The organism is Winogradskyella rapida (genome assembly GCF_042675845.1).
Classification (GTDB): domain Bacteria; phylum Bacteroidota; class Bacteroidia; order Flavobacteriales; family Flavobacteriaceae; genus Winogradskyella; species Winogradskyella rapida.
In genome coordinates, this window is record NZ_JBHTKM010000063.1 from 1255531 (window position 1) to 1370873 (window position 115343).

The window sequence follows — 115343 nt, forward strand, 5'->3', positions numbered from 1 at the left end:
AAATTCACTTCATTTTGCGGCATTGGTAATACCAAATCTGAAGAGGTAAAACCAAATCCGTTAAGATCTGAATATGCTGATAATACCGATTGTGCTTTTCCTAATCGGATTAAATCGAATAATCTATGGTTTTCAAAAGCCAACTCTACACGACGTTCTAATAATAAATCATCTACGGTAATTTCCGTTACAGGATCTGTTAAACCTGCTCTATCTCTTACTTGTTGAAAAGAAGCTAAGGCCGCCGTAGCACTAGTTTGGTCTGATCCGGCCATGATAGCTTCAACATGGAGTAATAAAATATCCGCATAACGAAGCACGATCCAGTCGTTTCCGGCTAACTCTGGGTTGGTATCAAACTGGTGTGGGTTTGTGGTCCCACCATCTTCGCCATTAGGAAAATATTTAGCACACTGATAACGTACTGAAGTAAGGTGTAAAGGATCTTGTCTGTAAGAATATTGCGTTCTTTCGCCTCCAAATTCATTAAGATCATCAACTAAATCATAGGTGGCGTAGTTTAATCCGCTAGATACACCAACTTGGTTCATCCATTGTGCAGAAAAGGTTTGGCTGTCATTTACAGGTTCAAAACCAATAGCAAAGATAATTTCAGAATTTAACTCGTCATAAAACACATCGTAGTAATCTACCAAGCTAAAGTTTCCGCTGTTAATAATCTCTTCACACAATAACTGTGCATTTACATAATCTGGCTCTTCTAAAGACAAGTACACTTTTGCCAATAGTCCTTGAGCTGCGGCTTTAGAAGCTCTTGTTTTATAGGTATTATCTAAACCTGCTACGGCCGTTTGTAAATCGGTCACAATTAAATCGTACACTAAGTTTTTATCAACTCTTATAAATTGTGTATCTGTTTCAGAAGGACTTAAAACATGGTCTACTAAAGGAATATCACCAAATAATCTTACCAAATTAAAATAAGCATAAGCTCTAATGAACTTAGCTTCCGCTTCAATTGCAGAAGTATCGCCATCGACGTTAGATAAGTTTTCTAAAACCACATTGGCTCTAAAAATCACTTGGTAGAAACTTGAATAATAATTGGCTACAATACCGTTTGTTGGAAGTACATTAAAGGCTTCAAATTGTCCTGAATCTGAGAAATCGTCTGGATCGGCAATTTTAGTCGCTGTATTTCCACTACGCATTTCAGTAATGTAAAATTCATACTGCACTCCATGATTAGCATCCTTATCGTAATTTCCTTCCCCTTGAATAGCATCATAAGCTCCTACAAGCGCTGTTTCTAACTCATCTAAAGTAGAATAATAATTTTCTGATGTGATTGCTGAACTTGGTTCTGGCTCAAGAAAATCGCTGCAAGACGTCGCTAAAACACCTACGACTACGACAGCTATATATTTTATAAATTTCATAATATGTTGTATTAAGTAATTATTTGTTTATTAAAAGTCTACGTCTAATCCTAAAGAAATTGTTCTGTAAATTGGAGAACCTCCTCTTTGGTATCCGTATTGCGTAGGACTTGTTTTATCTAAGGCTTCTGGGTTCCATCCTGTATAGCCATCTGCTGTTCTATACAATAAGTTTTGTCCTGAAGCGTACACTCTTAACTTAGAGAACCCTAATTTTTCTAGTAATTCTGTTGGAAAGCTATACCCAATATTTACGTTTCTTAAGGCGATGTAAGACGCATCTTGAATCATACTATTGGTTAAGTATTTGTCCACTAAGAATTCCGTTTCGTACCCGGCTTCTGCGGCAGCATCGTTTAAGGTTCTGTTGTTGTTATGGCTAAATAAATAGTGATCACCAATATTTCTTACCTCAGCGCCGTGAGATCCTTGGAACATAAAAGAGAAGTCTAAATTACCAATGGTAAAATCGTTAGATAAACTCCAAATTAATTCTGGGTAAGGATTACCTAAAATGGTTTTATCATCATCATCTAAAACACCATCACCATTTAAATCTTTTACTTTTACCCATCCAAACTCTGCACCTACATGTCTGTAAGGACGATCTCTATACTCAATAGGCACTTCAGATTCTACAACATAACCGTAGAATGATGAAATAGGCTGTCCTTCTTGGTTAATCCATTCTGCTGGACGACTTGGATCTATACTTGTAATTTGTCCGTTAGAATCGGCAAAATTAACTAAGGTATTCTCGTTGGTGGTTGCAATCAATGTAGACTGCCATGTAAAGTTTCTTTTGTTAATGTTTCTTGTTCTTAATTCGAACTCAAAACCCTGATTTTTAACCTCTCCTAAGTTAACTAAGGCGGTATTAAAACCAGTTGTAGAAGATACTGGGTTGTTCAATAATAATTGATCACTTGTTCTTTGGTACCAATCTACAGATCCTGTAATTTTATTATTTAAAAATCCGAAATCGATCCCTGGGTTGATTTCAATTAAACGCTCCCATTTTAACTCTGGGTTTGCAATGTTTAAAGGCGAATATCCTGTAGATAAAGAGCCATCTACAACGTAAGACGTTAAGTCTAATAATGATAAGTGCGGATAATAATCTTGTAATACATTATCTGAACTTAATACCGAAGAGCTTCCTTGCGCATCTGGATTAACACTTCCTGTATTTAAACGGTCATTACCGGTAACCCCATAACTTGCTCTTAATTTAAGAGTAGAAATAATATTACTGTCTTTTAAGAAATTCTCTTTGGCGATATTCCAACCTGCAGAAGCTGCAACGAAATTACCGTATTTATAATCGCTACCAAAAATTGAACTTCCATCACGACGCATACTTAAAGACATTAAGTATTTATCATCATAAGCATAAGTAAATCTAGAGATGTAAGAGATTCCTCGTTTTTGCCATTCCATCCCGAAAGTTTCAGAAGCGACAATATTGGTGGCTCCAGAGATCTGTTGCACGATGTCATTTTCATACCCGATACCTTTTATGGTAGAGAAGAAATAATCTCTTGTTTCTATAGAGTTACCAAGGGTAATCCCTAACTCATGTTTTCCGAAGCTTGTATTATAGTTTATGAAGTTATCAAAAATGTAATACTGTTCTTTTTGGTTGGTCTCTACCATGTAAGCATCACTTGTTTGCTCTCTAGCTAGAGTCCCTAAGTAATCGGTACGCTTTGTATCTTGAATAGATCCTGATAAGGTTGTGGTAAAGCTTAAACCATCAATAATTTTATACTTTGCGTTAACGCTACCAAACATTTTAAATTTCTTATCCATTCGGTTACGTTCTGTAACTCTTGCATATGGATTTTGGTTGGTACTATTCCCAATGTTCTGAAGTACATCGTTAATTTCACCATCACCATCTAAATCAAAAATCGTAAAGTGATTTTGTCTTACGTAATCTCCAACTTCAAGACCAGAAAAATCATTAAGATCTACGTGTTGTAAGGTTTCTTCTGTATGATAGATTGGCAACCAAGGTTGGTGTCTTGCCACGTTATGTACCGACTCAGAAAAACGCTTACGTTCCGTATAAGAAGGTGATAAGTTAACCCCTATAGACACTTTATCACTAATTTTATTATCCACTTTTAATCGTGCACCATACTTAGAGTAGTTGTCTAGAAGTAACACCCCTTCATCATCAGAATAGTTTAAACTTGCACTATATTTAGTATCCTTATTTCCACCTCTAAATGATAAGGCGTGGCTTGAAATGGTTCCACCATCAAAGAATACATCTTGCCAAGAGCGGTCTGTACCAGTTTGTAATTGGGCTTGTGTAAAAACAGAAATCTCTCCGTTTCTTTCCATTTGCATATCGGCCCATTCTTGAGTTGTTGTTCCGTAAGCTTCACTTTTTCTAGCTTCCTTAAATCCGGTATACGTACTGTAAGTCACTCTCGTTTTTCCTTCTATACCCGATTTCATGGTAATCATAATGATACCATTAGATCCTTTAGAACCATAAATTGCGGCAGATGCAGCATCCTTAAGAATTTCAAAAGACTCTACATCATTCATATTTAAAGAGCCTAAGAAATCGGAATCTACAATCACACCATCAACAACAATTAAAGGTGTTGAATCACCCGCCATAGATCCTACACCACGAATGGTAATGGTTGGCGCAGCACCAGCTTCTCCGTCAGTAGCTTGTATATTCACCCCTGAAACCTGCCCTACTAAGGCATCATCTACACGCGATACCGCTATCTGACCTAAATCGTCATTAACAACTTTAGATATGGATCCTGTAGTATGACTTTTCTTTTGGGTTCCGTAACCAATCACAACAATTTCCTCTAAAGCACTAGCATCTTCCACTAATGACACATCGATCGTTGTTTGCTCTTTAACGGTTATTAATTGGGTCGCAAAACCAAGGTAAGAGAATTGAAGGATATCTCCTTTTTGGGCATTAAGTTGATAATATCCATCAAAATCTGTAGTGGTCCCTTTAGTTGTTCCTACGACAACAATGTTTACACCAGGAACTGGCATACCATCGGTAGTAGAAATAACCTGACCCTTAATAGACATTGCTTCTTGTGCGTTTAGCGAAAAGCACATTAAAACAAAAATAATCAAGGTTGATTTAATTTTTAATTTCATAATGAATTGTTGCTTAATTTAGAGTTATTTAGTTCAAGTGGCCATCTGGTATTGAACCTCTTTTTTACTAGATGTTGCTCTTAGAATTAGTTCTAATTCTATAAAAACAAGCACAAAAAAAATTGGTTAACCAGATTGGTTAACCAAATATATATAAAATATTGTTAAATACAACGTTTTCGTAAAAGAAACTCTGTTAAAATTTTACTTCTAACAGAGTTATACCTTTATTCCATAAAGTCCTCACGGATTGGACTAAAGACATCAATTAAGATTCCTGCCTTAGTACATTTAGCTCCATGAAGTACGTGAGGTGGGATATAAACTGAATCCCCATCTTTAACAGTTTTTGTTACACCACCAATGGTAAATTCCCATTCCCCATCAATAGCATAGGTTGCTTGAGAATGATGATGTTCGTGCTCATATCCAATAGCACCTTCTTCAAAATGTACCTTTACGAGCATGATTTTATCATCATAACCCATAATCTTTCTCTTTATACCGCCTCCTAAGACTTCCCATTCTTGGTTTTCGTCTAATAAGAACTCTTTACTTGATCCAAATGATTTCATAATTGTGTAATTTTTATTTGTGTGATTTTAATTTATTGGAAATAATAAGCACCCGTCCATTGGTAGTTATTAGCTCCGATTTTTAAGTTGTGTTCGGTTTCTTTATTGGGATCTAAATTAGATAAAATTAATAATTTAGAAGCACCAGAAGTCATTTTTAAGACGATTGCCGTATAGGCTTCTTCATCTAAAACAACAGTCACAGATTCAAATTGACTATAGGCATTATCTGCAGTTTCACTCACCGCATTGTAAGCCCCATGTGGTTCTATAACCGATGCAAATACGGCTGATGCGGTATTCTCTTTTCTTAAGATCATTGCCGGATCGCGACGTAAATTAAACTCCGGATCATTGGCGCCTGTGCGCGCTAAAAGCACTTTATCTTTAGCCTGGGTTGCCGAGGTAATACTATAAAAAATTTGATTATTTAACCATGTAAATTGAATGTGATCTGCATTGGCCGTACTTTCTGCTTCTTTCCACAGGTGTTGATAACCGTTTTTAGTTCCTAACGGCTCTAAAGCTTTTAGCGCTTCAGTTTTAAAACTTGTAGAAACAATTTGCCCGAAATAATAATACGGTAAATCGTATTGATGTGCCGTATTTGAAAGCACTTTAAATACATCAATAATATAAGGTTTCGCTAAGGTAGAATCCTTCACCATAACCATAGTTCTATGAAAACTTGTATTTGGGTAGGCATTGTGTTCTTTTGCCCCCATAATTTGAATTTGTGGATTAGACGCATCAAAAACATAACGGTCTGAATGGTGACGACTTCCGGTAACAAAATCGTAATCAAAATGCGATGTTTCATCTTGAATTACCGTATTATGAGCAATGGTATGCTTGGCAAAGGTTTTATTTTCTTTTAAATACCCACCACCATTTTTCTGTTCGATATTTACAAAACGAGATAATCCGTAATCTTGAAGCACCTCTTCTCCATCTTCGTATAATGAAAAGGATAACTTATCGTAGTGACCATGGCTTAAACCTTGCCCGGTATACTTCATCACTAAAGTCATTGCCGCATCATCATCCTGGTGTCTTAAGATACCAACAGCGCCTTCATCGCCATTACGCCCATCTGTAAGTTCCATAGATTTTTTAATAAAAGGCTCTTCTTTACCTTCTTTTAATCCGATAGCCACCGCCAATCCGGCAGCATCTAACTGCACCTTATTTTGTGCCTTAGCAACCGATAATAATTCTGGTTTTTGAGAACCGTAGTAATAAGCGATATCTACAGCCGAAACTAAAGAGGCTGTGTAATACGACATCCCTTTCTGTCCATCGTTTAGCGGGAAAAATTCACCATCAGCATCGGTTAAATTAAGTAAGGCGTCCACGGCTTTTAATAAAACCCCTTCCTTATATTCAAAAATCTTTAACTCTGGTTTTTTATTGTGAAGCGCTTCCGCAAAAATCATAAACGGATACATGGCGTAACGTTGGTAATACGGCCCTTCTGTGTAAAATCCGTCCGGAGAAAACGGACTGTCTAAATTGGCAAAAAATCCCGCCTTACCATCTTTATCTTTAATAACTCCACCATCGTCATCTAACTCGTTAGGGTCTATATTATCGTCTTCTAAACCGTATAAAGCTCTGTCTAATAATTCATCATCATCCATGACTAAGCCAATCATCCCAACAGCCACATTTCCCCATGTACTATGGTTGTGCACACGGTTAAAAAACTTAGGCGTTTCTACCGATAGGAAATCGGCATAAGGTCTAAACAAAGTACGGTTTAAATGATCGGTTTGTTCTTTTGGAAGCCAATCGTAAATACAATCGTAAGCCTGACTGGTATAAACTAACCAATTAGAATCGTTAAGACACTGCCAGAAAAACTTACCTCTAGAGTACGAACGCTCTTGTGGGTGACGCCCTAAGGTTGGGAAAAGTGCCGCGTATTCTAACAGCATATCTCTAATATAAATAGCATATTTTTCATCGCCTAGCAATTGAAAAAGCACGCCTGCTTTTTGCATATGGTCGTAATTGGCTTTATGTTGGGTATGGGTATATCCCCCAGCCATATCTTTTGGAATAGGAACATCGATACCTTCTGCGATGGCCAAATCGACTTCTTCCTGAACTTTAGCCAGTGTTGCATCGAAAACCGGAATACTTCCGAGGTGCGCCTTAATCTCAGCCACACTTTCTTGGGTTAAAATTAAATTAGGATGCGATTTTGAGGTTTCAGATTCTGACACCTCTGTCGTTTTTTCTTCTTCTTTACAAGACATAAAAATCAGTAATAAAAGCGGTATGAGTTTAGAGATTGTTTTCATTATTTAACTTAGAGTTTATTTAGTTTAGAGCAGTTTATTAGTTCATGTTGTTGGTCTCTACATTGTACGTTTGGGTTTTAGAGGTTCCTAATTGCGTTATAGTTACCGTCATCTCCTTATCGTGTAACGGCATCATTTTAAGTTCGTTTTTATCGTTTAGCCACACATCAGAGTGCCTGTTAAACGTTATTGTGGTATCTCCGCGTTGCAGTTGTTTTATGTTGAAAAAAATAGATTGTGAATTTTTAGATAAAGAAAGTGGTTGCGCTCCTGTCATTTTCCATTTTGAAGCATTGAGTTGCCAACCTTGAAACTCTTGTATTGTTGCTGTTTCATCTATACGAGCATCATACGTTTTAAACGGAAATACAACCGTAATAAACTGGAAATTATTTTGCTGCGTTTTTGCAGCAATGGCCCACGTTTTTCCACGCGCACCATCGGTACTTACCGTATCAATCGGATGCAGTTGGTAGATATCTAATCCCGATCCATTTTCAAAACTAGACCGCAGTAAATTAGGACGCTCTTCTAAACTATAATGCCCTTGCCAAATTTGTTTGTATGTATGCGCTTCTTCAGATTTAAAATTATCTTTTACAATCCAAAAGGCATTTTCAACATTTAAAACTTGTCGGCTATAATCTACTCCGATAGCTTCAAAACCATTATGACGGCCTACAAACAGTTCCAATTCTGGTCCGGTTTTAAAAACCGTTACTTCCGGTTGTGGTAAACTTTTAAATTTTCCGAAGCCACTTCCACCTTTATTAGAGGTATACGCTTTCCCCTGTAATTCGTCATCGACTAAGGCTACATTTTTTGTCAGAGAGTTTTTAAACAGTTCTAAATCGTCTAAACTGTACCGTACCTGATAATTCGGTAGCACAACCTGTCCGTTAGCCATAGCTTGGATTCCCAACATATCACCATGTTGGTGATCGGGTTTCTTTTCATCTAAACCTGCTGAAATAACAAGCATGTGGTCCTGAGACTCCCAACCTTCTCGCATTACATAGTAACCCGTATCTGGAAACGCTAAAGAGGCGTAGGTTGGCGTTTTTTTCTGAATATTTTCTAACTTAAGAAGTTGTGAGGCACTAACATTCCAATAAAACTTTGGACTGAGATCTGAGGTTGAAAAATAACCCATTTCAGGGGCTTCAAATAAGAGGTAACCTAAAGTCATAGCGCCAGAAATATCATTCTTTTCTGCCCATGGTGTATCAGTATCATCAGATAACACGGGTGCTGATTGATCTGGAAAAGCGATTTTAGCCAAGGTTAAAAACATGGATTTCAATTTATTTTCCCAAGTGGCCTCAATGTTTAACTTATTTTTTTTAGCCAACTGATAGACATAGAAATAATTACCGATATCACTGATATGGTAATGAATAGTGCGTTCAAACTGAAACCCATCTACATTAATCTCTTTCTCTAGGTGTTCCCCTAAAAGGCTCATAGCATGCTGATACCATTGGTCTGCGTCCTTAAAATCTTTAAGTAAAATAGCCACCATAGCTAAAGCCGATAGCCCGCGGGTTTGGTGATTTCCTGATTTAAAGGTTTTATTATGCTCATACAAATGCTGAGCATGCTGTAATAATGTTGCTATGGTTTGTAATTGCGCTTCGTCGGAATATGCTTTTTCACCTAAAAACAGGTTGTGCAAATGCAACCAATTTAATATTCTATAACCCGATCGGAAGGCCTCATAGACCCCGTTTCCATCCTCAAGTTTTTCATAATCGCCATTAGCAAAGGCCGTATTTAAAGACGCGAGTTGGGTTGTAAAATACGCTATAGAAGAAGGCTCTTTTGCATTATAAAAATACGAATACCCAATATCAACCATTTTATGCTGTCTTGCCAAATGACGTAAGGCATAAGCATTAACAGCTTCGCCATTTAAGCCCTTGTATGGTAATTTCCATTGCGCCTGAGCCGGAAATATACTTCGGTGTGTTGCTGCCCGAGCAGCATGATGTGCTTCTAATGTTGGATAGCGTTTTTGATAATCCTGAAACCGTTGGTCTACCGTTTCCCAATTAAAAAAATAACGTGTTTTAAAGGCCCTTCTAAAATACAACGCGAGTTGCGCTACTGTTACCTCATCATTGTGTTCCATAGCCTCTTTTGCCTCATCCGTAATGTAATGGCTTAACTCATTTACCGTTAAGACACGACCCGACGGGATACCTTGAGCTCCTAGAGGAGCACAACATATAAGACCAAGTAAAAAGGCTATAAAGTGGTTCATGTAATTAATAGACTAACTTCAATTTTAAATTCTGAACCACTTCAATTTTACCAGAGTTTTGCACAATATTATTTTCTGGCTTTTGGCCCTTTTCTCCCCAAAGTATGGCGGTAAATTTTACCGGATTGTTTTTAAACGTATTGTCTGCAAATTCTACATTAACAATACCTCTTGTTTTAATTAATATATTTTCGTCATCATCCTGCCCCGATTGCGTCACTGTATTTCCTTTAAACACAAGGTTTCCTCCAATTGTAGACTCGTCATAGCCTCCACGATAATAATTTAGCACATTGGCTTTAACATTTGTAAAGCTATTGTTCTCTACATAGACAAATTCACTATTATAATCGCCTTTATCATTGGTTTCCTTATGAAGTTGAATCCCTCTTGCACAATCTTTAATAATTGAATTTTTTACAGAAATTGTATCGGCAAAAGACCCTTTAGACACTTCTAAAACCTCACTAAAATTACTAATCTCAGTATTGTTTAGCCAAAGCCCATAAGCGCTTCTCATGTTTTTATCTAAGGTTTTAAACGCCGCTTGCGTATGATCTCCTTTGAGACTCACATCTTCCATATGCAATACGCCATTAGGATTTAAAGTAAAGGCCGATGCTTTAGATGTAAATTGTAATTGAGCTTTATTTGCTTTGTCTGCAGACGTAACCGTAATATTTTTAGTTACCGGCAGTGCTTCTGTAATGTCGTACACCCCAGGATTAAGACGAATGGTATCTCCAGCATTGGCAGCAGCAAAAGCTTGACTTAATTCTGCTGCATTACTAACCGCAATCGTTTTCGTAACGGCTTCAATTTTTTCGCCATTATACCACGTTGTTCCATAATTAGACGTATCGTATAATTCTTTATGGTTTGTAGCATTAATAATCGCTCCTACAGTATTGTTTTCTGGAGTTCTTTCGGTTCCAAAAATATCGGTCTTTATGGTTTCAAAATCAAACCCTTTGTAGATGTCACTTGAGTTTACTTTCGCCACTTTTAAAGCCTCTGTAATTTTTTCAACTTGCATGCTGCTAGTGATAAGTCCTTCAGGTTGAACTTTACTTTTATTAGCACTATTGCTATAATTGTTCTTAAATAAAACTCCATCAACCTCATCGTAATTTTCAATAGGAAAATCGAAAGGCGTTTCATTATATAACACATTATTAGCCACTATGGTTCTTGTTGGTCTTGCTGAACGAATTTCTGATTTAGGAAGCACCTCACTCTGACTTACGTTAGACCCCACACTAAAGTGAAACGGTGTTTTACAGTCTACAAAAGAATTGTAAGCAATAACAGCATCCGTAACTTGATTATAACGGTTTTGTGGTGATTTTGGAATACCGTTCATAACCGCTAAAGGCGCTCTAAACGTTTCACCTTTCAACTTATAGAAGTAGTTATTGGTAATCCAATGCCCGGTGTTTATCACTCGAATACCACCGATAAATTTAGAATTATCATTTCCTATAAAAATATTTCCATCTATAGTGGCGTAGTTTCCATGTCTAAGCACAAGAGAGCCTTCACTCTCAAAAAATACATTATTCTTAAAGACGTTATAGTTAGACTTGCTAGAGATAATCTCTACCTCTCCATTACAACGCTCAAACAAATTATTTTCAACATTGGTATGTGATGGCGTCATCGAAGTTCCGCTATCTCCAATTTGCATGGTTTCTCCATGTGGCCCTCCTTTTCTAGGACGTGGCCCAAAATGGTTATTAACAATTTGGTGAAAGTTTCTAATGTGTTCATTACCCTTTAACATGACCATAACGGTTGGACCGTAATTGGATTTTCCGGTAATGTAATTATGGCTGACTTCATTATGTCTTCCCCATAATTCTATCCAATGGTCTTTAACATCGCGATCGGGCTGCGTAAAATTTTCAATAACACAATTAGTCACTTTTGAATGATTTGCTACCGCATCATCACTCACTTTAAAACGAATAACCTGACGAGACGGTGTATAACCGTTTCTAAAGTGTAAACCTTCAACCACAAGATAATCGCCACCAAGTTGTAAATTAGAAGCGCCTTCTATAAACACTTCCCCTGGCGTTTCTGCCTTTAAGGTAATAGGCTTTCCTTCTTCACCTTGTGCTTTAAATTTTATTTGAATATCCTTATAAACGCCGTTTTTTAAAATTAACTCATCACCCGGTTGCGCTTTTTCAATAGCTTCCTTTAAGGTTTGTGCATCTGCAATGGTTGTCTTTTCAACAACGACAGCAGACTCTTCACAAGCGAAGGTTAGTAAAAACAGACTGAAAATTAATAGATAGTTCTTCATATTGTTTATCATTAGTGGGTAACATTTAGTTCGTAATATTTTACTTTGGAAAAAGCATTATCTGCGGTAGAGCTCAGATAATTTCCAGCTTTGAAATAATTCTCGTAAGGCCATTTTTCTAGGCTTACATCTTCATAAACTACAGGCGTATTCGTATTAAGTTGCACTTCTAATCGTGCCTCTGACGCTATGATCTTAAAATCGAAAGGCTCAAAACCAACATACCCCATATTGATTTTTTCATCAGTCCAAGTGGCACTTGAGGTTTCTAAGAGAGCATCTCCAGAGGTATTTTCATCAATTAAAGATTTTTTATAACACCACAAATCGCCATCAATCCAGGTTATTTTAATTAAAGGTGGCCCGTTATTAGAACTAAATCCATGTGTCTCCATATCTTCTATAGAAATAATACCATGAATTTGCATAACGATGGTACGGTGATAAGTTCGACTCGTTTCCTGATCTTCTGAAATATCAACCACTTTTAAGCGCCCTTCTAGGATTCCGCCTTCTTGTAGTGACCAATTTTCTCTAGAGGTCGATGGATTTATTAACTCTCTTAATTCGGTTCTAGAATAAGAACTGTTAGTGGTAGAAACCCCTGGTAAGGTGTAGAATTCTATGGCCTGATCATCAACATCGTCATACATAAAAGGTTGAATAGCGGCGTTGGTTCTGTATAAACCATCAACGAGTGCGGAAGGTTGGTACTCATCTGGACTCCCGTTATTATCGGCATCTACGGGTAAGGTCAGTTTCCAATTTGAAAAATTTATATCGGCAAAGTTTTCATCTGTAATATCATCGTCCTCATCGTCGCTTGGGTCCACCACTGTTGTGGGTGCAGAATCTTCTGCATCACCCTCATCACTTGTGCAATTGTACGCAAGGATAGCGAGGAAAAAGAGCGCGTATACAAATTTGAACTTCATGTTATCATGGATATAAAAAGAAATTGGTTAACCAGATTGGTTAACCAAAAATATAATAATTTTTCAATTAAAAAAAGTTATTAGGGTAATTCTGTATACAATATAGTTAATTTTACAAATAAACACAAGCCTTACCCGCGTTAAACAGCCCGTAAACGCTATGATGACGGTAAAACTCTACGGTCCTTTTTACAAACGTTAAAATGTTCGTTTTCTGTAAATCTAAAATTCTTGAGATGCTAATGAACGACATCAGACGGCTAATCTTATTTGGGGGCCCGTTTTATCAAGTGCATTACACTTTTATACCGGCACAATATGATACACTTCATTAAGTAAAAACAAGCCAACAAAAAATAACAAGGTATAGATAACTTGTACCATTTTAATATTAAATAACACCAACCACTTTAGCGTACGCTTCGGAAACATAAACAGGGCTAAACCAAGAAACAACGCTAACCAACCAATTAAGGTGACAATAAGCTTGTAGTTAGGCTCCCAAATGTTGTGAAATAAGGTGTTTAATAACCCAATAATAATGGCTATAAATGAAAATAAGATGAGGAATTTTTCATCTTTAAGATCATTAAAAATCTGTTTTATGCGCTTCGGATTTAAACTCAATATCAAGAAGAAAATGATAAGATACCATCCCCAAAACTTTGCTAAAAAAATTGACGTATCCATAAGGCAAGGGTTTTATTCATGAAGTACCAGGAACGGAATATCCGTGTGGTAACTGATTTTTTCTACTTTAGAATGAAATAAGATGCTTTGAAAATAATTTAAATTTTTTGCCACCATAACCATCATATCAATAGCCTTAGTTTCTACAAAGGATTGAATGGCATCTTCTACATTTCTATTCTCAATATAATCAAAACTAGGATTATAGGCATCAAAATAGGTCTTAAAAATATCAATATTATTTAATTGTTCTACGCTTAATTCTATATCCTTTTTATGAACATGCACCATACGTAAATTGGCATTGGATGCTTTTAAAATTTCAGATAGTGGCTCTAGGGTTGGCAAATTATAAGACATATTAAAATCTGAAGGAAAGGCAATTTCTTTAAGCGGCTTGTAGGTGGCAGCCTCTGGAACCACTAAGGTGGTACACTTAACTTTTGTTATAACATCACCGGTATTACTCCCTACTATATATTGCTTAAGACCAGACGCTCCTTTGGTCCCCATTACCAACACATCTATTTTCTGCTCTAAAACCTGTTTTCTAATAGATTCTAAAAAGAAACCATATTCGGTTAGGGTAAAAAAGTGATGATTCTCGTTAATTTTTCCTTCGTCATTAAGTGTACTTAACACATTTGCTAAGCGTTGCTTAGAGGGTTTAACATACAACTCTTCAATTTGACTAGCCGTCGGTGTGGTACTACTATCCCCAGCCATAAAGCTATCCATAAGACAGACATTTAGGAGGTAAAAATTACATTTTACGGCTTTGTAAAAATCTATCGCATACGAAATGGCGTTTAAAGAATTTTCGGAAAAATCTGTAGGTAATAAAATATTCATCGCGTAACTTTTATTAGTCACCACAAATCTAGACCTCTGCGTGGTCTTAAAATATGATATTCGTCACTAATAAAAATTACGCCACTATAATTACTGGATATCTTGTAACTTTTGAAGGTCTAAAACTTTAACCGTACGGCCTTCCATTTCAATGATTCCTAATTTTTTAAAATCGGACATCGTTCTAATTAAGGTTTCCGTAGCAATCCCTGCCACACTAGCTAAATCACTTCTAGAAATTCTAATAGGATCTTCTGGTCTAGCATTTATTTTTTCAGCAAACCTAAGAATGGTCGCCGCTGTTTTACGTTTTACAGAACTATAAGCCATCTGTAACAATTGATCTTTAACACCTGTAATGTTTTCGGAAAGCAACTGAATAATTTCTAAAGTGATTTTATGATTTTTATCTAAAACCTCTTTTAATTCTGATTTAGACACCCCAACCATTTCTACATCTTTCATCGCTGTAGCACTCTCTTTATAAGGAATATTTTGGGTAAATGAGGTATAACCAAAAATATCATCTTCCTTATGAAGTGCGGTGGTCAGTTCTTTTCCATTTTCGTCATATTTAAAACACTTTACAACGCCTTGTAGAATGAGATAAACATAATTAGAGTTCTGCCCTTCTTGATAAATAGTTTCATTTTTTCTGAACTTAAAAACCGTTCCGTTATCATCAAAAAAGTTCTTTAAATCGTTTAAAGTTCTTAATTCATCTTCATTGTTTTGCGGCTGTACTTGGTGCGCCTCGCGTTCCTCTTTTAAAATCGCGGCTTTAGCAATTCGGCTTTTAATAGCACTTGTTAACTCTTCCTCACTAAAAGGTTTGGTAATGTAATCATCAGCACCGAGATCCATACCTTTTCTAACATCGTGACGCTCTGTTTTGGCTGATAAAAAAATGAAGGGTATAAATTTAGTTGTACTGTCTTTAGAGAGCGCTTCCAATACGCCATACCCATCAAGTATAGGCATCATAATATCACAAACAATAACGTCTGGCAATGACTGCTTTGCCGTTTCTACGCCTAAGACGCCATTAGCAGCTGTGATCACATTAAAGTCTGAGAGCTCTAATAATTCTGCTGTATTTTCTCTTAATACGGTATCGTCTTCTATCAGTAAAACTGTTTTCATAGTTGTGCTTTATTTGGTAATTCTATAACAAAAGTGGAGCCTACATTCTCAACACTTTCAAAAATAATGCTTCCATTTAAATTTTCTAAATGGTCTTTTACAATATTTAATCCTATTCCTGTGCCCTGCATTAATAAGGCGTTTTCCGCTCTAAAATAACGGTTAAAAATATTTTTCTGATCTACAAGGGGAATCCCAATACCATTGTCTTTAACCTTAAAGGTTGTTTTATGGGTATCCTGGAAAATTTCTATATCTATAATGGCGTGTTCTGAAGAATATTTAATGGCATTGTAAATTAAGTTAGATAAGGATAATTCAACAATTTTCTCATCTTGGTATAAGCTAATGTCATCTACATTTTCAGGATAATTAATCTGCTGGCCATCTTTAAGCAACATATTAGCGTTATAAATCACTTCATTTAAGACCTTGCTCAGTTTAAAGGTGCTAAAATTGTAGTTAATTTTACCCTTTTCAAGTTTCTCTACAGACAAGAAATCTGTTAAAATAGAATTGAGGTATTGTACCTTATCAGTTATTGTTCTTAAATGCTTTTCTCTTTTCTCTTGTTGTTCTGTTAATTTGTATTTACTCAATAATATGGTTGAGGTTAAAATTCCACTTAAAGGCGTTTTAAACTCATGAGAAACCATAGAAAGAAACTTGGTTTTTAAATCGTTTAATTCCTTTTCAGCCTCCAAAGCTGTTTTAAGTTCTTCCGTTCTTAACGCTACGGTCTTTTCTAAAGTTTGGGTGTAATTTTTTTGCTCAGTAATGTCTAAAATTATAGCCACATAAACATCATTACCTCCTAACTTGGAGTGCTGTAAATGCACACTCGCCGGATACCTTGTTCCGGATTTACGTTGATGGACCGCTTCAAACTCAATCTTATCAACCTCACCTTCACGTAAGCCTTCTATTTTTTTTCTAAAATCCTCTTCTGTAAACTCAGGCTTTATATCTAAAGGCGTCATTTTATACAGCTCATCCATGGTATAGCCCAGGTTTTTTTGAGCTTCGTAATTAACACTCACAAATAATAAACTATGGGCATCAAACACATAAATCTCATTTAGAGATTCTAAAATGATATTGGTTAAATGGTTCCTTTCTTGTTCTAGTCTTTTTCGTTCGGTGATATCAATAACCAAGGCCATGATATATTTTTGATCAAAAAGTACAAATGGATTAAGACTGGCTTCAATTGGAAAAATGCTTCCATCTTTTTTAGCACCGTGGATATCACGACCGTGACCCATGCTACGCTTCTTGTTATCTTTTATAAAACCTTTAAAATGACTACCGTGCTCTTGGTGATAATTACGAGGAATTAAAAGGTTTAAAGGTTGATTGGTTAACTCATTTTCACCATAACCAAACATCTGTTCTCCAGCTTTGTTGACTTTTACAATGGTTTGCTTATCATTAACAATCACCACACCTTCTGAAACAGAGTCTAGTAGAATATTAAAAATTTCTTGATCTTCTGGAAACATCTTTTAAAATTGAGGTTTAAAAAGCTAAAGATAAAAATCCTTAAGAATTTATTAGCATCAAAACGGGGAAGATTTGGGGCCTTTTGCGCATTAAAAATATACCTATAAAAAATTGATATAGAAAATAACGCCTTCCCCCATTCTTCTGACCTGAATCCTAGTTTTTAAAGTTCTCATGTAAAATTCTAACATCCCCTAGCCGTCAAACGCCGTGACAAGTCCTTAACACTGATCTATATCATTATTTATGGTCCTATAAAATTGTAATTTGCAAAATAGCTTTTGCTTGAAAACCTAAGACGTCAACGTATAGTTGCGTATTGCAGAGAAGCCTTAACTCTAAAACCCGCCTATAAAAAGCGGTGCCTTACTTATTTTAAACTCTAAGATTTATGATGTTTGCACTCATTGCATATGTTTTAATTGCATTTGTCTTAATGGGGCGATTACTACTTTATGGGGTAAGACCAACCAAAACCTTAGCGTGGTTACTCGCTATTTTTACAATCCCGGTTGGCGGTATGCTGCTCTATTTTATTTTAGGTCGAAATAGGAAAAAGAATAAATTTTATCGTTTTAAGAAAAATGAAACTATTTCTCGTTACCTTCAAAAGTATAATGCTCTACCTCATTCCGAAGCGCCTACAACTCCAATTCCTCCACTCTTAAAACAACATCATCGTTTGGCCCAAATGATGACTAAAAGTTCTGGGGCATTCCCTACCACGGGCAATGTATTACAACCCTTAAAAAATGGCCCCGCAACCTTTGAAGCCATTTTTAAAACCCTAGAAAAAGCAAGGACGTTTATACATATTCAATATTATATTTTTGAAGAAGGCGATTTAGCCAACCAATTTAGAAGCTTATTGATACAAAAAGCCAAAGAAGGCGTGGAAGTCAGATTGCTTTATGATGCTTTGGGCAGCCGCGTTTTGAGTAAAAAATTCATTAAAAGTTTAAAAACAGAAGGCATTCAGGTTTTTGGGTTTCTACCGATGCGACTAGGCCGGTTCCTTTCTTCAGTTAATTACAGAAATCACAGAAAAATTGTGATCGTGGACGGTCTCTATGGTTTTACCGGTGGTATTAATGTCTCCGATAAATACATTAATGGAGATCCCAATTTAGGACCTTGGTACGATATGCATTTGCAAATGGAAGGCCCAGTTATTCATAGTTTACAAGCCGTTTTCGCTAGAGATTGGAGCTTTGCGAGTGGTACAGAAGAGTTACTGAACACCAATTATTTTGCTCCACAAACTAGAGCAGGACAAAGTACCGCGCAAGTTGTGTCTAGTGGTCCAGATTCTGATTTTTCCTCCATACAACACCTCTATTTTTCTTTAATTAACAAGGCGAAAAACTACGTTTATATTATTAACCCCTATATTATTCCGGGAGAAGCGCTATTAGAAACCTTAAAAGTTGCCGCCTTAAGTGGTGTGGATGTTCGACTGCTACTCTCAGCCAATTCCGATAGCCTATTAGTGAAATGGACCGTACGTTCTAACTTTGAAGATCTCCTTGCTGCCGGCGTAAAAATCTATTTATATCCCGATGGCTTTTTACATAGCAAAGTGATGCTTTGTGATGACGAATTATCTACCATAGGTACAGCTAATTTAGACATTAGAAGTTTTGAGCAGAATTACGAAGTCAATGTTTTAATGTATGATAAGACGATTACAACCACATTAAAGCACGATTTTTTAAACGACTGTAAAAAAAGCCAACAATTAAACTACCATCAACACCTGCAACGTTCCAAATTAGAACGCCTCAAAGAAGGCACTGCTAAAGTATTTAGCCCAATTTTATAATGAATTTAAAATCATTTGGTTGCATTTAAAACATCGTTGTACATTTGTAGGACTTATACTAAAAAAGCATGAATTTAGGATTAGTATTATCTGGAGGAGGTGCTAGAGGCGCCGCACATATAGGAACCATTAAAGCCTTAGAAGAGGCCGGTATCTACCCAACACACCTTTCCGGAACAAGCTCAGGCGCTATCGTTGGCGCTCTCTATGCCGCTGGCGTGCATTGGTCCGAAATTTTAAACTTCTTTAAAACCATTCCCCTATTTAATACCAAGCGCTTTGCAAGACGAAAACCGGGATTTTTAAATTCTGATAACTTTTATGACGACTTAAGTGCGTATTTTCCTGAAGATAGTTTTGAAGCCTTAAAAAAACCTTTGTTTATTCCTGCTGCTAATATTGTAGATGGCACTTCAAAAATGTTTAGTAAAGGGCAATTAATTAAGCCCATTATAGCTTCAGCCTCGTTTCCCGGAGTCTTTACCCCTACTGAAATTAATGGAAAGTTTTATGTTGATGGCGGCACCTTAAATAATTTCCCGGTTGAACCTCTTATAGAACCCTGCGATAAAATTGTAGGTGTTTATGTAAATCCTTTAAAAAAGGTAACCATGAAAGACCTAAAACATTCTTTTGCCATTGTAGAGCGTTCCTATAAAATTATGGTTGCTGCAGAATCGATGTCGAAGTTCTCATATTGCGATATGGTTATCAGTCCACAAGAATTAGTGAATTACACCACCTTTGGTATGAACCATGTAGATGCTATATTTAAATTAGGATACGACACCACAAAACGGGCCTTAGAAGAAGGGCAATTAGACCTCAACCCTGTCGGTAAACCAAGTTAAAAATAAAGAGTATTGATACTGAAAATAGTTAGGATAGATCCCTAAAAAAAGCCCTATAAAACATTGTTTTTAGGGCTTTTCTTTTTAATCGTACTCAAGGCGGGAATCGAACCCGCACGTCTTGCGACATTGGATTTTGAATCCAACGTGTCTACCAATTCCACCACTTGAGCAATTTCGGACAGCAAAAGTAATAAATAAATTCGGGCTAAACACCAAAAAATAGTAGGTTTTATAATTTTTTGGCGCAAAATAATTTTCTAAATTTGCCCTCACGTAAAAAACACATCACAACACAACTAAAACCCTAGAAACAAATGCCTTACGAAACCACAGAAGCCAAAATTTTCACTTGTGCTCAAAGTCAAGACTTAGCTCAACAAATCGCTAAAGCGTATGGCGTGAAATTAGGTAACGTTATCACATCGACTTACAGTGACGGTGAATTTCAACCTTCATATGAAGAATCAATTCGCGGAACTCGTATTTTTATTGTAGGATCTACCCACCCGGGACCAGAGAATTTAATGGAAATGCTTTTAATGATTGACGCTGCCAAACGTGCCTCTGCAAGACACATTACTGCTGTTATGCCTTATTTTGGATGGGCAAGACAAGACCGAAAGGACAAGCCAAGAGTCCCTATTGCAGCTAAACTTGTAGCTAAAATGCTAGAAGCTGCCGGAGCCACTAGAATTATCACCATGGATCTACATGCCGACCAAATTCAAGGTTTCTTTGAAAAACCGGTAGATCACTTATTCGCTTCAACTATCTTTTTACCGTATTTAAAAAGCTTAAACTTAGACAACTTAACGATTGCTTCTCCAGATATGGGAGGTTCTAAAAGAGCCTATGCTTATTCTAAAGCCTTAAAAAGCGATGTTGTTATCTGTTACAAGCAACGTGCTAAAGCCAATGTTATTTCTCACATGGAACTTATTGGTGATGTTACAGGAAAGAATGTTATTCTTGTAGATGATATGGTAGATACCGCCGGAACTTTAACAAAAGCCGCAGATCTTATGATGGAGCGTGGTGCATTAAGCGTAAGAGCCATTTGTACCCACCCTATTTTATCTGGAAATGCTTACGAGAAATTAGAGAACTCTAAGCTTGAAGAATTAATTGTAACCAATTCAATTCCGCTAAAACAAGAAAGCAAAAAACTAAGAGTATTAAGTTGCGCTGATTTATTTGCTGAAGTAATGCAAAACGTTCATAGCAACAAGTCTATAAGCAATAAATTTGTGATGTAAGACCACGATTAGGGCCTGTATTTAATCACAAAAGCAAGGCTTAAGCCTTTAAATACAAGCCCTTATCAAAAAACAGAGAACTTACAGTAGTATTCTCATATAAAATTTCTAAATTTGCAGCCCTCAAAATGAGGGAATTAAAATTTAACAAACAAACATTTCAAAATGAAATCAATTACAATTAACGGATCTCAAAGAGAAAGCGTAGGCAAGAAAGCAACAAAAGCCTTACGTAATGCTGGTCAGGTTCCTTGCGTTATATACGGAGGAGACAAGCCTTTACATTTCTCAGCACCAGAATTGGCCTTTTCTAAACTTGTATATACAGCTAACGCTCATACAGTTGTGATTGCCTTAGATAACGGTGTAGAATACAATGCAATTATGCAAGATATTCAGTTTCACCCAGTAACAGACAAAATCATTCACATCGATTTCTACCAAATCTTTGAAGATAAAGAAATCACAATGGAAATTCCAGTACATACTGTTGGTTCTTCTAAAGGTGTTATGAATGGTGGTAACTTAAGAATGCCTTACCGTAAGCTTAGAGTTAAAGCGATTCCATCTAAACTTCCAGATTTTATTGAAATCGATATTACTCCATTAAAAATCGGTAATAAACTTTACATTACTGAGATTGAAAATGAAGATTACAAATTTATGCACCCAGACAACACTGTTGTTTGTCAAGTAAGACGTAGCAGATTAGCTGTTATGACTGACGATGATGATGACGAAGAAGAAGATGGTGCAGATGATACAGCACAAGAATAGATCTATTTCTATTGAAAAGCTTTTAAAAAAAGACTGTCTCTTGAGACGGTCTTTTTTTTTGCTCTATACTAAAACCAAAATCCTAGATTAAAAAACCAGTAGCTCTTTCCGGTTTCTGGAGAAAATGTATACTTCCCTTCTAGCGGGCCTAAAAACGTCTCTAAGGAATAGCCTAAAGCATAGCCTGTATAATCTACCTTGCTAATAAATGCTCCGCTCTCAAAGATACCATCCTCAATATTGGCATAGTTGGCCGCTAAGAGAATATGATGCTTCTTAAAAATTTCGTAATCTAAGGTCAATGTTCCTTTTACAAAACTGTCTCCCGATAGTGCGAGGTAGTCATAACCATAAAAGGAAGAAAAATTATTGATAAAATTATTGCCATAACCTCCTATGGCAAACCCTAAGGTCTGTGTAGACATATCACCAATTTTAAACCCACCATTGGCTTCAACCTTCATCGCTAATTTATCATTAAAACTAAAGGCATAACCCAAATCGGCCTTAGCAATAGAAAACTCTAAAAATTCATCATTAAAGCCCGATGCATCTAGATACAGATGAAAACTACCGTTAAAATAAAATCCGTTTTTAGGAAAATGGTAATTGTCATAATTATCAAATTTTAGGGTTCCAAACAAACTAAAGTAATCGGTGTTTTCAAAGGTAATTTCATCCTCCTGATTTTCACCTAAAATCGTTTCAGACGTAATTTTAAGACGTTTATGCTCTGCCCCTAAACGCAAAGCAAAATCTTTCCTAAATATGGTTTGCAAATAAATCTGATTGGTAAAATCTGAAATCTCGGCATCAATTTTATTTAAACCCGTTAATAAAGGCGAGTCTTCTTCTAAAGCTAAGCGTGGATTAACGTTTTTATTAAATTGATTATACCGCGATCTTAACCCCAAACTGATATAAAACCCTTTATCTATAAAGTAATCTAAATTATATCGCGAATGATCCCCTAAAATGACATCTAAAGAGGCAATATCATTGTTAAAGAGTAATTTTTTCTTGGTAAGATTGGCCAAGAGTGCACTTTTATAAAGACCGTCATAATGCAAGCCAAGTCTTAAAAAGGTGGTCGTTTCAGACTCTACAATTTTACCTTTAAAATCGTACTCCATTTCATTTCCGGTAGGCTCTAAAAAATACCGAAAGGCATCAAAATTGTTGGTTGCAATAAGATTATTAATCCCTTCTCTAAAGTCCGAATAGCTAATTTTTTCGTCGCCTTTAAACTTTAAGCGCCCTATCATATAAGACCTGGTATAACGTTCGTTACCGTCTAAACTTACGGAGCGAATCCTTAAACTGTCTAGAATTTTTGCTTTTGGTCGCTCTACATAATGTGGTTTTTGTGCTTTAAGAGCTTTTAAGGACTCCAACTGTGTAAGTGCCGCAGTAGCACCATGAGAAATGATATCTTTTCCTTCATCAAAAGAAATAAGCGAAAAATCAGAAATATCGGGCTTAATATAGATGTCCGTTAAGTCGGCCTTCGTTTTCATGGCCTCGATGGTTCGGAAATTACTAATTTGAATTAAGATCTCTGGTGCCGATTTTAATGCTTCACGATCTTTTAAAGCATCTTGTACATCTACACCAATAATAACATCCATGCCTTTGGCGCGTAATTCTTCAACAGGAAAATTATTAGTTACCCCTCCATCTATTAAAATATTGCCGTCAATCACTACGGGTTGAAACAATGATGGTAAAGCCCCACTCGCCGCAACAGCCTCGGCCAATTCGCCTTTTTCCATTAAAAGCGATTCGCCAGTTTCCATATTAGTGGCCATACAAAAAAATGGAATCGGTAATTTATTAAATTCTGAAATATCACTTACCGGCAGCAGTAACTGGTACATTAAGTTATAGACATTTTGTCCGCGAGACAAAGCTGAAGGCAAAGCTATTTTAAAGTGATCAAAGGGAAGATTGACGACATACTTCTCTGTGTTTTCACGCTCGTAAAATGATTTTGAGGCTCTTGGAAAATCGTCATTAATTAAAATATCAAAATCTTGAGATTCAAAAATCGCTTCTAATTGTTTCCCAGAATAGCCTGAAGCATACAAGGAGCCAATAATAGCCCCCATACTTGTGCCCGCCACATAATCGATATTAATTTCTAAGCTATCAATAACTTTTAAAACACCAATATGCGCGAAGCCTTTAGCCCCACCTCCACTTAACACCAAACCTACTTTGGGTTCTGAGGTGTTAGCTTGTTCTTGAGCCTTTGCAGGAAAAAGCACCATTAAAAACAGGACAACTATAATAGGTGTTATTTTCATATACTCAGCGTTCTATATTAAAAAGACAAGCCACCCTTATTTAAAGAAGGCTATTCTTTATGATAATAATTATATACTTTACGTGCTCTAGAAACTCCAACAACAGCTTCTAATTCGTCTAATTTAGCGTTTGCAATACGTTTCACGGTTTTAAACTGCTTCATTAAATCCACAATCGTTTGTTCTCCAACCCCTGAAATATTTTCCAATTCTGTGGTTAAAGCCCCTTTACTCCTGCGATTTCTATGATGTTCTATTCCAAAACGGTGGGCTTCATTTCTTAAATGTTGAATAACTTTCAACGTTTCACTTTTCTTATCTAAATATAGCGGAATTGGATCATCTGGATAAAACAATTCTTCTAAACGTTTAGCAATTCCGATGATGGCAATAGTCCCCCGTAAACCAAGAACATCTAAACTCTTTAAAGCCGAAGACAGTTGTCCTTTACCCCCATCAATAATAATAAGTTGCGGTAAAGGCTGATCTTCATCTAACAAACGTTTATACCGTCTGTAAACCACCTCTTCCATTGAGGCAAAATCATCGGGACCTACCACCGTTTTTATATTAAAATGGCGGTAATCCTTTTTACTCGGTTTTCCATCTTTAAACACCACACAAGCCGCCACCGGATTGGTTCCTTGAATATTAGAGTTATCAAAACATTCAATGTGCCTTGGCTCTTCAGAAAGCAGCAAATCGGCTTTCATCTGTGCCATAATCCTATTAGCATGCCTATCGGGATCTACAATCTTAATTTGCTTCATCTTATCCATACGGTAATACTTAGCATTTCTAATGGACAAGTCTAAGATACTCTTTTTATCTCCAAGTTTAGGGACTGTAATTTTAATACCGGCGCCCAAATCTACCGGGAACGGCACATATATTTCTTTGGAGTTAGAATTAAAACGTTGGCGTATTTCCGTAATTGCTAAAGCTAAAAGTTGAGCATCCGTCTCTTCTAATTTCTTCTTCAGTTCTAAGGTATGCGATCTAATTATAGACCCATAACTCAGCTGTAAAAAGTTAACATAAGCATAACCTTCATCACTAACAATAGAGAACACATCAACATTGCTAATTTTAGGATTTACAATGGTAGACTTAGCTTGGTAATTTTCTAAAACCTCTAATTTTTCTTTAATTTTCTGTGCATCTTCAAACTGCATCGCTTCTGCGTGCTGACGCATTTGAGTTCTAAACTGCTGTAAAGAATCTTTAAAATTTCCTTTTAAAATTTCTCTAATGGCAATGATATTGGCTTGGTATTCCTCTTCAGATTCATAACCTTCGCAAGGGCCTAAACAATTTCCTAAGTGGTATTCTAAGCAAACTTTATATTTACCGGCTTCTATTTTTGCCTCAGACAAATCGTAATTACAAGTCCGTAATTGATACAAGCCCTTAATTAAACCCAATAAAGTTTTTACGGTTTTCATACTCGTATAAGGACCAAAATATTCCGAACCATCTTTAATCACACGACGCGTAGGAAACACTCTAGGAAAACGCTCTTTTTTAATACAGATCCAAGGATAAGATTTATCATCCTTAAGCAATACATTGTATTTGGGCTTGTATTTCTTTATCAGATTATTCTCAAGGAGAAGCGCATCGTTTTCCGTTTCTACAACAATGTGTTTTACCGAAACAATATTTTTAACTAAAACCCGAGTTTTACCATAATCGTGATGTTTATTAAAGTAACTGCTTACTCGTTTTTTTATATCTTTAGCTTTTCCGACGTAGATTAAACGGTCGTCTTTATCAAAATATTGATACACACCAGGCTGATGTGGAAGGGTTTTTATCTGTATGTCTAATGGAGATTCTGGCATTTAATCAAAGGTAATAATATATGTGTAATTTAAGACACTTTATCCTTACCTTGCTCTGCATTTCTATAAAACGAATACATGACGAAAAAAATTTTAGGTCGCGTTGATAAAGTTGATTTTCCTGAATTAAAACTCAGTACTATAGACGTTAAAATTGATACTGGCGCCTACACCTCAGCTATTCATTGTGCTAAAGTCAGAGAAGAGAATGGCAAACTCTATTGTATATTTGAGAGTAAAGGGCATCCTAACTTTAAAAGTGAAGAAGTGGTTTTTGATACCTACACGTATACCGATGTAAAGAGTAGTAATGGTTTTAAAGAAAACCGTTATAAAATAAAAACCAACGTTGTATTCTTCGGAAAAACATATAAGATTAACCTCACCCTTAGTACGCGATCGGATATGAAATTTCCGGTACTTATAGGGCGACAATTTTTAAAACACAAATACTTGGTCGATGTCGATCTTGAAAATGAATCCTATAAACAAACTTTAACTCCATGAACATAGTAATTCTTTCGCGCAACGCTGAACTTTATTCCACCCAACGACTTATAGAAGAAGGCGAAAAAAGAGGTCATAGAATGGAAATTATTGACCCTTTAAAATGCGATATTATTATCGAAAAGGAGAAACCCACCATTTATTATAAAGATCGTTATTTAGATGACGTTGATGCCATCATTCCTAGAATTGGTGCTTCAGTAACCTTTTACGGTTGTGCCGTAGTAAGGCAATTTGAAGAAATGGGTGTGTTTACAATTGCGTCTTCGGATGCCATAACGCGTTCTCGAGACAAATTAAGAAGCTTACAACGCTTAAGTAAAGCTGGTATTGGCATGCCTAAAACCGTTTTCACCAATTATTCTAGAGACGTTGAAGAGGTTATTGATTATGTGGGTGGTACACCAGTAATTATAAAACTTCTTGAAGGGACTCAAGGTTTAGGGGTTGTTTTAGCCGAAACTAAAAATGCAGCAGAATCTGTACTCGAAGCCTTTAATGGTCTTCAGGCAAGGGTCATTGTACAAGAATTTATTAAAGAAGCAAAAGGGGCCGATTTAAGAGCTTTGGTCGTTGACGGACAAGTGGTCGGTGCCATGAAACGTCAAGGGAAAGAAGGCGAATTTAGATCTAACTTACACCGTGGAGGCTCTGCTAATATTATAAAATTAGAACCCGACGAACTTAAACTGGCTATGAATGCCGCTAAAGTCTTAAAACTTCCGGTTTGCGGAGTCGATATGTTACAATCTACACGAGGACCGTTGTTATTAGAAGTTAATTCTACACCCGGCTTAGAAGGGATTGAAGGCGCGACACAAAAAAATATAGCTAAAGCCATTATTACATTTATTGAGCGTAATAGAAATTAATAGGCAAAGCCTTAAAATGTTGAGATGAGCGAACCAGATGTATTACGAATTTTAGGCAAAAATGTAGGCTTAGGCCAAAGTGCTAAAGTCAGTTTTAACGTTGCTAAATTACACACCCAAAACACCATTGATGTCCCGGTAATTATTGAACGTTCTAAAAAACCAGGCCCAGTGGTCCTCATTACTGCGGGTATTCACGGCGATGAAGTTAATGGGGTAGAGATTGTACGTCAAATTATTTCTAAGGGCCTCAACAAACCGAAACGTGGTACTATTATTTGCATACCGGTTATTAATGTTTTTGGATTTATTCACTTAAACCGTGAGTTTCCAGATGGTCGGGATCTTAACCGTGTATTTCCGGGAACCAGTGCCGGATCCTTAGCGAGTAGAGTAGCCAATAAACTGGTTAATGAGATCTTACCGCATGCGGATTTAGTTTTGGATTTTCATACCGGTGGTGCCAATCGTTTTAACGCGGCACAAATCCGCATTATCAAAGACGATCCTTATTTAGATGAATTGGCCAATGTGTTTGGCGCTCCTTTTGTGCTCTACTCTAAAAACCTGAGTAAATCTTTTAGAAAAACATGTTTTAAATCGGGGATTCCTATCCTTTTGTTTGAAGGTGGAAAATCATCTTATATCGATAACAGCATTACAAACACCGCCGTTAATGGCACCAAACGTGTACTCCACCATCTTAATATGCTTGGCCGAAACTTTAAGGTCTCACAACCTAAAAAACCATGTATTCACCTGCTAGACAGCAAATGGATTAGAGCCAAATACTCGGGGATGTTTAAAGCCACAATCAGCATAAATTCTGAAGTAACAAAGGGCGACATTTTAGGAAGTATTACCGATCCGTATGGTAGTTTTAACCATTTTGTAAAAGCGCCAAATAATGGCTATATTTTTAATATTAACGAGTCGCCTATTATCTATCAAGGTGATGCTATTTTCCATATTTCTACAAAAGTTAAACCATGAATAAGGCCCAACTTCGTAAAACCTATAAGCAGCTAAGAGCTAACCTGACCACGGATCAAGTTGAAGATTTTAGTTTGGCTATTGCCAATCAGTTGTTAAGCATGAAGCTTTGGAACTATACCTTTTACCATCTTTTCTTAACGATTGAAGAACAAAAGGAAATTAATACCGATTATATTTTAAATATTCTCTCCGGAAAAGACAAGAACATTGTCATTTCTAAAAGTCATTTTGAAGATTACTCCATGACGCATTACCTCCTCATGGACAACACCCGAATTAAAAAAAACAAATACAACATCCCTGAACCGGTTGATGGCATTGAGATTCAACCAGCGCAATTAGAGGTGGTTTTCATCCCCTTACTAGCGTTTGATGCTACGGGACATAGAATAGGCTACGGAAAAGGTTTTTACGATCGTTTTTTAGCCCAATGTAAACCCGAAACTCTAAAAATAGGCTTATCCTTTTTTGAGGTTACAGACGCTCCTTTTGAAGCTTTAGACAATGATATTAAATTGGATTATTGTGTAACTCCTGATCAGGTGTATGCGTTTTAGAAGACTCTTTAAAAGCCTTTTTGTTAAACACAATTAAAATTCCAATCCCAGTGCTTATTGCCATATCGGCCACATTAAAAACGGGATCGAAAAAAGAAAAATATTTCCCACCAATCAAAGGCAAGTTTTCTGGCATAACACCGCTCCAAATAGGAAAATGTAACATATCTACAACATTACCGTGAAAAATATCGGCATAACCGCCTTCCTCCGGTAAAAAGCTAGCCACTTGCATAACGCTATCATTAAACAATAAACCGTAAAAAACAGAATCTAAGATATTGCCTAAAGCGCCAGCAAAAATGATAGCAATGGCAAATATTAAGATGGCTGATTTCTTTTTCTTTGTAACATCGACCAACCAAAATCCTATACCTATAACCGCAACAATACGGAATAAGGTTAAGATTAATTTAGCGGTATGATCGGAAATTAAACTTGTAAAATCGCTTAATTTTGTCCCCCAAGCCATCCCATCGTTTTCTATAAAAGCAATTTTAAACCAAGAAAACACGGTAACATCCTCACCTAATTGAAAGTGGGTCTTAATATAGATTTTACTGATCTGATCGATCAGTAAAATAACAGCAATAATAACCGAAGCGCGCTTTAAAGACATGAGAGGTTTTTAAGTAAAAATAAACTTTAATTTTATTGTTTAACGGTAATATCGCCATTAATGGAGGTTAATGTCCAAAGTGACGATGCCTTATCGTTATGGGGCACCTTAATTTCTCCATGGTTAGAATGGGCATCAAAAGTGCTATTGGTCGTGCTTACAACGATATCGCCATCAATGGTATTTATGGTAGCACTTTGAGCCGTCCCCACCACGTAGCACGCCCCACTTAATAATTCAATATAAAGCGATTTATACGCACCATCAATGTTAACCGAAGCAATATCACTTAAAATATTAAGCCTAAGTTCCTCCGGAATTTCTAGCTTTAAGGTGGCGGCAATAACCTTATGAGCATTACGCTTATCATCAGGAATCTCTAACAAAGACAGCTTTTCTAAACTTAAGTATAAGGTCTTATCTTCAGCTTTAAGCAACACCTGAAAATCATCCTGATACGCTCCATCGACTATAGACGTCGCTTTGATCTCCGTTGTTTTAGACGTCGAAATTTCAATATTAAAGATTTGATTCCCATTAATGGTCACCGCTTCTATACCTTGAGCAGAGCGTTGTTGTTGCCATATGTTCTGGCTGCTAAGACTAAAACTGAGGCAAAATAAAATAAGGGTTAAACATAAAGACCTTCCAGATTTAACAAATCTGAAAGGTCTTTTATTATCAATTACTAAAGTCATAAACAGCATTCTAAAGGCCATATAATTTTAGTAGTATAAACACATATTACAATATGCTGGCGCCTACAACTAAAGCAAATACGCCTATTGCATATTCTTAGCCTCAATACTTAAAGTCGCATGAGGAACGAGCTTTAAACGCTCTTTATTAATTAATTTTCCGGTAACACGACAAATACCATACGTTTTATTCTCTATACGGATAATCGCATTTTTAAGATCTCTAATAAACTTTTCTTGACGAATGGCCAATGCAGAATTAGACTCTTTACTCATTGTTGCACTACCTTCTTCAAATGCTTTGAATGTAGGTGATGTATCATTCGTACCGTTATCAAAATCATTCATATAAGCACTTTTTATAAGTTCTAAATCGTGCTCTGCTTTATCAATTTTTTCTAAAAGAATAGCTCTAAATTCTTCTAAATCTTTATCTGAATATCTGGTTTTTGTTTCTGTTGCCATAATGTTAGTGTTTTTTAATAAACAATTTGGTATTGACATTATCAAATACAATTTCTATACCATTGTCTAAAGTGTCCGTAATTTCTAATTCATCGGTCAACGTTTCAGATTTAATATACGCTTCATTTGAAGTCACAGCCTTAACAATTGGGTCATCTTTAAGAATTTGTACGTTAATTCTGTCAGTAACTTCATATCCTGAATCTTTACGCAGGTTTTGAATACGGTTTACTAACTCCCTAGCAATCCCTTCTTCACGTAAATCTTCGCTTATGGTAACATCTAAAGCCACTGTTAAAGCCCCTTCATTAGCTACTAGCCATCCTTCAATATCTTGCGATGTAATCTCCACATCTTCCAATCCTAAAGTAACGGTTTTTTCTCCAATATTTATATCTAATTGGCCATTTTGCTCAATTTTTTTAATATCGTCAGCCGAGAAACCTCTTACAGCGTTGGCAATCAGCTTCATATCTTTTCCAAATTTAGGGCCTAAAGCCTTAAAATTAGGTTTTATCTGCTTCACTAAGATATCAGATGCATCTTCTAAAAGCTCTATTTCTTTAATATTAACTTCATGTTTTATTAACTCAGACACCGCAGCAATCTCTTCTTTTTGTTGTTGATTCTGAATAGGAATCATTATTTTTTGAAGCGGTTGACGCACTTTAATCTTCTCTTTAGCACGTAACGACAAGACCAAAGAACAAATGGTCTGTGCATTGTACATTTTACGTTCTAAAACGGTATCAATTACCGTGGAATCTGCGACTGGGAAATCAGCTAAATGCACACTTTCAAAAGTTTCCTTTTTAGTCACGGCATTAAGGTCTAAATACAAACGGTCCATAAAGAATGGGGCAATTGGTGCGCCAAGCTTTGCAATGGTTTCCATACAAGTATAAAGGGTTTGATAAGCCGAAATTTTATCGGTTTGGTAATCCCCTTTCCAAAAACGTCTTCGACTTAAACGCACGTACCAGTTACTTAAATGGTCTTGTGTAAAGTCTGAAATCGCTCTTGCCGCTTTAGTTGGTTCATATTCCGCATAGTATTCATCTACACGCTGAATTAAGGTGTTCAATTCTGAAAGTACCCAACGGTCTATTTCCGGACGTTCTTCTAACGGGATATCGGCTTCACTATAACTAAAGCCATCAATATTGGTATAAAGCGTGAAGAACGAATAGGTGTTATAAAGTGTTCCGAAAAACTTACGGCTCACTTCAGCAATACCTTCGCTATCAAATTTTAAGTTATCCCAAGGGTTAGCGTTGCTAATCATATACCAACGTGTAGCATCGGCACCATACTTAGACAAGGTTTCAAAAGGATCTACAGCATTACCTAAACGCTTAGACATCTTTTGTCCATTCTTATCTAAAACCAATCCGTTAGACACAACGTTTTTGTAAGCTACAGAATCGAAAACCATAGTTCCGATAGCATGTAAAGTATAAAACCATCCACGTGTTTGGTCTACCCCTTCAGCAATAAAATCTGCCGGAAAGGCTTCGTTATTATCAATAAGATTTTTGTTTTCAAATGGGTAATGCCATTGTGCATACGGCATAGAACCAGAATCGAACCACACATCAATTAAATCGCTTTCGCGTTTCATCGGTTGACCTGAGGCTGAAACTAAAACAATTTTATCGACTACATTTTTATGAAGATCGATAGTTTCGTAATTGGCTTCAGACATGTTACCGACTTCAAAGTCAGCAAAGATATCTTCAGACATTACACCTGCTTCTACAGATTTTGCTATTTCTTCTTTTAATTCAGCAACAGACCCAATACATAATTGTTCTTTTCCATCTTCGGATCTCCAAATTGGTAATGGAATTCCCCAGAAACGAGATCGCGATAAATTCCAGTCGTTTGCATTAGCTAACCAATTTCCAAAACGTCCTTCTCCAGTTGATTTTGGTTTCCAGTTGATGCTTGTATTTAACTCGTGCATACGCCCTTTAACGTCGGTCACTTTAATAAACCAAGAATCTAATGGGTAGTATAAGATTGGCTTATCGGTTCTCCAACAATTTGGGTAACTGTGCTTATATTTTTCAACCTTAAAGGCTTTATTTTCTGTTTTAAGTTGAATAGCGAGCTCTACATCTACAGAACGTTCTGGTGCTTCGCCTTCATCATAATATTCATTCTTCACATATTTACCAGCGTATTCTCCCATTTCTGGTCTGAATTTCCCTTGTAAATCTACCAACGGCACTAAATTACCATGCTCATCCTTTACTAAAAGTGGTGGAATTTCTGGTGAAGCTTGTTTAGCTACCAAGGCATCATCAGCTCCAAAAGTTGGGGCGGTGTGTACAATACCGGTACCATCTTCAATCGTTACGAAATCTCCAGAGATAATTCTGAATGCATTTTCAGGATTGTCGTTTGGTAAGGCGTATGGCAATAACTGCTCGTAAGTAATGCCTACTAAATCTTTTCCAACGAAATCTTTAACCACATAAAAAGGAATCTTTTTATCCCCTTCTTTATAGTCTAATAATTCTGGCTTCGTCTCTACTTGTTTAAATTTCCCATCAAACTGTTTGTTGACCAAATTCTTAGCCAACACCACATTCATAGGTTTAAACGTGTATTGGTTATAAGTCTCCACTAAAACATATTCTATTTTAGGGCCAACAGTTAATGCTGTATTACTAGGAAGCGTCCACGGCGTTGTTGTCCATGCTAAAAAGAAAATATCACCTTCATTCTGAAGAAATTCTGGCAAGGATTCTGCTTTTGCTTTAAACTGAGCTACAATAGTCGTATCGGTAACATCTTGGTACGTTCCTGGTTGATTTAACTCATGAGAACTTAAGCCTGTACCGGCTTTTGGTGAATACGGCTGAATGGTATACCCTTTATAAATAAGATCTTTTTCATAAATCTGCTTAAGCAACCACCATACACTTTCCATGTATTTAGACTTGTAGGTAATGTACGGATCGTCCATATCTACCCAATAGCCCATTTTGTGTGTGAGGTCGTTCCAGATATCGGTATAACGCATCACGGCTTTTTTACAAGCTTCGTTATATTCTTCTACGGTAATTTTTTTACCGATATCTTCTTTGGTAATCCCCAGTTCCTTTTCTACACCAAGTTCTACAGGTAAACCGTGGGTATCCCAACCGGCTTTACGTTTCACTTGAAACCCTTTCATGGTTTTATAACGCGGAAAAATATCTTTAATCGCACGTGCTAAAACATGGTGTACACCTGGTAAACCGTTTGCTGAAGGTGGGCCTTCAAAAAAAACAAAAGGAGGTTTTCCTTCTTTTGTTGTTACACTTTTATCGAAGATATTATTAGCTTCCCAATAGGTACTGATGTCATCTGCAACCTTTGGCAAGTTAAGTCCTTTGTATTCAGGGAACTTTGTGCTCATTATTCTGTTTTATTTTCGAGGAGCGAAATTACAGAATTTTAGGGAAATATAATAAGATAATAAGGGAGAAACATAAGGGAACCTCACGGGCTTAAAAAACCGGTGAGGTCCTTCTATAAGATCCTTTAAAATTTGCTAGACTAAAAAGCCAACCAAATCCTCAATCTTAGAAATAAGTTGAATTTTAATGCCTGTCTTTTTTAGGGCAATTTTATTGTATTTAGAGATAAAAATGGTTGAAAATCCTAATTTTTCAGCCTCTAAAATACGTTGCTCTACACGTTGCACGGGTCTAATTTCTCCAGACAAACCAACTTCAGCAGCAAAACAATAATCGCTTTCTAAAGCCACATCTTCATTAGACGATAATATCGCGGCCACCACTGCTAAATCAATAGCTGGATCATCAACCGTGATTCCTCCCGTAATATTTAAAAAGACATCTTTAGCCCCTAAGCGGAAGCCTGCACGCTTTTCTAAAACCGCTAAAAGCATGTTTAGTCGTTTGGCATTAAAACCCGTAGCAGAACGTTGTGGGGTTCCGTAAACTGCCGTACTGACTAAAGCTTGAACTTCTATCATTAAGGGTCTTAAACCTTCTAAAGTTGCGGCAACAGCATTACCTGATAGTTCGCCGTCCTTTTCTGAAATTAAGATCTCGGAAGGATTAGAGACTTCGCGTAAGCCTGACCCTTGCATTTCGTAAATACCGAGTTCGTTAGTTGAACCAAAACGGTTTTTGTTGGCTCTAAGAATTCTGAATACATGATTGCGGTCGCCTTCAAACTGCAATACCGTATCTACCATATGCTCTAAAATTTTCGGTCCTGCAATATGGCCGTCTTTAGTTATATGCCCAATAAGCAACACCGGCGTTGCGGTTTCCTTGGCAAACTTAATAAGTTCGGTGGTACACTCTTTAATTTGAGAAATACTTCCGGCAGAAGATTCGATATAATCGCTATGTAAGGTTTGAATAGAATCTATCACCACAATATCCGGGTCTAAAGCTTCTATTTGCTTAAAAATATTTTGAGTTTTGGTTTCGGTAAGGATGTAGCAATTGTTGTTGCTTGGATTGATACGTTCGGCACGCATTTTTATTTGTTTCTGACTTTCCTCACCCGAAACATATAAGGTTTTATAAGGTAATTTTAAGGCCATTTGAAGCAAAAGCGTACTTTTTCCAATACCAGGCTCTCCACCTAAAAGCGTTAATGAACCTTGAACCATACCACCACCAAGCACACGATTAAACTCCCCATCACACAAATCTAAACGCGCTTCTTGAGAGGTATCTATTTCATTGATGAGTAAAGGTTTTGCAGCCCGCTTAGAGGGTGTCGTTGGAAGTTTCCAATCGCTTTTTTCTGGTTTTTGAATCACCTCTTCAGCAATGGTATTCCATTCTTTACACGAAGTACATTGCCCTTGCCATTTTGCATATTGACTGCCACAATTCTGACAAAAAAAAGTTGTTTTTACTTTAGCCATATTATTCCTTCCGCCTTAAGCGAACACTATTATAGAATTTAAAACGCCTAAATTAAAACAAATTTAATTGATGACTTTGTTAGCCAAAGGAAATGCCACAATAAAAAAAGACCTTTATAAAGCGCACAAAAGCTTTATAAAGGTCAATTTCGTTTACAGCAAAAACACAACACACAACCTGTAAACGTTATAGGTTTTTCTTAGTTCTCTTCAATATCGTCGTCTTCTTCAACCTCTTCATCAACATCGGCCACGGTTAACTCGTCAATTTTGGAAAAGATATACTCTTTATCAATATGTCCGCCATCATTTAATGTTAATGCCGACTCGTACAATTTTTTTGCTTTTTTGGTCTTCCCTAAAGCCTCTGCAGATTGTGCCAAGTAATAGGTTCCTAATAAGGATTCTGGATATAATTTATTGGCTAAGTTCCCTAATTTGGCTAGGGATTTTAAGTCTTCACGTTGCTCGGCAACTAGCGCTACTTTTTCAATTTCAGCTTCACTAATTTGTTTTTTGATTCCAAATAACTTCTCAATACGTTGGTAACGGTCGGTTAGATAACGATCTAAGGTTCCTTCATAAGGAAGTACTTTTTCTTCAAGCTCTTTTTCTCTAAGCGGGTTGTAGATATCAAAAATCTTTTCAAAAGATCGCGCCAATGCACTAGTGACTAACGTGTAATGTGTTTCACCTTCAAAATCATCAAAATAATACGTGAGGTGCTGGTTATCTATGCTCTTAATTTGTGCATCTGTCGCTAGAATATTTTCTCTAATCTGAGGAATATCTTTGTCTGCCGTTGCCATGTAGTAAAACACATCATCCTTGAAGAGCGATAAACGTTTTGAGATAAAACTACTTAAAGACCCTATAAAATCTGGACTAATACAAACATAGGCTTGAAATGCTAAATCCGGCTTAAACAAATAAGAATTGATAAAATTCCCCATAGTGTCATGCCCTACAGCCACTCTAAATTTACTGGTATTGTATTTATCGTCTATATAAGGTAATAGTTCGTCTGCAATAAAATCATGAAATCTAAGTCCTGATTCTGTTGGTAATCCAGTTGCCGGGTCATAATAGGCATCGTAGAAACGATTTTCGCCTTGCATCACACCAACAACAATGGAGCCTGGCATATTATCAAAGTAAGTTTGAAAATCGACTTGTCCTGCAACGGGTTCAAATAAATAATCCCCATCAAACACAATGATCACCGGATATTTTTCATCGGCCTTAGGATCGTAGCCTTTTGGAAGCTTTATTTTTAATTTACGTTCTGCACTTAAATTTGATGACGCGATTTCTTTATAAGTAACTTGTTGCGCATAGGACGCTGTAAAAATGAACAAGATAAGAACGGAAAGTATTGTATTCCTCATAGTTAGCAGGGTTAATTAGGAACCCAAACATACTTAAATATTCTTATTAATCGCTAAAGGGTGGTATTTTTTCGACGAAATGCACTATTATTTGATTTTTTCCTGAATTTCGTACATTTTATCAAGCATAATTTCTTTATCAACAGTTTGTGAAGGTTCTAGCAGTAAACCCGATTTATAACGTTGTAAAGCTCTTTTAAAATTCCCAATTTTCTCATTATACATACCAGAATAATAAGCACTTAACATCGATTTTGAAAAATGTTTATTTACTAGTTTTGAGAGTTCTTTTAAGGATTCTACATCGCCTTTTTTATTACTTGCAGCGGCGATAGCACGCACATCATTTTCTATCAATTTCTTTTCAAAACCGTAAAAACGTTCAATATCGGCGTACTTTTTCATCAGATATTCAAAAGGTGTACCTTCATAGGTTAGAACTTGCTCTTTATATTCTTTAGCATTAATGGGTTTAAATAAAGTAAATATTTGATTTAAAGCCTTAGGAATTCCTCTCCCCACTAAGGAGTAGTGGTTTGCGTCTTTAAATTCATCAAATTTATAGTGAAACTTTTCATTTTCAACAGTTTTTATAACCGCATCAGCCTCTACAACCGACGCTCTAATGGCTTTAATATCGGCATCTGCAGTAGCCATATAATAAAAGGTTTCATCGGTTAAGATGTTCATACGTTGCTGCAATCTGTTTACCATTTCTGGAGCAAAATCAGGACTTAAAGTCACATAAGCTCTAAAAATAGGATCGTCCTTAAACATGTAATAGTTTATAAAATTAGCACTTAAATCATGCCCTACAACGATTCTAAAATTTGAGGCATTGTATTGATCCTCGATAAAAGGCAAGAGCTCTGCCGCCATAAACTCATAAAACGCCGCACCATTATGAGAAGGAAAATAAGTTTCTTCGTCATAATAAAAATCATCAACCCTAGAACTAGCTTGATTAATTCCTACCACAATACAATCAGGGATATCTTCCCAATACGATTGATAATCAATATTCCCAGCAACAGGTTCAAATAAATAATCACCATCTAAAACGATAATTAAGGGGTAAGACCGCTTATCTTCAGGATTATAATTTCTAGGCAACTGAATTTTTAATTCACGTGTTCCTTCAAGCTTATAGGAATCTATGGTCTTATAAATAGCCTGAGCCGGCAATTGTACAGACACGAAAAGAATTAAAAGAAACACATAAAAATTCTTCATATGATATTGGAAATTAAAATTTATAGAAAGGTAAAAAATATTTTATTATGTCCTATCTTTTCTGTTGTAAATAGGTAAATATAACAGAGATAGCCCTCCGAGAAGGATAATCACTAAGGTTTGTGTAGACCACATAATCCACCCAAAAGCTCTACTGGGGTCTTCTGCAATTCCGAATAACGAAAACGCAATAACCACAGCTTCAGGAAAAGACCCAATTCCGCCATTGGTCGCAGCAATACTAAAACTAGCCAAAATAAAGCCAATAAGGACAGGGGTAAGTGAAATATGTTCTAACTCAGGCAACGCATTGGTAGTGACGTAAAACATTAACACATACATGACCCATATGAATAAAGTGTGCCCAATAAAGGCCCACTTTTTTTTCATCTTAAAAATACTGAGCGCCCCTTCTAAGAGCCCTAAGAAAAACCCCTTCACCTTTAAAGCGAATTTTGAATGACTTTTTCTCAACCAAATCAGCAGCAGCAATCCACACAAGACTAACCCTACTACTCCAATAATTAACACGGAACCATTAAACTTAGCGGCAAAAAATTGATAAATAAACTCAAACTCTAAAACAAAGGCTATAAGCACCACAGCCAAAAGCATTAAAGTATCTGCAATACGCTCTGCCACGATGGTTCCGAAACCTTTATCAAAAGGAATTCCCTCGTAATTGGACAAAATTGTTCCTCTTGCCACCTCTCCTGCTCTAGGAATGGTAAAATTGATTAAGTAAGCCGAATACACCGCCATAATACTATTGGGTAATTTTGGCGTAAACCCTAAAGGCTCTGCCATAAACAACCAACGGTAGGCTCTTGAAATGTGACTTAAAACCCCTAGAAAAACACCAAAGAGAATCCAAGCATAGTCGGCATCTTTAAAGTATTGAACTAAAGTTGATAAGGAAATTTTAGATAAGGAATACCAGACCAATCCTACTCCTAAGAGTAAAGGTATGACCACTTTTAGAATGGTTTTAGGTTGCCCCACCCGTTTATTTTAAGAGATTGGTAGCCTCGTCTGGAAACACTAATGCAGGATTAAAGTCCTTTGCTTCTTCAATATCCATAATACCATAAGTAATAAGAATAAGAATATCACCCACAGCCACTTTTCGTGCTGCAGCTCCATTAAGTGTAATTTCACCACTATTACGTGGCCCAGGGATACAATAGGTTTCTAAGCGTTCACCATTGTTATTGTTAACAATCTGAACTTTTTCACCTTGTATAATGTTAGCAGCCTCCATTAAATCTTCGTCAATAGTAATACTTCCGATATAATTAAGGTCTGCTCCTGTAACTCTTACACGATGAATTTTCGATTTTACGACTTGAATTTGCATGCCACAAAGGTAATTAATTTAAAGCGATATTATCTATTAATCTAATATCACCTGCATATACAGCGATAAATGCTCTATACGTATTTTCTAATGATTTTTTTTCAACTGGCTTTAAGGTTGTTGTATCTGCAATTACAAAATACTCTAGCTCTAAGAGTGTATGATTTTTAAATTGCAGGTTAACCCATTCCGTTACTAATTCTGCACGTTCTGTGCCAAACTTTACTTTGGCAGTCTTAATTGTTTCATAAATAAAAGGTGCAGCAGCTCTATACGCTTCGGTTAAGCGTGCATTTCTAGAGCTCATAGCCAAGCCATCTTCTTCTCTGTAAATAGGACAACCCATGACCTCTACTGGTAACTTATGATTGGCTACCATTTTCTTTATAATCTGTAATTGCTGAAAATCCTTTTCACCAAAATACGCTCTTCGAGGTTCTACAATTTCAAATAAACGCTTTACAATCGTTCCTACTCCATCAAAGTGACCAGCTCTAAAAGCGCCTTCCATCTCATGCTCTAAACCGCCAAAATCAAAAGGTTCTGAAACCACATCATCACCGTATACATCGGCTTCAGACGGTGTATAGACTACAATCCTTTCTGGGTCTACAGCTTGTAATAATTCAATATCTGTAGCCACACTCCTTGGATATTTCTCAAGGTCTTCGGGGTTATCAAATTGAGTAGGATTCACAAAGATACTCACCACGACCACCTCATTTTCACTCAATCCTTTCTCTACTAAAGATACATGCCCCGCATGCAAGGCACCCATAGTTGGCACAAAGCCAATACGACATTCTTTAGCTCTTAATGCATCTAAATGATGCGACAAATCTGTTTTATTTAAAAATCGTTTCACGGTGGTAACAAAAAATTAACGCGTGCAAACATAATATAATACTAGCAATCTGCCCAAATTTTTGTAATTTTGCATGTTTTTTACTATTAATTCCAAAAGCAGCAGATTTATGAAAGATAAACGAATATTATATGTGTCCTCGGAAGTTGTTCCATATTTACCAGAAACAGAAATTTCTTCAATGTCATTTGAAGCACCTCGGATGGTAAACAAACAAGGAGGTCAGATAAGAATATTTATGCCTCGCTTTGGTAATATCAATGAAAGAAGACACCAATTGCACGAGGTGATTAGACTTTCAGGAATTAACTTGGTCATCAATGATCTTGATATGCCTTTAATTATTAAAGTGGCATCAATTCCTAAAGAAAGAATTCAAGTGTACTTTATCGATAACGAAGATTATTTCAAGAGAAAAGCCACTTTAACCGATGAGAATGGAAAACTATTTTCTGATAATGACGAACGTGCTATCTTCTTTGCCAAAGGCGTTATTGAAACGGTAAAAAAATTAAATTGGGCTCCAGACATCATTCACGTTAACGGATGGTTAGCCTCTTTACTTCCTTTATACCTAAAAGAGTTTTATAAAACAGAACCTTTATTTACAGAAAGTAAAATTGTGACCTCGGTATACAATCAAAACTTCGAAGGAACGTTAGATAAAGACATGATCTCTAAAGTTAATTTTGACGGACTTCCAGCAGAAGCTACAGATCTATTAAAAGAACCAGATTATGTTAATTTAATGAAAGTAGCGATTAATAACTCTGATGCTATTATTAGAGGTTCGGAAGAACTTCCTGAAGCTTTAGATACTTATTTAAATGATTTAGATAAACCTGTATTAGCTTATTCTCCTATTGATGAATTTGCAGATCCTTATACAGAGTTTTACAACAACACTGTTTTAAACGGTTAATACGATTTATGAAAAACAACAAATTTGCTTTACAAATTTTATCCGTTGGTTTAATTTTCCTCAGTTTTATAGCTTGCGATAGTGATTACGCGACCTTGGATTCTGATGTGCTAAACAGCGATATTGCAACAAATTTTGATATTGATTCATCCCATTACGACATCATCACATATACAAAGGCTTTAAACCCTGTACAAACCAATCAATTAGGGCTAAGCACCCTAGGGGTTTATGATGATGCTTACGGAAGAGTAACCTCTAGTTTTGTAACTCAACTCACACCTTCAACCTATGATCCAAGCTTTGGAGACGAGGTAGAAGTTGATTCTGTTGTTGTAACCCTTCCTTTTTACAGTACTGCTACTGATTTTGATGATGATGGAAACATTACATACACTTTAGATTCTGTAATTTCTGACGGAGATACTTATAAAGATATCAAATTAAGAATCTTTGAAAACAATTATTTTATCAGAGATTTTGATCCTAGTGCTAGCTTTAGCGAGGGCCAAGCCTATTACTCTAACAAATCAGCTTCTCCTACAGAACCGATTTCTACAACGGTATTAGAAGGTGAAGAACTTACATTTCTTGCTGCACCACAAACCTCTCATACTACACTAGGAAATACCATTTCTATTAGTGAAGACGTTTTTGTTTTAGAATCTGAAAATCCAGATGCGGATGAAGATGATACCGAAACAACCCTTACCGAGCGTGTTGCACCAGCTATCAGAGTTAAGTTAGACCCAACATTTTGGAAAAACAAAATCATTGACAAAGAAGGTGATGCCGTTTTAAGTAACCAAAATAATTTTGACAACTACTTTAGAGGACTTTATTTTAAAGCTGAAGCTTATAACGATGATGGCAGTTATATCTTCTTGAACACCGGAAGCGCCAACAACGCCAACGTTACCATTTACTATTCAAAATTAACAGCCTCTACGGTTGATGATGATGAATTAAGAGACACCGGAACTTACGTCTTAACCTTTGGAACCAATAAAATCAACTTTCTTGAAACCGATTATAGTATTCCTTTAAATGACGGAAATGCAGAAACCGGAGATTCTAAAATCTATTTAAAAGGTGGTGAAGGTGCCATTGCAGGTATTAAATTATTTCAAGGGATAGATGAAGAAACTGGACTTAGCAATTTTGAAAGTTTCAGAAACGAGTACGTTAATCTTGAAAACAACGAATTTGTTAGCTCTAAACGTTTAATTAATGAAGCCAATTTAGTGTTTTATGTCGATAGAGATGAGTTAGCTATGTTAGGTGAAGATCCTGAAAACGAACCTAACCGCTTATACCTATATGATGTAGATAATAAAGCGCCTTTAATTGATTACTATTTAGACGTAACCAATAGCGCGCTACCTTCCTTTTCTAAAACCAATCATCTTGGCGCTTTAGAACGTGTAGATGATGAAATTGATGGTGAAGGTGTCAAATATAAATTTAAAATTACAGAGCATATCAATAACTTATTATTGAGAGACTCTACAAATGTTGAATTAGGTTTAGCCGTTTCTTTAAATGTAAATATCGAAGACCCTACCGTTAGCTTTACTCAAAATAAAGAGCAAAATGATGAAGGTCTAGATTTAACAGTTCCTCAAAGCTCTATTCTTTCGCCTAGAGGTACAATTTTACATGGGAATACCACTCCAGAAGAGAGCAAACGTGTATATTTAGAAATCTATTACACAGAACCTAATAATTAAAAGCGACTATTTATGTGTGGAATCGTTGGATACATTGGGCATCAAGAGGCCTATCCTATTATAATTAAAGGTCTACAAAGACTCGAATACCGTGGTTACGATAGTGCAGGTATTGCATTATATGACGGCAATAACATAAAACTCTCTAAGACGAAAGGAAAAGTTTCTGATCTTAAAACTAAAATTGAGAACGAAATTGCTACCGATGGAACTTTAGGAATTGGGCATACCCGTTGGGCAACCCATGGTGTTCCTAATGATGTCAATTCACATCCTCATTATTCTAACTCTGGCGATCTCGTAATTATCCATAACGGGATTATAGAAAATTACGATGCCTTAAAGAAGGAGTTAATTAAACGTGGGTACACTTTTCAGTCGGATACCGACACTGAAGTTTTAGTCAACCTTATTGAAGACGTTAAGAAAAGTGAAAACCTTAAACTTGGAAAAGCAGTACAAATTGCACTTAACCAAGTTGTCGGTGCTTACGCTATTGCCGTGTTTGATAAAAATAAACCGAATGAAATTGTCGTTGCCAAATTAGGAAGTCCTTTAGCGATTGGTATTGGTGATGATGAATTTTTTATTGCTAGTGATGCTTCTCCATTTATAGAGTACACTAAAAATGCCGTTTACCTTGAAGATGAAGAAATGGCAATTATTAGACGAGGTCGAAAAATTAAAGTTCGCAAAATTGAAAGCGATACCATTATCGATCCTTACGTTCAAGAACTACAACTTAACTTAGAGCAAATTGAAAAAGGGGGTTACGACCATTTTATGCTTAAGGAAATATACGAACAACCAAGTGCTATTTTAGACACCTTTAGAGGGCGACTTCTAAGTAATGAAGCCATTATAAAAATGGTGGGTGTTGAAGATAATATGAAGAAATTCTTAGCTGCTGACCGTATTATTATTGTCGCTTGCGGAACATCTTGGCACGCCGGATTAGTTGCTGAATATATTTTTGAAGATTTAGCACGAATCCCTGTTGAAGTGGAATACGCTTCAGAATTTAGATATAGAAACCCTGTTATTACTGAAAAAGATGTGGTCATTGCCATTTCACAATCGGGAGAAACAGCAGATACCTTAGCAGCTATAAAACTAGCCAAGTCTAAAGGCGCTTTTGTATTTGGGGTTTGTAATGTGGTAGGTTCTACTATTGCTAGAGAAACGCATGCCGGAGCTTATACCCACGCCGGACCAGAAATTGGTGTAGCGTCAACTAAAGCATTCACTACGCAAATTACGGTACTAACCTTAATGGCTTTACGTTTAGCTAGAGCTAAAGGAACCATGTCAAGTTCAGAATTTAGACACCACCTCATTGAATTAGAAACGATTCCTAACAAAGTAGAAGAAGCTTTAAAATCTGACGCCTACGTTAAAACCGTGTCTGACATTTATAAAGATTCAAAAAACTTCTTATACCTCGGTAGAGGGTTTAATTTCCCGGTAGCTTTAGAAGGTGCCTTAAAATTAAAAGAGATTTCATATATCCACGCTGAAGGTTATCCAGCTGCAGAAATGAAGCACGGACCAATTGCTTTAATTGATGAACAAATGCCTGTAGTGGTTATCGCGACTAAAAAAGGACACTACGAAAAAGTGGTGAGTAACATTCAAGAAATTAAATCTAGAAAAGGTAAAATTATCGGTATTGTTACTAAAGGAGACACTAGCGTTAAAGAATTGGCCGATCATGTTATTGAGGTTCCAGAAACCTTAGAATGTTTATCGCCATTATTAACCACCATACCTTTACAGTTGTTATCCTACCATATTGCGGTAATGCTTAATAAAAATGTAGATCAACCACGTAATTTAGCCAAATCGGTAACCGTGGAATAAACACCCCTTACATTTTTATAAAATAATATCAAGACCTAAACTTTGAGACCTCTCTTTGTTTAGGTCTTTTTTTTTACTCAAATTCCAGCATTTATTTCTTCTCACATCGGGCGTCCCGCAAGGCTATATTGAGGCTCACAGATTTTAACATCATAACTTTTACAAATTATTTCCTTTTGCAATATATTCATTATTTGACGGATATTTTATTAATATAATGTTATGCGCGCATAATTTATAAGAATTTATTTACAAATTATCATATTTTTAACTAAATTGCTATTGTAATTAAATAATTAAATCTCTAACATGAAGACAATCTTACAGCTTTTTACTTTGCTTTTTTGTGTGGCCTCCTTTGCGCAAACCACCATTAAAGGTAAAATCTCAGACCATACAGGATTACCGTTACCTGGAGCAAATATTGTAATCGTTGGCACAAGTACCGGTACTGTATCAGATTTTGATGGTTATTACACCTTAACCACAAGTCAATCGCCACCATTTCAAGTTCGTATTACCTATACCGGATTTGAAAATCAGATCATTGACATTACTGAAAATAACATGACCCTCAATGTTACGCTAGAAGAGGGTAATGAATTGGATGAAGTAGTGATCTCAGCCTCAAGAACTCCAGAGCGTATTTTTGAATCTCCAGTGACCGTAGAACGCTTTGGACTTAAAGAAATTAAAAATACAGCCTCTGCCGATTTTTATGGCGGCTTGGAAACCTTAAAAGGGGTCGATGTAAACACGAGTAGTTTAACCTTTAAATCTGTAAACACTAGAGGATTTGCGACGACAGCGAATACCCGATTTATGCAATTGGTAGATGGTATGGACAACTCTACTCCCGCATTAAACTTCCCTATAGGAAACTTAGTCGGACTAATAGAAACAGATGTTCATAGTGTTGAATTATTACCTGGAGCATCATCGGCACTCTATGGAGCCAATGCCTTTAATGGAATTTTATTTATGCGAAGTAAAAATCCTTTCGATCACCAAGGCATCAGTGCTTTTGTAAAAAAAGGAATTACCACCCAAGAAGCAGCTGGAGATAATGAATATACCGACCTCGGAATTAGAATGGCCTACAAATTCAGTGATAAATTTGCGGCTAAAGTCAACTTCGGATACTTAAATGGTACGGATTGGGCAGCAACGAGCGAAGTAGACAGTGATATGCCCGGTGGTACTAGAGCCACTAACCTTAATTACAACGGAATTAATGTCTATGGTGATGAAGTGTCGGCTAATATTAATGACTTAGCAGGAGGCACTGGGATTGTTCCTGATGTTTTTGTGAGTAGAACAGGATACAACGAACGTTTTTTAACAGAGCACAAAGCCCAGAGTATTAAAGCGGACTGGGGCTTATACTTACGTCCAATTACAGATAGTAATTTTGAAATTCAATACGTTGGAAAAGTAGGTACCGGAACCACCATTTACCAAGGTACCAACCGCTATAACATTGATGGATTTTTTCAGCAACAGCACAAACTAGAAGTAAAAAACGACAATTATTTTTTAAGAGGATATGTCGTTGCCGATAAAGCCGGAGATTCTTACGATATGGTATTTACCGGAATCAATATTAACCGTGCATGGAAAAGTGATGCCGATTGGTTTGGAGACTACATCAACACTTACGTGGCCGCAACTTTAGGTGGTGGCGCAACAGACGCAGAAGCTCATGCTGCTGCAAGAGCCGCCGCAGAAACCGGCCGATACGAACCAGGAAGCCCAGAATTTCAAAATGCCTTTAATCAAATTATTAAAAATCCAGATTTAGCTTCAGGTTCACAGTTTAGAGATGCTTCTAAATACTACCACGCTGACGGTAATTATAATTTTAGTCACCTTACGGATATCGCAGAAATCCAAGTGGGTGGATCGTTCAGACAGTATAAATTAAATTCTTTCGGTTCTATTTATACCGATTACGATGGCACTATTGATTACAGTGAATTCGGAATTTATACTCAAGTGCAAAAAGAATTGGAACTCAACGGAGATATGAATTTAAAAATCACCGCTTCTGCGCGTTATGATAAATCAGAGTTCTTTGACGGGTTTGTATCCCCAAGATTATCTTTAGGACTTACCTTAAACGAGAACCATAACATTAGAGCCTCAGCACAAACAGGCTTTAGAAATCCAACCACACAAGATTTATTTATAGGTTTAGATGCGGGTAGAGCGATCTTAGTTGGGTCCGCTCCAGACAATCTAGATCGTTATTCACGCGATTTCACCGCGAGTAACGGTACGATGTATACCCAAACAGGAGCCGCAGCTTATAACAACTCTTACTCAGCATCATCTGTTCAAGAATTTGGAGAAACCGGAGATGCATCCGTTTTAAGAGTGGCTAATCCGGATTTGGTATCACCGGAAAAAGTGAGCTCTTTTGAAATTGGTTATCGTGGAAAATTTGACCACTTAACCATAGATTTCAGTACCTATTACAACAAATACCAAGATTTTATTTCTTCCGAAGTAGTTATTGCGCCGCTTTATGGCTCAGTAAATGATAACTCAGGGGTTGCAGCCATTGCCAATAGCGATTTCACCACTTACAGTACATATACAAATTCTCAAGTTGATGTAAATTCATACGGCGCCTCTTTAGGTTTGTCTACAAAAGTGTTTCAAGATTTTGATTTAGGCGGAAGTTACACTTTTACCAAACAAGATTTTGACCAAGCAGCAAATCCGAATTTCGAAACGAATTTTAACACCCCAGAGCATAAATTTAAAGCGCATTTTGGAAATACAGAATTGTTTAAAAACTTCGGTTTTAATATTGCTTATAAATTTAGTGATGATTATTTCTGGGAAGCCACCTTCGGAGATGGTATTGTACCAGAATTCCACACTGTCGATGCGCAAATCAACTACAAAATCCCAAGTTTAAAATCTACCATTAAAATTGGTGGCACAAACATTGGCGGTCAAGAATATTTCACAGTCTTTGGCTCAGGTTACATTGGCTCAATGTACTATGCATCTTGGACCATTAATAACTTATAAAATACATAGCATGAAAAATATTAGATACATATTACTATCAGCTATTTTCATTGGGTTTACAGCCTGTAATAGCGAAGAAGATTTTGAAGATCTTTTAGACAACCCTACCACACCTGTAGAATTACCAGCACTCACACCGGGCAGCGTAGATTTCTCTACGTATATTGCGGTAGGCGCTTCCTTTACTGGCGGATTTACAGACAATGCTCTATTTATCGCCGGACAGCAAAATTCGTTTCCAAATCTACTATCGGAAAAATTCGCTTTAGTGGGCGGAGGCAGTTTTACCCAACCCTTAATGAATGATAATATTGGCGGATTTGTTTTAGGCTCTACCGTTATATTATCGCCAAGATTATATTTTGATGGAAGTGGCCCTGCAGAACTACCGGCCACCCCAACCACAGAAATTACAGATGTTTTATCGGGTCCATTTAATAATTACGGTATTACTGGAGCTAAAAGCTTTCACCTTGGGATTCCGGGTTATGGAACATTAAATCCTTATTTCGGGAGAATGGCCTCAACACCAACAGCAACGATTATTGGTGATGCAGCAGCCCAAAACCCAACTTTTTTCACCTTATCAGAAATTGGAGGTAATGATGTCCTCGCCTATGCACTTTCAGGAGGAACAGGTGAAGACCAAACCGGAAATTTAGATGCTGCAAGTTATGCTAATAATGATCTTACAGATCCCAATGTTTTTGCAGCGTCATTTAGTGCTAGCGTTGATGCCTTAACGGCTAATGGCGCTAAAGGGGTGGTGGCCAACCTACCGTACATTACGTCTTTAGCTCATTTTACAACCGTACCACATAATCCTTTAGACCCTAGCAATCCTGCCTTTGGTCCGCAAATACCGCTTTTGAATTCAATCTTTGGAGCGCTAAACCCTATTTTTAATGCGGTAGATCCTGATCGCGCCATTGTATTTTCAGAAACCGAAGCTAGTGCGGTGGTGATAAAAGATGAAAACTTAACCGACATTTCTTCTATTATTATTGAAACCTTAAACGCCAGTCCGACATTCCCGGCCTTTATCGCGCAATTTGGTTTACCGCCACAAGCCGCTCCTTTAGTTGCAAATCTTTTGGGCAACACTTATGGACAAACAAGACAAGCTACTGAAGCCGATTTATTAGTCTTACCAAGTAGTTCTGTAATTGGTACCGTTAATGAAGACTATGCTGCTGCTTTAGAACTGCAAGGCTTGTCTGCAACCTTAGCAGCTCAGTTTGCTGCTGAAGGCATCACCTTACCTTTAGAAGATAAGTGGGTATTGATACCAAGTGAACAAAGCGCTATTAAGACTGTAACGGATGCTTATAATGTTACTATTGCCAGTGTCGCCTCTGATAACGGTTTAGCTTTTGTAGATTTTAATGCCATTTTAGCTGAAGCTTCTACAACGGGTTACCCTTCTGGCGATTTTATTTTAACAACGGATTTGGTAACGGGCGGATTAGTTAGTTTAGATGGTGTGCATTTAACCTCACGCGGCTACGCTGTGATGGCTAATGAAATGTTAAAAGCGATCGATATTACCTATGGTTCAAACTTTGAGGCTTCAGGCAATTTGATTGTCCCTGGGAATTATCCAACAAATTTTCCACCGTCATTACAGTAAAAACCATAGAAATACGACAAAAAAAAGCTTGGTAGTTTTAGGTGATTTCAAGCCGTAAAAAAGCCATAAATTTTGATGTGGTATTTAAATTAAAACACATATCTTTGCAGCGCGAAAAACTAAGGTCCTTCCGAAAGATGAAGTCGAAGGTTTTTCAGATTTAAATTATTGCAAAACAAAAACATAAGAGTAATGTCAAAAGTTACAGGTAAAGTTGCACAAATCGTAGGTCCAGTTATCGATGTAGAATTCGCTACTGATTCAGAGCTTCCAAAGATTTATGATTCGTTAGAAATTAATAACCCAGATGGTTCTAAATTAGTACTAGAAGTACAATCTCATATTGGAGAAGATACGGTACGTACAATTGCTATGGACTCTTCAGATGGTTTAAGTCGAGGAACTGAAGTTATCGCAACAGGTTCTCCGATACAAATGCCAATTGGCGAAGATGTTTACGGTCGTCTTTTTAATGTTATTGGTGATGCTATTGATGGACTAGGTGATTTACCTAAATCAGGAGATGCTGGTTTACCGATTCACAGACAAGCTCCTAAATTCGAAGATTTATCAACCTCTACTGAAGTTTTATTTACAGGGATTAAAGTTATCGATTTAATTGAGCCTTACGCAAAAGGAGGTAAAATTGGATTATTTGGTGGTGCCGGTGTAGGTAAAACAGTATTAATTCAGGAGTTGATTAACAATATTGCAAAAGGTCACGGTGGACTTTCTGTATTTGCAGGTGTAGGTGAAAGAACACGTGAAGGAAACGATTTACTTCGTGAAATGTTAGAGTCTGGTATTATTAAATACGGTGATGACTTTATGCATTCTATGGAAGAAGGTGGATGGGATCTTCAGAAAGTGGACAAATCACTTATGAAAGACTCTAAAGCAACTTTCGTATTCGGACAAATGAACGAACCACCTGGAGCACGTGCACGTGTTGCCTTATCTGGTTTAACTATTGCTGAATATTTCCGTGATGGTGCAGGTGAAGGACAAGGAAAAGACGTTTTATTCTTCGTTGATAACATCTTCCGTTTTACACAAGCCGGTTCTGAGGTATCAGCCTTATTAGGACGTATGCCTTCTGCAGTAGGTTACCAACCAACCTTAGCAACAGAAATGGGTGCGATGCAAGAGCGTATTACTTCAACAAAAAGAGGTTCTATTACTTCGGTTCAAGCGGTATACGTACCTGCGGATGATTTAACGGATCCAGCGCCAGCAACAACCTTTGCGCACTTAGATGCAACAACTGTACTTTCTAGAAAAATTGCTGAGTTAGGTATTTACCCTGCGGTAGATCCTTTAGATTCTACTTCAAGAATCTTAACAGCTGATATTTTAGGTGCAGATCACTATAACTGTGCACAACGTGTAAAAGAGTTATTACAACGTTATAAAGAATTACAAGATATTATTGCTATTCTTGGTATGGAAGAATTATCTGAAGAAGATAAAATGGCTGTAGGTAGAGCAAGACGTGTACAACGTTTCTTATCACAACCTTTCCACGTAGCAGAGCAATTTACAGGTCTTAAAGGTGTTTTAGTAGACATTAAAGAAACAATTAAAGGTTTCAACATGATTATGGATGGTGAATTAGATCACTTACCAGAAGCAGCGTTTAACCTTAAAGGTTCTATTGAAGAAGCTATCGAAGCAGGAGAAAAAATGCTTGCTGAAGCGTAATTAGTTAATAGTTTATAATTGTTGGCTGCTCGTTTTTCCAACAACCAATAACTAATAACAAACAACTTAAAAGAGTATGTATTTAGAAATTGTATCACCTGAAAACACATTATTTAGTGGAGAAGTTACTTCGGTAGCCGTTCCTGGTGTTAATGGCGAGTTTGAAATGTTAACCAATCACGCACCTATTGTATCTATACTTACAAAAGGAAATGTAAAAGTGATGGGTAGCAATATTCAATTAGAAAAAGAAGTAGAAACTAAATTTACAAAGTCTGATAAAGGCGTTTGGTTAGCTATCAATTCTGGTACACTAGAAATGAAAGATAATAAACTTATCATTTTAGCAGATTAGTACATCAATTCTATCATATAAAAAAGGGCGAAATTAATATTTCGCCCTTTTTTTGTGGATAGCTATAAGCTTTATAAAGTCCCTAAAATCTTATCCATCACCCAAGCGGTATGTACCCCACTTTTTCCTGTAGACGGGTGCTGTCCTTTTCCCATAAGATGCGTATACATGTTTTTGACGTGATTATACTGTATAGGATTAGGATGCGCTATTGAAAACGTCTTTTTATAAGTTGCAGTACTATAAGTTATGGGCGCTTCACTAAACACTGAAAAACACAATTCGCCTTCGCTTCCTACAATACGGACTTCATCTTCGCGCTTATAAGCTCCAAAATTCCATGTGGCCGCTCCTATAACTCCAGATTGATGTAACCAAGAGGCTGCAACTGCATCTTTAGCACTATAGTGGTTTTGTTGATTAAGACTCACCCCATTGGCTTCTGTAATATCACCTAATAAATAGGCAAACAAATCTAAGCCATGGCTCGCTAAATCATCAAAATAACCCGCCGGTGCTATATTGGCATCCGTTCGCCAATTATAAGTCCCGGACACATCAAGCGGGCTTGGGGTTCGTGATAAATTCCAATGCACATAGCGTAGTTCACCAATAGCATCAGATTCTAACATCGCTTTTAAGACATTAAATCGTGGTAAGGACCTCCGGTAATACACCACAAATAAGGGTAAGTTTTTCGACTCGAAGGCAGTATAGATTTCCAAACATGCTTTATAACTTGGGGCCATCGGTTTCTCTATACAGCAAATTTTTCCGACTTCAGCCACCTTTAACGCATAGAAATGATGTGTATCTGGAGGTGTGGCAATATATACAGCATCCACATCCTTGTCGTTAATAAGAGCATCGGCATCATCATAATAGCGTTCTACCTTGTGACGTTTGGCATAATCTTTAGCCAAGGCCAAAGTTCTTCGCATTACCGCCACCAATTCAAAACCTTCAACACGTTGGTAGGCTGGTCCGCTTTTAACTTCCGTAACATCACCACAACCAATAATTCCCCATTTGATATGTTCTGCCATATTTTAAAGTCGCTTTATGGCTTCAAGCTCAACTTTCAGCTCTTGAAACATAGTCATAATACTACTTAATTTCAGTTCTTTTTCATCATATTCTTGCGTATTAATACAGCAGGTGAACTCCCAAATTTCAAGAATATTTTCGCGCGCAATTAAATAAGGTTCATAAGCTCTATTATCAGAACTCAATAACAAATTAGTAACATCATTTTCCGGAATATAAACCCGTTTATACACCAAGCCATCATCTTTTGTTAGAATAATATAGGTACGTCCACTTTTAACATCAGCTATATTATCTAAAAATTTAGCCACAATAAAAGCACCATCTTTAACCGGCAACATGGAATCGCCTTTAATAGGAAATGCCCGATGCGTTCCGGTAGGCAAAAAAGGCAATTTAATTTTTTGAAGCTGCTCTATATATTCCGGATCATCATAACCTGAAAGGTAACCTGCCGAGGCCTTAGCCGGAATAATTTCAATGAGATCCTCATTGTCTTCATTAACGGTAACTGGAAACAATACGCGCTTATTTCCAACTTCAATAAAAGAGGTATTTGTCGCTTTACGTAAATCGTTTTTTACCAGAATATCAATAGGAATATTAAAGTAGGTAGACAAATCTATTAAGCGGTCTATTGGCGGCTCAGAACGGCCTTCTTCATAAGACCCCACCATAGAACGACTCCAATTTAATTCGTCCGCAAGACGCTCTTGAGACATCTTCTTTAAAGACCGTAAATGCTTTATATTAACCTGAATTGGTTTCATCTCATATTAGTTTTAACATTATTTACTACAAATGTAAGCAATAAAAACTACACATAGTAGCTAATTTTACAAACCAATTAAGAACTATGTATTTAAATTGCCACACCTATTACAGTCTTCGCTACGGCACTATTAAGCCAGAACAGCTCTTAGCTATAGCTTCTGAAAACGGAGTTCAAACCTTAGCTTTAACAGATATCAACAGCACATCGGCATGTTTAGATGTGATGCGTTTATCTAAAAAGTACAAGATAAAACCTGTTCTTGGTGTTGATTTTAGAAATGGTGTGCAACAGCAATTTATCCTTATTGCGAAAAATAATAATGGTTTTTTTAATATTAATACTTACCTCTCAAAATTTCTCCATGAGCCTAGCTTAAAAATTCCATCACGGCCAGATGAGAATTTACAAGACTGTTTTGTGGTCTATCCGTACAGAGATGATCTAACGTTTACCCTAAAAGCTAACGAGTTTTTAGGCATAACCCCACAAGATCTTAACCGGTTAAAGTTTTCAAAATGGAAACAACTCAAACATAAATTAGTGGTCTTAAAAACGGTATCCTTTCAGAATAAAAAAGGTTTTAATACCCACCGTTTGCTCCGTGCTATAGACAATAATACTTTATTAAGTAAACTTCCTAAATCTGAAGAAGGCCTTGAGAGTCATCAAATGCTTCCGTATCACGATTTATGTGCCACTTATGCTGAGTACCCAAAACTTATATCTAATACCGAACAACTTTTAGATGCCTGTTCCTTAAACTTTAATTTTGGTGCTGAAGCGCCTAAAAACCAAAAGTGTTTAACTGAAAATGAAAGCTCTGACTACCGCTTATTAAAACAATTAGCCTATGATGGTATTGCTTATCGTTACGGAACAGAAGCCACACAAAAGGTCTATGATCGTATTGAAAAAGAACTTGCCATCATTAAACAAAAAGGCTTTGTTTCCTATTTTCTTATCAATTGGAAAATTTTAGAATACGCCCGCAGTAAGGACTATTACTATGTAGGTCGTGGTAGTGGTGCCAATAGCATTATTGCTTATTTATTACGCATTACTGATGTAGACCCTATTGAATTAGACTTATATTTTGAACGGTTTATCAATCTATTCCGTCAAAATCCACCCGATTTTGATCTCGATTTTTCATGGAAAGACCGAGACGATATAACCAACTACATCTTTAAAACCTTTAAGCATACCGCCCTTATTGCCGTATATAACACCTTTAAATTTAAAGCCTCTATACGCGAATTGGGGAAAGTTTTTGGCTTACCAAAGTCTGAAATGGATAAACTTACCCGTGGGAAATTTAACCTCAGCACACTCGACCAATTATCGCAACTTGTAATTAAATACAGCACTTATATTGAAGGGTTTCCCAACTACTTAGGCATCCACGCAGGTGGGGTCTTAATTTCAGAAGCGCCTATTCACAGTTATTGCGCGACATTTATGCCTCCTAAAGGCTTTGCTACCACACAATTTGATATGGTGGCTGCGGAAGACATCGGGCTTTATAAATTTGATATCCTAAGCCAACGTGGATTAGGAAAAATTAAAGAAGCCGTAGAAATTATTGACGCCAATTACAAGGATCAGCCCGCAATTGATATTCACGATATTAGACGTTTTAAAAAAGACGAACGCATTAAAGACCTGCTTCGTAATGCTAAAGCTATTGGTTGTTTTTATGTAGAATCGCCTGCCATGCGTATGCTCTTAAAAAAATTACAGGTAGATAACTATCTAGGCTTAGTAGCCGCAAGTTCTATTATTAGACCTGGTGTGGCCAAAAGTGGAATGATGCGCGAATATATTCTGCGTTACCGTTATCCTGAAAAACGTAAAGAGGCACATCCGGTTTTACAAAAAATAATGCCAGAGACCTACGGTATTATGGTTTACCAAGAAGATGTGATTAAAGTGGCGCACCTTTTTGGAGGTTTAGATTTGGGCGAATCGGATATGCTGCGTCGTGGTATGTCTGGAAAATTTAGATCGCGAAATGAGTTCTTAAAAGTGAAACAAAAATTCTTCGATAATTGTATAAACGACGGTAAACCGGAAGCTTTAGTGGCTGATATTTGGCGACAAATAGAAAGTTTTGCAGGCTATGCCTTTGCCAAAGGCCACTCCGCATCATATGCTGTAGAAAGCTACCAAAGTCTATTTTTAAAAGCCTATTACCCTTTGGAGTACATGACAGCAACCCTTAATAATTTTGGTGGGTTTTACAGTACTGAATTTTATGTTCATGAAGCAAAAATGCACGGCGGTAATATTGAAGCACCCTGTATAAATCAATCTTTTGCGCAAGCCATCATCAAAGAAAAGACCATTTATTTAGGCTTTATGTTTTTACAGGCTTTAGCATCAAAAACAATCACTCAAATTCTTACTGAACGTCAAAACCAAGGAGACTTTAAGTCGCTTGATGATTTTATAGAGCGGGTACCGATCTCTATAGAACAGATTTCAATTTTAATTAAAATTAACGCCTTTCGTTTTACAAAAGTTAATAAGCGCGAATTACTTTGGGAAGCCCATTTAAAAATAAGTAAAACCGCCTTAAAAGAAGATGTTATTAATTTATTTAAAACCGAACGCGTGCATTATAACACACCCCAATTGCCGAGTACAACCTTAGAAAATGCTTTCGATGAAATTGAATTATTAGAGTTTCCGCTCTGTAATCCGTTTCACTTGTTAGAATCACAATCCATTAGCAATTTACGAGCAAAGCACCTTCAAAAGTTAGAAACTAAACTTATAATTATTGAAGGCTATCTCGTAACGACTAAAACCACCAAAACAACCCAGGGTAAACTGATGTATTTCGGAACCTTCCTAGATCGTGATGGTCATTTTTTAGATACGGTACACTTCCCTCCTACGGTTGCAAAATATCCGTTTAGAGGACGAGGTATTTATGCCATTACAGGAAAAATTATAAGTGAATTTGATTGTATAACTATTGAAGTTTCAAAATTAGAACGCTTAGCGATTATTGAAGATCCGCGTTATGCAGTAAAATCTTTGAATCCTACGTTTCAGAATAAACGCAATTTTACCGATTTGAGAAGGGCTATCAGTTAAAAAACAACATGACGTCACTTCGAGTGAATTTGTGAAACTATTAGAAATCAAAATATTTTTTGATTGAAGATACCGAAGCGCAGCTTTAGCAAATTTATAGCGAGAAGCTATCATTAATCATAAGGTTCTCGATACAACCATTTTTTCCGCTTTAGCGACTAAAATGGCCACTCGAACTGACGTTAGTTACTAATTGTTAGTTGGATTTTACACCCCTAATGAGCTTCGCTCGGTATCTTCAACAAAAGCATTCGCTTTTTATTTCGATAATCCTCGAGGGAACAGTCTCACTGTTGCGAATAAAAAAATCTAAAAGATTTTTTTATTAATTGTCCCCTTGAGGGGACTTTAGGGAGTGTTTTTAAATCTCACAGGAAAGGAAACCCAAATTAAAAAATGAACAAAAACCGCAGCATCGTACATATGGATTTAGACACGTTTTTTGTATCTTGCGAAAGACACATGGACAGTAGTCTTAATGGCAAACCTATACTTATTGGTGGCACAAGCGACAGAGGTGTTGTGGCCTCTTGCAGTTACGAAGCTAGAACTTTTGGTATCCATTCCGCTATGCCCATGCGTATGGCCAAGCAACTGTGTCCAGAAGCCATTGTACTACGAGGAAACTCAGGAATCTACACCAAATTTTCTAATGAGGTCACCGAGGTTATTAAAGAAAGTGTCCCGCTTTATGAAAAATCCTCTATAGACGAGTTTTATATCGACTTAACCGGAATGGATAAGTTTTTTGGTTGCCATAAATTAGCCTCAGAACTACGCCAAAAAATTATAAAAGAAACCGGACTTCCCATTTCCTTTGGCTTATCCCTTAACAAAACCGTATCTAAAATAGCCACAGGAGAGGCCAAACCTAATAACGAAATTAGAATTCTATCGGGTAACGAAAAGCCTTTTTTAGCGCCACTATCGGTAAAAAAAATCCCTATGGTAGGCAATGTGACTTATAAAGCTTTGTGCGATTTGGGAGTAAAACGTATTAAAACCATCCAAGAGATGCCTATGGAGCTTATGCATAAAGTACTCGGTAAAAATGGCCTTGGGATTTGGAAAAAAGCCAACGGAATAGACAATGCGCCTGTAATACAATACCATGAACGTAAATCCATATCTACAGAGCGTACTTTTGGTCAAGACACTACAGATGTGGTAAAACTTAAAGGTATGGTGGTTGCCATGACCGAAAATTTAGCCTATCAATTACGACGAGGTAATAAACTTACCGCTTGTGTAACCTTTAAAATTAGATATTCCGATTTTCAGACTTACACCCAGCAACAACGCATTCCTTATAGCGCCATGGACCATATGCTTATTCCTGTGGTTTTAGAGTTATTTAAAAAATTATACAATCGGCGACTTTTGGTAAGACTCATTGGCGTTCGGTTTAGCCATTTGGTAGAGGGCGGCCATCAAATTAATTTATTTGAAGACAATGAAATGCACCTCAACCTCTGTAAAGCCATGGATAAAATGCGCGAACGCTATGGAGATAGAGCCGTAATGAGTGCTGCAGGTATGGATGCTAAAAGTATTAGCCGTTGGAATCCTTTTAATGGAGAACCTCCACCTTTACTTGCAAATAGACGACGATAGTACATGAAAGACTGGTTCGGTTTTTATAAAATCTTAGAACCTTATAAATTATCTGATTTTTCACACCCCTAAAGTCCCCTCAAGGGGACAATATCACGGTTGCGAATAAGAAGCGAATACTTTTGTTGAGGAGGTTAAAAATAATAGCCGTTGGAATCCTTTTAATGGAGAACCTCCACCTTTACTCGCAAATAGACGACGATAGAACATGAAAAGACTAGTTAGATTTTTGAAAAAATATTAGAACCTTATAAATTATCTCATTTTTTACACAACTAAAGTCCCCTCAAGGGGACAATCTTACGGTTGCGAAGACCCTTATTTATATATCTTCTACGTACTCTAAAATAGCACCAGGCTGACAGTCTAAGGCTTTACAAATCGCTTCTAAAGTTGAAAATCGCATAGCCTTTGCTTTTCCAGTTTTTAAAATGGACAAATTAGCCGTAGTGATCCCTACAATTTCAGCAAGTTCATAACTTTTCATACCACGCTCGGCAAGAATACGATCTAAGTTCACTCTTATAGCCATAATTACACCGTTAAATCGTTTTCTTCCTTAGCGACTTTCGCTATCTTAAAGACTTCACTTAATACCATAAAAAATAAACCTAAACAGAGTAACATAAGGTACGGACTTAACCCTAAATAGATTTTAAAAGTCCCTTTAAAAACCAATTCCACTATAACAACTAATAATGACGTCAGTATACCAACTCCTGTAAGTAAATAACCGATCTTATAGAAGTTAGCAATAACATCACTATGAAAAGGTTTCACCCTCTGAAAATAGCGCAACGTTTTTCTAAATAGATACAGGCAATAAATACTAACAAAAGCTAAAGCAATGAATAGCAAAGCAAACAACTGCCCTACCATTGAAAATGGCGCCACTACAGACTTCTCCGTATTTAAGATCAATTCTAAAGTTTCGGGCTCAATAAACATATAAACCGTAAAAAAAGCCAACAGTGCAATTGCCGGAATACAAGTCACAATCCAAACAAAATCAATTAAACTTTTTAGAATCACTAGTTTTCTCATGCTAAAAAAATTATCGTTTTACGATAACAAATATATAAAAATTATCGATAAACAATATTTTTTGACTATAATCATTTTGAAGCATGCATAAATATTGTAAGTTATTTCTTTATACTATATTTGAATTATGACATCGCATACCATCATTTCGGAACGCCCTAGACCTATTTGGCAAATCCCCATTGCAGCCCTGTTTTTTTACCATAGCTTTCGGAATTATAGGGTATAAATTTTATCTTTGGATTACCACAAATCAATCTTTAGGCATACGATTCATAGATTTTGAAGGTCTCATTTATTTTTCTGGTATTGGCGCAGGTTTTTGCTCTAGAAAACGGATCCATATTGATATTGCTAATTCTCGGTTTAAACCAACTATAGAAATTGGCCCTATAAAATTGGGATCGTGGCAAACCATTAAAAATTATAACTATGTCTCCGTTTTTCATCAACCTACAACCAATGGGACTTATGTTTTTGAGGTAAACCTATGGTATGATAACAACAAACATTTTGAGCTCTATGAAGAGCAGGACTATCAAGATGCTTTTATTATAGGTTATGAACTTTCAGAAACCTTAAATATTGATTTGTTAGACGCTACGGTTCCTAATGATTATAAATGGATTGATAAAGCAGAATGGAAAGCCAAAATGGCGCAGGCCCAAACCGCCTAACGCTAAGATATAAACTCTTAAAATTCATAAACCTCAGCCCGCTTTTCTTACCTTTACCCTATGCACGATACCTTTGTTACCATCGCTAAATATCAATATTCCACAGAAGCCGAAATTATTAAAGGCCGTTTAGAATCGGAAGGCATAAGCGTCTTCTTAAAAGATAATATCACTATAGATACCGATCCTTTGGTGAGTCAGGCTATAGGCGGTATTAAATTAAATGTTTTAGCTAAAGACGAAGCACAAGCTGTAGAAATCTTACAAGCCATCCAATCCTATTCCATGGATAATGACGGCCAGCCTCTAAAATGTCCTAACTGCGGAAACAACCATATTAGACTTTATTCTACCATCAATAATGTTAAAGCTTTAGTCTCATTTCTTATCAGTTTTCTCACGGGAACGATTCCTTTTAGTACGCGATATCAATACCAATGTGAAGACTGTAAAACAAACTTTCCTATTAAAGCTTAAGCACCCTATTATACGCCTGCTTCAGGTTTTTTATAACCGTTTCTAAGGCTTCTTCGTTTAAATGTCCAAAACCAAACCGAATGGCGCAGGTGGTTTTATCTTGATACAAAATGGTTTTCGGTAAAAACACATCGCACTTTTCAGCTTCTTCTGCCAGTTTCACTAAAGATATAGTCTCCTTAAATTGTAGCCAAATAGCTAAGCCTCCTGAAGGCATATTCCAAGTGAGAATGCCTTCAAAATAAAAATTTAAGTAGCGGCACAAGCTATCGCGACGTTCTTTATAAGTGACAATATTCTTTTTTTTAAGGCGGTATATTTCACCTTCAGAAATCAACTCCGACAACATTTGTTCTTGTATTAAATCGCCTTGTTTATCTAAAAGTTGTAAATAGTTTTTTGCTTCGGAAATAAAATTTTCCGGCGCCACCACAAACCCCGTATGAAAACTTGGAAATAGAGACTGCCCTAACTTCCCTAAATAAATAACCATACCATGCGTATTGGCACTCGCCATTGGCAACATGGCCGACCCATCAAACTGAAAATCGTAATCGTAATCATCTTCAATAATAGCAAACCCAAAAGTCTTCGCTAGAGCCAACAATTCTAAACGACGCTTAGCACTCAAGGTTACCGTAGTGGGATAATCTCTATTGGCACAAACATACACACAGCGCACGCTATGTTTTACAAAATGCTTACGAATATAATCCACATCTAAACCTTCCTCATCTACCGGAATCGTTCGGATGGTCGCCCCGGCTTGCTGAAAAATCATGTTAGACGCATAGTTACTCAGCTGCCCAACAAGCACAAGATCCTCTTGTTTTATCAGCAACTGAGAAACCATATACAGACTCATCTCGGTACTGCGTGTATTAATTAAATTCTTCGCATCGATATGAAAACCACGCGTCGCATTTAAATAATTACAGAGTTGGGTTCTAAAGACAGAAGCTTTTGAGGCCTGGGTGGTATTCCATTTTTGAATAAGCGGTTTCCGTTTCATAGCCGCACTATACCACCTAGAAAATTGATGCACCGGATGCAAGCGCAAATCGGGCTGCCCATCATTCAGAATATATTTTACAGTCGTTTCTTGTGCTGTTGATGCCAAATGAAATGACTTTTGAAAGGGAAATCCTGCCACCTTAGGATAAGTATAAGCATGGTCTATAGGCTGTGTAGCGGCCTTAATTTTAGACATAGAAGCTTCAGGGACCACCACAAAGGTTCCTTTATTAGCCAAAATATCAACCCAACCTTGGGAGGCCAATTCGTCGTAAATGGCTACCGCCGTATTTCTATGAACATTTAACAGCGTACTAAGCACCCGTGTTCCGGGCAATTTACTACCTTTATCTAAATACCCGCGTTGTATAGCATTGATAATTTGCTGTGCCACTTGCACATAGACAGGTTGCACCAAGGTTTTATCGAAGGTAACAAGTTGTTTTATGATTTCACTAACCGGACTATTCATTGTTTTAATACTGGACTATTTTAATCGTCCGGAAAGTTACGACTTTTGCAGCGTTCAACAGCCTTATCTAAAACCCTAAAGTTTTGAACTATTTTAAACAGATCACAAACGTTAAACCAATGAAAACAACAAGCCTTTTTATTACCTTTATTTCTATTGCTTTTTTTAAGCTTTATGCCCAAGAGCAACCCATAAAAACCGATTCTTTAAGTGAGGTTATAATCACTTCTACCCGTATAGATTTGCCTTTTAAAGAAAATGCAAGAACCATTAACATTATTTCTGCCGAAGCAATTAAAAATAGTGCTGCTATCACGGTTGCCGATTTACTACAACAAGTTGCCGGCGTGGATATAAGACGTCGTGGTACGGGTGGTAGCCAAGCCGATTTATTTATTAGAGGTGGTGGTTTTGATCAAACACTTCTACTCATTGACGGTATAAAAATGGACGATGTACAAACCGGCCACAACACCTTAAATGCAGCGGTTCCAATAGAAGTGATTAAGCGTATTGAAATCATTAAAGGCCCTGCGGCTCGTGTTTTTGGCCAAAATGCATTTACAGGAGCCATTAATATTGTTACAAAATCAACCCTAAACAATTCGGTTTCTGCACAGATTGAAACCGGTTCCTTTGGGCAACTTAACGGTTCTATTACGGCCGGTACAGAATTAGAAAACTCTACTCATATTATTCATGTAGACCGTATGACTTCTGAAGGGTACCGCAACAATACCGATTATGATAATTCAAATTATTTCATCAAAAGTACTTTTAATAAAAACGCGCAGGCCATAGAAATGATCACCACATTCTCTGAGCGTAAATTTGGAGCTGAAAATTTCTACACCACCAGTGCAGATTATAATGAATATGAAGAAACACAGAACAGTTTAATGGCGTTCACCACTAAATTTCAATCTGAAAACTTTAAAATTCAACCTCGAGTATATTGGAAACGTAACCAAGATATCTTTCTTTTAAAACGTTTTGAGCCTAACTTCTTCAGAAACATTCATATTTCTAATAAAATAGGGGCCGAAGCCAACGCCTCTTACACCTCTAAACTGGGTATTACTGGATTTGGAATAGACCTTTCTAAAACCTATTTACAGAGTAATAACTTAGGGAACCGTAACCGCTTTATGAGCACCGTATTCTTAGAGCACCGTTTTGACCTTATGGAAAACCGTTTAAGTGTAACTCCCGGAGTGGCAATGACCTATTTTTCAGATTTTAAATTTAATGCCTTCCCTGGTCTAGATTTAGGATTTGACCTTAGCAATAATCTAAAAGCCTACGGAAATATTGGCTGGACCTACCGAATTCCAACCTATACCGATTTGTATTATAACGATCCTAGAACTATAGGAAATGAAGATTTAGAGCCTGAAGAAGCCTTTTCACAAGAAATTGGTCTTAAATACCATGCCTCAAACCTACGCGCTAGCGTAGCACTTTTTAACCGCGACGCCACCAATCTTATAGATTTTGTAAGACCTAATACTACCGAAGAAATCTACACAGCAACCAATATTGCTGAAGTGAACACCAAAGGGATAGAGCTTGATGCCGCATACCACTTTAATGTAAAAGGCTATAAACAAAGTATCGCGCTCGGTTATGCCTATTTAGATGATAATATTTTAGAACAAAATGAAGAATTATCACGTTATGCCCTTAACACCTTAAAGCATCATTTTACCACGACTTTAAGCACTAAACTATTTAAAAACATCAGTCAGAATATCGTTTACAAATATGCGGAACGCACCACCGGACAAACCTACAATGTTTGGGATGCCTCAGTAGTCATGACTTTAAAGCAAGTAGAGCTATCGGTAACGGCAAGTAACATTTTTGATGCGGACTATATAGAATCGGGCTACACCCCAATGCCACCAAGTAATGTGTTATTTGGTATGCGTTATAAATTTCTATAAGCGATAACCCTTAAAGGTTCAGCCTTAAACAATCTTCTTAAAACATCTGCAGCGTCAATATTGACCTTGCAGATGTTTTTGTTTTACACACCTTCTACCGCAGTAAAACCAACTTATGAGCGAATTATTTTTAGCTTCAACTGTAACAAAACCCTAAAGTTTGCTACTGATATAGAGCAAGTCTTTCTTTTATCGTTAGCTATTCAACTTTAAAATCCTAAAAAGATTCGGATAACAGACCTTGGTTTTTAAACTCAGAAAGAAGAGGCTTTAAGTTGAAAAAAATCAAACCGATAAGCTTGAATTTACTTTCAGAAAAAATGTTGTAATCTCTTACAATGGTCGTATATTTATTAACTCAAAATTTAAAGGAAATCTCATGACAGAATGGTACTTAAGTTTGGAATTTATTTCGCAAATCTATTGGCTTGTGGCTATAGTGGGCTCACTGATTTTTATCATAGTGATGATTTTAACTTTTGTGGGTGGTGATGGAGAAGATTTTGGTGATATAGATACGGAAATCGATGGCGATGCAGGATTTCAATTTATATCTTTTAAAAATCTTGTTGCCTTTTTTACCATTTTTGGCTGGAGTGGTATAGCTTGTATTGATGCTGGACTTTCAAAACCCTTAACCATCATTATTTCTATTATTTCTGGTTTATTGATGATGGTAATAATGGCCTCCTTATTTTATTTTATCAGTAAACTTTCAGATAGTGGTACTTTAAAATATAAAAACGCTTTGGATGCCGTTGGAGAAGTCTATTTAACCATTGGTGCAGACCGTTCTTCTATGGGAAAAGTCACCGTAAATGTTCAAGGGACTATGCGCGAGTTAGACGCCTTAACCGATTCTTTAACCCCGCTAAAATCGGGCACCATTATTAAAGTTGTAGCGGTCACCTCTAATGGAATTCTGATAGTCGATAGAACCCGAAAACCTATAGAACCGTCTCAAATACAAAGCAGCCAAGACGCTTTACCTGGCCAATCACAAAAGAAACTTTTATAACTAACACTTAACCCGTATGCAAATGAACTTATTAACCATTCAAGAAACTATTAATGTAGAAGGCCTCGGAGGGCCCATGCTACTTATTTTTGTTGCCCTTTTTATTGTGGTGACCTTACTAATCTTAATAAAACGCTACAAACGTTGTCCTTCTGACCGTATTTTAGTGGTTTATGGTAAAGTTGGCGGAGGCCAATCGGCAAAATGTATTCATGGTGGCGCCGCGTTTATTATTCCTGTAATTCAGGATTATGAATTTTTAGATTTAACACCAATTTCAATTGAGGTTAACCTGGTCAATGCCTTATCAAAACAAAACATCCGTGTTAACGTGCCTTCACGTTTTACCATTGGGGTATCTACAGAGCCTGGGGTAATGCAAAATGCCGCAGAACGTTTATTAGGTTTAGGAGCTCAAGATGTACAAGAATTGGCTAAGGAAATTATTTTCGGTCAGTTACGTTTGGTTGTTGCTTCTATGGATATTGAAGAAATTAACAATGATCGTGATAAATTTTTAACGAACATTTCGCAATCTGTTGAAACCGAATTAAAGAAAGTTGGTTTAAAATTAATCAACGTAAACATTACGGATATCGTTGACGAGTCCGGTTATATTGAAGCGCTTGGTAAAGAAGCCGCAGCCCATGCTATTAATGCCGCCCGTAAATCGGTTGCAGAGAAAACTAGAGATGGTTCTATTGGTGAAGCTAATGCGGTACAAGATGAAAGAACACAAGTTGCTGCTGCTAATGCACAAGCGGTAGAAGGTGAAAACTCAGCGAAAATATCGGTAGCGAATTCAGATTCTTTACGTCGTCAGCGTGAAGCCGAGGCAGAACGTGTGGCAATCGCTTCTGAGAAAGTACAGGCTGCAAAAGCCTTAGAAGAGTCGTATGCTGCAGAGCAAGAAGCTGAAACCGCGAGAGCAGAACGTGAACGTTCATCTCAAATGGCCGATATTATTGTCCCAGCTGAAATTGATAAGCAAAAAGCGGAAATTGATGCTGAAGCAGAAGCGGAACGTATTAGACGTAAAGCAAAAGGTGAAGCCGATGCGATATTATTTAAAGCACAGGCCGAAGCACAAGGTCAGTATGAGATCTTAACCAAGCAAGCAGCGGGTATGGAGCAAATTGTAAAAGCCGCTGGTAATAATAGTAGAGATGCTGTCTTATTATTAATTGCTGATAAGTTACCAGAATTAGTACAAGCTCAGGCCGACGCTATTAAGAATATTAAAATTGACAAAGTTACGGTTTGGGATAACGGAAGTAACGGAGAAGACGGAAAATCGTCTACTGCGAATTTCTTATCAGGAATGTACAAATCAGTACCACCTTTACAAGAAATGTTTAATATGGCCGGTATGGATTTACCTGAGTATTTAAAAGGTAAGGACAAAAAAGAAATTGAAGCGGAAGACGCTAAAATTGAAACTACAGAAAACTAAGCATTAAGACCTATTTTGAAAACTATTAGTTACCACAGACCAAGACCAACACTACAACTTATTTATGGTGTTGGTCTTTTGGTATTGAACATTTTAGCCTTAATATCAGGAAATTTATTAGGCGTATTATTTGGGGCCGCAGGCTTTTATTTTTTCCGAAAAGAAGGTTTAGAAATGGACCTTGAAAATTCTCAATACAGAACCACCACAAGCTTGTTTAATCTCACTTTCGGGACTTGGCATCCACTCCCGGAAATTGAATACGTTTCGGTTTTTAAAACTACACAAACCTCAAGAGTTTGGGTCTCTGCCGCGAGCACCCAAGTTACAACATCGTGTATAAAGGTTAACTTATTCTATAATACTAATAGGAAAATTGAAGCCTACGAAACGGACAATACAGACCAAGCCTTTGCGATAGCAACACAAATCGCTAGCGCTTTACATCTAAAAGTTTTAGACGCCACCTCTAGAGATCCAAAATGGCTCTAAGTCAAAAGTCATAAAACTTAACAATTATCACGTTCCCTCTCACTCAAACCTCAAGCGTCAGTTCGAGTGATTTCGAAGGCACGAGAAATTGTATCGAGAACTCATCATTCAACCAAACCAAACCCGCATACCTCCCATAAAAACCTACACAACTCAAACCCCAAACGTCAGTTCGAGTGATTTCGAAGCATGAGAAATCGTATCGAGAACGCTCCATTCAACAAAAACCAAAACCCACAACTCTCATAAAACCCAACCCAAACCACAAGCGTCAGTTCGAGTGATTTCGAAGCATGAGAAATCGTATCGAGAACCTAGCCTATAACCTAAACCAAAACCCACAACCCTCATAAAACCCAACCCAACTCAACCCCCAAGCGTCAGTTCGAGTGATTTCGAGGCACGAGAAATCGTATCGAGAACTCATCATTCAACCAAACCAAAACCCTCATAAAAACCAACACAACTCAAACCCCAAGCGTCAGTTCGAGTGATTTCGAGGCACGAGAAATCGTATCGAGAACTCATCATTCAACCAAACCAAAACCCTCATAAAAACCAACACAACTCAAACCCCAAGCGTCAGTTCGAGTGATTTCGAAGCATGAGAAATTGTATCGAGAACTCATCATTCAACAAAAACCAAAACCCCATAATCCTCCTAAAACCCAACCCATCTCAAACCCCACCCGTCAGTTCGAGTGATTTCGAAGGCACGAGAAATCATATCGAGAACCTAGCCTTCAACCTAAACCAAAACCCCACAATCCTCATAAAAACCAACGCATCTCAAACCCCAAGCGTCAGTTCGAGTGATTTCGAAGCATGAGAAATTGTATCGAGAACCAAGCCTTCAACATGTCCCAAGCTTTTCTTAACTTTACAGCTAAAATCTAAACGCATTTGAAACTCAACCTTCAAGACATTCCACGTGTAAAAACCATCACCAAGGACGACTTTATAAATCAGTATTTTAAACCACAGAAACCTGTGGTCATTGAAAAATTTATAGAAGATTGGCCGGCCTACAAAAAATGGAATTTAGACTACATTAAGGCCGTCGCCGGAGATAAAACCGTTCCGCTTTATGATGACAGACCAGTACATTTTAAAGATGGTTTTAACCAAGCGCACGCCACCATGAAAATGAGCGATTACGTTGATTTACTAAAACGCGAACCAACGAGATATCGTATTTTTCTATGGAATATCTTAAAGGAAGTACCGCAACTTCAAAAGGATTTTAAATTTCCTGATTTTGGACTGCGTCTAATGAAAAAGCTCCCAATGTTATTTTTTGGCGGCACCGATTCTTACACCTTTATGCATTACGATATTGACTTGGCTAATATTTTCCATTTTCATTTTGAAGGTGAAAAGCAATGTATTTTATTTGATCAGAAACAAAATCCTTATCTCTATAAAGTACCTTTTGCCTTAATTACACGAGAGGATATTGATTTTTCTAATCCCGATTTAGACCAGTGGCCAGCCTTAAAAAATGCAAAGGGTTGGGTTTGTAATCTTAACCACGGCGAGGTTTTATACATGCCAGAAGGCTATTGGCATTATATGCGTTACCTCACGCCAGGGTTTTCTATGAGCCTACGGGCTATAGCGCGTAACCCAAAAAATTTAGGAAAAGCCATTTACAATGTTTTTGCCATGCGTAACATTGACAATCTTATGCGACGCCTAAAAGGCCAGAAGTGGATAGACTGGAAAAACCAAAAAGCTTTACGCAACACACAGCGATTCAGCTAATTTTCTCACATTACTTAAATACTATTTGTATATTTGGCCCTTATATTTAAAATGAAAAACATGAAAAATATTTTACTTGCAGTGGCGCTATTAGCCTTTAGTTTTGGTAACGCGCAAGCCTTTGAAGGTAAAGGCGACCAAAAATTTCAAGTGGGTGCAAACCTTCAAGATTATGCTACCGGGATTAATGTAAGCTTTGACCATGGTTTAGGCGAAAACATCTCTGTAGGGGTTTCTTCGTCTTATGCTTTAGGAGGTTCTAGTTGGATTGAAAATTTAGACTTCGAAGATCGTTTTGATCTTAAAGCACGTTTCAATGCCAACTTAGGAAACGTCATTAATATTGATGAAAATTTTGACTTTTACCCAGGTTTAAACCTTAGTTTAAAAAACTTTGGAGGCCATGTTGGAGCCCGTTATTTCTTTACAGAAGGTTTTGGGGTTTATACTGAAGCTTCTTTTCCTTTAGCGAAATATGAAGAAAATTCTATTGATATCCATAATCAATTTGCTGTAAACATAGGGATGAGTTTTAATATCTAAACTCTGACCTTCACTTATAAAAAACGCCTATTCTAAATTTAGAATAGGCGTTTTTTTTATGGCATCAAAAATAAAACCTTTTTTTTGACACCAAAATCCTACAAAATATTGCATACACTCTTCATTTTTCTCTAATTTTTATCGTTAATCGAAATTAATTGCATTTTAAAGTTTTTAGTTTTAAACGCTCTCATATACTTAATAAGACCTCTAACTTTGCCATCTTTTTTACCCTAGTTGTACCGTTAGATGATTAAAAAACTTATACTAATTCTTTCCGTTTATTTCAGTGTCTTAACACTCGGTTACGGACAAACAGAAATTTTCAATATTACTAGTTATTCAAACCTTCCAGCAAATTGGTTTGGGCAAAATAACATTACATCAAACAACATTGAAAACGGCTCAGGTTTCATTTTAGAAAAGGGGAATCCTAGTGACCAAATTGAAACTGCTATATACAATTTAGAAGCTTATGACTCGGCTACTTTTACTGTTGATATGAAGAAATTTTCTGGTGGTGGTCAAAACAAATTACTTGTAGAAGTCTCTACAGATGGCGGCACGAGTTTTACGCAAAGTTATACAACCCCGAGCACCACAGGAAATTACAAAACACGAACAGTAAGTATCTCCGAGGTATCTGCACAAACGGTAATTAGACTAAAAGTCAACGCTACTAATGGTGCAGATATCCAATTAAAAAAATTAATTTTACAAGCAACAGGGGTAGCAACGAAAACGATTACTGTTATTTCTTCTTCTGGTGGTACTATTTCTCCTGGTACAACACAAGTCAATTATAATGACAGTCAATCTTTCACAGCGACAGCAAACAGTTGCCATACCTTTGATTATTGGTTAGTTGATGATGTACAAGCTGGTAACAATAACCCATACACCTTCACCTCTGTTACAGACCATCATTCACTTGAAGCCGTGTATACCCAAAGCTCTTATACGATCTACGCTGCTGCTGGCGCTAACGGTACCATAAATCCAAGTGGCAGTACAACTGTTTTTTGTGGTAACAACCAAACTTATAATTTTACCCCGGACGCCGGTTATATGGTGAGTGATGTAATTATTGACAGTACGTCCTATGGCCCTTTAGAGAGCTACACCTTTACAGATATTGCATCTTCTCATAATATAAGTGTAACCTTTGCCGTTTACGAAGGGCCTTGTGGCTACGAAACGTTTTCCAACGCCAACCTTCCTAATAATTACAGCGATGGGAATTTTACAGGAGATCAAGGGATTGAATGGACCTATTTAAAATCTAAAAGCGCGAGTGGTAATGAGATTGATGGATCGGGGATAACTTTTTATAAAAATAGTGAATTAAGCATAGCAAACGTTCCTGGTGGTATAGGAGACTTCTCTATACAGTTAAAAAAAGCAGGTTCAGGTAGTGCAGAACGTAAAATAGAGGTTTTTGTTAATGGTAACTCTAAGGGCAGCTATACTCTTGAAAATAATTCTAATACCCAAACATTCAATATTTATAATATTAACATTAATGGTTCCATTAGTTTAGAAATAAAGAATCAGAAAAATCAATCTGTAGTTCTTGACAATATAGAATGGACCTGTTATGATGTTTGCACACCCCCAAACACTCCTGAAGGCATAATTGACGGTCAAACACAGGGCTGCCCGTCTACTACAACGTTAAGCTTTTCTGAAACCGCCCCTAATGCAGTGGCCTACTTTTGGCAAACAAGTGCTACAGGAGAATCACAATCTTACAATACAACAAGCAACTTAAACGTTACTACCCCTGGCGATTACTATGTAAGAGCCTATAATACAACTGAAGGTTGTTGGTCTTTAGAAGCTGTTGGTCCTTATCATGTAGACATTAATGCTACAGCTCCTGTAATCAACACACATCCTAGCGACATCACCGCGCCTATTGGAGGTACGGCAAGTTTTGTTGTGGCCAGCAACAATGCTGAATCCTACCAATGGGAAGTCTCTACAGATAATGGAAATACTTGGACGACTATTGGAAATTATACCAATAGTCTTTCAATAGCTTCAGTTACACTTGCTCATAACAATAACCTTTATCGTGTGGAGATCAGTAATTCTTGTGGAAGTAGCACATCGGATACAGCAACATTAACCATCAGCGAAACGACACTGCTAAATCCTGGAGAATTAATTTTTGTTGGATTCAATGGAAAAATTAATAACAATAACGCTAATGACGAGTATCTTATTGCCAATTTTGCAGACCTCACCCCAGGAACAGAATTTTCAATAGTTAACTCGCGTTTTGAAGCTGGAGCAGCGGCACAGCAGCGTACCTTAAAATGGGGAGGAGCAAGCACAGATGCTAGTGAGGCACCTTATGAAGCTAAAATAACCTATACGGGAACGACAACGATTCCTGCAGGGTCGGTATTACGTCTTCAAGTTACAGAATCGGAAGCGTTTATTTCTTCGGTAAGCGTTACTGAAGGAAATACAACCACTACAAGAACCAATGACTTTGAGGCCTTAATTACCACCCCTGGACACTATCCTAATTTAGCGACAAATACGTCAGACCAAATATTTCTTATGCAAGGTAATTTCGTTTACGATGGAAATACAACACCTAGCGAAGCTAATTATTACTTTAACGGAACCGTACTTCATGGACTAACAACATATACGCCTTGGGTTTCATTACAACAGGCTTGTAGCAGTACCACTGTAGAATCGAGGATACCACCAGAATTGTATTGTTTTCATATTGAAAGTACCAACTCCCATAGCGGTTACTACCAAAATAGCCAAGAACATGGAGCAGCAACTCTAAGAAATCTCATATATAATATTTCAGAAACAGCACTTCATTGGACCTTTCAAACCTATAATAGTTTTAACCCTACAAGCAATGCTGCAACGCATGCTGGAAAAACATTTACCATTACACCAAGCCAACCCGCAGGACAATGGGTGGGCGATGCAGATTCTAACTGGTTTAACTGTTTAAATTGGGAGGGACTTTCCGTGCCTAAAGCTAGCACTAACGTCCGTTTAGACGCTAGCGCCTTTAACACTCCAACTATAGACTATACAGCACCGCATGCAGAGGAACATCACGCCACCGCTTACTCTAAAAACCTAACCCTGTCTGGTCTCAGTTTAACAATGCAAGGTAACAGTAATAATACCTTAGAAGTCCATGGAGATTTAAATATCATTTCTAATGGAACCCTAAAGATGGATGATGCCAATCCTGATTCTGAAGATGGCACCATTATTCTATACGGGAATTGGAACAACGCCATTGGAACTACAGGGTTTGAAGAAGGAAATAGCACAGTGATATTTAATGGTGATTCACCACAAATTATCGATTACAGTGATTCTAGCGGACTTACCTCAACAGAAACTGAGCATTTTTACCACGTAGAATTGTCTAACAATTTTACCACCGCCACCTCAAACAAGCTATATACCAAAGGTAACCTTACTATAAACCAAGGATATACCCTAACGATCTCTAATGATGATTACATTTTTGTTAATGATGCCCTTATAAATCATGGCACCTTTTATATAGAAAATAACGGCTCCTTAATTCAAGATGGCAATGGTACAAATCTAAACAGCGGAAACCTTTTTATGGAGAGAACGGCATATGATGTGCACCGTTTAGATTATGTCTATTGGTCGTCTCCCGTGGAAAATTTTAATACTAATGCTATTTCAACCGCAATTTCAAGCGCTCTAATTTTTGCTTGGAATCCTACTTATTCAAACTCTAATGGTACACAAGGCAATTGGGTATCTGCAGGTAACAGTATTATGACACCGGGTAAAGGCTATATTTTAAGAGGCCCTAATACGCATACTACAGCTCAAGAATTTACAGCTCTGTTTAGTGGATCTAGACCTAACAATGGTAATATTAGCGTTAGTGTGGCAAGAGGGGATTTTAGCGGCTCAAATTACACCACCTCTAGCGGAAATACAGTCACCAAATATGATGATAACTGGAATTTAGTCGGAAACCCCTATCCCTCTGCTATTGATGCTACAACATTTTTACAAACCAATACTAATCTTCAAGGTTATATTAACTTATGGACACACGGTTCTTTACCTAGCGCTAATGTAAGCAATCCGTTTTATGCTAATTTCGTCAGCAATTACTCTACCGATGATTATATTACCTATAACGCTTCAGGAGCGGTTTCTGGCCCTGATACGTTTAAAGGTTCTATTGCCGCTGGTCAAGGTTTTATGGTCAATTTAGAAGATGGAAACGCCTTAGAAACCACTATAGAATTTAACAACAACATGCGTTCAACAACGTATAACAATACACAGTTTTACAGAAATGCTAGCAGCACAGAAAAACATCGTATTTGGCTAGATTTAGAAGGGCCAAACTCCACAACCAACCGTATACTTGTGGGGTATATTTCTGGAGCTACTCAAGGAAAAGACCGTATTTATGATGCTATAAATAGTGGAACTAATCAGCAAAATTTCTATAGTCTTATTAACGACGAAGCCTTTAACATACAAGGAAGAGCAGTAGATTTTACCACTAGCGATGTTGTTCCATTGGGTTTTACAGCAGAAACCTCTGGTAGCCACACTATTGCCATACACGCCTTGGACGGTTTGTTTGAAACTGGAAACCAAGCCATCTATCTAAAAGATCAGCTTTTAAATATTACACACAATCTATTAACGCAACCTTACAGTTTTACTTCAGATTCTGGAACTTTTAATTCGCGTTTTGAACTTGTATATGAAGATGAATTTACCCTCTCTATCAATGATCTGGAAACGACAACTAACACTGTTTCTATAAGAGAACTTGAACACAATAACGTACAGTTTAAAGTTGAAGGGACTGCAACTTTTAAATCTATAGAAATTATAGACCTCAACGGACGTCGTGTGTATTATTTTGAAAACAACACGAGCCTCGCCGTTTACAATTTAGCACGGTTAAGCAAAGCGCCTTACATTGCGAAATTAGAACTTTCTAATGGTCAAGTTTTAACCAAAAAAGCCATTAAAAAATAAAGGATACCAGACTTATAAAACTCAAAAGGGTGGACAAACATTTTGTACCACCCTTTTATTTTAAATACGCATTAAGTTTTTCAAAAACCAAGTAGGACTCCCAGCCTCGATACAACAGGTAATCGGCTATTTTTTTCTTTTTTTTATACACATTAGGCTCTTTTACTAAGGCGATTCGTTTTTCAATCAAAGTCTCTAAGGTCTGCTCATAATCGTCTTCATCAATCTCCTTGAGGCCGGCATCAATACTAAATTTAGAAATATCTCTAAATTTAAGCTCACGGAGCAACCTATTTTTACCCCATTGTTTCATTCTGAATTTCCCCCTAACAAAGGCTTTAGCAAAACGTTCTTCGTTAAGAAAATTATGCTGAATAAGGTGCACCATAATAAGATCTATGGCTTCTGGAATCATATGCATCTCGTAAAGTTTTGAGCGCACTTCTTTATGGCAACGCTCTTGGTAAGCACAATAATGCTCTAATTTTCGCTTTGCTTCGTCTACAGTATAGGTTTTCCTTGCCTCCATGAGCCTCAAAAGTACAGTTTTGAAATTATATAGGCTTGCCGCAGATCTGTATTTTTAATAGACCAAAGGTGTAAAATTTCAAGTGATCCCCACTTTAAATAAGTAAAAGTAGCCTAAAAAGACAATAAACATGGCCCCTAAAAAGGTAACAATGTAACAAATTACACAAGCACTTTGTACCTCCCTTTTTTAAAGTAGTACTAAACCACCAACACTCCTTAGCGCGATTATAAAAAGAAAAGCAACCTTAGTTTCAAGCTGTTAAAACAATAGAATAATCGCAGCAAATAAGCGTAATCACTTTTTAATTCATGCATTTTATCGATAATTTTTGCATTTTATAAGTAATCGTTAATTATTTCTTAATGTTTTCTTAATAAAAACATACCTTACAGGCTATCTATGAAAATAGCCTTTCATCTATTTTTGTAGGAATTTTAATCCCTCTACTTATGAAACAAAATTACCCCCTACTACTTTTCGCATTTTTTTGCATGATTTGGTCTGGTTATGGACAGACAGAAATTTTCAATGTTAACGGAGGAGGAACTTTTCCTACTGGTTGGACTGGCACCAATAACAATACATCCAATCCCATAGATAAAGGTTCGTATTACCTTATTGATTCAGGAAATCCTTCTGATATTATAACTTCAGATATTTATGACTTATCCTCGTATGTGTCTGCTGAGTTTAACTTAGATGTTGCATCGTTTGGAAGTGGAAACTATAATCAGGCTAAAATAGAAATATCCTATAATGGAGGTTCTACATTTACACAAACAGAAGTAAGTACCACAACTACAGGTTCATCTTATATAAATGGAGGTACTTTTATTTTAAGTGGATTAACTAATCAAGTACAAATAAGGATCTCTAATAATGGAACTAGCGGCAGAGGTGTTAGACTACGTAATTTAAAATTAACAGCTAGTGGAAGTGGTTCTACAGACACAGAACTAAATTTTACATCAACAACCTATACTGCAAATGAAGATGATGGTACAGCAAGTATTTGTGTAGATATAATGAATGAAAGTACTACACCAACAACTGCGGATATCGTTTTAACGTCTGCAAGCACTCCACATGTTACATACACAACAACAGGAATCACGTTTCCAGCAAATAGTTCAGCACAACAATGTGTCACCGTAAATATAGCTGACAACACCAACTGTAGCGACAGTACTGATTATACTTTCGAAATTCAAAACGTTTCTGGTGGAGATAGTGCAGTCACAGGTAGTAATGACGCAACGACCTTAAGTATTAATGATGATGATGGGACTAGTGGCATTGCTTATATTCAAGACTTTGATGGAGGAACACCTACTTGGAATTATTCTGGAAGCGGATCAAATAACACCTCTTATGGAAATACTGGTTATGGAAGAAGGATTTCTGGTAGCCAATCATTTTCTTTAAATAACGTTAGTACTGCGGGACTAGAAGATATATTCTTATCTATTAAAAACAAATCAACAGGTGGAATTGAAAACGCAGATGCATTAAAAATATATGTTGCTTTAGACGGTGCTTCCTATTCAAGTATACCTGACATTACGATACAGGAAGAGGACACATCAGATAATAGTTATAATAAAACCTGGAACTATAATGCAAGTGGTGTTGCTTCTACAGTTGCAGGTACACCAGCAACTTTTAATGGAGATGGAGCCACTGGTTATTCGACTATCAATATTACAATCCCAAACGGAACGTCAAGTGTTGCTCTTAAAATTCAAGCTAGTTCAGGTGGATCTGAATATTTTTATATTGATGATATTACCCTATCAGGAAATTCGTGCCTCTGCTCAGCACCAGCAGACCCAGTAGGAAGCATCACAGGAACCACTCCCGCATGTACCTCTACAGACTTAACCTTTACCGGAACAACACCTTCAGGAATTACAAATTACTGGCAAACTACAGCTAATGGAACGGATGAAACTTTTAATGCTAGTTCTACCTATACCGCAACTACTTCTGGCACTTACTACGTTAGAGCTTATGATACGGCCGGCACCTGTTGGTCAGACGGCAATCTAAGCTACACCGTAGTCATAGAAGAGGGCCTACCAACATTAACCCAACCTAACAACCAAACCGAAGTCATACCAGATACGGCTACCTTCACTGTGAGTTCTTCAAATACCGACACATACCAATGGCAAGTCAATACAGGATCGGGATGGACTAATGTCACAGGAGGTTCAGGAGCGACCACAGATACATATACTACAACAGCAACGTCTTCTGCAATGCATGGCAATCAATACCGTTGTATCTTAACGAATATATGTGGAGATACCACGTCTAATGCAGCAACGTTAAGCTTATCTAATGAGAGCCCTAATAATGCAAGAAATAGTGAAGGCTGTTTTGACGACACCTCTGTTACTCTAAGTTGGGATGCACCAGCATCAGGTATAACGCCAACAGGCTATATCATATTTGCAATTGAAGGTGGCACAGCCCCAACAGGAACTAAAACAGATGCAAGTACATACACCGCCAATACAAACTTTTCCGCAGCAACGACAGTAACACCTGCTTCGCTTGGACGCGTTGTATATAAAGGAACAGCTACTACAACTACAATAACTGGGTTAACTGAAGATAACAACTACTCTTTCACCATTTACGCTTATGTTGGTGAAACTTTAACAGGTTGGGCAACTGGAGGAACAGGGGGAAGCACAGTGACCAATGGTTTAGCTCAAGCTGATGTAAGGAATCTAATAGCTACACCTTTAACCAATCAAGTTACCTTAGATTGGGATAATCCATTACCTACATCGTGTTGGGATCAGCTTATAATAATAGCGAATCAAGGTGGCGTTACTTTTTCACCATCTGGTGATGGTTCCGCTTATTCCGGAAATGACAATGACGAATATACGACTCCAAATCAATTGGTTTACGAAACTACATCTAGCGTTTCAACCAAATCGATAACAGGATTAATCAACGATACAAATTACTGTTTTAAAATTTTTATCAGACGAGGTACCAATTGGACGGAAGGTGTAGAAATATGTACAACCCCTACACTAACTTATTGTGATTCTTATGGTGACACAAGTGACAAAGGGATTACGAATGTAACTTTTAACACGATCAACAATTCTTCAAATAGTAATAGCGACTATTCAGATTTCACGTCGACATCTACGACAGTTAACATAGGTGATACTTACCAATTATCAGTAAGCATTCAAACCGACGGTTCTAATAGAATGTACACAAAAGCATGGATAGATTGGAATTTAAACGGCGATTTCAATGATTCTGGGGAAGAATACGACCTTGGTTATGATAATTTTGCAAATGAAACCCCTTCATATAATTCTCCCTTAAATATTACAGTACCAAATAATGCAGAAACAGGTGAAATTAGAATGCGTATTTCATCAAGGTATAATTCTAATCCGACATCTTGTTCTACTAATTTTGATGGAGAAACAGAAGACTACAGCATTTATTTACAACAGCCAACAAATGCCGAAATCAATATTAAAGCTAATAATATTAGTATTGCAAATGGATTTGATGAGCCTTATGGACTTAACAATACACTATTTGCTGCTAGAGAAGCATACACCACGAGTACAGCCAAAACCTATACCATTGAAAACCTCGGTTTAACAACCCTTAACCTAACAGGGACACCTATAGTCGAAATCACAGGAGCTAATGCAGGTGATTTCGCTGTTAGTACTCAACCTAGTAACGTTAACATTGTGAGCAATGGAAATGTTGATTTTGAAGTGACCTTCACCCCATTAGGACTTGGTACAAGAACTGCTACAGTGAGTATAGCAAATTCAGACCCTACAGGTAATGAAAATCCCTATACTTTTACCATAGAGGGAACCGGTGAATGTCCTACTCCAACCCTATCGTTATTACCCAACAATGGCCCAGTAGGGACAATCGTGACAATTACATCGCCTATTCCTAATTTTGACCTCTCAACAACCGCAACTATCTCTGGCATAAACGCACCAGTAACCTTTATTTATGAAAACGAATTAGAGGTGATTATCCCAGATGGTGCATACTCTGGAATTATTGAAATTAATGATAATCTAAGTTGCCCTATAGAGACACCAAATTTTAATGTTATAAGTAATTCTGGCAATTGTGGTGGTTTATCCGATTTAATTATTACAGAAATATATGATGCGAATTCAGGCTCATTAGGGTATGTTGAATTTTACAATGGCACAAATTCCACTATAAATCTTTCAAACTACTCCGTTAGAAGATACGCAAATTTAACATCTTCAACAATTACATCTACTTATACCTTTCCAACTAATGGTGTAGGTAGTACAATAGCCAGTGGGGCTGTTTTGGTAGGCTATGTAGGAACTGGAGCCAATTCTTCAATTTATGACTTTTATTTAGGGGATTCTGGATTTAATGCAGACGATCGATTAGAGTTATACAACAACACTACATTAATTGATGATTGGCATGACGATAATGTTCCTGGAGAAAACGGTTTTTCATATTTAAGAAATATCAACATTACAAGTGGTAATCCTAATTTTGACCTATCTGAATGGACAGCATCTTCGACTGAAAATAGTTCTAATTTAGGTACTTTTAATTACACTATGCTTTCAATGCCACCAGCAGCATCATCTATTAACAATTTTAGTGATTGTACGCTCTTAGACTATTCAATTTCAGCCACAGAAGGGGATACAGACACTCCTGGAGATTTAACCTACCAATGGTATTACAATAATGGCTTAAATAATAATTGGACTGCAGTAACAAGCTCATCGCCATCAGGATATACCATAATTGGCCAAGATGGCAATAATATTTTAATAGAAGGAGACACCAACCCTTTAAGTAATTTAGCTACGTACCAATTTTATTGCGAAGTAAAAGAAGCAGGTAGTTGTACAGATGCATCAAACGCTATAAGACCAAATACTGGCATTATAACTTGGAATGGCACATGGTCTTCTACACCTACTATTAGCAGTACCGTAATGATTGATGCCGACTACAATACAGCTACAGACGGAAATTTTAGTGCCTGTAGCCTAGTTATTAATAGCGGAAAAACACTAACGATTACCGATGGCGCCTATGCTGAAGTTTATTACGAGGTCAATAACAACGGAACCTTCCACATCGAAAACAATGGCGCTTTAATTCAAATTGATGATACCAGTATAAACACCGGAAGTATGAGTATGGAGCGTAAAGCCTCCATTAAAAATTATGACTATGTGTATTGGTCCTCGCCAATTTCTGGCTTTAACATTAGTGATATTGCCGGATCGTATTATTTTTATTGGCATCCAACAACAATAAATAGTAATGGTACTCAAGGCAATTGGATCGCTGCCAATAATACAACGATGGACCTCGGAAAAGGGTATATTATACGCGCCCCTAATGGACAGACCGCTCCGACAACTCCTGGGGAACTCAACTTTACAACCATCTTTTCTAGTAGTACGCCTGGTGAAGGTGTGCCCAACAATGGTGAAATTGCGGTGACCATAGAAAGAGGAATCAATGCCAATAGCGATGAGGATAAAAACGACAACTGGAACCTTATAGGAAATCCTTACCCCTCTTCAATTTCGGCAAGCGATTTTATAATTGAGAACGCTGCACAGCTTCAGAACATCGATGGGTATATTAATATTTGGACCCACGGTACACCACCAAGTGCAGCAGAAGCTTCACCTTTTTATCAAAATTTTGTCAGCAACTATAACAGCGCAGACTACTTCTATTATAATGCACTCGGGGATTCTAATGGTGATGGATTTTCAGGTTATATTGCCGCTGGACAAAGCTTTATGGTGAACATGGTCGATGGCGCAGAGGCTGCAACGACCACGGTAACTTTTAAGAACAGCATGAGAGACAAAGGCTATTCTAATAGTGATTTCTTTAGAGCTTCGCCAGATAGTAGTAACGAAAAGCATAGATTTTGGTTGAATTTATTAACACCAACCACCCCAACTAATAGAATTCTAATTGGTTATACGGAAGCCGCAACTATGGGTGAAGATCTTTTGTTTGATGCGGAAACCGTCTTAGATGATACTAGCGCAGGGGTTTATTCTATGATTGAAGATGATTATTTTTTAATCCAAGGAAGAGCCTTACCGTTTACCGTTACAGATATTATCCCGATAAGTGTAAAAACTATTGAATCTGGAAGTCATACCCTAGCCTTACATGCTGTAGATGGTATTTTTGAAACTGACAATCAAACCATTTACCTTAAAGATAACCTCTTAGGTTTTACCCATGATTTAACGGCACAGCCTTATACGTTTACCTTAGAGCCTGGAACCTATAACGACCGTTTTGAAATTGTATTTATACCTACAACGCTTTCTGTAGACGACCAGCTAAGCCTTTCTAACACCATTACCATTACCGAACTACAAGAGGATTTGGTACAATTTAAAGTTGATGGCCCACACAGCATAAAGCATATCGATATTATTGATATTAACGGACGTTTAGTATACAGCTTAAAAGGTAATAACAGTACGGAAGTGTACAACCTATCTAAACTGAGTCAAGCGGCTTATATGGCTAAAATCACCCTATCTAACGGACAAGTGTTAAGTAAAAAAGCGATTAAACAATACTAACCAACCTTAACTTGTTTAATGCGAAAGCCTCATTTTTATATGAGGCTTTTTTTATGAGATACTACTGAATGTACTCATACTATACTTAGAAATAAGAAATAGTCTTTAGGGGAAACACTACAATTTAAAAACCATAGTTTAAGGCTAAAATAAGGTTTCGGCCTGCTGCTGTGATTCCAGAAGAATAAGGCCGGTAGCGTTGATCGGTTATATTTTCTAAGGCCACCGTAAAACTCAGTTGTTTATTAAACTGGTATTGGGTTCTCAAATTGAAGGTACTCCAAGAAGGCGCATAAGGATTACCGTCAGCATCTAAAGCATACATATAGCTTTTTTCAATTTCGGAAGGTGCTAATTGCTCAAACCGTAAGGTCGCATTATACACCAAATACGTCTCAAATAGCCAGTTATCTGAGGTCCATGTTAAATGCGTACGACCAAAATGTGGCGCCACATGCCGTACCGGTACCTCAACCCCGTTCTGATTTTCAGCTCCACCAACCACATTGTATTGCGAACGCAGTTTAAGCTGCTCGGTAAAATTAACTTCTAAACCTGCTTCAAAACCATAAATCCAAGCTTTTGAAGCGTTTTGCATGGCTTGCACCCGACTTAAACTGCCATTATACATAATTTCAGAAGTCCCATTGAGCTCATAATCTCTCCGAATTAAAGCCTGATCTAAAAAGGTGTAATACGTCGCGAGATCTAAAATAACACGGGCATTAAAATCGAGCTTTAAACCCAATTCTCCACTATACGCATATTCAGGTTTTAGGTCTGAATTAGGCACCACAACAGCGCCGGGTTCGGAATCAAAAACTTTCCCGATATCATCGATATTAGGCGCTCTAAACGCGGTAGACAAGTTAAGTTTCCATTGCAGCATGGCACTTGGCGACCAGGTTAATCCGGCCGTCCCAGTAAAGGCTCCTGTATTTAATGTTGCCACTTCAAAAGGAAGATTTAAAAACTCATTATTAGCGGTAAAATTAGCCTTAGACCACACCCGATTATAGCGCAATCCAGTTTGAAATACCACCTTAGGACTGGCTTTATACTTTAAACTGGTATACGCCGCAACAGATTGCCACAAGGCACCATCAGGATAGCGGGTTACCGCCCTTAAACTTGACGCATCGGTTGTATTTTGCGTTTCGGCATACGAGTCTATGCTATTATAAATATACTCTAAACCGTAAAAAAGAGAAGCCTTAGTCCCTAATCGTTTTTCTAAATCGAAATTAAAAGATCCGGCGTCAACCTGATCTTCACTCACATACCTTAAGGGCGAGCCAAAATCGCGATCGCTTCGGCTTTCTTTAAAATTTTGATAGGCTAGAGTGGCTTTAAATTTGTCGTACCAGTTTGAATCACTCAGCGATTGAGACCACTGTAAATTCCCCATAAACCATTGCTGTGGTCCATAATTCCATTCGGCAGAACGCAACTGGTCTTCACGGTACCGCAACAATCTATCGTAGCGCGAAAAATCGGAGGTGGTAGAATAATGAAGTCCTAAATCTATAGCCCATTTCCGATTGGGTTGATATCTCACCTTCTGCATTACGTTAAGTTGATTATAAGCCGTTGGGCTTTGCACCTGAGGATTCGGGTTTTCTATCATAACATCCGTACCGTTTTCCTGTATTACCCTATGAGGTCTTAGGTACGCCTCGGGACCGTGAGACCCCATACGTAAATCGTCAAAATCCGTATAACTTATACTACTTAAAAACGCCCAGTTCTTAAATCCTAAATTAAAATCGAAATGCCCTGTATTTTCATTATTCGCAGAGGCATAGCGCGTTAACACATTACCCCGAAACTGTAAAGAATCCGAACCCGACAACTCTGGTTTTTTGGTATAAAAACTCATTACACCACCTATAGCATCACTTCCATACACCACGGCTCCCGCTCCTAAGGTTACTTCTGTGTGTTGTATAGCAAGGGGGTCTATAGCGATGACGTTGTGCAAATTCCCACCTCTGAAGGTCGCATTGTTCATGCGTACACCATCCACGGTTATTAAAAGCCGATTTGTAGAAAACCCTCTAATCATTGGGCTGCCTCCGCCCATCTGACTCTTCTGAACATAAACATGTCCGGTCTGTTCTAAGGCTTCTGCACTGGTCTGCGGATTCGCCAAAGCAATAGCTTTAGCATTTGTACTCACAATTGTTTGAGGAATATCGCGCTCGTTTTGTTTGAATTTTGAAGCGGAAACCACAATTTTATCTAAGCTTGCGACTTTAAGCTGAAGGTATATTACGGTATGAGCTTCACCCTTAGAGATCGAAGCTGTTGTAAATTGAATGGGTTGGTATAAAAAACTGTCTATAAAAATAAGCTCATTCGGCTTAAATAAAGCTAAAGAAGCCTTACCCTTAGCATCGGTAAATACACTTTTGGTTTTATCGGTATTGTATAGGGCTAGGCCAATAACAGGCATTTTACTTTCAGCCTCTAGAACCTTTACCATTTGTGCTTCAGCAGACGACAACACAAAACATAATAGTATACTAAAAATTATAAGTTGTCCTCCCTTTGGTGCCATAGTGCTATTAATTTAACTTAAGGTCAACCCTAATGAAAAACATCATTAAGAATCTGAAGTGATTTTGGTGTTTTAAAACTATCGAGATGCAATTCAAAATAATGCAACAACATACTTAAAAACTCTTGTCGTCTTGCTGCGGATAGTTTTATGGTATTTAGCGTATCAAAATTTGTGCCCAAGAGCTGCTTAAGCACTATTAAAGTTTCACCAGAAACGGAATAAACCCCATGATTATACGTTTCAAAAATTCCGGTTTCCAAATTAAAAAAAGGGTAATGCGTCTCTAAATTTTCGGGCTGAAACCCTAAGTAACGCGTTAGTTTTAGGAGGAATAAAAGATGAAAGTTAGCATAAGTATCTTCGTTATCTAAATACTGAAGGGAGGCCGCAATAAAATGGTAGAGGTCTTCATTCTTCTCTTCTTCCTTTAACACATGAGAGAGAATTTCAGCTAAAAACATGACGATAGAACTCTTATAAATATTCGTATGAAGGGATTTATAGATGTAATTAAACTTTACTTCCTTTATATACTGAAGGGATTGGTTGGGCTTATAGCTTTCTTCAATTTCTAACTGAGACAGCTCCTGATAGTAGACCATTTTAGACCGGCCTTTTTTAGATTTTAAAACCCCACGCAATAAATAGCTCACCACCCCTCTATGCTCTGTGTAACACTTTACAATGAGGTCGTGATCTCTAAATTTTAATTTAGATAAAACAATACTGTTATTTTTAGAAAGCATAGACTTAACGTACTACAAGGACTTTTAGTACTTTGGTTTCAAAGGTATCTAAATCGGAAATAAGAATGACATACACTCCCGTTCTCACCACATTATTACCTAAGTTTTTTCCATTCCAAATCGCCGTACCGCCATCAATTGCAAAATTATAATTAGCGCCTGACGATCTTAAATTCACATTGGTTTGTGCCTCGGCCACGAGATTACCTTCAATATCCGTAATTTTAATATTAACACGTTCTGTAAGCCCACTAATCTTAATGCCTTTATTAATATCATTAAGGTCATTAAAGCCTAAGATATTATATTCTGGACGCACCGGATTAGGATAGACATAAGCATCCTCTAAATTTTCATCAACGGCAGACCCTCCAGCTTTAAAGGACAACAAACCGTCTGCGGTAGCCATATACACAATACCATTATCGGCATCTATAGAGATATCATTAATTTGATTAGAAGGTAACGGGGAATTATCTGTCGTAAAATGATAAATGGTTGTTTGTCCATCTGGTGAAAAGTAAAAGACCCCAGAATCTAAAGTTCCTACCCATTTATTGTTAGAGCCATCAACTTTAATATCTGTAATCACCTCGCCTTCTAGTAATTCTTTTGCAATACCTTCTTCTAAAATAATCACAGAACTTAAGCTTGGGTTAGAATTTTCATAAAACCCAGAAGTATTATAAAGCACTCTTAAACCTAAGGTTGTCCCAATCCATAATTGGTTATTATTATCAAGAGCCAAACTAATAAACCTCATATAAGGGTCTACATTTTCAGCCGTACTATTCATATTTCTTAAAGGCGCATTGGAAATATTTTCATTATACGCAAGTAAGCCGTTGGCGTAAGACCCAATCCATTTGGTACCGTTGCTATCAATTTCAAGATCGAAAAACCCATCTTCAGAATTCGGCGGATCTATTAAATCTGAAAAACTATACGAACGCCACTGGCCAGAATTAGGATCATAAGATTTTAGTGGTGCATCAATTCTACTGGTGACACTCCATAATAAACCAGAGCTATCAAAGTCGGTTGCAGAGACTCTAATATCTACATAATTAGGATCACCCGTTACTAAAGATTCTAAGCCACTATTGGTATTATCATAAAGCGTTGTCGCTTCAAAATTGTTGATTTCAAGGAGTCCATCAAAAAAGGAACTGATAAAAACCTGATTTGGATTAAATATATTCGGTGTAATTTCATTTAACTCCACAGCACCAAACAGACTGTCTACCGAAATATCATGCCATTCCTCATTCGCATAATAATTAATCCCTTTAGAGGTTAAAGGATAAGGGTTTAAAGCACTTGTATATTCCCCATAAGTAGCCCATACGGTTTGGGTGGTGGCATTTAATTTATAGATGCTGTTTTCTAGAGGGCCATTAGGTTTAATTTCAATATAGTCGGCAACCGTAAAAATTAAATTATTAAGCACCCCAAAATCCTCAGTACCAATGTACACTTCTTCATTTAAGGTAACAGCTGTAGTAAAATTGGTATCAAAATCTTCTGTAGGCCCATAACTTTGCAGTAATTGCATCTCTTCATTGAACACATAAACCAAGCCCGTCATGGCATACACCAATTGCGAACTTGACACCGTGGCATCTAAAGGAGTTCCAGGTAAGGAGAATATAGCTGTGCTAGAAGTGCCATCAATTTCATAAACCGTTCTTGTACTTTGAACCGCATATAATTTATCAATCAATGAATTCACTGCAACGTACTCTCCAAACAAAACCGTTTGCCATTGTTGGTAATCAATAAGGTTAGGATTGCTCAACGCAGCCTTTTTTAACCCATTCCCACTTCCACAAGCGGCATAAATTTCATCATTATAAATGGCCACCTGATTTACGGTTATTTGAGCACCGCCATTACCAATAAAATAAGTATCGCCAAACTCTAAACCTTCTAAATCATAAACCGAAATCCCATAATCTGTAGATATATAAACCAAACCATCTTTTTCATAAAAATCATTGATTGCTTTATTTACCGGAGTGATATTTTGCTTTTCTAAAATATCAACAACAGACAGTACAGATTGGTCCGTTTCAGAATACACTTCAATTAAACCCGATTCATAACCGATTAAAAGATACTGATAGGTTTCACTGTAATAAATGGTTGAAATGTGTTCTCCAGATAAACCTTCTACCGAAGAAATTGTGGTTAAAGCATTCGTCTGTGTGTCATATTTAAAAACCGCATTTTGAGCCGCTGCATAGATTTTTTGGTCTCCTGTTACAACATCTACAATAGCGTTGTAAGAATAATGCCCCTGCCACAGCGCAGAAAAATCTTGACTATAACCGGATGCCGAGAGTCCTAAAATAAGAACAAGGGTTTTAAAAAAATTACGAAACATGAATGAAAAAGGTTTGTTCAAAGATATTTAATACTAACGATAGTTTTAAGATAAACGCATATAATATCATAAAAAAAGCTTCTGCTCAAAAAACAGAAGCTTCTTATACTATTGGCTTTAACATTAGACCACACCTTGGGCTAACATGGCATCTGCTATTTTAACAAAGGCTGCAATATTGGCCCCTTTGATATAATCTATAGCGCCGTTCTCTCCTTCGCCGTAAGACACACAAGACTGATGTATGGCTGCCATAATTTCTTTTAAACGGGCATCAACTTCTTCTTTTGTCCAACTTAAACGTAAGGAATTCTGACTCATTTCTAAACCAGAAGTAGCCACACCACCTGCATTAGACGCTTTTCCTGGAGCGAACAAAATTTGAGCGTGTTGAAACACATGAATTGCCTCTGGTGTAGATGGCATGTTGGCACCTTCAACCACACAAGTACAACCCTGATCGACTAACTGCTTTGCTTCATCTCCATTAAGTTCATTTTGTGTTGCACAAGGCAAGGCAATATCACAAGGTACTGACCATGGTCTTTCTCCTTCAAAATATTTAGCCTTCGGATACTGGCCTACATAAGCACTAATACGCCCTCGTTTTACATTTTTAAGGGTCATGATAAAGTTGAGCTTCTCGGTATCGATACCCTCTTCATCTAAAATATAACCTCCAGAATCGGACATGGTAAGTACTTTAGCGCCGAGTTCAATCGCTTTTTCTGCGGCAAATTGAGCCACATTACCAGAGCCCGACATCACCACACGTTTTTCTTGTAAATCTTTATCTTTTAATTTTAACATGTTTTGAGCAAAATAAACCACGCCATAACCCGTAGATTCTGGTCGCATTAATGAGCCTCCCCAAGTGGCCCCTTTACCGGTTAACACCCCTGTAAACTCATTTCTTATTTTTTTGTACGCTCCAAACAGATAGCCAATTTCTCTACCCCCAACACCAATATCTCCTGCTGGCACATCGGTATTAGGTCCTATATGTCTGTAAAGTTCGCTCATAAAAGCTTGACAAAAACGCATAATTTCGCCATCTGATTTTCCCTTTGGATTAAAATCCGCACCCCCTTTTCCACCTCCTAAAGGAAGGGTTGTTAAGGCATTTTTAAACACCTGTTCAAAAGCGAGAAATTTTAAGATACTTGCATTCACGGAAGGGTGAAAACGCAGTCCGCCTTTATAAGGCCCAATGGCCGAATTCATCTGAACACGATACCCACGGTTAACCATAATTTCGCCGGCGTCATTGACCCAACTCACACGGAATGAAATGAGCCGCTCTGGCTCTACCATCCTTAAAAGAATATTTTTCTCTTTATATATTTTATGTTCAGAAATGTAAGGAATTATGGATTCAGCAACCTCTTGAACCGCTTGTAAGAATTCGGGTTCATGACTATTTCTTGCTTTTACTTCAGCTAAAAAATCATCGATCTCTTTTTTCATTGAATTAAAATTTAATGTTGTAAATAAAAATTACAATGCTGATTTCTAAATATTAATCTATATTTGACCACAGATTAGGATATTTTATTAAAAACCTACGATTGTAAGAATATTTTGATATATTGTAGCTTTGTTATTAGTACTAATAATAAGACAAATATCAATTTTAACATTAAGATATTCTAAATATATTTGATGACTCTAAAAAGGGATTACTTTTTATGAAAATATTTAGAAAACTGCATTTAATCGGTTTTATTTGGTAGTTTATCGAGTTTTTATTTATTTGCTCTACAAGAGCCTCAATTTTAGACGAAATGACACTAAAAATTAAAAAACTACTCTTCTCCTTGCTATTATTTTTAGCAATGCAATTGGGTTATTCGCAATTAGGCTTTTCTCATGAGATCGGTGTTATTGCTGGTCCTGTAGCTTACCAATCTGATTTTGGGGAACGCTACGATTTTGAAACCAACTCCGGTAATGTTGGCTTTGGTATTGGTATTGTATATTACATGAACTTTGAATACCTCCGCTTTTATAGTTACAGACGTCGTAACAGTTACTTTAGAGATCACTTTAAAGTCCGTGCTGAATTATCTTATAACAAAACAACCTTAAACCATTATGGGATTTGGGCCGATAAAAACAGCGCCTCAGGTGAAAAACTTAAAGCCCACTCTGGTGAAGCCAGCAATTTAGAACTTGGAGCACAATTAGAATATTACCCGCTAAGTATTAAACGTTTTTCTAGACGTGGTGGCGGAAAATGGGCTCCTTTTATAAGCTTAGGGGCGCACTTTGTATCTTACAATCCGTCCGTGATGACCACTTACGGCGATCAAAACATAAACAATATTAATAACTTTTATCCAGGTTGGGAACCAGGATCTATTACTGAAGAGGCCGGTTCTACTTGGGCTATTGTAGGGAGTTTAGGAACGCGTTATAAACTAACACCACTTTCTGACCTTATGGTAGACCTTAGAATTCAAAGTTATTTTAGTGATACCACAGACGGCTTAGACCACCAATTGCCGTCTAACAAAACTAACGATTGGTTGGTATGGCTAAATTTTGGTTATATCTTTTATTTCGATTAACAAAACACCTATAATATTAAAAAGCCAAATCTTCGGATTTGGCTTTTTTTTATGGATTAAACTGCTATGGAGTGCAAAGCTTGTTCTAAATCTGCAATAAGATCGGTTTCATCTTCAATACCAACACTTAACCGTATCATAGCATCTACAATCCCTGCGCGCTCGCGTTCAGCTTTAGGGATGCTAGCATGCGTCATACTCGCAGGATGTCCCGCTAAAGACTCCACCCCACCGAGGGATTCTGCTAAAGTAAAAATCTTAAGCTGCTCTAACATTTTAATAGCCGCTTCATAATTATTTCCTTTAATGGTAAAGGACACCATACCACCAAAATCCTTCATCTGGCCTTTTGCTATCTCATGATTAGCGTGCGATTCTAAGCCTGGCCAATACACCTTATCAATTTTAAGATGTTGGTTTAAATATTCGGCAACAGCCTTAGCGTTTTCACAATGGCGTTGCATCCTTACATGTAAGGTTTTTAAGCCTCTTAAGGCTAAAAACGCATCTTGAGGTCCGCAAATAGCACCACTTGCATTTTGAATAAAATAGAGGCGTTTGGCCAATGCTTCATCCTTAACAACGAGTGCTCCCATCACCAAATCACTATGTCCACCTAAATATTTAGTCGCAGAGTGCATTACAAGATCAGCCCCTAAGTCTAAAGGCTGTTGTAAATATGGTGTGGCAAAAGTATTGTCCACAGCAAATAATATTTTATGCTGTTTTGCAATGGTTGCTATAAGCGCGAGATCTATAATATTTAAGGTCGGATTGGTTGGCGTTTCCACCCAAATTAATCGGGTTTTAGGAGTTATAAATGCTTCGATATTAGATGCCTCATTCATATCTACCAAATGAAAAACGATACCAAAATCTTCAAATATTTTTGTAAATAACCGATAGGTTCCACCGTAAAGATCGCGAGTAGAAATCACCTCATCACCAGGTTTTAATAATTTTAAAACGGCATCAATAGCCGCTAAACCAGAGCCAAAAGCTAACCCAAAAGTGCCATTTTCTAAACTAGCCAAAGCTTTCTCTAAAGCGTGCCTTGTAGGATTTCCAGAACGTGCATACTCAAAACCTTTATGAACACCAGGAGAGGATTGCGCAAATGTTGAGGTCTGATAAATAGGTGGCATTACGGAACCGTATGCCGCATCGGGCTCTTGTCCGCCATGAATTGTTTTTGTATTGAATTTCATTCGTTTTATTTTAAACCGATAGGAATTTTAGCGCAAGCCCGTGTGGCATTTCGCCTTCAACAAAATTAAAAGATAATTCGCTCTATTGGAAAGTAAATAATACCTTTATGTCATGTTTAACAAAACAACTATGACATTGAAAAAACTATTTCCGTTTATCATCATATTAGTCTTATTGAGTGCCTGTAAAGACGAAGCTCAACCTCTAGAGTTTGAAACCCATTATATAGATACCGCATACGAGGCCAATATTACAGCCGCTTACGACACGGCCAAAACCGACAATGCACTAAGTACCGCCATTAATAAAAATATTGAGGATGCTATCTTACAAACGGTAAATTCATCGGAAAATGCCACAAGCTTAGAAGCGTTATTAAAAAACTTTAATGCGGATTATTTAAAGTTTAAATCTGAATATCCTGAGGTCTCAGAACCGATATGGGAACTCAATATTGAAACTGAATTGACCTACCAATCTCCGGAAGTCATCACCTTAGCAATTAGCACCTACGAATTTAAAGGCGGGGCGCATGGAAATGATCAGATCACGTTGCTTAATATAGATCCTAAGACCGGTGAGCAAATAGCCACCGACGCTATAATCAATGACCAAAAAGGTTTTACAGATTTAGCCAAATCAGAGTTTATTGCAGCCATTGAAAAGAATGACGACAACACTTCTATAGAAAACTACTTCTTCGGAAAACCATTTCAGCTTCCTAAAAATATTGGGTTTAGCGAAGAAGGGCTAATCTTAATTTACAATGTTTATGAAGTCGCTTCTTACGATTTAGGCTATACAGAATTTATGATTTCTTTTGAAAAGGCAGAACCGTTTTTAAAACGTCATTAAGCCTTAGACCGTGTTAAGCGTCTTATCAGTGGCTCAACGGTTAAACCTTGACCTATAATAGAGACGACAACCACTACATAGGTAATAACAAGAAATAACTCTCTATGCATATCTTTGGTTAAACTCAAAGCCAAAGCAATAGAAATACCACCACGTAATCCACCCCAGGTCATAATTAGATTTGTTTTGGGTACAAAATCTAAACGTTTGGCAAAAAACTTAATCGGGATAAATAACGAGATATAACGACACAATAATATTAACGGTATTGCAATAAGTCCGGCGTACACAAATTGCCCTTCTAGAGTTAATACAAGCATTTCCATACCAATTAAAACAAAGAGAATAGTATTGAAAAGGACGTCTACCAACTCCCAAAACTTATCCACATAGAGTTCTGTTGTTTTAGACATGGCCGAATTCCGAACCGTATCATTGCCTACAATTAATCCCGCGGTAACCATAGCTAAAGGCGCCGAGAGATGAAATTGATGCGCTAACATGGTACCACCCATAACCGCCGCAAGCGTTAAAACCACTTCTATTTCGTAACTATCAATAGAGCGCATTAAACGGTAAGTAATCCAACCTAAAAACATACCAAGCACAATACCACCAATAACTTCCTGACCAAATAAGGTCGCTATATCGGTTAAGGCAATGGCCGCCTCGGGCTTCGCAGCTATAGCAAATAAGGTTAAAAACACAACCACACCAACGCCATCATTAAACAAGGACTCGCCTACAATTTTCGTTTCCAATTTTTTAGGGGCACCCGCTTTTTTCAAAATTCCTAACACAGCAATAGGATCGGTAGGAGAAATAAGGGCTCCAAATAACAAACAGTAAATAAAATCAACCTGTAAGCCCATCAATTTTAAGACGTAAAACATTCCTATTCCGACTAGAAAAGTAGAAACTACAACCCCTAAGGTTGCAAAGGCTAATATAGGCCATCGTTGTACTTTAAGCTGATTAAAATTGGTATGTAAGGCCCCTGCAAATAACAGGAAACTCAACATTATATCTAATAAAACCGTTTCAAAATCAATCCCTGTGATTAAGGCTTTTTCTTGAAGCAATAAGGTATCATCAAATTGTCCAATAGCCACAACAATCACAGTAAAAGCAATTGTAATCACCATTAAACCTATAGTAATGGGCAATTTTAAAAACCGTTCATTGAGATAGCCAAAAAGTGCTGATAATACAATTAAAATGGTAGCAATTGAATAGTAATCCATAATCTTATAGTAATTTTCTGAGGGCTAAAATAGCGCCTAAATGTAAACCTTCGTGATAATTATTGAAGCTTATCGCTTCCTCTACAGAATGTAGCGTTGTTTTCATTCCCACCGTATAGGTTTCGTACGTTTTAAAGCGCCCTTGGTGATAATCTTTCTGTGTTGTTTCAATGCTAGAAATTAATAGCGCATCAATATGATCAACTTCCGACTGGGATAACGCGCGCTCCGGTTGGGTTCCGTTTTTAAATTGTGCCACCATAGCTTCTGAAACCAGCATTGGGACTCCAGAAAAATGATACACTAAGCGTTGTTGGGTAACAATAGAATGCGCTATATTCCAAATGATATTATTTTTGAATCCTTTTGGAATTTTATTCAAATCCTCGAGGCTGTGCTCCCTAATGTATTGCTGTAATAAAGCCCTATTTTTAAGGGTAACACCAAAGGTCCAATCCATAAACTGATATTTTTTTTAAATGTAATTATTTTTCATAATAATTAGGGTTAATTTGCATTTTGAAAATCAGGACATTTCTAAAATGAATAAAATATACCACCTCAGCACTTGTAATACGTGTTCAAGAATTATAAATGAACTTCAACTCCCTGAAGATTTTACACTTCAGGATATCAAAACAGAACCGATTACTGAAGCACAGCTAGAAGCCATGCGAAATCTTACGGATTCTTATGAAAGTCTCTTTAGCAAACGTGCACGTCTGTACAAAGAATTAGGTTTAAAAGACAAAACCTTGACTGATGACGACTATAAAAATTATATTTTAGAACATTACACCTTTCTTAAACGCCCTGTGCTTATCGTTGATGAACAGATTTTTATTGGGAACGCGAAGAAAACTGTAGAAGCCGCTAAAGCAGCCCTTCACGGGTAAACACTACAGCCTTAAATGCTTATATGTATTTTTGTAAGCCATTCAAAATTTAAATCCTCTTAATTGTCGTTCACTTCAGAAGTTTTTCCAACGGTAGACAACATTCCAGCACACTATTGGGAGCAACTTGCTTGCACGTCCAATATTTATTATTCTCCTGAGTTTTTAAAGGCTTTTGAATTGGCTAATACCGAAATCGCATTTCATTATATTTTCATTTTAAAAAACAAGAAAGCGGTGGCATTTGCCAATACCCAGATTGTAACGATTGGCATTAAAACCATTACTAAAAACATTAAGATGTCTGCTTACTTACGGCAGATCATTAACCGGCTCTTTTGTAACAATCACATTAAAGTTCTTTTTTGTGGTAATGTATTTTTGAGTGGAGAATATGGCACCTTCTTAAAAGCAAACGAAGATAAAACTAGCACGTTTAAAGCCTTAGCCACAGGTGTAAAGCATTTGGTAAAACGCACTAAAAAACTTCGTTTTAGCTTTATTAAAGATTTTGAAAATGCTTCCCTTCCTATAACCGATCAACTTGAAAACATGGGCTATACGCCAATGCAAGTTGAACCAAATATGATTATTACGCTACAGCCACAATGGCAAAGCTTTGAAGATTATACCCAAGCTTTAAAATCTAAATACCGCGTAAAAGCGAACAGAGCCGACGCCAAAAGTAAAATCTTAAGGACGCAATTTTTTACAGAAGACGACATTAAAACGCACAAAAACGAGCTTCAAACTCTTTATCAAAACACTATAGCTAATGCCGACTTCAATGCTCAAGTTTTAAATTTAGACACCTATATTCACCTCAAGAAAGCCTTTAAGGAGCAGTTTATAGTTAAAGCCTACTTTTTAGACCAGAAATTAGTAGGGTTTTTATCAGCCATGCTTAATGGCACGCATCTCGATGCTCATTTTATTGGTATTGATTACGAGCATCATAAAGATTTAGCGATTTACCCTAGAATTTTAAATGACTATGTAAGATTAGGGATTGCCAAAAACGCAACGAAAATAAATTTGGGAAGAACGGCTTCTGAAATAAAAAGCACACTTGGAGCGCAGCCCGAAACGCTTACCTGCTACTGCAACCACCAACGGCCTTATATCAATAGGCTATTAAAACCGTTTATTGAGAATGTGCATATCAAATCTTTTAAGCAACATTCGGTTTTTAAATAGTCGCTTAAAAGGCCCTGATAAGAAGTGTATTTTTCATAACGCCCCGCAAAGTCCACTTTAAAACGACATCTAAAAATCGATGATAAGGAATCAAGATATCATCTTGAAACTAGGCCCTTAAAGGGACTTTAGGGGTGTTAAATGCCTTAAAAAAGTGCTTTTTACGACATTTTTAATGGCTTAGGGCGTACGCCATGTTTACGCGTATCTTCTTTGGTTAAGACTTTAAAAGCATCAGATTTTGGAAACTTATGCGCCAAATCGAGTAAAATTTTAGGTAAGGCCGATAATTTTCGAGCCTTAAGATCTATCCATCCGCCTTGCATTTCACAATAAGCCAAATGATCGCCTTTTTGGTTGTAAAAATTATGTTCAAACATAAAATACATACCATCTTCGCTAATCCCAGAAACTTCAATTGTTACCGTAATAGGAGCGCCTAAAAACGATTCTTTGAAATAATACATATGTTCGTAAAACACCACAGGTCCTACGTTATGCTTCATTATTTCAGGCATAGAAAACCCTTGTTCGGTAAAAAAAGACATCCTTGCATGACTCATAAAATTGGTGTAGGCAGAATTGGCTAAGTGTCCATTAGCATCAACATCACTCCAACGAATTTCAAACTGTTTTTTATACATCTTTTCTGATTTTCTAGTTTCGAGCAAAGTTAAAAAAGATTCTTATGCACGCATAAGAAGAGCTAAAAAGATTATTGTTACCTAAAACCATTCAATTTTGTACCTTTGCGCAATTAAAAATCATCATCTTAATGATACAATCCATGACTGGTTATGGGAAATCTGTTTTACAGCTCCCAACAAAAAAGATTTCTATAGAATTAAAATCTTTAAATAGTAAAAATTTAGACCTCAACGCCCGCATGCCATCCATGTATAGAGCTAAAGAATTAGGCATTAGAAAACTCATTGCCAATCATCTTTACAGAGGGAAGGTTGATTTTTCATTATATGTAGAAATTACAGGTGAAGATACCAGCTCTAAAATTAACCAAACGGTTGTAAAAGAATACATCAAACAACTTAAAGAAGTTGTCGATGGTGATACTACAGAGCTTTTAAAAATGGCCATTAGAATGCCTGATGCCATTACCACTGAGCGCGATGATATAGATGAAGATGAATGGACGCTTATTAATAACGAAATCCATACCGCAATTGCAAACATTGTAGAATACCGTAAGGATGAGGGCGCTATTTTAAAGCAAGATTTTACAGCACGAATTGCCACGTTAGAGCGTTTATTAGAAGCGGTCATTACTATGGATCCTGAGCGTATTGAAGGCGTAAGAGCTCGATTAGAAAAAGGGGTTGCTGACCTTAAAGAAAAAGTTGATGAAAACCGTTTTGAACAAGAATTGGTTTACTACATCGAAAAATTTGATATTACAGAAGAAAAAGTGCGTTTAGAAAACCACTTAAACTACTTTATAAAAGCATTGAATTCTGACGATTCTAACGGAAAAAAATTAGGCTTTATCACACAAGAAATTGGTCGTGAGATCAATACCATTGGGTCTAAATCTAATTATGCACCGATGCAGAAATTAGTCGTACAGATGAAAGATGAATTAGAAAAAATTAAGGAACAGCTATTAAATGTGCTTTAAGCATTAGCCAGCAAAAACCATTACACTTTGTCAGAGATTAAAAACGAAAAACAAGGCAAGCTCATTGTCTTTTCCGCACCTTCAGGATCTGGAAAAACCACCATTGTCCGCCATTTATTAAACCAGCCAGAACTTAATTTAGAATTTTCTATTTCAGCAACCTCGCGCGACAAACGTGGGAATGAAGTTCATGGTAAAGATTATTATTACCTCTCTTTAGACGAATTTAAAAACCGCATTAAAAACGATGAGTTTTTAGAATGGGAAGAAGTCTATAGAGATAATTTTTATGGCACTCTAAAAACAGAAATTGCTAGAATTTGGGCCCAAGGAAAACATGTTATTTTTGATATTGATGTTTCTGGCGGATTGCGTATAAAGCGTAAATTCCCTGAGCAAACCTTAGCCATATTTGTTAAGCCACCAGATTTAAATGAATTGGTAAGACGCTTAAAAGAGCGTGGCGAAGAAAGTGAAGACAAAATAAGCATGCGTGTTTCTAAAGCCCCTGCAGAATTAGCTACGGCACCACTTTTTGATGAAATTGTAATCAACTCTAATTTAGACGAAGCCCTAGAAAATGCTCATAAATTAGTCGCAGACTTTATAGCAAATTAAGATGAAAGTTGGTTTGTATTTTGGCACCTTTAACCCTATTCATATAGGGCACCTCACTATAGCAAATCATCTTGTTGAGCACAGTGATCTTGATGAAGTGTGGTTTGTTGTCACTCCTTTAAGTCCGTTTAAAAAGAAAAGTAGCCTTTTAGACAATTACCATCGTTTAGATATGGTGCATTTGGCTACCAAGGATTATGATAAATTACGTCCTAGCGATATAGAATTTGGCTTAAAGCAACCCAATTACACCGTTGATACACTTGCTCATCTTTTTGAAAAACACCCCGACTATGAGTTTGCACTCATTATGGGAGAAGACAATTTAAAAAGTTTTCATAAGTGGAAAAACAATGAGGTGATTTTAGAGAATCATAACATTTATGTGTACCCACGATTATCTGAAGGAAACGTCGTTAGCGAACTTATTAATCACCCTAAGATTATAAAAGTAGACGCCCCTATTATGGAGCTTTCTTCAACGTTTATACGAAATGAAATTAAGGCCAACAGAAACGTGAGACCCATGCTTTCTAGTGGTGTATGGAAGCTTATTGATGACATGGGCTTTTATCAATAATGTCATTCTGAACGTAGTGAAGAATCTATTTAATAACAAAACCTAAATACTATCATTAAGAAACTTCCAACTATAATTAAATTCAGAAATCATCTTATCTTTTTTAAATCGTTTCCATCCTTTTATCTGTTTTTCTCTATGTATTGCAGTTTCTACGGAATTATAGTGTTCGTAATAAACTAAGTAAAAGCACTTATATTTTGATGTAAACGCTTTAGAGTTTAAGCTAGCATTCTCTCTATGAAACCTCAAACGATTTTTTAAATTATTAGTCACACCAGTATACAAAACCGTTTTGTTCTTATTTGTTAACATATAAACGTAGTAATTATGTGTTCCTAATGTTTTATGCATTGTCTTTTATTTTAGAGATTCTTCACTTTGTTCAGAATGACAGACTACGCAGGAATTCAGCAATTAAAAATGATAAAAAGCATCTTCGTAATGCGTAATCTGTTCTTTGGTTCTATTCTTTAGTACCGCAATAATATCAAAACGGGTTTCTAAATCAATATCATGATCTGTAATAAAGGCATCCATCGCTTTGACCAATAATTTAATCTTACTGGGCGTCACAAACTCTTGAGGATCTCCAAAAAAGTCAGAATTTCGGGTTTTAACTTCAACACAAATCATACGGTTGTTCTGTTTCGCAATAATATCGATTTCGGCCTTTTGAAACACATAGTTACGCTCCACAATTTTATATCCTTTTTTAATAAGATAATCCGTTGCGAGTTGCTCTCCTAATTGACCAAGTTCGTTGTGTTCTGCCATTATTTCTGAGAAATCAGGACCCTAAATTCTGCTCATTTTAGATTCAAAATTAAAACCTTATCCTAGGCTTATGTTCTTAAATATAAGGAATTAAATAATTTGAATCAAAACCTCTTTCTTTCAAGCACATAAAACAATACAATTAATCCTATCTTTAATGTAATTTCAAAATTGATAAAATGGCGAGTCATGTTAAGTGTCCTAATTGTGGAGTCTACAATACCAATGAAGAGTATTGTACCCAATGCAATACGCTTTTGTCTTATAAAAAAAGACGCGAATTAGCCTTTGCTCAAGACAAAAAAGACCGTTTAGAACGCGAACGTCTTCAAAATGAAGCTTCGCCTTCCTTCTATGAAAAGTACAAGGACCATAAATTTTTAATCGTACGTGTTCTTGTAAAAATTACACATTCAATCTGGTTAGGGTTTATGGCCATTGGTGTGTTTATCGCTTGGCTAATTACCGCAATTGCAGCATAAACAACGATAAATGATTAAATAAAATTCGTGTGAGTAGTAGAAAACAGTAAGTCTTTTGAAAATTTTAAAACATCCTTTGTTCTTAATAAGTATAGGTGTCTCTTCTGCGATCTATATTGTAAATCGATTTGAAACACCACTACCAAATTGGATCTATTTTTACGTGAATGACTTTCTGTGTATGCCCATTGTTTTAAGTTTATGCTTGGCCATTTTACGCCTCTACAAAAAAACAGAAATACTTTACGTGCCATTAGTCGTCACTATACTATTAACCACTTATTTCGCTTTGTATTTTGAAATATTCCTACCAAAAACAAATGCACGTTACACCACAGATCTTATAGATGTCGGACTCTATTTTTTAGGTGGATTTCTATTTTATAAATTTCAAAAAAAGTTATTTTGAATATTTTAAAGTCGACTGTGTTTTACCCACAACCAATTTCACTTCTTTTCCTAACACCAATGCACGATTGTCTTTTTCGTGACCCGCAGGCATATGAAATGTAATCGGAAAATCATATTCCGATAAAGCATCTAAAATCAACTGCTCTACAGAAGTTCCCCAAAGCGTCGTGTTCTTTCGCATCTTAGTCATATCTCCAACAACCAAACCACTTAAGTTTTCAAAGTAACCGGCACGTTTCATACTTTGTAGCATACGATCTACATGATATTTATACTCGCCTATTTCTTCAATAAAAAGAATTTTACCCGAGGTATCTATACTTTCTTTAGAACCTAACATGGTGTGTAAAATAGTAAGATTCCCTCCCACTAAAACGCCAGACGCCTCGCCTTCTCTATTATAACTAGACCCTTTTAAGGTGTAATCTACAGGCTGACCAAATATAGTTGACTTAAAAGTGGCAACCGTCTCCTTAATTTCAGTTATATCTTTAGGTAAACTCACACACATTAAGGCGTGTAAAGATTGAAATCCTTGCTGATGCATTTGGTTATGTAAAGCTGTAATATCGGAATACCCAATAAGCCATTTTGGATGTTTTTTAAACGTAGTATAATCTAATTGATCTAAGATCCTTACCGTACCATAACCACCACGTGCACACCAAATGGCACTGATCTTTGGATCGTCCATAGCGTTTTGTAAATCTTCACAACGTTGCGCATCGGTTCCTGCAAAATGATGAGCTTTACTAAAAACATGTTTCCCTACCACAGCATGCAAGCCCCAACGCTCTAAAAGTTGTACGGCATGTTCCACCTCATCGGCTCTGTTTTTTAAAATTCCTGATGGCGCTACAATAGCTACCGTATCACCGGCTTTTAAATAAGGAGGTTGTATATATGCTGAAGGGTTTTCCATAGATTGTGGCGTTTCTAATTGCGCTTGTATTTCTGTTGGAGCACAGAAAATAACAGCCAAAATAAGAGACATAAGTAGTGGTCTAAAAGTCATAAATAGTGCTTTTTGTAAAAGTACATTTTTTTTCTAAATCCCTTATATATTGCGTACTTTTGTAGCTTCAAAAAACAAAATACACATGTCTAAAAGATATACCATAACCGCAGCATTACCATATACTAACGGCCCAATTCATATTGGACATTTAGCCGGTGTTTATGTGCCTGCAGATATTTATTCTAGATACTTACGATTAACCGGTAATGATGTTGCCTTTATTTGTGGAAGTGATGAGCATGGTGTGCCTATCACTATTAAAGCGAAAAAGGAAGGCGTAACCCCACAAGATATTGTGGATAAGTACCACGCTATTATCAAACAATCCTTTGTAGACTTTGGTATTTCCTTAGATAATTACTCACGTACTACGGCGAAAATTCACCATGATACGGCTCAAGAATTCTTTAAAACACTTTACGACAAAAACGAATTTGTAGAAGAAGTTACGGAGCAATTGTATGACGAAGAAGCCAATCAGTTTTTAGCGGATCGCTTTGTGACCGGTACTTGCCCTAAATGTGGTAATGAAGAAGCCTATGGTGACCAATGTGAAAGCTGTGGATCGAGTTTAAACGCTACGGATTTAATTAATCCTAAATCGGCGATCACAGGAAATGTTCCTACTTTAAAAGAAACCAAACACTGGTTTTTACCCCTAAATAAGCACGAAGAATTTTTACGCGAATGGATCTTAAAAGGTCATAAAAAAGACTGGAAACCTAATGTTTACGGTCAAGTAAAATCATGGATAGATGATGGCTTACGCCCACGTGCGGTAACTAGAGATTTAGACTGGGGAATTCCGGTTCCTGTAGAAGGTGGTGAAGGAAAAGTACTTTACGTGTGGTTTGATGCTCCAATTGGTTACATCTCTGCAACCAAAGAATGGGCTGAGCGCGAAGGTAAAAACTGGGAAGATTACTGGAAAGATGAAGACACAAAACTGGTACACTTTATCGGGAAAGATAATATCGTTTTTCACTGTATCATTTTCCCGTCAATGCTAAAAGCAGAAGGCTCTTATATTTTACCAGAAAATGTCCCTGCCAATGAGTTCTTAAATTTAGAAGGTCAGAAATTATCAACCTCTAAAAACTGGGCTGTTTGGTTACCCGATTATTTAATTGACTTCCCTAATCAGCAAGATGTGTTGCGTTATGCCTTAACCGCTAATGCACCAGAGACTAAGGATAACGATTTTACATGGAAAGATTTTCAAGCCAGAAATAACAATGAATTGGTAGCCATCTTTGGTAACTTTATTAACCGTGTGGTGGTTTTAACCAATAAATATTACGACGGCATTATACCTGAGCCTTCAGCGTACAATGCTATTGATGAAGAAACACTAGCAGCCGTAAAAGCCTATCCTTCTGTGATCTCTAGCTCTATAGAACGTTACCGTTTTAGAGAAGCAAGTCAAGAATTGATGAACCTAGCGCGACTAGGAAACAAATACTTAGCAGACGAAGAGCCATGGAAAACCATTAAAACCGATGAGGCTCGTACCAAAACAGTGATGTTTGTAGCCTTACAAATTGCTTCAGCTCTTGCCGTTTTATCAGAGCCGTTTTTACCGTTTACTTCGGAAAAACTAAAAGGTATTTTAAATACGGACGCAAACAATTGGGAAAGCATTTCTACAAAAGACATCCTTATCCCTGCAAAGCATCAAATTGGTAAAGCTGAATTGTTATTTTCTAAAATTGAAGATGCACAAATTGAAGCCCAATTAGAAAAGCTAATCGCCAGTAAAAAAGCGAACGAAGCGGCTAACAAAGCTGTAGAACCACAAAAAGAAGAGATTGCTTTTGAAGATTTCACGAAACTAGACCTCCGTGTAGGCACTATTCTTGAAGCTGAAAAAATGCCAAAAACCAAAAAGCTTTTAGTCTTAAAGGTAGATACCGGTATTGACACCCGTACTATTGTGTCTGGTATTGCAGAAAGCTTTTCTCCGGAAGAGGTTATTGGAAAACGTGTTACCGTTTTAGTAAACTTAGCGCCACGTAAATTAAGAGGTGTTGAGAGTCAGGGTATGATTTTAATGACCGAAGACCAAGCAGGTCATTTAGTTTTTGTAAATCCAGATGACACTAAAGATGGTGTAAGCAACGGACTTCAAATTAGTTAATATGATAAAAAGATACCTTCTCGTTCTTATCCTTATAGTGAACTTCAATCTACAAGGTCAAGAACGGGTTGTATCCTTTAAAAACGAAGACCTATCCAAACGGGTTAACAAAGATTCTTACAACTTAAGCAACGCGATTACTAAGGACTTAGCACTTCTTATTATAGAACGTAAAACCATTGCCGCTTATCTATTTAATGCAGAGTTTGAACAACTAGAGCAATTTCAAACGACCAATATTAAATCTAAATACAACGAAGTATTAGGCTACAGTGTAGAAGGCACACGCTATAATGTGCTTTACACCAATCAGAATCACAAAAAGTTTGCGATCTTTCATTTAGACTTTAGTACCAAGACAAGTTCTACGACTGAAGTGGCTTTAAATCTTGAAAAAGGCGAATTATTTTTAGAGGCCATCACCTATAACAATGAGCTCTATATCTTAACGGGCGATAATTATTCTAATTTAAGCATAAGGCAACTCGATTCAAACTTCACCTTTCAACGGCTTAAAACGTTTCAGCTTGAAGAAATCAATGCCGAAACCTCTCTTATCAGTAGTAAAGTAGCCATAGGGGCCTTTGTATTATCAGGCAACGAAGCGCCAAATATCACTAAGATTGATCCGCGCTCACCGAGTTCTATAGAACGTGCCTCTAGCGCTAATAAAATTTATCAAGATGAGGAAACGCTATACCTTACTTTCGATAATGATAAAACCGCTACGCTTCTCTATACTATAAATTTAGAGACTTTAGACCTAAAGATAAAAAGCTACCCTTACCCGAAACCACGAATTAACGACAGCTTTAAAAAATTCAACTCTTATATTTTTCAAAATAAAATCTACCAAATTGCAAGTTCTAAAGCGGAAATGGCTTTTGAAATAAAAGATTTTGAAGGGCAGCTTATTAAAGATTATTATGTGAGTAAGGCCATGACTATTGACTTTAAAAGTTCACCTATAATTCAAGAAGGGGCCACCGCCATTCCGTTTGTTAATACTAGAAAATTAGAACAAACCTCAAAATATCTAAGAAAAATCTCGGCAGGAAACCTAGGGATCAATGTTCAGTTGTCTAATAAGGTTTATTACGTAACCTTAGGCGGCTACCTTGAAATAAATACGAGTGGTATTATTCCGGTAGTAAGCACCCCAACGATGAGTAAAACTGGCTTTATTTCCTTTAACACGACCTACGAAAGCTACAATTATTATACGGTAACAAAGTCAACGTTTTTCAACACAATTTTAGATTCAAACTTCAACCATATAGAAGGAGCGATTGAAAGCAATGCGTTTGATAAAATTACAGCTTACAAAAGCGACAAAGCTTACCTCACCGCAGAGGATGTTTTCTTTCATAATAATGAACTTTACTTTGGGGTCTTCAACCTAAAAGAAAGCGAATACACACTCCTAAAATTTTAAGCTTAGCCTTACCAATTGCATCAATATTTTTTCCTTTACAAGTAATCTCTCCTCTGAACTTTTGCTAATTTTGATTTGAATCATTACCTAAAAAATCATGAAAAAACTTGCAATATTATGTTTAACGGTTTGCTTTTTGGCTTGTGGAGCCTCAAAAACCGTAAAACAAGCTAAAAAAACAATTAAAGGCGATTGGACGCTAACATCCGTGAGCTCTTCAGCCATTGGCGATCTTAAAATTTCATTACTTAATGATGCTGAACAAGCTTGTTTTGAAAATAGTACATGGCAGTTTGTACCTAATAATTTCACCGGAACTTATACCCTATCTGGAATAAATTGCCCATCAGAACAACGCTATTTTAATTTCACTATAGATGAAATTGATGAAACTACTGGACTTTACGACTTCCTTTTAAAACCAACGGATGCTAAAGGCAAATCGGAAACTAATGTTGGTTATCGTTTAGAACTTACCGCCCTTTCTGAAACAAATATGCAATGGCAACAAGTGGTTAGCTTAGACGGTAAACCCATCACCATAACTATGAATTTCTCTAAATATTAAACCCCATAAACCCCTTTAAAAAAGAAGGATAATTAATTAATAAGACCTAAAAATATACAGATATGAAACTTTTAAAATATAAAACCCATTTTGCTATAACGCTTTCACTATGCTTAGTGTTAATGACCAGCTGTAAAGCGGTAGATAATGCGAATAACAAACAAAAAGGTGGTGTCATTGGCGCTGCTGGAGGTGCCCTATTAGGTGCCATTATTGGAAATAATGTTGGTGATGGAAACAACAGCGAATTAGGAGCCGTTATTGGTGGTGTTGTTGGTGGTGGTGCCGGTGTATTAATCGGGAATAAAATGGACAAACAAGCCCAAGAAATTGAAGAAGAAATTCCTGGTGCTACTGTAGAGCGTGTAGACAATGGTATTGTTTTAACTTTTGATGAACAAAGTGGTGTTTATTTTGATACTGAAAAATATAACATCAACGCCAAGTCGCAAGAAACCCTCAATAAATTAGCAGCCGTATTTTCAGAATACCCAGAAACTAACATTCTCGTGGTAGGCCATACCGACAGTTCGGGTAACGACGCTTACAATATGACCTTATCTAAAAACAGAGCGCAAGCCGTAACCAATTATTTAATGGGTAAAGGTTTAAGCAGCGGAAGATTTACTACCGAGTGGTTTGGAGAAGAACAACCGATGTACGATAATTCTACCGCAGAAGGCCGTTCTAAAAACAGACGTGTTAATATTGCCATTGTACCTAATGAAACCATGGTACAACAAGCGCAACAAGAAGCCGGATCTAATTAATAATTTTTTCTAAAACTATTCGGCCGTTACAGCGGAGTTAAATATATTACAGACCTTATAATTTAAACCGTATAAGGTCTTTTTTTATGATGATAAAATACATAGCGCAACGCAGCCAAATCGCTGAAGCCAATATAAAAAGCACCATTCAATTACTGAATGATGACTGTACCATTCCTTTTATTTCTCGCTACAGAAAAGAAGCTACCGGAAATTTAGATGAAGTCCAAATTGGTGATATTGTAAAATACAAGGAGCAATTTGAAGCGCTAGAAAAACGGAAAACCGCTATTTTAAAAGCCTTAGAAGAACAAGGTGTTTTAACAGAAACCCTAAAGCAAAACATCACAGCGGCACAAGATCTTGTTGTGCTTGAAGACCTTTATTTACCCTATAAGAAAAAACGAAAAACCAAAGCTGAGACCGCTCGTAAACACGGCTTAGAACCCTTGGCTAAGATTATTATGAGCCAAAAGGCTAATGATATCGCTTCTATAGCCAATAAATATACCAATAGCGACGTGCCATCTGCAGACGCAGCTTTAGAAGGTGCCCGACATATTATTGCCGAATGGATTAATGAACGTGCCGATATTAGAACAGGTTTACGACATCAGTTAGAGCGGCATGCGCAAATTGCCACAAAAGTCATTAAGACGAAAAAAGATGAGGAAAAAGCGCAGAAATTCCGAGATTATTTTGATTGGTCAGAATCCTTAAATCGTATTCCATCGCACCGATTACTCGCAATTTTAAGAGCGGAAAGCGAAGGCTTTATACGCGTGAAAATAGAAATTGATGAGATAGGAGCTTTAGAACAAATAGACCGCCGTATTATACGCAGTCAGAATGCCTGTGCAGACCAAATAGAATTGGCCATTTCAGACGCTTACAAACGCTTGTTATACCCTTCTTTAAGCAAAGAAACCCTTAATAAAGCAAAAGATAAAGCTGATGAAGCTGCCATTGCCGTCTTCGCAAAGAACTTAAAGCAATTGCTTTTAGGATCGCCTTTAGGCGAAAAACGCGTTTTAGCAATAGACCCAGGATTTAGAACCGGTTGTAAAGTGGTGTGTTTAGATGCCCAAGGGGCCTTAAAACACAATGAAACCATTTACCCGCATGCGCCAAAAAATGACAGTCATGGTGCAATAAAAAAGATTTCTTCCTTAGCCGAAGCTTATAAAATTGAAGCCATTGCCATTGGTAACGGAACGGCATCGCGTGAAACGGAAGCCTTGATTCGGAAAATTCAATTTAAAAACGACATTCAGGTTTTTGTGGTAAGTGAAGCTGGGGCAAGTATTTATTCGGCTTCAAAAATTGCCCGTGACGAATTCCCTAATTACGATGTCACCGTTCGTGGTTCGGTATCGATTGGAAGACGCTTGCAAGATCCTTTAGCAGAATTGGTAAAAATTGACGCTAAATCTATAGGCGTAGGGCAATATCAACATGATGTAGACCAAACCAAACTTCAAAAAGAATTAGATGTGGTGGTTGAAAATTGTGTAAATACCGTTGGTGTAAATATTAATACCGCCAGTATCCCATTGTTGAGTTCGGTTTCGGGTATTGGACCAAAGCTCGCCGAAAACATAGTTAATTATAGAAACGAAAACGGAGCTTTTACATCGAGAAGCCAAATTAAAAAAGTACCACGTTTGGGCGGAAAAGCCTTTGAACAGGCCGCTGGTTTTTTAAGGATTCGCGATGCTAAAAATCCTTTAGACAACTCTTCTGTACACCCAGAAACCTACAAACTGGTCGAAAAAATGGCCAAAGATGAAGGGATTTCACTCCAAGATCTTATTGGACAAAAAGCGAAGCTTCAAAAAATTGATTTAAAAAAATATTATACCGATACAGTGGGCTTGCCTACGCTTCAAGACATCATAAAAGAGTTAGAGAAACCTGGATTAGATGTCCGAGAACAAGCCAAGGTATTTAGCTTTAATCAGAACATAAAAACGATATCCGATTTGCACGAAGGGCAATTATTACCAGGGATCGTTAATAATATCACCAATTTTGGATGCTTTGTAGATGTGGGTATTAAAGAGAGTGGTTTAATTCATGTTTCAAATCTATCGGATAGCTTTGTTAAAGACGTTAATGAACATGTCCACTTGCATCAGCAGATTATTGTGAAAGTTTTAGAAGTTGATGTGGCGCGAAAACGTATACAACTTAAACTAATCAGTTAATGTTAAAAATAGCCTTTCACCCCATTTACAAACATCATTTACCCGTAGGGCATCGTTTCCCTATGGAAAAATATGAGCTGCTCCCCGAACAACTTCTACACGAAGGCACCTGCGAGCATCACAATTTCTTTACTCCTGAGAAACCCAATGACAAACATATTGTAGCGGTGCATAGCCCAGACTATTATTACGATTTAGTCAATTTAACCTTAGACCAACGCGCTGCTAGAAAAATTGGATTTCCTCTCAGTAGAACTTTAATTGAACGCGAAATTATAATCGCAGATGGTACGATTAAAGCCAGTGAATTTGCGCTAACAAATGGTATTGCCATGAATATTTCTGGCGGTACACATCATGCATTTTCAGAACGCGGCGAGGCCTTTTGTTTACTAAACGATCAAGCAATTGCTGCAAGGTACCTTCAACATAAAGGCTTAGCGAAAAAAATATTAATTGTAGATCTCGATGTGCACCAAGGCAACGGAACGGCTGAAATTTTTCAAAATGATCCTTCAGTATTTACCTTTTCCATGCACGGTAAAAGCAATTATCCGTTTAAAAAAGAACAGAGTGATCTTGATATTGCCTTAGAAAAGCACACCGAAGACGCCCATTATTTAAGCCTATTAAAAGCCACACTTCCTAGGTTAATTGAAGAACAACAACCCGATTTTATATATTATTTATGCGGCGTAGATGTCATCGCGTCCGATAAGTTAGGCCAGTTGAGTCTCTCTATTGAAGGTTGTAAAGCACGTGATCAATTTGTATTAGCCCTTTGCCAAAAACACCAAATTCCGGTTATGTGTAGTATGGGTGGTGGTTATTCTCCGGAGATAAAAACCATTGTAAATGCGCATGCCAACACCTTCCGATTGGCCCAAGAGCTATTCTTTTAAAAGGTCCTATTTGTACGAAAGCAATTTCAATGAAATATTTTACAATAGGATGAACTATGCTTATCTTTGAAAGAAAACCGCATCCTATGTTATCAAAAACGATTGAAGCCGCCCTTAATAAACAAATTAGAATTGAAGCTGAATCTTCTCAAGCGTATTTAGCTATGGCCATTTGGGCTGAAGTGAAAGGTTTAGAAGGCATTTCTAATTTTATGTACGACCAATCTGATGAAGAACGCACGCACATGCTTAAGTTAGTCAAGTTTGTTAACGAGCGTGGCGGACATGCCCATGTATCAGAATTAAATGCGCCTAACGTTACTTTTGAATCTTATAAATCCATGTTTGAAACCTTATTAGAGCATGAAATTTTCGTTTCTGAAAGCATCAACGATTTGGTTCATATTGCGCTACAAGAAAAGGATTATGCTACACATAACTTTTTACAATGGTACGTTGCAGAACAGATTGAAGAAGAAGCAACGGCCAGAACCATCTTAGATAAGGTGAAAATGATTGGTGATGATAAAGGTGGTTTATACCTCTTTGATAGAGACATACAACAACTCACGGTAAGTTCGGCCGCAGAAACCCCTGAGGCTTAAAATGTTAAATTCTATTTAGATTAAATATAAATAGTTATTTTTGCCCTCGAAATTATAGAGCGCCTCTGAAAAAGGAACGTTAATTATGGGTAAAAAAAAGAAAAACAAGAAGCTTAAAAAAGAACGTCTTAAAATTCTTGAAGCCTCCGGATTAGACCACAGCAGTAAAGTAAAATCTAAATGCTGTAAGAAATTTAAAAAATCTGAAAACAAGCGTTGTAAAAAATGTCCTTGTTTTGATTTGCTCAAAAAAGTCGCTTAAATTACAAAGCCCAAAGTCTAAGTTTAGCTTCTACTTTGGGCTTTTTTATGGCTAGTCCTTTCTGAATCTACAAACCTAAACCACACTTAAAACCCTAATCTACAACTTATTAAAACCCACAAATCTCTAGAATTTAAAAATTTTATTGTACTTTTAATTGTTCTTCACGTAAGACATTAACCAATCATTTATGTTCTTGTGTGAAACGTAAAAGCCCTCCCCTAGCAAAACTACCAAAGCTGGTCAAGCCTTGTTTAGGCTACAAGTCCTTAGAACAAGAGCGACAAAGGCTTCAACAAGGTTCTAAGCAACAATCATTGACGACCATGATTACTCCTTATGTTTATTAAAAGGGTACTGAGGTTCCCTTAGTTAAAGCACGTTCAACCTTTTTAAATAACACGCATTATGAACCGAAATGACTTTATTAAATCCACAGCGCTTAGCATAGGAGCTTTGGCTACATTGCCAATCCTCTCCGCACAAGAAAAGCCAGCAAACCAAAGCAGCACGACCGCTTCCCCCTTACAAAAACAAACACCAAAAATTGTTAAACACAAAGAAGGCCTTAAGTTGAATGTTTTAGGCGACCAACAGAACATTAAGTTAACCGCCAAAGACACCAACGGTCAATACACCTTAATAGAGCAGTATAACGATCCAGGAATTGGTATCCCTGCCCATGTACATGACAACGAAGACGAAGTCTTTCAGGTTTTAGAAGGTGAAGTTGCCATGAGTATTGGAGAAAAAACTAGCACCTTAACCGCGGGCGATCTTATATTTTGTCCTCGAGGCATCCCCCACTCTTGGAAGGTTATAGGTGATCAAAAAGCAAAAGCCATCTTAAGCATATTTCCTGCAGGTCTAGAACAGATGTTTATGGCCTTAGCAGAATTACCGCCCGGACCTCCTAATATGGAACTGGTTAGCAAAATTTGTGCACAACACGGTGTTAATTTTGTGTAAGTTCTGCGAGTGCAAAAAGGATATCTTGCTTAGGGTTCAACCCTTATAAAACCTCATAAAAATGCCTTGTTGTCATTATTATTTTTTAAATTAGAATCTTTAGATGAGAAGATAGACGTCTTATTTAAACCCTATCGACTGCTTTAAAAAGAAGCACCTCATCTCAAGTCGTCTCGATGGCAATCGTCATCAATGCCATCAAAACATAATAAAAACATCGATAAAATTATGACCAACAATTTTACATTACACAACGGCATTAGTATCCCCTCTATTGGTTTTGGGACTTGGAAAACTCCCGATGGGGAAACGGCTATTCAATCCATAAAAAAAGCTGTAGACACCGGTTATCGTCATATTGATGCGGCCGCCATTTACGATAATGAAGTGGGCGTCGGAGACGGTATTAAAGCTTCTGGTATTGACCGTAAAGACCTTTTTGTGACCAGTAAATTGTGGAATTCAGAACGCGGATACGACAGCACGATAAAGGCTTTTGAAAAGACCTTAAAAGATCTTCAACTCGATTATTTAGACCTTTATTTAATTCATTGGCCCGCTGCTGCTCATCAATTTGACAATTGGAAAGCCCTTAATGCTGAAACATGGAAGGCCATGGAAAAGCTCTACAAGGACGGAAAAATAAAAGCCATAGGCTTAAGCAATTTTATGCCACATCATTTAGAAGCTTTGCTTGAAGAGACCACGATAAAACCCATGGTTAACCAAATTGAATACCATCCTGGTTTTATACAAGAAGAATGTGTAAATTTTTGCAAGACTAATGACATTCAGGTAGAAGGCTGGAGCCCTTTAGGACGAGGTGAAGTCTTAGACCACCCCCTATTAAAAGAAATTGCAGAAGCTCACAACAAATCAGAAGCTCAAATCTGTATCCGTTGGGCCTTACAAAATGGTGTGGTCCCCCTACCTAAATCTGTAACACCACACCGCATTAAAGCCAATTTTGAGGTTTTTGACTTTGAAATTTCAGATTCTGAAATGAAAGCTATTAATGCCTTAGACAGCATTGGAGCTTCAGGTTTAGATCCAGACAGCATAGAATTTTAACACTTATACTCCAACGTAAAACAATTTTTAATGCGCCCGTTACTCAGCCTATGACCAAAAGCAAAACATTTTACAGTAAAATATCTTATGGATTACTCGCTATCCTATTTTTAGTGTTTTATGGGTCTATAATCCCCATATTTTTAACCGATGGTATTAGCATAAATATCATTAGTCTATTTGTTATGGTTAGCTTGGTCTATGGGTTTATTGTTTATCTATTTTTTAATACCACTTACACTATAACGCCTCAGTACCTTATTATAAAATGTGGGTTTATCCGTTATAAACCTATTCCTATAAAAAACATCACCTCTATTGCTAAATCTTCAAATGTTATAAGTTCACCTGCAGCATCTTTTGATCGTATAGAAATTAGATATGGTAAGTTTGATGAGATCATTTTATCCCCTAAAAACAAATCAGAATTTGCCGCCTATTTAAAGCAATTAAATCCGAAGATTGAAAATCGCATAGAGAATTAAAAAAACCTCTAAAATATTTCATTATTAGCTTTTTAAGGTAAGAAAAATCACAATATTGAGGTAAAAATGACCTTAAAAATGGGCTTTTTGGGGAGTTCATCCTAAAAAAAGGTTCCTTTACGGTCATATTGGTTTAATTAAGAATTATTTTATAATTTCGTAAATACAATAGCATCCCCTACCCAAAATGCTAATCCATTAAAAACCCCTATATGAAAACAAATTTAATTAATGTCAGAAAAGAAGTAGAAAGCTACGCAAGCCAATCGAAACTCACCGAATTAGAAGTTGTTGAAAAACTAAAAGACTATTATTTCAACAAAAAAGTCAACGAGAACTTAACCTTATATAAAAAGGGAAAGAAAAAAGTCAGTGAAATTAATAGAGATTTAAAAATTTCATCACGACGCTTTTATGCCATCTTAGACAAGAAAAATATCAGCTACACAAAATACAATAAGTCAAAAAACAAAGAGCAAGTAGAATAAGCCTTACCTTTAGCAGCTCTATGAAACGCATGCTAAGTTATATTTACCCGGTTACAAAAACAATTACTTCTGCTTACAGTGGTGATTTAGAAATTACTTGGTATAATGGCAAAAAACATCTGAATTCTAAAAATGCCAATTATAGTTACGGCTCTTTACAGCGCATTTTAAAAATTGGACTTCAAAAACTAAATCTTTCAGATGTGCACTCTGTACTTATTCTAGGTATGGGAGGCGGCAGCGTGATAAAAACTTTAAGAGACGATTTTAACTACCTTAACCCTATTGAGGCCGTAGAAATTGACCCTGTTATTGTAGAGATTGCTAAACATGAATTTGGTATTACCGAAAACAAAAATCTTAAAATACATTGTGCGGATGCTTTTGAATTTATAACAGCGAATTCAAAAGCATTCGACTTAATTATTGTGGATCTTTATATTGATTTGTCGGTTCCCGATACGTTTTTAAGTGAAACGTTTTGGACACAGGTTCTGGCCTCCAAATCGTCTAAAGGTTGTATTCTTTTTAACGCTTCCGTACAAGCTAAAAATGCCTCTAAAATTGACGACTTGGTCCAGTTTCTCAAAACGAAAGTTTACCAAGTTCAGGTTTATAAAAAAGTAAACAACACCAATACCCTTATCATTGCCAATGGTTTATAAGCATTTTATTAGTATATTGTAAACACTTAATTTTACATTATGCGAAGAAAATGTCCGGAATGTGGTGATGTTATTGTCGGCAGAATTGATAAAAAATACTGCAGCGACGGCTGTAGAAATTCGCAAAACAACCGTCTCAACAAAGACTCTAAAAATCTTATTAGGAATACCAATAATCGCTTAAGAAAAAACTACAGAATCCTAGAGGCCCTAAATCCTAACAAAAAGATGAAATGCTCTAGAGCCAAACTTATAGAAAAAGGCTTCGATTTTAATTATTTTACAAGCTTGTATACCACTAAGGCAGGCACCATCTATTATTTTGTCTACGACCAAGGTTACCTTCCTTTAGAGGGCGACTATTATGCCTTAGTAAAACGCGACGATTAGGAACTCTTCTTAATACTATTATTCCAGTTTTCACCTTTAAGTTGCAAGGCCGCAATTAAAATATCTTTTTGACTAATTTGCCCAACGAGTTTTCCATTTTCAACAATAGGGAAACGACGACGTTTTGATTGTAAAAACTTATTAGCGGCATCAAAAACATCCATATTACCGTCAATGGTTTCTACATCTACAATCATACGCTTAGCCACCGTATCATGTTCTAAAGGCATATTATAATAACGGCTATCACTCAATTGTTTTAAGCAATCCCCTTCAGAAATAATACCGATTAACTCTTGGCGTTCATTGACCACTGGCCCCCCAGAAATTTTGTGTTGTATTAAAGATTCTACGACGTCTTGTACGGATTGCTCCGGCCTAAACGTAATTAAATTGGTAGACATATAGTCCCTTACGCGTAACGTACTGATCTCGTTAACCTGCTGCTGTTTCCGAGCTCCTTGAAAGCTTTTGATTCCCATAATAGTGTTGTTTAAATTGTTAGAGATAAACTTAAAGTTACTGAAAATTAATGACTTATAAAAATGGAATTTTCAAGCCAGAAATATTAACTACCTTTAAAACTATTAATGAACAGATCAATATTGAAAACTCAAATTAGCATTATGGGCTGCGGTTGGCTAGGCCTTCCTTTAGCCACAACCTTGGTAGACCTCGGATGTACCGTTAAAGGCTCTACCACCTCTGATAAAAAATTAGCACAGCTTAGAGCACAAAATATTACGCCTTACCTCGTAGAGCTCACGCCTAAGACCATAAGTGCCTCTTATCCCGACTTTTTAACAGGAAGTGATACCCTCATTATTAATATCCCTCCAGGATTAAGAAAAAACCCGCATAAAAATCATGTGGCTGAGATTGAACTTTTAATTCCTGAACTTGAGAAAAAAGGCCTCAATCATGTGCTATTTATAAGCTCTACAAGTGTCTTTGAAGATGAGACCACATGCCCTGTTATTACAGAACACACCACTCCTAACGCACAAAGCCAAAGTGGCAAACAACTTGGAGCTGTAGAACAGTTACTTCTGAAAAACAAAAATTTTAAAACTAGTATTCTACGCTGTGGCGGTCTTGTTGATGAGCAACGGCACCCTGGACAATTCCTATCCGGAAAAACCAACCTAACAAACCCTGAAGCTCCTATTAATTTAGTCCATAAAACCGATGTTATTGGAATTATTACCGCTATAATTAAACAGGGACTTTGGGGAGAAACCTTTCATGCTGTTTATCCTAAGCACCCTACAAAAGCAGCCTACTATACGGCATATTGTAAAGCCCATAAACTTCCACTTCCTAGCTTTAAAACCGATCAAAACAGTAAAGGAAAACAGGTTGAAAGTACAGAAACCCGTAAAGCATTAAACTATACCTTTCTGGTAGAACCCTAGAAATTAATAGATTTTTAAGACCAATTCCTATTAATTTTTATAGATTTAACCCATTATTTTTAATACATCTAAGAACAACAAACTTAAAACAAATGAAGACCATTACAATAAGCCTGCTTATGCTATTTTCTTTAAGTGCATTTGCTCAGAGCAACACCGAGTTAAAAAAACATTTTGAAGCCTACTACAAGCAAATGAAAGCCCAAGGCGATAAGCAAGGCGTTATAAATGCTATGACTCATCTTGACGTCATTGAACCTTCTGTAGCCCGTAAGGATACCCTAGCCTATATTTACCTTTCTGAAGGGCAATACATGCAAGCTTTAAACACCATTGGTGTAGATAAAAATGAGAGCGATTCTGATATGAATGTGGAAGTTAAAGCCGTAGCTCTAAAAAATCTAAACCAACCAAAGATGGCTTTAGAGCATTTTGAAGT

The 115343-nt window shown here is 37.0% G+C and carries 92 protein-coding genes and 1 tRNA gene (2 of these 93 only partly in view); 51 read left to right on the plus strand and 42 right to left on the minus strand.

What is annotated here, in order from left to right:
- The 11 genes from ACFQ13_RS12760 to ACFQ13_RS12810 all read right to left on the minus strand — a co-directional run.
- Positions 1-1400, minus strand: partial view of a RagB/SusD family nutrient uptake outer membrane protein gene (locus ACFQ13_RS12760; protein WP_386117922.1) — the 5' portion only. 37 nt of this gene lie to the left of the window's left edge; 1400 of the gene's 1437 nt are visible here — the first part of the coding sequence; it begins with the start codon at positions 1398-1400; its stop codon lies off the left edge, out of view.
- A 30-nt stretch (positions 1401-1430) separates the two neighbouring features.
- Positions 1431-4553 (minus strand): SusC/RagA family TonB-linked outer membrane protein, encoded by a 3123-nt coding sequence (locus tag ACFQ13_RS12765; RefSeq protein WP_386117924.1) that lies wholly within the window; start codon positions 4551-4553, stop codon positions 1431-1433.
- A gap of 227 nt (positions 4554-4780) precedes the next feature.
- Positions 4781-5128, minus strand: a complete 348-nt coding sequence (locus tag ACFQ13_RS12770) for a cupin domain-containing protein (protein ID WP_386117926.1) — start codon at positions 5126-5128, stop codon at positions 4781-4783.
- 32 nt (positions 5129-5160) lie between these two features.
- Complete coding sequence (locus tag ACFQ13_RS12775) at positions 5161-7434, minus strand: alginate lyase family protein (RefSeq protein WP_386117927.1); 2274 nt, start codon at positions 7432-7434, stop codon at positions 5161-5163.
- 37 nt (positions 7435-7471) lie between these two features.
- The gene (locus tag ACFQ13_RS12780; protein WP_386117929.1) at positions 7472-9697 is read right to left on the minus strand and encodes a heparinase II/III family protein; all 2226 of its coding nucleotides are present in this window, start codon (positions 9695-9697) and stop codon (positions 7472-7474) included.
- Positions 9698-9701: 4 nt separating this feature from the next.
- Positions 9702-12008 (minus strand): chondroitinase-B domain-containing protein, encoded by a 2307-nt coding sequence (locus ACFQ13_RS12785; RefSeq protein ID WP_386117932.1) that lies wholly within the window; start codon positions 12006-12008, stop codon positions 9702-9704.
- An 11-nt stretch (positions 12009-12019) separates the two neighbouring features.
- Positions 12020-12943, minus strand: coding sequence for a polysaccharide lyase family 7 protein (locus tag ACFQ13_RS12790; RefSeq protein WP_386117934.1), 924 nt, complete (start codon positions 12941-12943; stop codon positions 12020-12022).
- Positions 12944-13246: 303 nt separating this feature from the next.
- Entirely contained in the window at positions 13247-13633 is a 387-nt protein-coding gene (locus ACFQ13_RS12795; RefSeq protein ID WP_386117936.1) for a hypothetical protein, read from the minus strand.
- A 12-nt stretch (positions 13634-13645) separates the two neighbouring features.
- Positions 13646-14485 carry a universal stress protein gene (locus ACFQ13_RS12800; RefSeq protein ID WP_386117938.1) on the minus strand — a complete coding sequence of 280 codons (840 nt, stop codon included), beginning with the start codon at positions 14483-14485 and terminating at the stop codon, positions 13646-13648.
- Positions 14486-14575: 90 nt separating this feature from the next.
- Positions 14576-15628, minus strand: coding sequence for a response regulator (locus tag ACFQ13_RS12805; protein WP_386117940.1), 1053 nt, complete (start codon positions 15626-15628; stop codon positions 14576-14578).
- Complete coding sequence (locus ACFQ13_RS12810; RefSeq protein ID WP_386117943.1) at positions 15625-17130, minus strand: sensor histidine kinase; 1506 nt, start codon at positions 17128-17130, stop codon at positions 15625-15627. Before ACFQ13_RS12810 ends, ACFQ13_RS12805 begins: the two co-directional genes overlap by 4 nt.
- Positions 17131-17522: 392 nt before the next feature.
- Here ACFQ13_RS12810 and cls point away from each other — a divergent pair, with 392 nt between their 5' ends.
- Both cls and ACFQ13_RS12820 read left to right on the plus strand, forming a co-directional pair.
- Complete coding sequence (gene cls / locus ACFQ13_RS12815; protein WP_386117944.1) at positions 17523-18953, plus strand: cardiolipin synthase; 1431 nt, start codon at positions 17523-17525, stop codon at positions 18951-18953.
- 68 nt (positions 18954-19021) lie between these two features.
- The gene (locus ACFQ13_RS12820; protein ID WP_386117947.1) at positions 19022-19804 is read left to right on the plus strand and encodes a patatin-like phospholipase family protein; all 783 of its coding nucleotides are present in this window, start codon (positions 19022-19024) and stop codon (positions 19802-19804) included.
- Between the two features lie 91 nt (positions 19805-19895).
- Here the strand turns inward: ACFQ13_RS12820 and ACFQ13_RS12825 are convergent.
- Positions 19896-19977 (minus strand) — tRNA-Leu (locus ACFQ13_RS12825).
- Positions 19978-20121: 144 nt separating this feature from the next.
- On the opposite strand from ACFQ13_RS12825, the gene ACFQ13_RS12830 reads away from it, so the two are divergent.
- Positions 20122-21063, plus strand: coding sequence for a ribose-phosphate pyrophosphokinase (locus ACFQ13_RS12830; protein ID WP_386117949.1), 942 nt, complete (start codon positions 20122-20124; stop codon positions 21061-21063).
- A 165-nt stretch (positions 21064-21228) separates the two neighbouring features.
- Positions 21229-21840 (plus strand): 50S ribosomal protein L25/general stress protein Ctc, encoded by a 612-nt coding sequence (locus ACFQ13_RS12835; protein WP_386117950.1) that lies wholly within the window; start codon positions 21229-21231, stop codon positions 21838-21840.
- 68 nt (positions 21841-21908) lie between these two features.
- On the opposite strand, the gene ACFQ13_RS12840 is transcribed toward ACFQ13_RS12835, so the two are convergent.
- Both ACFQ13_RS12840 and uvrC read right to left on the minus strand, forming a co-directional pair.
- Positions 21909-24146, minus strand: coding sequence for a patatin-like phospholipase family protein (locus ACFQ13_RS12840; RefSeq protein WP_386117953.1), 2238 nt, complete (start codon positions 24144-24146; stop codon positions 21909-21911).
- A 50-nt stretch (positions 24147-24196) separates the two neighbouring features.
- Positions 24197-25990 (minus strand): excinuclease ABC subunit UvrC, encoded by a 1794-nt coding sequence (uvrC, locus tag ACFQ13_RS12845; protein WP_386117956.1) that lies wholly within the window; start codon positions 25988-25990, stop codon positions 24197-24199.
- A gap of 78 nt (positions 25991-26068) precedes the next feature.
- Here uvrC and ACFQ13_RS12850 point away from each other — a divergent pair, with 78 nt between their 5' ends.
- The 4 genes from ACFQ13_RS12850 to ACFQ13_RS12865 are packed head-to-tail and all read left to right on the plus strand — an operon-like array spanning position 26069 to position 28922.
- Positions 26069-26497, plus strand: a complete 429-nt coding sequence (locus tag ACFQ13_RS12850; RefSeq protein WP_386117959.1) for an ATP-dependent zinc protease family protein — start codon at positions 26069-26071, stop codon at positions 26495-26497.
- Positions 26494-27369 carry a 30S ribosomal protein S6--L-glutamate ligase gene (rimK, locus tag ACFQ13_RS12855; RefSeq protein WP_114307900.1) on the plus strand — a complete coding sequence of 292 codons (876 nt, stop codon included), beginning with the start codon at positions 26494-26496 and terminating at the stop codon, positions 27367-27369. The genes ACFQ13_RS12850 and rimK overlap by 4 nt, the downstream gene beginning before the upstream one ends.
- 24 nt (positions 27370-27393) lie before the next feature.
- Positions 27394-28362: a succinylglutamate desuccinylase/aspartoacylase family protein gene (locus tag ACFQ13_RS12860; RefSeq protein WP_114307901.1), complete on the plus strand. Its 969-nt coding sequence runs from the start codon at positions 27394-27396 to the stop codon at positions 28360-28362.
- Complete coding sequence (locus ACFQ13_RS12865; RefSeq protein ID WP_386117962.1) at positions 28359-28922, plus strand: 5-formyltetrahydrofolate cyclo-ligase; 564 nt, start codon at positions 28359-28361, stop codon at positions 28920-28922. The genes ACFQ13_RS12860 and ACFQ13_RS12865 overlap by 4 nt, the downstream gene beginning before the upstream one ends.
- Here ACFQ13_RS12865 and ACFQ13_RS12870 read toward each other — a convergent pair.
- The 10 genes from ACFQ13_RS12870 to panC all read right to left on the minus strand — a co-directional run bounded on the left by ACFQ13_RS12870 (position 28876) and on the right by panC (position 40450).
- Positions 28876-29541 carry a lipoprotein signal peptidase gene (locus tag ACFQ13_RS12870; protein ID WP_386117965.1) on the minus strand — a complete coding sequence of 222 codons (666 nt, stop codon included), beginning with the start codon at positions 29539-29541 and terminating at the stop codon, positions 28876-28878. The two genes, ACFQ13_RS12865 and ACFQ13_RS12870, sit on opposite strands and share 47 nt — an antisense overlap.
- Before the next feature lie 32 nt (positions 29542-29573).
- Entirely contained in the window at positions 29574-30239 is a 666-nt protein-coding gene (locus ACFQ13_RS12875) for a hypothetical protein (RefSeq protein ID WP_386117968.1), read from the minus strand.
- Between the two features lie 84 nt (positions 30240-30323).
- Positions 30324-30704, minus strand: a complete 381-nt coding sequence (locus ACFQ13_RS12880) for a TraR/DksA family transcriptional regulator (RefSeq protein ID WP_386117971.1) — start codon at positions 30702-30704, stop codon at positions 30324-30326.
- Positions 30705-30708: 4 nt separating this feature from the next.
- On the minus strand, positions 30709-34113 hold the full coding sequence (ileS, locus tag ACFQ13_RS12885) for an isoleucine--tRNA ligase (protein ID WP_386117974.1): 3405 nt from the start codon (positions 34111-34113) through the stop codon (positions 30709-30711).
- 135 nt (positions 34114-34248) lie between these two features.
- Positions 34249-35607, minus strand: coding sequence for a DNA repair protein RadA (gene radA, locus ACFQ13_RS12890; protein WP_386117976.1), 1359 nt, complete (start codon positions 35605-35607; stop codon positions 34249-34251).
- Between the two features lie 200 nt (positions 35608-35807).
- The gene (locus ACFQ13_RS12895) at positions 35808-36995 is read right to left on the minus strand and encodes an alpha/beta hydrolase (RefSeq protein WP_386117979.1); all 1188 of its coding nucleotides are present in this window, start codon (positions 36993-36995) and stop codon (positions 35808-35810) included.
- Positions 36996-37082: 87 nt separating this feature from the next.
- Complete coding sequence (locus tag ACFQ13_RS12900) at positions 37083-38228, minus strand: alpha/beta hydrolase (RefSeq protein ID WP_386117982.1); 1146 nt, start codon at positions 38226-38228, stop codon at positions 37083-37085.
- Positions 38229-38273: 45 nt separating this feature from the next.
- The gene (locus ACFQ13_RS12905) at positions 38274-39230 is read right to left on the minus strand and encodes a lysylphosphatidylglycerol synthase transmembrane domain-containing protein (RefSeq protein WP_386117984.1); all 957 of its coding nucleotides are present in this window, start codon (positions 39228-39230) and stop codon (positions 38274-38276) included.
- Positions 39231-39234: 4 nt separating this feature from the next.
- Entirely contained in the window at positions 39235-39585 is a 351-nt protein-coding gene (gene panD, locus ACFQ13_RS12910) for an aspartate 1-decarboxylase (RefSeq protein ID WP_114307910.1), read from the minus strand.
- Between the two features lie 13 nt (positions 39586-39598).
- A complete protein-coding gene (gene panC / locus ACFQ13_RS12915) occupies positions 39599-40450 on the minus strand; it encodes a pantoate--beta-alanine ligase (RefSeq protein WP_386117987.1) in 852 nt (283 codons plus the stop codon).
- A gap of 109 nt (positions 40451-40559) precedes the next feature.
- Here panC and ACFQ13_RS12920 point away from each other — a divergent pair, with 109 nt between their 5' ends.
- From ACFQ13_RS12920 to ACFQ13_RS12950, 7 genes are all read left to right on the plus strand, one after another.
- Positions 40560-41372 carry a glycogen/starch synthase gene (locus ACFQ13_RS12920; RefSeq protein WP_114307912.1) on the plus strand — a complete coding sequence of 271 codons (813 nt, stop codon included), beginning with the start codon at positions 40560-40562 and terminating at the stop codon, positions 41370-41372.
- Between the two features lie 8 nt (positions 41373-41380).
- The gene (locus ACFQ13_RS12925) at positions 41381-43102 is read left to right on the plus strand and encodes a DUF4270 domain-containing protein (RefSeq protein ID WP_386117990.1); all 1722 of its coding nucleotides are present in this window, start codon (positions 41381-41383) and stop codon (positions 43100-43102) included.
- Between the two features lie 12 nt (positions 43103-43114).
- A complete protein-coding gene (gene glmS / locus ACFQ13_RS12930) occupies positions 43115-44962 on the plus strand; it encodes a glutamine--fructose-6-phosphate transaminase (isomerizing) (RefSeq protein WP_386117993.1) in 1848 nt (615 codons plus the stop codon).
- Positions 44963-45271: 309 nt separating this feature from the next.
- Positions 45272-48004 (plus strand): TonB-dependent receptor, encoded by a 2733-nt coding sequence (locus tag ACFQ13_RS12935; protein ID WP_386117994.1) that lies wholly within the window; start codon positions 45272-45274, stop codon positions 48002-48004.
- Between the two features lie 10 nt (positions 48005-48014).
- Positions 48015-49634, plus strand: coding sequence for an SGNH/GDSL hydrolase family protein (locus ACFQ13_RS12940; protein ID WP_386117996.1), 1620 nt, complete (start codon positions 48015-48017; stop codon positions 49632-49634).
- 192 nt (positions 49635-49826) lie between these two features.
- Positions 49827-51335, plus strand: a complete 1509-nt coding sequence (gene atpD / locus ACFQ13_RS12945; protein ID WP_386117998.1) for a F0F1 ATP synthase subunit beta — start codon at positions 49827-49829, stop codon at positions 51333-51335.
- Between the two features lie 76 nt (positions 51336-51411).
- Positions 51412-51690 (plus strand): F0F1 ATP synthase subunit epsilon, encoded by a 279-nt coding sequence (locus ACFQ13_RS12950; protein ID WP_114307917.1) that lies wholly within the window; start codon positions 51412-51414, stop codon positions 51688-51690.
- Between the two features lie 71 nt (positions 51691-51761).
- Here ACFQ13_RS12950 and ACFQ13_RS12955 read toward each other — a convergent pair whose 3' ends face one another.
- Together ACFQ13_RS12955 and ACFQ13_RS12960 are read right to left on the minus strand one after the other, a co-directional pair.
- Positions 51762-52736: a Gfo/Idh/MocA family protein gene (locus ACFQ13_RS12955; protein WP_386118000.1), complete on the minus strand. Its 975-nt coding sequence runs from the start codon at positions 52734-52736 to the stop codon at positions 51762-51764.
- Between the two features lie 3 nt (positions 52737-52739).
- On the minus strand, positions 52740-53507 hold the full coding sequence (locus ACFQ13_RS12960) for an XRE family transcriptional regulator (RefSeq protein ID WP_114307919.1): 768 nt from the start codon (positions 53505-53507) through the stop codon (positions 52740-52742).
- 86 nt (positions 53508-53593) lie between these two features.
- Between ACFQ13_RS12960 and ACFQ13_RS12965 the strand changes: the two genes are divergently transcribed.
- Positions 53594-56614 (plus strand): DNA polymerase III subunit alpha, encoded by a 3021-nt coding sequence (locus ACFQ13_RS12965; RefSeq protein ID WP_386118002.1) that lies wholly within the window; start codon positions 53594-53596, stop codon positions 56612-56614.
- Positions 56615-57010: 396 nt separating this feature from the next.
- A complete protein-coding gene (gene dinB, locus ACFQ13_RS12970) occupies positions 57011-58228 on the plus strand; it encodes a DNA polymerase IV (RefSeq protein WP_386118004.1) in 1218 nt (405 codons plus the stop codon).
- A 322-nt stretch (positions 58229-58550) separates the two neighbouring features.
- On the opposite strand, the gene ACFQ13_RS12975 is transcribed toward dinB, so the two are convergent.
- Both ACFQ13_RS12975 and ACFQ13_RS12980 read right to left on the minus strand, forming a co-directional pair.
- A complete protein-coding gene (locus ACFQ13_RS12975) occupies positions 58551-58760 on the minus strand; it encodes a helix-turn-helix domain-containing protein (protein ID WP_386118006.1) in 210 nt (69 codons plus the stop codon).
- A gap of 2 nt (positions 58761-58762) precedes the next feature.
- Positions 58763-59272 carry a DUF2975 domain-containing protein gene (locus ACFQ13_RS12980; RefSeq protein WP_386118008.1) on the minus strand — a complete coding sequence of 170 codons (510 nt, stop codon included), beginning with the start codon at positions 59270-59272 and terminating at the stop codon, positions 58763-58765.
- Positions 59273-59454: 182 nt separating this feature from the next.
- On the opposite strand from ACFQ13_RS12980, the gene ACFQ13_RS12985 reads away from it, so the two are divergent.
- Both ACFQ13_RS12985 and ACFQ13_RS12990 read left to right on the plus strand, forming a co-directional pair.
- Positions 59455-59949 carry a hypothetical protein gene (locus tag ACFQ13_RS12985; RefSeq protein WP_386118009.1) on the plus strand — a complete coding sequence of 165 codons (495 nt, stop codon included), beginning with the start codon at positions 59455-59457 and terminating at the stop codon, positions 59947-59949.
- A gap of 60 nt (positions 59950-60009) precedes the next feature.
- Positions 60010-60426, plus strand: coding sequence for a putative signal transducing protein (locus ACFQ13_RS12990; RefSeq protein WP_386118011.1), 417 nt, complete (start codon positions 60010-60012; stop codon positions 60424-60426).
- Here the strand turns inward: ACFQ13_RS12990 and ACFQ13_RS12995 are convergent.
- Positions 60416-61912, minus strand: a complete 1497-nt coding sequence (locus ACFQ13_RS12995; RefSeq protein WP_386118013.1) for an aminotransferase-like domain-containing protein — start codon at positions 61910-61912, stop codon at positions 60416-60418. The genes ACFQ13_RS12990 and ACFQ13_RS12995 overlap by 11 nt on opposite strands.
- A gap of 119 nt (positions 61913-62031) precedes the next feature.
- On the opposite strand from ACFQ13_RS12995, the gene ACFQ13_RS13000 reads away from it, so the two are divergent.
- The 7 genes from ACFQ13_RS13000 to ACFQ13_RS13030 all read left to right on the plus strand — a co-directional run bounded on the left by ACFQ13_RS13000 (position 62032) and on the right by ACFQ13_RS13030 (position 74171).
- Positions 62032-63858 carry a TonB-dependent receptor plug domain-containing protein gene (locus ACFQ13_RS13000; protein WP_386118014.1) on the plus strand — a complete coding sequence of 609 codons (1827 nt, stop codon included), beginning with the start codon at positions 62032-62034 and terminating at the stop codon, positions 63856-63858.
- 379 nt (positions 63859-64237) lie between these two features.
- Positions 64238-64876, plus strand: coding sequence for a hypothetical protein (locus tag ACFQ13_RS13005; protein WP_386118016.1), 639 nt, complete (start codon positions 64238-64240; stop codon positions 64874-64876).
- Between the two features lie 22 nt (positions 64877-64898).
- Positions 64899-66329 carry a flotillin family protein gene (locus ACFQ13_RS13010; protein ID WP_386119450.1) on the plus strand — a complete coding sequence of 477 codons (1431 nt, stop codon included), beginning with the start codon at positions 64899-64901 and terminating at the stop codon, positions 66327-66329.
- Between the two features lie 15 nt (positions 66330-66344).
- Positions 66345-66821, plus strand: a complete 477-nt coding sequence (locus tag ACFQ13_RS13015) for a hypothetical protein (RefSeq protein ID WP_386118017.1) — start codon at positions 66345-66347, stop codon at positions 66819-66821.
- A gap of 903 nt (positions 66822-67724) precedes the next feature.
- On the plus strand, positions 67725-68585 hold the full coding sequence (locus ACFQ13_RS13020) for a cupin-like domain-containing protein (protein WP_386118019.1): 861 nt from the start codon (positions 67725-67727) through the stop codon (positions 68583-68585).
- A 60-nt stretch (positions 68586-68645) separates the two neighbouring features.
- Positions 68646-69128: a DUF6646 family protein gene (locus ACFQ13_RS13025; RefSeq protein WP_386118021.1), complete on the plus strand. Its 483-nt coding sequence runs from the start codon at positions 68646-68648 to the stop codon at positions 69126-69128.
- A 249-nt stretch (positions 69129-69377) separates the two neighbouring features.
- Positions 69378-74171 carry a hypothetical protein gene (locus tag ACFQ13_RS13030; protein ID WP_386118023.1) on the plus strand — a complete coding sequence of 1598 codons (4794 nt, stop codon included), beginning with the start codon at positions 69378-69380 and terminating at the stop codon, positions 74169-74171.
- Between the two features lie 55 nt (positions 74172-74226).
- Here the strand turns inward: ACFQ13_RS13030 and ACFQ13_RS13035 are convergent, their stop codons facing one another.
- A complete protein-coding gene (locus tag ACFQ13_RS13035; RefSeq protein WP_386118026.1) occupies positions 74227-74700 on the minus strand; it encodes a regulatory protein RecX in 474 nt (157 codons plus the stop codon).
- Positions 74701-75152: 452 nt separating this feature from the next.
- Between ACFQ13_RS13035 and ACFQ13_RS13040 the strand changes: the two genes are divergently transcribed.
- On the plus strand, positions 75153-81350 hold the full coding sequence (locus ACFQ13_RS13040) for a GEVED domain-containing protein (protein ID WP_386118029.1): 6198 nt from the start codon (positions 75153-75155) through the stop codon (positions 81348-81350).
- 124 nt (positions 81351-81474) lie between these two features.
- On the opposite strand, the gene ACFQ13_RS13045 is transcribed toward ACFQ13_RS13040, so the two are convergent.
- From ACFQ13_RS13045 to gdhA, 4 genes are all read right to left on the minus strand, one after another.
- Positions 81475-83910, minus strand: a complete 2436-nt coding sequence (locus ACFQ13_RS13045; RefSeq protein WP_386118031.1) for a TonB-dependent receptor — start codon at positions 83908-83910, stop codon at positions 81475-81477.
- A gap of 29 nt (positions 83911-83939) precedes the next feature.
- Positions 83940-84659, minus strand: a complete 720-nt coding sequence (gene recO / locus ACFQ13_RS13050) for a DNA repair protein RecO (RefSeq protein WP_386118034.1) — start codon at positions 84657-84659, stop codon at positions 83940-83942.
- 4 nt (positions 84660-84663) lie between these two features.
- On the minus strand, positions 84664-87045 hold the full coding sequence (gene porZ, locus ACFQ13_RS13055; RefSeq protein ID WP_386118037.1) for a type IX secretion system anionic LPS delivery protein PorZ: 2382 nt from the start codon (positions 87043-87045) through the stop codon (positions 84664-84666).
- Between the two features lie 123 nt (positions 87046-87168).
- Positions 87169-88512: an NADP-specific glutamate dehydrogenase gene (gdhA, locus tag ACFQ13_RS13060; protein WP_386118040.1), complete on the minus strand. Its 1344-nt coding sequence runs from the start codon at positions 88510-88512 to the stop codon at positions 87169-87171.
- A gap of 317 nt (positions 88513-88829) precedes the next feature.
- Here gdhA and ACFQ13_RS13065 point away from each other — a divergent pair, with 317 nt between their 5' ends.
- Positions 88830-89615, plus strand: a complete 786-nt coding sequence (locus ACFQ13_RS13065) for a THC0290_0291 family protein (RefSeq protein ID WP_386118042.1) — start codon at positions 88830-88832, stop codon at positions 89613-89615.
- A 56-nt stretch (positions 89616-89671) separates the two neighbouring features.
- Here the strand turns inward: ACFQ13_RS13065 and ACFQ13_RS13070 are convergent, their stop codons facing one another.
- Positions 89672-90832: a cystathionine gamma-synthase gene (locus ACFQ13_RS13070; RefSeq protein ID WP_386119452.1), complete on the minus strand. Its 1161-nt coding sequence runs from the start codon at positions 90830-90832 to the stop codon at positions 89672-89674.
- A 121-nt stretch (positions 90833-90953) separates the two neighbouring features.
- Here ACFQ13_RS13070 and ACFQ13_RS13075 point away from each other — a divergent pair, with 121 nt between their 5' ends.
- Positions 90954-91679 carry a DUF3298 and DUF4163 domain-containing protein gene (locus tag ACFQ13_RS13075; RefSeq protein WP_386118044.1) on the plus strand — a complete coding sequence of 242 codons (726 nt, stop codon included), beginning with the start codon at positions 90954-90956 and terminating at the stop codon, positions 91677-91679.
- Here the strand turns inward: ACFQ13_RS13075 and ACFQ13_RS13080 are convergent.
- Together ACFQ13_RS13080 and ACFQ13_RS13085 are read right to left on the minus strand one after the other, a co-directional pair.
- Positions 91676-92923 carry a cation:proton antiporter gene (locus ACFQ13_RS13080; protein WP_386118046.1) on the minus strand — a complete coding sequence of 416 codons (1248 nt, stop codon included), beginning with the start codon at positions 92921-92923 and terminating at the stop codon, positions 91676-91678. The genes ACFQ13_RS13075 and ACFQ13_RS13080 overlap by 4 nt on opposite strands.
- Positions 92924-92927: 4 nt before the next feature.
- Complete coding sequence (locus tag ACFQ13_RS13085; protein WP_386118048.1) at positions 92928-93383, minus strand: DinB family protein; 456 nt, start codon at positions 93381-93383, stop codon at positions 92928-92930.
- 82 nt (positions 93384-93465) lie between these two features.
- Here ACFQ13_RS13085 and ACFQ13_RS13090 point away from each other — a divergent pair, with 82 nt between their 5' ends.
- The gene (locus ACFQ13_RS13090) at positions 93466-93819 is read left to right on the plus strand and encodes an arsenate reductase family protein (protein WP_386118050.1); all 354 of its coding nucleotides are present in this window, start codon (positions 93466-93468) and stop codon (positions 93817-93819) included.
- Positions 93820-93882: 63 nt separating this feature from the next.
- Positions 93883-95016: a hypothetical protein gene (locus ACFQ13_RS13095; protein ID WP_386118051.1), complete on the plus strand. Its 1134-nt coding sequence runs from the start codon at positions 93883-93885 to the stop codon at positions 95014-95016.
- Positions 95017-95177: 161 nt separating this feature from the next.
- Here ACFQ13_RS13095 and ACFQ13_RS13100 read toward each other — a convergent pair whose 3' ends face one another.
- Positions 95178-95660: an acyl-CoA thioesterase gene (locus ACFQ13_RS13100; RefSeq protein ID WP_114307945.1), complete on the minus strand. Its 483-nt coding sequence runs from the start codon at positions 95658-95660 to the stop codon at positions 95178-95180.
- A gap of 131 nt (positions 95661-95791) precedes the next feature.
- Between ACFQ13_RS13100 and ACFQ13_RS13105 the strand changes: the two genes are divergently transcribed.
- From ACFQ13_RS13105 to nadD, 3 genes are read left to right on the plus strand one after another with little or no spacing between them, the layout of a single operon-like run.
- Positions 95792-96649, plus strand: coding sequence for a YicC/YloC family endoribonuclease (locus tag ACFQ13_RS13105; RefSeq protein ID WP_386118053.1), 858 nt, complete (start codon positions 95792-95794; stop codon positions 96647-96649).
- Positions 96650-96676: 27 nt separating this feature from the next.
- Positions 96677-97267, plus strand: a complete 591-nt coding sequence (gmk, locus tag ACFQ13_RS13110; protein WP_114307947.1) for a guanylate kinase — start codon at positions 96677-96679, stop codon at positions 97265-97267.
- A gap of 1 nt (position 97268) precedes the next feature.
- Positions 97269-97847: a nicotinate (nicotinamide) nucleotide adenylyltransferase gene (nadD, locus tag ACFQ13_RS13115; protein WP_386118056.1), complete on the plus strand. Its 579-nt coding sequence runs from the start codon at positions 97269-97271 to the stop codon at positions 97845-97847.
- Positions 97848-97889: 42 nt separating this feature from the next.
- Here nadD and ACFQ13_RS13120 read toward each other — a convergent pair whose 3' ends face one another.
- Both ACFQ13_RS13120 and ACFQ13_RS13125 read right to left on the minus strand, forming a co-directional pair.
- Entirely contained in the window at positions 97890-98201 is a 312-nt protein-coding gene (locus tag ACFQ13_RS13120) for a GIY-YIG nuclease family protein (RefSeq protein WP_386118058.1), read from the minus strand.
- A gap of 63 nt (positions 98202-98264) precedes the next feature.
- Positions 98265-98624 carry a YraN family protein gene (locus ACFQ13_RS13125; protein WP_386118061.1) on the minus strand — a complete coding sequence of 120 codons (360 nt, stop codon included), beginning with the start codon at positions 98622-98624 and terminating at the stop codon, positions 98265-98267.
- Between the two features lie 179 nt (positions 98625-98803).
- Between ACFQ13_RS13125 and ACFQ13_RS13130 the strand changes: the two genes are divergently transcribed.
- The gene (locus ACFQ13_RS13130) at positions 98804-99106 is read left to right on the plus strand and encodes a hypothetical protein (RefSeq protein WP_386118062.1); all 303 of its coding nucleotides are present in this window, start codon (positions 98804-98806) and stop codon (positions 99104-99106) included.
- 400 nt (positions 99107-99506) lie between these two features.
- On the opposite strand, the gene ACFQ13_RS13135 is transcribed toward ACFQ13_RS13130, so the two are convergent.
- Positions 99507-100511, minus strand: coding sequence for a S66 peptidase family protein (locus ACFQ13_RS13135; protein ID WP_386118065.1), 1005 nt, complete (start codon positions 100509-100511; stop codon positions 99507-99509).
- 100 nt (positions 100512-100611) lie between these two features.
- Between ACFQ13_RS13135 and metG the strand changes: the two genes are divergently transcribed.
- From metG to ACFQ13_RS13205, 14 genes are all read left to right on the plus strand, one after another.
- A complete protein-coding gene (gene metG, locus ACFQ13_RS13140) occupies positions 100612-102672 on the plus strand; it encodes a methionine--tRNA ligase (protein ID WP_386119454.1) in 2061 nt (686 codons plus the stop codon).
- 1 nt (position 102673) lies between these two features.
- Positions 102674-104107: a hypothetical protein gene (locus ACFQ13_RS13145; protein ID WP_386118067.1), complete on the plus strand. Its 1434-nt coding sequence runs from the start codon at positions 102674-102676 to the stop codon at positions 104105-104107.
- A gap of 97 nt (positions 104108-104204) precedes the next feature.
- Positions 104205-104675, plus strand: a complete 471-nt coding sequence (locus tag ACFQ13_RS13150) for a lipocalin family protein (RefSeq protein ID WP_386118070.1) — start codon at positions 104205-104207, stop codon at positions 104673-104675.
- Between the two features lie 62 nt (positions 104676-104737).
- Positions 104738-105445, plus strand: coding sequence for an OmpA family protein (locus ACFQ13_RS13155; RefSeq protein ID WP_386118072.1), 708 nt, complete (start codon positions 104738-104740; stop codon positions 105443-105445).
- Between the two features lie 86 nt (positions 105446-105531).
- Positions 105532-107652, plus strand: a complete 2121-nt coding sequence (locus ACFQ13_RS13160; RefSeq protein ID WP_386118074.1) for a Tex family protein — start codon at positions 105532-105534, stop codon at positions 107650-107652.
- Positions 107652-108554: a histone deacetylase family protein gene (locus ACFQ13_RS13165; protein ID WP_386118076.1), complete on the plus strand. Its 903-nt coding sequence runs from the start codon at positions 107652-107654 to the stop codon at positions 108552-108554. Before ACFQ13_RS13160 ends, ACFQ13_RS13165 begins: the two co-directional genes overlap by 1 nt.
- A gap of 86 nt (positions 108555-108640) precedes the next feature.
- Positions 108641-109159: a ferritin gene (locus tag ACFQ13_RS13170; RefSeq protein WP_386118078.1), complete on the plus strand. Its 519-nt coding sequence runs from the start codon at positions 108641-108643 to the stop codon at positions 109157-109159.
- Between the two features lie 85 nt (positions 109160-109244).
- Positions 109245-109421 (plus strand): hypothetical protein, encoded by a 177-nt coding sequence (locus ACFQ13_RS13175; RefSeq protein WP_181858341.1) that lies wholly within the window; start codon positions 109245-109247, stop codon positions 109419-109421.
- A 408-nt stretch (positions 109422-109829) separates the two neighbouring features.
- Positions 109830-110390: a cupin domain-containing protein gene (locus ACFQ13_RS13180; RefSeq protein WP_386118080.1), complete on the plus strand. Its 561-nt coding sequence runs from the start codon at positions 109830-109832 to the stop codon at positions 110388-110390.
- Between the two features lie 228 nt (positions 110391-110618).
- Positions 110619-111461, plus strand: a complete 843-nt coding sequence (locus ACFQ13_RS13185; protein WP_386118082.1) for an aldo/keto reductase — start codon at positions 110619-110621, stop codon at positions 111459-111461.
- A gap of 50 nt (positions 111462-111511) precedes the next feature.
- Positions 111512-111946 (plus strand): PH domain-containing protein, encoded by a 435-nt coding sequence (locus ACFQ13_RS13190; protein ID WP_386118084.1) that lies wholly within the window; start codon positions 111512-111514, stop codon positions 111944-111946.
- A gap of 212 nt (positions 111947-112158) precedes the next feature.
- Entirely contained in the window at positions 112159-112434 is a 276-nt protein-coding gene (locus tag ACFQ13_RS13195) for a hypothetical protein (RefSeq protein WP_114307963.1), read from the plus strand.
- Positions 112435-112454: 20 nt separating this feature from the next.
- Complete coding sequence (locus ACFQ13_RS13200) at positions 112455-113099, plus strand: spermidine synthase (RefSeq protein ID WP_386118087.1); 645 nt, start codon at positions 112455-112457, stop codon at positions 113097-113099.
- A 39-nt stretch (positions 113100-113138) separates the two neighbouring features.
- Positions 113139-113489: a hypothetical protein gene (locus ACFQ13_RS13205; RefSeq protein ID WP_114307965.1), complete on the plus strand. Its 351-nt coding sequence runs from the start codon at positions 113139-113141 to the stop codon at positions 113487-113489.
- Here the strand turns inward: ACFQ13_RS13205 and ACFQ13_RS13210 are convergent.
- Complete coding sequence (locus tag ACFQ13_RS13210) at positions 113486-113971, minus strand: CBS domain-containing protein (RefSeq protein WP_386118089.1); 486 nt, start codon at positions 113969-113971, stop codon at positions 113486-113488. The genes ACFQ13_RS13205 and ACFQ13_RS13210 overlap by 4 nt on opposite strands.
- A 108-nt stretch (positions 113972-114079) precedes the next feature.
- Between ACFQ13_RS13210 and ACFQ13_RS13215 the strand changes: the two genes are divergently transcribed.
- A complete protein-coding gene (locus ACFQ13_RS13215; RefSeq protein ID WP_386118091.1) occupies positions 114080-114904 on the plus strand; it encodes a hypothetical protein in 825 nt (274 codons plus the stop codon).
- 92 nt (positions 114905-114996) lie between these two features.
- Positions 114997-115343 carry the beginning of a hypothetical protein gene (locus ACFQ13_RS13220; RefSeq protein WP_386118093.1) on the plus strand. The gene runs 361 nt beyond the window's last position, so 347 of the gene's 708 nt are visible here — the first part of the coding sequence; it begins with the start codon at positions 114997-114999; the stop codon falls past the right edge of the window.

Bases quoted from the DNA above. Each gene is read 5' to 3' on its own strand.
- ACFQ13_RS13145 (WP_386118067.1), top strand. From the start codon at position 102,674: ATGATAAAAAGATACCTTCTCGTTCTTATCCTTATAGTGAACTTCAAT.
- ACFQ13_RS12820 (WP_386117947.1), top strand. From the start codon at position 19,022: ATGAATTTAGGATTAGTATTATCTGGAGGAGGTGCTAGAGGCGCCGCA.
- ACFQ13_RS12830 (WP_386117949.1), top strand. From the start codon at position 20,122: ATGCCTTACGAAACCACAGAAGCCAAAATTTTCACTTGTGCTCAAAGT.
- ACFQ13_RS13090 (WP_386118050.1), top strand. From the start codon at position 93,466: ATGAATAAAATATACCACCTCAGCACTTGTAATACGTGTTCAAGAATT.
- ACFQ13_RS13160 (WP_386118074.1), top strand. From the start codon at position 105,532: ATGATGATAAAATACATAGCGCAACGCAGCCAAATCGCTGAAGCCAAT.
- ACFQ13_RS13065 (WP_386118042.1), top strand. From the start codon at position 88,830: ATGACACTAAAAATTAAAAAACTACTCTTCTCCTTGCTATTATTTTTA.
- ACFQ13_RS12960 (WP_114307919.1), bottom strand. From the start codon at position 53,507: ATGAAACCAATTCAGGTTAATATAAAGCATTTACGGTCTTTAAAGAAG.
- ACFQ13_RS13080 (WP_386118046.1), bottom strand. From the start codon at position 92,923: ATGGATTACTATTCAATTGCTACCATTTTAATTGTATTATCAGCACTT.
- ACFQ13_RS12935 (WP_386117994.1), top strand. From the start codon at position 45,272: ATGAAGACAATCTTACAGCTTTTTACTTTGCTTTTTTGTGTGGCCTCC.
- rimK (WP_114307900.1), top strand. From the start codon at position 26,494: ATGAACATAGTAATTCTTTCGCGCAACGCTGAACTTTATTCCACCCAA.
- ACFQ13_RS13100 (WP_114307945.1), bottom strand. From the start codon at position 95,660: ATGTATAAAAAACAGTTTGAAATTCGTTGGAGTGATGTTGATGCTAAT.
- ACFQ13_RS12835 (WP_386117950.1), top strand. From the start codon at position 21,229: ATGAAATCAATTACAATTAACGGATCTCAAAGAGAAAGCGTAGGCAAG.
- ACFQ13_RS12900 (WP_386117982.1), bottom strand. From the start codon at position 38,228: ATGAAGAATTTTTATGTGTTTCTTTTAATTCTTTTCGTGTCTGTACAA.
- ACFQ13_RS13130 (WP_386118062.1), top strand. From the start codon at position 98,804: ATGGCGAGTCATGTTAAGTGTCCTAATTGTGGAGTCTACAATACCAAT.
- ACFQ13_RS13185 (WP_386118082.1), top strand. From the start codon at position 110,619: ATGACCAACAATTTTACATTACACAACGGCATTAGTATCCCCTCTATT.
- dinB (WP_386118004.1), top strand. From the start codon at position 57,011: ATGAACAAAAACCGCAGCATCGTACATATGGATTTAGACACGTTTTTT.
- ACFQ13_RS12920 (WP_114307912.1), top strand. From the start codon at position 40,560: ATGAAAGATAAACGAATATTATATGTGTCCTCGGAAGTTGTTCCATAT.
- cls (WP_386117944.1), top strand. From the start codon at position 17,523: ATGATGTTTGCACTCATTGCATATGTTTTAATTGCATTTGTCTTAATG.
- radA (WP_386117976.1), bottom strand. From the start codon at position 35,607: ATGGCTAAAGTAAAAACAACTTTTTTTTGTCAGAATTGTGGCAGTCAA.
- ACFQ13_RS12925 (WP_386117990.1), top strand. From the start codon at position 41,381: ATGAAAAACAACAAATTTGCTTTACAAATTTTATCCGTTGGTTTAATT.
- ACFQ13_RS12870 (WP_386117965.1), bottom strand. From the start codon at position 29,541: ATGTCTTTAAAGCGCGCTTCGGTTATTATTGCTGTTATTTTACTGATC.
- ACFQ13_RS13210 (WP_386118089.1), bottom strand. From the start codon at position 113,971: ATGGGAATCAAAAGCTTTCAAGGAGCTCGGAAACAGCAGCAGGTTAAC.
- ACFQ13_RS13105 (WP_386118053.1), top strand. From the start codon at position 95,792: ATGATACAATCCATGACTGGTTATGGGAAATCTGTTTTACAGCTCCCA.
- ACFQ13_RS12770 (WP_386117926.1), bottom strand. From the start codon at position 5,128: ATGAAATCATTTGGATCAAGTAAAGAGTTCTTATTAGACGAAAACCAA.
- panD (WP_114307910.1), bottom strand. From the start codon at position 39,585: ATGCAAATTCAAGTCGTAAAATCGAAAATTCATCGTGTAAGAGTTACA.
- uvrC (WP_386117956.1), bottom strand. From the start codon at position 25,990: ATGCCAGAATCTCCATTAGACATACAGATAAAAACCCTTCCACATCAG.
- glmS (WP_386117993.1), top strand. From the start codon at position 43,115: ATGTGTGGAATCGTTGGATACATTGGGCATCAAGAGGCCTATCCTATT.
- ACFQ13_RS12955 (WP_386118000.1), bottom strand. From the start codon at position 52,736: ATGGCAGAACATATCAAATGGGGAATTATTGGTTGTGGTGATGTTACG.
- ACFQ13_RS12940 (WP_386117996.1), top strand. From the start codon at position 48,015: ATGAAAAATATTAGATACATATTACTATCAGCTATTTTCATTGGGTTT.
- ACFQ13_RS12950 (WP_114307917.1), top strand. From the start codon at position 51,412: ATGTATTTAGAAATTGTATCACCTGAAAACACATTATTTAGTGGAGAA.
- ACFQ13_RS13175 (WP_181858341.1), top strand. From the start codon at position 109,245: ATGGGTAAAAAAAAGAAAAACAAGAAGCTTAAAAAAGAACGTCTTAAA.
- ACFQ13_RS12785 (WP_386117932.1), bottom strand. From the start codon at position 12,008: ATGAAGAACTATCTATTAATTTTCAGTCTGTTTTTACTAACCTTCGCT.
- porZ (WP_386118037.1), bottom strand. From the start codon at position 87,045: ATGTTTCGTAATTTTTTTAAAACCCTTGTTCTTATTTTAGGACTCTCG.
- ACFQ13_RS13125 (WP_386118061.1), bottom strand. From the start codon at position 98,624: ATGGCAGAACACAACGAACTTGGTCAATTAGGAGAGCAACTCGCAACG.
- ACFQ13_RS13170 (WP_386118078.1), top strand. From the start codon at position 108,641: ATGTTATCAAAAACGATTGAAGCCGCCCTTAATAAACAAATTAGAATT.
- ACFQ13_RS12875 (WP_386117968.1), bottom strand. From the start codon at position 30,239: ATGACTTTAGTAATTGATAATAAAAGACCTTTCAGATTTGTTAAATCT.
- ACFQ13_RS12995 (WP_386118013.1), bottom strand. From the start codon at position 61,912: ATGAATAGTCCGGTTAGTGAAATCATAAAACAACTTGTTACCTTCGAT.
- ACFQ13_RS13035 (WP_386118026.1), bottom strand. From the start codon at position 74,700: ATGGAGGCAAGGAAAACCTATACTGTAGACGAAGCAAAGCGAAAATTA.
- ACFQ13_RS13205 (WP_114307965.1), top strand. From the start codon at position 113,139: ATGCGAAGAAAATGTCCGGAATGTGGTGATGTTATTGTCGGCAGAATT.
- ACFQ13_RS12860 (WP_114307901.1), top strand. From the start codon at position 27,394: ATGAGCGAACCAGATGTATTACGAATTTTAGGCAAAAATGTAGGCTTA.
- ACFQ13_RS13040 (WP_386118029.1), top strand. From the start codon at position 75,153: ATGAAACAAAATTACCCCCTACTACTTTTCGCATTTTTTTGCATGATT.
- ACFQ13_RS13085 (WP_386118048.1), bottom strand. From the start codon at position 93,383: ATGGATTGGACCTTTGGTGTTACCCTTAAAAATAGGGCTTTATTACAG.
- ACFQ13_RS12965 (WP_386118002.1), top strand. From the start codon at position 53,594: ATGTATTTAAATTGCCACACCTATTACAGTCTTCGCTACGGCACTATT.
- ACFQ13_RS13215 (WP_386118091.1), top strand. From the start codon at position 114,080: ATGAACAGATCAATATTGAAAACTCAAATTAGCATTATGGGCTGCGGT.
- ACFQ13_RS12980 (WP_386118008.1), bottom strand. From the start codon at position 59,272: ATGAGAAAACTAGTGATTCTAAAAAGTTTAATTGATTTTGTTTGGATT.
- ACFQ13_RS13190 (WP_386118084.1), top strand. From the start codon at position 111,512: ATGACCAAAAGCAAAACATTTTACAGTAAAATATCTTATGGATTACTC.
- recO (WP_386118034.1), bottom strand. From the start codon at position 84,659: ATGCTTTCTAAAAATAACAGTATTGTTTTATCTAAATTAAAATTTAGA.
- ACFQ13_RS13075 (WP_386118044.1), top strand. From the start codon at position 90,954: ATGACATTGAAAAAACTATTTCCGTTTATCATCATATTAGTCTTATTG.
- ACFQ13_RS12775 (WP_386117927.1), bottom strand. From the start codon at position 7,434: ATGAAAACAATCTCTAAACTCATACCGCTTTTATTACTGATTTTTATG.
- ACFQ13_RS13180 (WP_386118080.1), top strand. From the start codon at position 109,830: ATGAACCGAAATGACTTTATTAAATCCACAGCGCTTAGCATAGGAGCT.
- ACFQ13_RS12840 (WP_386117953.1), bottom strand. From the start codon at position 24,146: ATGAAAATAACACCTATTATAGTTGTCCTGTTTTTAATGGTGCTTTTT.
- ACFQ13_RS13195 (WP_114307963.1), top strand. From the start codon at position 112,159: ATGAAAACAAATTTAATTAATGTCAGAAAAGAAGTAGAAAGCTACGCA.
- ACFQ13_RS13000 (WP_386118014.1), top strand. From the start codon at position 62,032: ATGAAAACAACAAGCCTTTTTATTACCTTTATTTCTATTGCTTTTTTT.
- ACFQ13_RS13200 (WP_386118087.1), top strand. From the start codon at position 112,455: ATGAAACGCATGCTAAGTTATATTTACCCGGTTACAAAAACAATTACT.
- ileS (WP_386117974.1), bottom strand. From the start codon at position 34,113: ATGAGCACAAAGTTCCCTGAATACAAAGGACTTAACTTGCCAAAGGTT.
- ACFQ13_RS12880 (WP_386117971.1), bottom strand. From the start codon at position 30,704: ATGGCAACAGAAACAAAAACCAGATATTCAGATAAAGATTTAGAAGAA.
- ACFQ13_RS12805 (WP_386117940.1), bottom strand. From the start codon at position 15,628: ATGAAAACAGTTTTACTGATAGAAGACGATACCGTATTAAGAGAAAAT.
- ACFQ13_RS13010 (WP_386119450.1), top strand. From the start codon at position 64,899: ATGAACTTATTAACCATTCAAGAAACTATTAATGTAGAAGGCCTCGGA.
- ACFQ13_RS12790 (WP_386117934.1), bottom strand. From the start codon at position 12,943: ATGAAGTTCAAATTTGTATACGCGCTCTTTTTCCTCGCTATCCTTGCG.
- ACFQ13_RS12810 (WP_386117943.1), bottom strand. From the start codon at position 17,130: ATGTTTCCAGAAGATCAAGAAATTTTTAATATTCTACTAGACTCTGTT.
- atpD (WP_386117998.1), top strand. From the start codon at position 49,827: ATGTCAAAAGTTACAGGTAAAGTTGCACAAATCGTAGGTCCAGTTATC.
- ACFQ13_RS13150 (WP_386118070.1), top strand. From the start codon at position 104,205: ATGAAAAAACTTGCAATATTATGTTTAACGGTTTGCTTTTTGGCTTGT.
- ACFQ13_RS12780 (WP_386117929.1), bottom strand. From the start codon at position 9,697: ATGAACCACTTTATAGCCTTTTTACTTGGTCTTATATGTTGTGCTCCT.
- ACFQ13_RS12990 (WP_386118011.1), top strand. From the start codon at position 60,010: ATGCACGATACCTTTGTTACCATCGCTAAATATCAATATTCCACAGAA.
- ACFQ13_RS13005 (WP_386118016.1), top strand. From the start codon at position 64,238: ATGACAGAATGGTACTTAAGTTTGGAATTTATTTCGCAAATCTATTGG.
- nadD (WP_386118056.1), top strand. From the start codon at position 97,269: ATGAAAGTTGGTTTGTATTTTGGCACCTTTAACCCTATTCATATAGGG.
- ACFQ13_RS13155 (WP_386118072.1), top strand. From the start codon at position 104,738: ATGAAACTTTTAAAATATAAAACCCATTTTGCTATAACGCTTTCACTA.
- ACFQ13_RS13135 (WP_386118065.1), bottom strand. From the start codon at position 100,511: ATGTCTCTTATTTTGGCTGTTATTTTCTGTGCTCCAACAGAAATACAA.
- ACFQ13_RS12895 (WP_386117979.1), bottom strand. From the start codon at position 36,995: ATGAGGAATACAATACTTTCCGTTCTTATCTTGTTCATTTTTACAGCG.
- ACFQ13_RS12850 (WP_386117959.1), top strand. From the start codon at position 26,069: ATGACGAAAAAAATTTTAGGTCGCGTTGATAAAGTTGATTTTCCTGAA.
- ACFQ13_RS12765 (WP_386117924.1), bottom strand. From the start codon at position 4,553: ATGAAATTAAAAATTAAATCAACCTTGATTATTTTTGTTTTAATGTGC.
- ACFQ13_RS12865 (WP_386117962.1), top strand. From the start codon at position 28,359: ATGAATAAGGCCCAACTTCGTAAAACCTATAAGCAGCTAAGAGCTAAC.
- ACFQ13_RS12800 (WP_386117938.1), bottom strand. From the start codon at position 14,485: ATGAATATTTTATTACCTACAGATTTTTCCGAAAATTCTTTAAACGCC.
- ACFQ13_RS12795 (WP_386117936.1), bottom strand. From the start codon at position 13,633: ATGGATACGTCAATTTTTTTAGCAAAGTTTTGGGGATGGTATCTTATC.
- gdhA (WP_386118040.1), bottom strand. From the start codon at position 88,512: ATGAAAAAAGAGATCGATGATTTTTTAGCTGAAGTAAAAGCAAGAAAT.
- ACFQ13_RS13025 (WP_386118021.1), top strand. From the start codon at position 68,646: ATGAAAAATATTTTACTTGCAGTGGCGCTATTAGCCTTTAGTTTTGGT.
- ACFQ13_RS12975 (WP_386118006.1), bottom strand. From the start codon at position 58,760: ATGGCTATAAGAGTGAACTTAGATCGTATTCTTGCCGAGCGTGGTATG.
- ACFQ13_RS13045 (WP_386118031.1), bottom strand. From the start codon at position 83,910: ATGGCACCAAAGGGAGGACAACTTATAATTTTTAGTATACTATTATGT.
- ACFQ13_RS13030 (WP_386118023.1), top strand. From the start codon at position 69,378: ATGATTAAAAAACTTATACTAATTCTTTCCGTTTATTTCAGTGTCTTA.
- ACFQ13_RS13120 (WP_386118058.1), bottom strand. From the start codon at position 98,201: ATGCATAAAACATTAGGAACACATAATTACTACGTTTATATGTTAACA.
- ACFQ13_RS13165 (WP_386118076.1), top strand. From the start codon at position 107,652: ATGTTAAAAATAGCCTTTCACCCCATTTACAAACATCATTTACCCGTA.